This window comes from Dactylosporangium aurantiacum (assembly GCF_000716715.1).
Classification (GTDB): domain Bacteria; phylum Actinomycetota; class Actinomycetes; order Mycobacteriales; family Micromonosporaceae; genus Dactylosporangium; species Dactylosporangium aurantiacum.
On record NZ_JNYJ01000007.1, the window covers coordinates 115,344 to 230,686 of the forward strand.

Sequence of the window (115,343 nt, forward strand, 5' to 3'; positions counted from 1 at the left end):
GCACGTCGGTCTCGTGCCCGACGGCGGACACGACCGGCGTCCGGCAGGCGAACACCGCCCGGCACAGCGCCTCGTCGGAGAACGGCAGCAGGTCCTCGGTCGAGCCGCCGCCGCGGGCCAGGACGATGACGTCGACCGTCTCGTCGCGGTCGAGCACGGCGAGCGCGTCGATGATCTGCGGCACCGCCGACGTGCCCTGCACGGCGACGTTGACGACCCGGAACTCGACGGCGGGCCAGCGGCGCCGGGCGTTGGTCAGCACGTCACGCTCGGCGGCGCTGGCCCGGCCGGTGATCAGGCCCACCTTGGCGGGCAGGAACGGCAGCCGCCGCTTGCGGGCCCGGTCGAACAGGCCCTCGGCGGCGAGGAGCTTCTTGAGCTGCTCGAGCCGGGCCAGCAGCTCACCGAGGCCGACCTGGCGGATCTCGTCGGCGCGCAGGCTCAGCGAGCCGCGGGCGGCGTAGAACTCGGGCCGGGCGTGCACGACGATCCGGGCGCCGTCGGCGAGGCCGGGCGCGCCGAGGTCGACCACGTCGCGGTTGGTCGTGACGGTCAGGCTCAGGTCCGCGGACGGGTCGCGCAGCGTCAGGAACACGGTGTTGGTGCCGGGCCGGCGGGTGATCTGCGCGACCTGCCCGTCGACCCAGATCCAGCCGAGCCGGCCGATCCAGGCGCCGATCTTCTGCGACACCACCCGCACGGGCCACGGCGCGTCCGCGGACGACGTCGCGGGAGGAGCCGCGGAGGAGGCGGCCGGCGAGGACGGTCCGGGCGTGGTCATCCCAGACACCCTAGCCGCGCAGGTACGTCAGGACCGCCCGCACCCGGCGGTGGTCGTCCTCGTCCGGCGGCAGGTCCAGCTTCGCCAGCAGACTGTTGATGTGCTTGGACACCGCGGCCTCCGACACCACCAGGGTCCGGGCGATCGCCGCGTTGGAGCGGCCCTCGGCCATCAGCGCCAGCACGTCACGCTCCCGTGGCGTCAGCCGTCGCAGCGGGTCCCGGCGGCGGCCCAGCAGCTGCATCACGACCTCCGGGTCCACCACGGTGTGCCCGGCCGCGACCCGGTCGACGGCGTCCACGAACTCCGTCACGTCGCCGATGCGGTCCTTCAGCAGGTACCCGACGTAGCCGTTGCGGCCGGAGTCCAGCAGCTCGGCGGCGTACGTCTGCTCCACGTACTGGCTGAGCACCAGCACCGGCAGCAGCGGGTCCGCCGCCCGGAGGGTGATCGCCGCCTGCAGCCCCTCGTCGGTGAACCCGGGCGGCATCCGCACGTCGGTGACCACGAGGTCGGGGCGCGCCGAGCGGACCGCAGCGACGAGGTCGTCCGCGGTGCCGACGGCCGCGATGACCTCATGGCCGAAGCGGCGCAGCAGGCCGGCGATCCCCTCCCGGATCAGGATTCCGTCCTCGGCGATCACGACCCGCACGGCAGCTCCACGTGGACCACCGTAGGCCCTCCGTGCGGGCTGGCGAGCGCGACGGTCCCACCGACGGCGGCGACCCGGTCGACGAGGCCGGCGAGGCCGGTGCCGCGGGCCGGGTCGGCGCCGCCCCGCCCGTCGTCGCGGACCTGCACGGTGAGCCGGTCGAACGCGACCGACGCGACGACCCTGGCCCGGTTCGCGCCGCTGTGCTTGGCGACGTTCGCCAGGGCCTCGACCACGACGAAGTACGCGGTCACCTCGACCGGCCCGGGCAGCCGCGCCGGCAGGGCGATGTCGACGCCGACGGGCAGCGGGGCGCGGTCGGCGACCTCCCGCACGGCCGCCGCGAGCCCCCGGTCCGTGAGGATCTTCGGGTGTACGCCCCGGATCAGCTCCCGAAGCTCCGCGAGCGCCTCCTTCGCGAGGTCGTGCGCGCGGCGCACCGGATCGGCGGCCGGCGAGCCGTCCGGCAGCTCCAGGCGGGCCAGGCCCAGCTGCATGCTCAGCGCCACGAGCCGCTGCTGCGCGCCGTCGTGCAGGTCGCGCTCGATGCGGCGGCGCTCGACCTCGAACGCGTCGACCAGCCGCGCCCGGGACCGGGTCAGCTCGACCAGCTGCGGGTCCTCCTCGGCGCGCGGCGCGAGGATCGACCGGGTCATCGCCGCGCGGGCCGCCGCCCACGCCGTCACCGGGTACAGCGCGATCACGCCGAGCACGAGCCCGGCGGCGCTGCCGGTCATCGTGATGTACAGCGGCTCGTCACGGATGTAGAGCGGCCCGCACAGCAGCGCCGTCACCGCCCAGGTGGCCACGCCGAACACGATCATGTCCAGCCAGGTCAGGATCGACGTGAGCACGATCGCGTACCCCAGCTCCCGCCAGGTCGCCTGCTCCCGCAGCCGGGTCCTCACCCACGCCCGCAGCCCCGGCTCGGCGACGCGACGGTGCTGGTCCGGCAGCGTGACCGCGTCGACCAGGCGCAGCCGCCACCGCTCGATCCGGGCGACCGCGATCCCGGACAGCGCGAACGCCAGCAGCGCCGCCAGGCCGATCACCACCAGCGTCAGGACCATGCCGAGCAGCATCAGGGCGGCCAGCACCGCGCCGGTGGCGACGCCCAGGACGGCGCCGCTGCCCAGGTACAGCAGCGACCGCCACGGCCACGACGAGGTCAGGAACTTCGCCGGTGGCAGCGTCAGCGACTCCAACGCGGATCGGACCTGCACGCCGGTGAGGCTACCGACCGCGCGGCCCCGGGCACGGTAACGCTGGCTTTACCTTCGACTGTCGGCGCAGCGCGACTGTGCCGGGGCCCGCGACGCGGTTGGCTCAGCGGTGTGACGACGACATTGCACACCCGCCAGGCCGTCGAGCTGCACGGGGTCACCCGCCGGTACGGCACCGGCGAGCGGGCCGTGACCGCCCTGGACAGGGTCTCCGTCGGGTTCGCCCCGGCGAGCTTCACCGCCGTGATGGGCCCCTCCGGCTCCGGCAAGTCCACGCTGCTGCACTGCGCGGCCGGCCTCGACGAGGTGAGCGACGGCAGCGTCCTCGTCGACGGCGTCGAGCTCGGCCCGCTGCGCCAGAAGGCCCGCACCCGGCTGCGGCGCGACCGGATCGGCTTCGTGTTCCAGGCGTTCAACCTCGTCGGGGCGCTGACGGCGGCGCAGAACGTGGAGCTGCCGCTGCGCCTGGCCGGCCGGCGCGCCGCACCCGGGCAGGTCGAGGCGATGCTCGCCGAGGTCGGCCTCGCCGACCGGGCCGGGCACCGGCCGGGCGAGCTGTCCGGCGGCCAGCAGCAGCGGGTGGCGATCGCCCGCGCGCTCGCGACCCGGCCCGTCGTCGTGTTCGCCGACGAGCCGACCGGCGCGCTGGACGCGGCCGCGTCCCGGGAGGTCCTGCGGCTGCTGCGGGCCGCCGTCGACCGGCACGCCCAGACGGTCGTCATGGTCACCCACGACCCGCTCGCCGCGGCGTACGCCGACCGGGTGCTCTTCCTCGCCGACGGCGTGATCGTCGAGGACCTGCACGGGCCGAGCGGCGCCGGGCAGATCGCGACCCGGATGGCGGCGCTGTCATGACCTTCGCATCTGTCCGGCACCGGTGGGCCGGGTTCCTCGGCACGTTCGTGGCGCTGTTGCTCGGCGTCGCCGTCATCTCCGGCAGCCTCACCCTGTGGGCCGCCGCCCAGCCGCGCGTCCCCGACCACCTCGCCGCCGCCGACGCCGTGGTCGCCTCGCCGGCGTTCCAGCCCGCCGGCGGTGGTTTCCCCGTGTACCGGCCGTGGTCGCCGGACGAGGTCGACACGCTCGTGCGCCGGCTGTCGGCCACGCCCGGCGTGCTGTCCGCGGTGCCGGTCCGCACGTTCTACGCGCAGCGGCTCGCCGGTGGCGCGCCGGTCGGTGACCCCGCCGAGGCCGTCCACGGTGGCCAGTCGTGGTCGTCGGCCGGGCTCGGGGGGTACGAGCTGCGCGGCGGCCATCCACCGGTCGCCTCCGGCGAGGTCGTCGTGCCCGCCGCGGCCGGCGTGCCGGTCGGCGCCGCGCTGCCCGTGCTCACCGCCGCCGGCCCCGCGACCTGGACCGTTACCGGGGTGAGCGACGGGCCGGGCCTCTACGTCGACGACGCCACCGCGGCCGGCCTGGCGGACGGCGTACGGGTGATCGGCGTGCGCCTCGCCCCCGGCACCTCCGCCGCCGCGCTCGACGCCGGAGGGCTGGGCACGGTCCTGACCGGTGCCGCGCGCTCGGCCGTGGAGTGGGAGCGCGACACCAGGACCCGGTGGATCGGGGCGCAGCTCATCATCGCCACCGTCCTCGTCGGCGGGTTCGTCGCCGTGTTCGTGGTCTCCTCGACGTGCGCGTTCGCCGTCACCTCCCGCCGCCGCGAGCTCGGCCTGCTGCGCGCCGTCGGCGCCACCCCCGGGCAGGTGCGGCGGCTGCTGCTCACCGAGATCGTCGTGGTCGCCCTGCTCGCCGGGGTGCCGGGCGCGCTGCTCGGCGCGTTCACCGCGCCGCTGCTGGCCGGCCCGTTCGTGGCCGTCGGCCTGGAACCGGCCGGGTTCACCGTCGGCGTGTCCTGGTGGGCGCTGGGCGGTTCGGTCCTCGCCGGGCTCGTCGTCGGCGCCGCCGGGGTGTGGCTGTCCGCGCGCCGCGCCGGCCGGCTGTCGCCGCTGGACGCGCTGCGCGACGCGGCCGTGCAGCGGCGGCCGATGACCCGCACCCGCTGGGCGGCCGGCGGGCTCGCCGCCCTCGCCGGCGGCGGCCTCGCGCTGCTGCTGCCCGGCGCCACCGCGCAGGACAAGCCGACGATCGTGCTGCTGTCGGCGATGGCGCTGCTGGTCGCCGCCGCGCTGCTCGCCCCGGTGCTGGTCGTGCCGCTGGTCCGGCTGCTGCCGGCGGGCCGGGGCGCCACCGGGGTCCTGGTGCGGGGCGCGGCCAGCGTCGCCGCGCGGCGCCTGGCCTCGGTCGCGGCGCCGGTGCTCGCCGCGGTCGGCTTCGCGGTGCTGCTGGTCGGCACGTTCCGGACCGCGTCGGAGGCGGTGAACATCGAGGACGCGGCGGCCATCCCGGCCACGGCGGTCGCGGCCGGCTCGTCCGCCGTGCCGGGCCTGTCCGAGGCGGCCGTGCGGGCCCAGCGGGGCGCGTCGACGCTGCCGACGGTCGTGTACCTGCCGTCCGGCGAGCCCGTTTCCGCGGTCGGCGGCGACGCGTCGTTCTCGGCGCCGGCCGTGCTCGGCTTCCAGGCCGGCCAGCGGGTGGCGCTGCGGTTCGCCGACGGCACGGTGCACACGCTCACGGTGTCGGCGGTCGCACCGGCTTCGTCGGTGCTGGAGCTGCCCCGGGACCTGGTCCGCCGGCACGACCCCAACGCCCTCACCCCGGTCGTGCACCTGTCGGGGCCGTTCGTGCCGTCGCCGGGCGCCACCGAGATGACCGCCCGGGCCTACGTCGAACGCGAGGCATCCTCCGAGAACGACCTGGTCGACCTGTTCCTGGCGGTGCTGCTGGGCATCTCCGTCGGCTACACGGCCCTCGCCGTGGCCAACACCGTGCTCATGGCCACCCACGCCCGGCGGCAGGAGCTGATCACCCTGCACCGCACCGGCGCCACCACCGGCCAGACCGTACGCGTCGTGGTCGTCGAGTCACTCCTCGCCGTCGTCCTCGGCGTGGCCCTGGGCCTCGCGGTGGCCGTGCCGGCCCTGTTCGAGGCCCGAGCCGGCCTGCAGGAAGAGATCGGCGCGCCTGTGACGCTCGTCATGCCGTGGGCGACCCTGGCCGCGGTGGCGGGTGGCTGCGCGCTGCTCGCGGCCTGCGCCAGCACGCTGCCGTTTCTGCGGCGGAGGATGTTGTCGGTGGGGGCACGTACCATGGCGGGGTGACTGGTTCGAAGCGCGTCCTGCTCGCCAAGCCCCGCGGCTACTGCGCCGGTGTCGACCGTGCCGTCCAGACGGTCGAGGAGGCGCTGAAGCTCTACGGCGCGCCGATCTACGTCCGCAAGGAGATCGTGCACAACAAGCACGTGGTCAGCACGCTGCAGGCCAAGGGCGCCATCTTCGTGGAGGAGAACGAGGAGGTGCCCGAGGGCGCCACCGTCGTCTTCTCCGCCCACGGCGTCGCCCCCGAGGTCCACGAGCAGGCCGCCGCCCGCTCGCTGAAGGCCATCGACGCCACCTGCCCGCTGGTCACCAAGGTCCACCAGGAGGCCCGCCGGTTCGCCGCCGAGGACTACGACATCCTGCTCATCGGTCACGAGGGGCACGAAGAGGTCATCGGCACGGCCGGCGAGGCCCCCGCCCACATCCAGCTGGTCGACGGCCCCGAGGGTGTCGACAAGGTCACCGTCCGCGACCCCGCCAAGGTGGTCTGGCTCTCCCAGACCACCCTCTCGGTCGACGAGACCCTGGAGACGGTCGCCCGCCTCAAGACCAAGCTGCCCCTGCTGATGTCCCCGCCCAGCGACGACATCTGCTATGCCACGTCCAACCGGCAGGACGCCGTCAAGGCCATGGCCCCCAACTGCGACGTCGTCCTCGTCGTCGGCTCCCAGAACTCGTCCAACTCGCAGCGCCTGCGCGAGGTCGCCGTCGACGCGGGCGCCCGCGCCGGCTACCTCATCGACTACGCCTCCGAGATCCAGGACGAGTGGCTCGCCGGCGCCACCACCGTCGGCGTCACCTCCGGCGCCTCGGTCCCCGACGAGCTGGTCATGGAGGTCCTCGACCACCTGGCCGCCCGCGACTTCACCGACGTCGCCGAGATCACCACCGCGCAGGAGAAGCTGGTCTTCTCCCTGCCGCAGGAGCTCAAGCGCGACATGAAGGCCAGCGCCGCCGCCCGCGCCGCCGAGGTGGCCAAGACCCTGTCGTGACGCTGCCTCCCGCTCGGTCCGCTGCTCGGCCTGCCGCTCGGTCCGTTGCCTGGTCTGCTGCTTGGTCCGCTGCTTGGTCCGCTGCCTGGTCGGCTCAGCGGGCGGTGGCGATGACGCTGACCGGCGGGTCGCCGTGCGTGTACAGGGTGTCCACGACCACCTTCAGCCCCGGGTTGGCCCTGACCCGGTCGTAGGCCCGCACCTTGATCCGGTCCCGGTCGAACTCGATGCGCTCCCTGTTGTTCGGCTGGTACCGGACCCAGGTCTCCTCCCCGATCATCGGCCCCGCCGTCCCGCGCAGCTTCACCGTGATCGAAGCCAGGAACGGCGCCGCCCCGTCGGGAAACACGTGCACCCCCACGGTGTAGCTCGCCGCCCGCGTATGCCCGTGCTGGTCGACACTCTGCAGCCCGAGGTCGACGTGGGCGATCTCCCCGCGAGCGGTGACCGCGTTGGCGCCGGGTTTCCGGCCGAATCCGAACATGCCCGGGACGCTAGCCCCTCACCCCACCACCCGCGATCATGTGCCCGACACTGCCGCCCTCCGGTTCCCACCGCCCCCGACCAGTTGACCTTGGACGTTTTGCCCGCCTATAGCCGGCCAAAGTGTCCAAGGTCAACACACACCGCCCACCCGGCGGACGCAGCGGCCTTCGTCCGCGGCTGCCTCGGTCGGTCTGCGGGCCGGCCGTGTACGGCTCGGCGGGCAAGCGGTGTGGCGTCCGGTGAACCGCCAGCCGCGGCGCGGTCCGAGCAGGCGCCGGTCGAGGGCGCCGGTCGAGGACGCCGGTCGGAGGCGGCGGTCGGAGGCGGCGGTCGGAGGCGGCGGAAAGGGGCCGGGCCACCCGCGAGGCGCCGCCGCACGCCTCGCGCCAGGTCTCGAACCGACGGCCATTCCCGACGCGGCAATCAGGAAGCCGGCCGCCAGAGCAACGGTGGAAGGCGGGGATGGTGCGGAGCCAGGTGGTGCGCAGCGGGGCGGCCGGCGACCGAGCGGCAAGACGGCAGGCAGAAGGGCCCTGGTCACCGGGGCGGGGCCGGCTGAGCGATGGAGGCGAGCGGCCGGCAGAGGCCCTGCGGACGACCGAGGCGGTGGTCCGTCGGGCGACGGGGCGAAGCGGCATCGGGGGTGCGCGAGGCGGTCGAGCCCGGCGAGGCGGTCGGCAGCGGGCCGGCCCGAGAAGAGCGGTGGACCAGGCCAAGGCGGCGGCAGTTGCCCGGTAGGACAGGAGCGGTAGACGGACCGGGCTGGCTGGGCAGTGGAGCAGCAGGAAGAGCGGCGGTGCACGGGGTCGGGACCCCGTGGCCAGCGGCACAGAGGCGCGCGACACGCGGGCGAGATGGCGCCGGTGGTCAGGAGGGTGGGTCTTCGCGGGGCGCGCCGAGCAGCACCTCATCGAAGCGCGGAGCGGGTGGATCGGTGGACAGGGCGAGGCGGTGGACGGTCGCCTGGCAGGGAGAGCCGAGGCGACGGGCCGGGCGGCGGGCGCGCGGCACAGGCGGTGGGCTGGCGGGACAGCAGTGCAGGCAAAGTGCGGGCGGGGCGATGGTCAGGTGGGTGGTCTCCGCGGAGAGCGGCGAACAGCACCTCGTCCTCGGGCTCGGCGGGCCTGGCGGGCTCGGCGGACACGGCGGGACAAGAGCGGGCGGGGTGGTGGTCAGGTGGGTGAGTCTTCGCGGGGCGCGGCGAGCAGCACCTCATCGGGGCGCTGAGCGGGCGGATGCGTGGACTGGCCAAGGTGGTGGATGGTCGGCTGGCAGGGAGAGGCGCGGTGACGGGCCGGGCGGCGGGCTCGCGGCACAGGTGATGGCTCGCGGCACAGGTGGTGGCTGGCATAGGCGCGCGAAGCGGGCGGGCGGTAAAGGGCTCACGGCATAGGCGGTGGGCTGGCGGCACAGCGGTGCGGAGCGGGCGGGGCGGTGGGCCGGCGGCGCAGCGGTGCGGAGCGGGCGGGGCGGTGGGCCGGCGGCGCAGCAGCGCGTGCAAGGTGCGGGCAGGGCGATGGTCAGGTTGGTGGTCTCCGCCGGGGCCCGGCAAGCAGCACCTCGTCCTCGGGCTCGGCGACCCTCGGCGACCCTCGGCGGGCCTCGGCGGACCCGGCGGACCCGGCGGAGAAGTGCGGGCTGGGTGGTGGTCAGGTGGATGGGTCTTCGCGGAGCGCGGCGAGCAGCATCTCGTACTCGGACTCGGCGGCCTCGGCGGGCCCCGTGGGCTCGGCGTGCTCGGCGGGCAGGGCGGACCCGGCGGATTCGGCGGGCTGGGCCGAGGGCCGGTCGGGGTCGGGCGGGTCCTGCTGGTGGGACTGGAGGTGGCGGGGGGTCAGCTCGACCTGGGGCGGGGTGGGCAGCGGGTCGGCGCTGATGCCGAGCTCGGCGAGCCGGCGGGCGCTGACCAGGACGCGGGCCTCCAGGGAGCCGACGGCCCTGTTGTATGACGACACGGCCGTGCCCAGGGCGGTGCCGACCTTGGCGAAGTGGTCGCCCATGGTGGCGAGGCGGGCGTAGAGCTCGCGGCCGGTCCGGTGGACGGCGAGGGCGTTGTGGGCGAGCGACTCCTGGCGCCACGCATAGGCGATGGTGCGCAGCAGGGCGACCAGGGTGGCGGGGGTGGCGAGGACGACGTTGCGGGTGAAGGCGTGCTCGAGCAGGGTCGGGTCGTGCTGGAGCGCGGCGTCGAGGAACGTGTCGGCGGGCATGAACAGCACGACGAACTCGGGGGCGGGCTCGAACGCGGCCCAGTAGGACTTGGCGGCCAGGGCGTCGACGTGGCCGCGCAGGTGCTTCGCGTGCTGGGTCAGGTGGGCGGTGCGGCCGGCCTCGTCGCGGGCCTCCATCGCGCTCAGGTAGCCCTCGAACGGGGCCTTGGCGTCGACGACGACCTGGCGGCCGCCGTGCAGGCGCACGACCAGGTCCGGGCGCACGACGCCGGTGTCGGTGGCGGCGGTGACCTGCTCGTCGAAGTCGCAGTGCTCCAGCATGCCGGCGGCCTCGACGATGCGGCGCAGCTGGTGCTCGCCCCACCGGCCGCGGATCTGCGGGGCGCGCAGCGCCGAGACCAGCTGGCGGGTCTCGGTGCGCAGCTCGCCCGAGACGTCGTGCATGGCGCGGACCTGCTCGCGGAGTGACTCGTAGGCGCCGACCCGGTCGCGCTCCAGGTCGGCGACGCGCCGCTCATAGCGCAGCAGCGCCTCGTGCAGCGGGGCGACGGCGTCGGCGACCGCGTCCTGCGTCTGGTCGCGGGCCTCGTAGGTGAGGGACCGCAGCGACGACTCGAGCCGGGCCTCGCCGTCGCGGGTGGCCTGCAGGGTCGCCTCCAGCTTCGCCACATCGACGGCCGCGCGTGACCGCGCGGCGAACCAGCCGAGCGCGGTGCCGGCGGCGAGCCCGATGAGGAGGCCGAGGATCAGCAGCAGTTCCACGGGTATCAGCATGCACGAGGGGTGTGACAGAAAATGGGTACCGTCAACCTCATGGAGACCTGGATCGTCCTCACCCTGCTGGTGCTGGTCGTGATCGCCCTGGTGGCCGTGGTCGCGGGCGGGCGGCGCAAGCGGGCCCGGCAGGAGCTCGCCGACGCGCGTGAGGACGCCCTGCGCTGGTACGAACGCCTCGGCGGCCAGGTGATGAACCTGACCGGGGACGCCCCGGCGGTCCGCCAGGCGCTCGCCGACGCCGGGGAGCGCTACACCGCCGCCGGCGCCCAGCTGGAGCGCGCGACCTCGGTGAAGCAGTACGAGCTGGTCCGCGAGACCGCCCTGGAAGGGCTCGCGTACGCGCGGGCGGCCCGGGTGGCGCTCGGCATCGACCCCGGCCCGGACCTGCCGCCGCTCGCCGGGGGCCGCACCGGGCAGCTGACCAGGGAGCGTGAGGTCGACGTGCAGGGCCACCGGTTCCGGGCCGGGCCGCAGCCGGGCGACGCCACGCCGTACTACTACCCGGGCGGCATGGTCGCCGGTCGCGGGGTGCCGGCCGGCTGGTACTCCGAGCCGTGGTGGAAGACCGCGCTGGTCGCCGGCGCGTGGGGGGTCGGTTCGCTGCTGGTGTTCGACGCCCTGTTCAGCCCCGCGTGGGGCGACACCGGCTACGACGCGGGCTTCAACGCCGGCTTCGACCAGGGATACGACCAGGGATACGACGCGGGCGACGCCGGAGACGCCGGAGACGCGGGCCAGGACTACGACCCGGGCGCGGACGCCGGCTTCGGCGAAGCAGGAGACGCCGGAGACGGCGGTTTCGATGCAGGAGGCGACTTCGGCGACTTCGGCGGCGATTTCTGACGCGCAGCCGGCCCGTCAGTACCGGCTGCCCTGCGCCCCCCGCGCCGCCCGCTCCGCCAGCGCCAGGTCCGACGCCGCCGCCCGCGCGAACGGGCTGTTCGCCCCCAGCAGCTGCGCGTACACCGACTGCGCCGCCCGGTACTCGGTGACGGCCTCGTCGAGCCGGCCCAGGTCGTGCAGCACGCTGGCCAGCCGGTGCCGCGACACGGCCGTGTCCAGGTGGACCGGGCCCAGCAGGTGCAGCCGGCTGCCCAGCACCGCCCGGTGCTCCGCCTCGGCCTCGGGCAGCCGCCCCGCGTGGTGCAGCGCCGAGGCGAGCAGGCTGCGGCTCATGAGGGTGTCGCGGTGCTCCGGGCCGAGCAGCCGCGCCCGGGCCCGCATGACCGTGCTGTGCTCGTCGATCGCCCGGTCGAGCTCGCCCATGTCCTGGTACACCTTGGCGAGGTTGCTCCGCGAGATCAGCGTCTCCTGGTGGTTGCTGCCCAGCACCCTGGTCCGCGCCTCGAGGACCCGCTGGTGCTCGCCCTCGGAGCGGGTCAGGTCGCCCAGCTGGTGGTAGATCGTGGCGAGATGGCTGCGGCTGGTCAGCGTGTCCGGGTGGTCCTCGCCGAGGATGCGCATCCGGGCGGTGAGCACCTCGTCGCACTCCACCAGGGCCTCGGCCAGCCGGTCCAGGTCGCGCAGCACGGTCGCGTGCTGGTCGCGGGCGGTGAGGGTGTCCGGGTGGTCCCAGCCGAGGGCGTGCGCGCGGGCGTCGACGATCTCGCCGTACGCCTCCTTCGCCTCCTGCAGCTGGCCCCGCCAGTGCAGGTCGGTCGCCCGCTGCCAGCTCGCCGAGTCGTCGTAGACCCGCGGGGCGGGCGACGGGCGGCGGCGCGGCTCGGGATTGGGCCACTGCTCCGGGTCGGGCTCCGGCTCCGGGTCGGTCCTGGCGTGCTGCGCCGGGATCGCCGCCGAGCCGGCACCCGCGGGCGGGCCGAAGACCGGCGCCGCGGTGCCGAAGCCGGGCGCCGGCGGCCGCATGACCGGCGGCCGGGGTGCCGGGGGCGGTGGCGGCGCCTGCCGGTGCGGCTCGGGCCGGCTCGGGATCCGCACCGGCTGCGGCTCGAAGATCTCGTCGTCCACGTACGGGTCGGGCTCCGGCTCGAACGAGTCGGGCGAGAACCGTTCGGGCACGAACCGGTCCGCCGGCGCGTTCCCGGCGGGGCCGTTGCCGGCCGGGGACAGCACCACGTCGGGCACCTCGATCGGTGACTCGAGGCCGCGCCGGCGCAGCTCCCGCTTGAGCGAGACGATCGCGTCGGAGATGCCGTCGCTGGCGTCGCCGAGCCGCCACGCCACCGCCATCACCGGCCGGTCCAGCGCGATGCTCAGCTGCCGCACCGAGCTCAGGATCGAGTCGTCGGGGGAGGCGTTGACGATGACCAGTGCCGCCTGGAACGCCGCGGTCTGGCCGACCAGCAGCGCCTGGTACGTGCTCTGCATGCGGGCGATGGAGAACCCGGTGCCGGCCCGGATGTCGACGATGATGTGCGACTCCGACATGGCGATCGGCCCGAGGAAGTACCCGAAGACCGGCTGGAGCTTCTGCCCCTCGCGCCCGGCCGCCTCGTACAGCGCGGCGTTGGCCCCCTCGTGATACGCGATCGCCTGCGGGGCGTGACCGCGGATGAGCTGCACGAACCGGTCGTAGGCGCCCTCGGCGTCACCCTCGAGCTGAGCCTTGCCGGCGGAGGCGAGGCGCTCCTCCCGGTCGGTGGAGCGGACCACGATCGTGCCGCCGGACAGTCCCGCGAGCCCCACCAGCACGCCGGCCGCGACGAGGGCGGCAGCGCCGGCGGTGCTGCGGAACTGCATCGTGGTGAGCACGCCCAGCGCGACCAGGGCGAGCCCGACGAGCACGACGGTGAATCGGGTCTGGCTACTCCATCGTCCGCCAGTCATCGGTCCTCTTCTACGCGATGTTCGCGATGATGCAAGCCCGCAGCAACGAGAAAGATCCGCAGCGTGACAAGAATCCTCCCACGAATGAACCAGTCCACGGTAGATCGCGCCCGTGAACCCTGCCATTCACGTAGTCCCGAATATAAAAGTGTCAATTACGCGACAGAACGCTCGTGCTCCAGCAGCCAGCGCTTCACGGGCAGCCCCCAGCGGAACCCGCCCAGCGTCCCGTCGGTGCGCAGCACCCGGTGGCACGGCACGAACAGGGCGGCCGCGTTGCGGGCGCAGGCCTGCGCGGCGGCCCGGATCGCGGGCGGGCGGCCGGCGAGCGCGGCGAACTCGCGGTACGTCACCGGCGCGCCCGCCGGCACCGAGCGCAGCACGTCCCACGCGTGGGTGAGGAACTGCCCGCCGGCGCGCTGGCGCACGGGGACCGTGTCGATCGCCGTCAGGTCACCGTCCAGGTAGGACAGTGCGGCCTTGCCGGCGTCGCCGACGTCGTCGCGCCGCCGCAGGTCCGTCACGTCGACGAACGGCGCGAGCGTCGCCAGGTCCGCGGTGAACCCGCTGGCCAGCACCGCGCCGTCGCCGTCCACGACGATCGTGAGCGGCCCGGCGGCCGTCGGGGTGGTCGAGTAGTACAGCATCAGCAGCTCCTCCAGAGTCTGATCACGGCGTAGGAACGCCAGGGCCGCCAGCGCTCGGCGTGCGCGGCCAGGGACTTCGGGTCGTCGGGCAGGCCGAGGGCGCGCGCGCCGCGCAGCACCCCCAGGTCGGTCGGCAGGAACGCGTCGGGGTCGCCGAGGGCGCGCATCGCGGTGTACTGGGCCGTCCAGTCGCCGATGCCGGGCACCTCCTTGAGCCGGGCGGTCGTCTCGGCGCGGTCGCCGCCGCCGTCCAGCTCCAGGTCGCCGCCGGCGACCGCGGCCGCCAGGGCCCGCAGCGTGCGCCGCCGGGCGGTGGGCATGGCGAACGCGTCGTCCGGCAGGTCGAGCAGCTCGGCGGCGGTCGGGAAGGCGTCGCCGGTGACGAGCCGGCGCAGCACGGTGCGCGCCGCGGCGACGGAGATCTGCTGCCCGACCACCGCACGGACCGCGATCTCGAACCCGTCGGTGGCGCGCGGCACCCGTACCCCCGGCTCCTTCAACACCATCGGCGCCAGCAGCGGGTCGTCGCCGAGCGTGGCGTCCACGGCCGCCGGGTCGGCGTCCAGGTCGAGCAGGCGGCGGCAGCGGGCCACCGCGGGCGCCAGGTCGCGCAGGTCGGCGAGGTGCAGCGTGGCCGCGACGTGGCCGTCGCCGGGGCGCAGCACGGCGGTCCCGGAGCCGTGCGGCAGGCGCAGGTTGCGCCGGTACGCCTCGCCCTCGCGCCCGTCGATGCCCTCGATCGCCCGGTCACCGAGGAACGACAGCAGCGCCTCGGCGTGCAGCGGCGCGCGGAACGGCAGCCGCACCTGCACCACCCCCGGATCCTGTTCCGGCTGGGTGCGCCGGATCCGCAGGTCGGAGGGGGTGCGGCCGTAGATCTCGCGGACCGTGTCGTTGAACTGCCGCACGCTGCCGAACCCGGCCGCGAACGCGATCTCGGCGAGCCCGAGCCGGGTCGTCTCGATCAGCACCCTGGCCGTCTGCGCGCGCTGCGCCCGGGCCAGCGCGAGAGGGCCGGCCCCGACCTCCGCGGTGAGCATGCGGTGCAGATGTCGTTCGGTGTACCCGAGCCGCCCCGCCAGTCCGGGCACCCCGTCCCGGTCGACGACCCCGTCGGCGATCAGGCGCATCGCCCGGCCGACCACGTCGCCGCGCACGTCCCAGGCCGGCGAGCCCGGCGCGGCGTCCGGCCGGCAGCGCAGGCAGGCGCGGAACCCCTCCCGCTGCGCCGCGGCCGCCGTCGGCAGGAAGCGGACGTTCTCGGCCTTCGGCACGATCGCCGGGCACGACGGCCGGCAGTAGATCCTCGTCGAGGTGACCGCGGTGACGAAGACCCCGTCGAACCGCGCGTCGCGGCTGGTCGCCGCCTTGCGGCAGGTATCGAAGTCCAGTTCCATGCCACCCATCCTGCCCCCCAGGTCCGCCCCTCGGCTGGCGGCTTTCGGACCTGGGTGTCGGGTGGTCGTGGGCTGTCCGGTACCGGACCGCCCGGTGGCACATTTGCGGGATTCAGCCGATCGGGCGGTTGTCTAAGTTGGTCCCACCAGCGAGAAACAAACGGCCCCCCAGCCGAGATGGAGATAAGCACCATGAGCGAGTACGACACCGACGCGACCGCCGGCACCGACGAGGCCGGCACCGGCTACGGCGAGTCCGAGATCATCACGCTGCAGGGCGAGGACGGCTCCACGATCTACGCCGTCGACGTCGACCACGACGGCGACGCCGAGGCCGCCGGGCACGACCGGGACAACGACGGCCAGCTGGAGGAGATCGCGCTGGACACCGACGGTGACGGCACGCTCGAGACGACGATGGTCGACCTGGACGGCAACGGCACGTTCGACGCCGTGCTCACCGACACCGACGGCGACGGGGTCAAGGACGTCGCGGCGCTGGACGCCAACGGCGACGGCCTCGTCGACCGCGTGGTCGCCGACACCGACGGCGACGGCGTCATCGACACCGACGTCAGGGACGAGAACTTCGACGGCGTCGCCGACTCCGTCTCCCAGGACAGCGACGGCGACGGCGACAGCGACGTGACGGTCACCGACACCGACGGCGACGGCACGTTCGAGACGGTCCGCTACGACGACCCGACCACCAACCCGCTCGCGCAGGCCTGACCCGCGCCGCACGACCGGCACCCGGCCGCCCCGACCGAGGGGCGGCCGGGTGCGGGTCAGGTGTGGTGGCGGCGCGACAGCCAGGTCGCGCCGAAGTCGACCAGGGCGCGCTGGCGCATCAGCCGGGCCGTGCCCGACCCGACCGGGCCCACCCGCTCCAGCCCCGTGATCGCCGCGAAGTCCTTGCCGAGCGGCTCGAACAGCGACGTGTCGTCGGCGAGCTCCACGTACTCGACCCAGCGCCGCTCGCCGCCGACCAGCACCGGCGAGCCCTGCCGCAGCCGCCGCGGCGGGTGCGGTGTCCGCGCCCGGTACTCCGCCAGGTGCAGCGACGTGTTGTTGTCGTGCCCCACGCCCAGCAGCAGCACCCAGGCGTCCGCCTCGTAGAGCCGCGCGAGGGGCGAGCCCTCGCCGAGCCCGTCGTCGAGCGTGTGGCCGTCGGTGATGCGCCGCGCGTCCGGCCCGTGCGCGGCGAACGACACCGTCGGGTGGGCGCTGCGCAGTACACCCGGAAAACTGCGGAAACACTCGACGACGGCACCCATGAAGTAGGTCGGCGTGGTCCGCGGGTCGAAGGCCGGCGTCTCCGACCGGATGACCTCCCACCAGGACTGCGGCACCGCTGGGTTGCCCCAGTCCGACGGCTCCGTCAGGTGCCGCGAATGCGTCGGCATCACCAGCGTGCCGGCCGGCCCGACCGCCTCCAGCAGCGCCGTCACGACCGCCTGCGCGCCGCCGGCGACCCAGCCGAGCCGCGACAGCGACGAGTGGACGATGACCGTCGCGCCGGCCGGCAGGCCGAGCGTCGCCAGCTGCGCGACCATGCCGCGGACGGTGCCGGGCACGGCCGCCCGGGCGACGGCGTCCTGCTCCACAACCGGCACTCTAGCCGCTGGAAACCGGTGGATACTGGTCGCCATGGTCGAGTGGGTGCTGTCCGGGTTCGGCGACGAGATCGACGAGGATCCACGGATCCAGCTGGCGGTGCTGCGCGCGCTGGGCGCCTCCCACGTCGAGGTCCGCAGCGCCTGGGGCGTCAACGTCGCCGACTTCGACGCCGAGCTGACCACCCGCCTGGCCGCGCTGCTCGCCACGCACGACATGGCGGTGTCGGCGGTCGCGTCCCCGATCGGCAAGAGCGGCGTCTACGACGACCCCGACGCCGAGCTGGCCAGGCTGCGCGCCGTGATCACCCTCGCGCAGCGGTTGCGCAGCCGGTACGTGCGGATCTTCTCCTTCTACCGCCCACCCGGCATCGACGTGGCCGCGACCCGCGACACCGTGCTCCGCCGGCTGCGGGCCTTCGCCGACCTCGCCGAACGGGAGCGGGTCGTGCTGGTGCACGAGAACGAGAAGGACATCTACGGCGACGTGCCGGCCCGCGTGCTGGACCTGGTCGAGTCGGTCGGCTCGCCGGCGCTGCGGGTCGCCTGGGACAACGCCAACTTCGTGCAGGTCGGGGTCCGCCCGTTCACCGACGGCTACGCGATGCTGCGCCCGCACCTGGAGTACCTCCAGGTCAAGGACGCCCTGTTCGACGGCGGCGCGGTCGTGCCCGCCGGCGAGGGCGACGGCGAGCTGCCGCAGACCGTGGCGGCGCTGCGCGCCGACGGCTGGAGCGGGTACGCGTCCCTGGAGCCGCACTTGGCCGACCCCGCCGACCCGGCCCGGACCGGCCCCGCCGGCTTCGGCCGGGCGGCGCGGGCGTTCGCCGCCCTCACCGCCGCGGCCGGCGTCACGTTACGCTGATGACCAGGTCCGGGTCGACGGCCAGGGCGATCATCTGCTCGACGGTGACCGGCAGCTCGGCCCGGCCACCCGGACGGAACAGGCTGAAGTTGCGCACCTCGACGGTGACGCCGGTCCCGTCGGCGGTGGTGACGTCCACCCGCGCGATCCGCTTGCCGCCCTCGTCCTGGAAGTACGGCATGACGACGACCTTCTCGCCGTGCGGCCCGGCACGCACCTCGCACCGCTCCCGGTCCGCCGCGTCGCCCGGGCACTGCTGGAACTGCCCGATCCCGTAGCCCGGCGGCCACGGCCGGCCGTCCTCGGCGAGCGGGCCGATCGGCTTGCCCACGGCGACCGCCACGGTCCCGATACCGGCGGCGTCGCGCAGGTCCGGTCCGGTGACGAACCTGGCGGCGTACCGGTCGGCGGCCCCGCCCGGCGTGCCGAACTCGAACGGCCCGGTCGCCTGCAGGTTGACCGGCGTGTCGAGGAACGTGGTGCCCTTCGCCGCGGCGGCCCGCAGGTGCCGCTCGACCGCGCCGCTGAGCCGGGCCGCCTGGGCGGCGTTCCAGGCCTCGGCCGGGACGCCCGGGGTGGCGGTGGTCCCGTAGCCCGGCGTCGGCGACGTCTCGGCGCTCGGCGGTGCCGCGCTCGACGGCGGCCTCCTGCTGGGCGGCGGGTCGGGGATGCCGCCCTGCCCCGGCGCCGTCGCGGCAACGAATCCGACGACGCCGAGCGTGGCCGTGACGGCGAGGCTCGCGCCGGCCATGGTGAGGCGCCGCCGGATCCGTCCGCCGCGCACGATCCCGTCGACGTCGAGCCGAGGCGGGGGACCGGGCTCGGCATCAATGGCAGCGTCGAACTGCGCCCGGATGCTCATGCCGTCACCTCCACTGCGCTCCGGCGCCGGCCTCGCGGGCCTCCGCTGCGCTCCGGCCCGCTCATGCCTGCTCCTTCGCCGCGCGCAGCGTCGTCAGGCCCTTGGCCGCCTGGCTCTTCACCGTGCCGGTGCTGATGCCGAGCAGCTCCGCCGTCTGCTCCACGGACAGGTCGCAGTAGTACCGCAGCACCACCACCGCGCGGCGGCCCGCCGGGAGGCACTGCAGCAGGGCGAGGAGGTCCTGCCGGTCCTCGACACCCGAGGGGTCGACGTGCACCCCGTCGGGCAGGACGTCGAACGGGTCCTCCCGCCGCCACGGCCGCCGGCGCTCGTCGAGCCACGCGTTGGTCAGCACGCCCCGGGCGTACGCGGCCGGGTTGTCCGCCGCGCTCACCCGGCGCCAGTGCCGGAACAGCTTCGTCAGCGTGATCGACACCAGGTCGTCGGCGGCGTGCCAGTCGCGGCACAGCAGATACGCGGTCCGGCGCAGCTGGTCGCCCTGTGCGGCGACGAACGCGCGGAACTCTGCCTCCATACCCAGGACGACGACGGGGGCGGCGCCGCGGGTTGCCCGCGCCCGCACTGGCGGCTTGCCGACTGTGTCCGCGCGATGTCGTTGCTACGGTCCGTAGTCATGCGGCTCGCGACGTACAACGTGGAGAACCTGTTCGCCCGCGCCAGGGCACTCGACCCGGCCGACCCCGCGAAGGGCCAGCCGGCGCTGTCAGCGTACGAGGAGTTCAACCGCGTCGCCGCCCAGCCGGTGTACTCCGAGGACGACAAGGCCACGATGCTGGCCGCCCTGGAGACGCTGCGGGTGTTCGTGCGCACCCGCGCCGGCCGGCGGCCCAACCCGGACCTGTTCGGCGACGCGTTCGCGGTGCTGCGGGAGAACCGGGGCGACTTCCTGGCCGCGCCCACCGACGCCGAGCCGCGCATCGTGGCGACCGGCCGGTCGTCCTGGAACGGCTGGGTCGACCTCATCGTCGACCCCGTCGACGAGACCGCCACCCGGATGACCGCCCGGGTCGTCGCCGACGTCGCCGCCGACGTGCTGTGCGTGGTGGAGGCCGAGAGCCGCCCCTCGCTGGTGCGGTTCAACGAGGAGCTGCTCGGCGGCCGGTACGCCCACGCCATGCTGGTCGACGGCAACGACCCGCGCGGCATCGACGTCGGGCTCTACTGCGTCGCCGGTGTCGGGATCGACTGGGTGCGCAGCCACGTCGACGTGCCCGACCCGGTGACCGGCCGCCGCCTGTTCAGCCGCGACTGTCCCGTGTACCGCCTGCTGCTGCCGTCCGGCGAGGTGCTGTACGTCCTGCTCAACCACCTGAAGAGCCAGTCCTTCACCAGCGGCGACCCGGACCCGCTGCGGACCCGGCAGGCGACCCAGGTCCGGGCGATCTACGACGGGCTGCGCGCCGCCGGCGCCGAGCACGTCGCGGTCATGGGCGACTTCAACAAGCGCCCCGACCACGCCTCGCTGCGGCCCCTGCTCGGCCCCGACTCGCCGCTGGTCGACGCGTACACGCTGCCGGCGTTCTCCGGCCTGTTCGACCCGCTGGACCGCGACCGGGAGCGCCCCGGCAGCTTCCAGTCGTGCACGATCGGCAACCGGCTGGACTACATCCTGCTGTCGCCGGAGCTGGCGCGGCGGGTCACCGACGGCGGGGTCTTCCGCCGCGGCCTGTGGGGCACGCCGTCCAACGTGAAGCGGCCACGGCTGTGGGACGCGTACCCCGAGATCACCGCCGCCCGGCACGCCGCGTCCGACCACGGTGCGGTCTGGGTCGAGGTTGACCTGTAGCTTTTACGCGTGGCACTCAGCATCGGCATCGTCGGCCTGCCCAACGTCGGCAAGAGCACCCTGTTCAACGCGCTCACCAAGGGCGACGCGCTCGCCGCGAACTACCCGTTCGCGACCATCGAGCCCAACGTCGGCGTGGTCGGCCTGCCTGACCAGCGGCTCGCCCGCCTCGCCGAGCTGTACGACTCGCAGAAGATCATCCCGGCGCCGGTGTCCTTCGTCGACATCGCGGGCCTCGTGCGCGGCGCGTCCAAGGGCCAGGGCCGCGGCAACGCGTTCCTCGCCAACATCCGCGACGCCTCCGCGATCTGCCAGGTGGTGCGCGCCTTCGCCGACCCCAACGTGGTCCACGTCGACGGCAAGATCTCCCCGGCCGACGACATCGAGACGATCAACACCGAGCTGATCCTCGCCGACCTGCAGACGATCGAGAAGGCGCTGCCCCGGCTGGAGAAGGAGGCGAAGGTCCAGAAGCAGCGCGCCGGGGTCGCCGCCGCCGCGAAGGCCGCCGCCGACCTGCTCAACGGCGGCACCACCCTCTACGCGGGCGCCGCCAAGGCCGGCATCGACGTCGCGGAGCTGCAGGAGCTGCACCTGCTCACCGCCAAGCCGTTCCTGTACGTGTTCAACGTCGACGAGGCCGGCCTCGCCGACCCCGCGTTCCTGGACGAGCTGCGCGCCCTGGTCGCCCCCGCCGAGGCGATCTTCCTCGACGCGAAGATCGAGTCGGAGCTCACCGACCTGGACGAGGAGGAGGCGCTGGAGCTCCTGGCGTCCATCGGCCAGCCGGAGCCCGGCCTGCACCAGCTGATCCGGGTCGGGTTCCGCACCCTGGGCCTGCAGACCTACCTGACCGCCGGCCCGAAGGAGACCAGGGCCTGGACGATCCCGATCGGCGCCACCGCCCCGGAGGCCGCGGGCGTCATCCACTCCGACTTCCAGCGCGGCTTCATCAAGGCCGAGGTGGTCAGCTTCGACGACCTGATGGCCGCCGGCTCGCAGAACGCCGCCAAGGCCGCCGGCAAGGTCCGCATCGAGGGCAAGGACTACATCATGCAGGACGGCGACGTGGTCGAGTTCCGCTTCAACGTCTGACGGGCAGCAGTGCGTCCAGGTCGACCGTCACCGCGAACGGCCTGGACACCCGCAGCTCGCCGCGATGGACGCCGGTCGGCGCATACAGCCGGGTGGGTTCGTCGAGCTCGTACGTGTGCACGACCGGCAGAGACTGCTCTTCCTCGACCCGCCAGTAGTGGGCGATGCCGGCCTCCGCGTACTTGCGGAGCTTGACCGTCCGGTCGCGGTACGCCGATTCCGGCGAGACCACCTCGACCACCAGCAGCACCGTGTCGGGCGTGAAGTAGGTGTGGCGGGGGGCTTCGGGGAGGTGGTCGAGGTCGTCGGCGAGCCACCCCTCCAGCCGGGGTGGGCGCATCCAGTCGGGCACGGCGGTCATGCCGTCACCGTAGCTGGCCGGTGACGGTCCGGGGTTTCAGGCGGCGCCGGCGATGATCGTGCGGTAGAGGTCCTCGATCCGGGCGGCCAGGGTGACCTCGCCGGGGGACAGGTCCGACATACCGGGCACGCGCAGGCGGATCTGGGTGCGGCCGTCGAGACGGCGCACGTCGGGGCGTACCTGAAGCGCGTCAGCGACGATCTTCATACGCTCGGTGAGTGCCGCATGCTGGGAATCGTCCAGGTGCAGCGTGCGGCGAATCTCTCCGCCGTCGTGCGTCCAGCCTTGCAACAAGGCCAGCGCATCGCTGAGATAGTCACGGTGCTGTTCGCTCCGCCGGGCCCGCATGTCGACCTACCCTCCCGCGGCATCGTTGCCGGCTTGTGGCCGTTTCGAAGCCTGCCCGTCATCAACGGTGACTGCAAGTCTCCTGGGCGACTGGTGGATCTGTCCACGGCCACATTTCCCTCGTCTGGTGAACAACAGGGCAGAGCCAACCACCGGAACTTCATTTCGATCTGGCACCCTGGTTGCCCGTGCAGACCGAACGGTTGATGCCAAGGATCATCGTCGGCGCCGCGATCATCTCGGATGGTCGCGTCCTGGCCTGTGAGCGAGCCTTACCGCCCGAAATGGCCGGAAGGTGGGAGTTTCCCGGGGGGAAGGTGGACCCGGGGGAGACGGAGGAGCAGGCGCTGGTCCGTGAGTGCCAGGAGGAGCTCGGGGTCGAGGTCGAGGTCGGCGCCCGCGTGGGCGATGACATCACGATGCTCGACGGCGCCGCGATTCTCAAGGTCTACCTTGCCCGGCTGGTGAACGGGGCGATGCCCGTACCGCTGGAGCACAGCGACATCAGGTGGCTGGCGGGCGACGAGCTCGACTCGGTGCCGTGGCTGCCGGCCGACGCACCGATCGTCGTGGCGCTGCTGCCGTTGCTACCGTCGACGCCGTGACCGTCACCTATCCCGAGATCGGCGCCACCCGCGAAGGCCCCCTGCCGGCCGGCTACCACCACGTGACCCGCCGGGTGAGGGTCGGGCAAGGGCACGAGGCGTTCGTCGCCGCAGCGGACGCCCTGGCCCGCTGGCAGCCGCAGCGCGGCGCCGGGCTGCGGCTGCGCAGCGACGCCGACCGGGTCGCACTCGGTGGCCGGTTCTCGACCGGGATCGGCGTGGGGCCGCTGCGGCTGTGGGTGCCGTGCCTGATCGTGTGGGTCGTCGACGAGCCGGAGCGGTACGGGTTCGGCTTCGGCACGCTGCCCGGGCACGTGGAGATGGGCGAGGAGTCGTTCCTGCTCAAGGTCGAGCCAGGCGGCGAGGTGTGGTTCGAGATCAGGGCGTTCAGCCGGCCGGCCAAGTGGTGGGTCCGGCTCGGCAACCCCGTGGCGAAGCTCGTCCAGTCACGGGTCACCGACCGCTACGCGAAGGCCATGCAGAAGGCGCCCCGGCCGTAGCCGGGGCGCCCTCGGTGCGACGGGTCAGTGGCCGTCCCCGCCGGGGCCCGACGGGTGCTGGTACCGCAGCTGCTCGGGCGGCAGCGGGAACACCTGGTCGTCGCCGAACGGCGAGCTGGCCGCCGCCCGGTCCAGGGTGAGCTCCGCCACCGTGAGCTTGCCGTCGGCGCCGACCGGCGCCTCCTGCGGCACGGGGCCCTCCTGGTGCCAGTTGCTGCTGGTGTCCGCGACCGCGAGATCGCCCGACTGCGTCTTGCTGCTCGACACGGGGCGCGCCGGCACGGGCTCGTCCAGCTGGTCACGACGGAAGATCTTGCGTCCGAGCCAGGTCACCGGGTCGTACCTCCGATCGACAACACGTTCCTTCATCGGGATGATCGCATTGTCAGTGATTTTGATGTGCTCGGGGCAGACTTCGGTGCAGCACTTCGTGATGTTGCAGTAGCCCAGGCCCTGCTCCGCCTGCGCCAGCTCCTTGCGGTCGTCACGGGCGTCGAGCGGGTGCATGTCCAGCTCGGCGGCCCGGATGAAGAACCGCGGACCCGAGAACGCCGGCTTGTTCTCCTCGTGGTCCCGGATCACGTGACACACGTTCTGGCACAGGAAGCACTCGATGCACTTGCGGAACTCCTGCGAGCGCTCCACGTCGACCTGCTGCATCCGGTACTCGCCGGGCGCGACACCCGCCGGCGGCGCGAACGCGGGCAGCTCGCGGGCCTTCTGGTAGTTGAAGTTGACATTGGTCACGAGGTCACGGATGACCGGGAACGTCCGCAGCGGCGTCACCGTCACCGTCTCGGACTCCTCGAACGTCGACATCCGGGTCATGCAGCCCAGCCGCGGCTTGCCGTTGATCTCCATCGAGCAGGAGCCGCACTTGCCGGCCTTGCAGTTCCACCGCACGGCCAGGTCGGGGGTTTGGGTGGCCTGCAGCCGGTGGATGACGTCGAGCACGACCTCGCCCTCGTTGACCTCCACCTGGAAGTCCTGCAGCGAACCGCCGGTGTCGTCGCCGCGCCAGACGCGGAAGTGGCGTTTGGTGCCCATCACAGCTCCTCGTCGGTCATGTACTTGGCGAGCTCGCTCTGGTCGAACAGGCCCTGCAGCTCGGGACGCATCACCGGCAGCGGCTTGTGCTCCAGTCGTACGTCCTCACCGTCCAGGGAGCAGACCAGGTTCACCTTGCGCCACTTCGGGTCCATCTTGGGGAAGTCCTCGCGGGTGTGCCCGCCGCGCGACTCCGTGCGCTCCAGCGCCGCCTTCGCCGTGCACTCCGACACGATGATCATGTTGCGCAGGTCCAGCGCGAGGTGCCAGCCCGGGTTGTACCGGCGCCCGCCGCTCACACCCACCTTCTTGACCCGCTCCTTGAGCTCCGCCAGCCGCGTGATCGACTCCCGCAGCTCGCCGTCGCGCCGGATGATGCCGACCAGCACGCCCATGATCTCCTGCAGGTCGTGGTGCAGGACGTACGGGTTCTCCCCGGCGTCCGCCCGCGCGAGGGGCGCCAGCGCCGTCTCCACGGCCGCGTCGACCGCCGCGGCGGACGGCCGGCGCCGGCCGATCCGGTCGGCGTGCGCGGCCGCGTGCTCACCGGCCCGCTTGCCGAACACCAGCAGGTCCGACAGCGAGTTGCCGCCGAGCCGGTTGGAGCCGTGCATGCCGCCGGAGACCTCACCGGCCGCGAACAGCCCGGCCACCGAGGCCGCGGTCGTGTCGGCGTCGACCTCGACGCCGCCCATCACGTAGTGGCAGGTCGGGCCGACCTCCATGGGCTGCTTGGTGATGTCGACGTCGGCCAGCTCCTTGAACTGGTGGTACATCGACGGCAGCCGCTTGCGGATCTGCTCGGCCGGCAGCCGGCTGGCGATGTCCAGCAGCACGCCACCCGCCTTCGTGCCGCGGCCCGCCTTGACCTCGCTGTTGATCGCCCGGGCGACCTCGTCACGCGGCAGCAGCTCCGGGGGGCGCCGGTTGTTGTCCGGGTCGGAGTACCAGCGGTCGGCCTCCTCCTCGGTGTCCGCGTACTGCTTGCGGAACACGTCGGGCACGTAGTCGAACATGAACCGCTTGCCCTCGGTGTTGCGCAGCACGCCGCCGTCACCGCGGACCGACTCCGTCACCAGGATGCCCTTGACCGACGGCGGCCAGACCATGCCGGTGGGGTGGAACTGCAGGAACTCCATGTTGATCAGCGTCGCGCCGGTGCGCAGGGCCAGGGCGTGGCCGTCGCCGGTGTACTCCCACGAGTTGGAGGTCACCTTGTACGACTTGCCGACGCCGCCCGTCGCCAGGACGATCGCGGCGCTCTCGAACAGCACGAAGTCGCCGGACTCGCGGTAGTAACCGAACGCGCCGGACACGGCGCCGTCCTCCACGAACAGCTCCGTGATCGTGCACTCCTGGAAGACCCGGATGCGCGCCTCGTAGTCGCCGTGCTCGGCGAAGTCCTCCTGCTGCAGCGACACGATCTTCTGCTGCAGCGTGCGGATCAGCTCCAGGCCGGTGCGGTCGCCGACGTGCGCCAGCCGCGGGTACTCGTGACCGCCGAAGTTGCGCTGGCTGATCCGGCCGTCCTTGGTGCGGTCGAACAGCGCGCCGTAGGTCTCCAGCTCCCAGATGCGGTCCGGGGCCTCCTTGGCGTGCAGCTCCGCCATCCGGAAGTTGTTGAGGAACTTCCCGCCGCGCATCGTGTCGCGGAAGTGGACCTGCCAGTTGTCGCGCGGGTTGACGTTGCCCATCGCCGCGGCGGCGCCGCCCTCGGCCATGACGGTGTGCGCCTTGCCGAACAGCGACTTGGAGATGATGGCGGTCTTCTTGCCGGCGAGCCGAGCCTCGATCGCGGCGCGCAGCCCGGCGCCACCGGCACCGATGACCACGACGTCGTAGGTGTGTCGCTCGATGTTCGTCATGGATGAGTCCTCAGTTGAAGAACCGGAAGTCGGTGATCCAGCCGGCAGAGACCGCCATGACGTAGGCGTCGGCGATGATCACGGAGAACAGGGACGCCCACGCAAACTGCTGGTGCTTGGCGTTGAGCTTCGACACGAAGCCCCAGGCGCGGTACCGCACCGGGTGCTTCGAGAAGTGCTTGAGCCGCCCGCCGATGATGTTGCGGCAGGAGTGGCAGCCGAGCGTGTACGCCCAGATCAGCACCGCGTTGACGGCGAGGATCAGCGTGCCGAGGCCCATGCCGATGCCGCCGTCCTTGCCGTGCCAGGCGATGACCGCGTCATACGTCAGCACCGAGCCGACCAGGATCGCGGCGTAGAAGAAGTACCGGTGGATGTTCTGGAAGATCAGCGGGAAGCGGGTCTCACCGGAGTAGGTCTTGTGACCGTCCGGGACCGCGCACGCCGGCGGCGACAGCCAGAACGAGCGGTAGTACGCCTTGCGGTAGTAGTAGCAGGTCAGACGGAACCCACCCGGCAGCACCAGGATGATCATCGCCGGCGAGATCCACGACGGCAGCTGCGGGATCGGCTGGCCGAGGAAGTGGCTCGACCCCTCGACGCAGCTCTGGGTCAGGCAGGGGGAGTAGAACGGCGCCAGGTAGTGCTCGGCGTCCGCCCAGTAGTAGTTGTTCATGATGGCGCGGACCAGGCCGTAGACCACGAAGGCCCCGAGACCGAGGAACACCAGCAGTGGCTGCAACCACCACCTGTCCGTCCGCAACGTTTTCTCGCTGATCGCTGCGCGGGGCCCCGCGCCCGAGGCTGACCGAAGCCTGGCCGGCGTGGTCGTCATGGTGAATGCTCCCTGGACGGGCCGATGTACCGATCTGTGGTCGGTGCACACGTTACGCCCGGACGCATCCGACCTAGTGATCGCCCTCACCCAGACGCGCCGCCGGTGTAGTTCCACGAGGCGAGCCGCAGTGCCGGAGCCACCGTGCCGGACTCCGACCAGGGCCCCGGCAGCTCGACCGCGCGCGGTCCGACACCCAGCACCGCCCCCGGCGCGAGGGCCTGCGGATACGACTGCGTGAAGCGGAAGTTGCGCACCGGCCTGGTCACCCGGCCGTCCTCGATGAGCCACACCCCGTTGCGGGTCAGCCCCGTCACGACCAGCGTCCGCGGGTCCAGCACCCGGGTGTAGTGGTTGTCCGTCACCAGCAGCCCCCGCTCGACGCCGCCGACCAGCGCCGCCACCCCCGAGTCCGCCGCCGGCCCGTCGACCTCCACCGGCGCCGGCCCGTCGTGCGCGAGCAGCCGCAGGCTCGCCGGCACCGCGCCGAAGCTCGCCCCGCCCGGGATCGCGTGCCCCGTCGACGCCGCCTGCCCCTTGGCCGCCGTCCGCCGGTCGTGCACCACCGCGCTGGACATGCCCCGGTCGACCAGCACCACCCGCCGCCGCGGGGTGCCCTCCACGTCGAACGGCAACGCCGTCGAGTCGGGCGCCGTGGCGTCCTCCACGATCGTCACCGCCGGGTCGAACTGCGCCGCCCCCAGCTCCAGGAACGACTGCCGGTCCTGCAGCATCTTCGCGTTGAACCCGTAGATCGCCAGCATCTGCAGCACGTCCGCCACCGCGGTCGGCTCCAGCACCACCTCGTAACGCCCCGGCGCCAGCTCCACCGGGTCCGCGCCGGCCCGCGCCTTGGCCGCCGCCCGCGCCCCGAGCACCGCGCCGTCGATGTCCGCCAGCCGCGGCGAGGCCAGCCGGGCCAGCCCGTCGGACGTCGCGGTGCGCGCGATGCCGTCCATGGCGGCGCTGGTCCGCCCGCCGAACAGGTGCTGGCCGGCCGAGTTCAGGTAGGCGACCCGGGTCGCCGACGTGCGGCAATACCCGGCGACCTCCAGCCCGCCCGCCTGCTCGACGAACGCCCGCACCCTGGCCGCCCGCTCGTCCGGCGCCGCGGCCGCGGTCGCCTCGTCCACGTTGCCGGCGATCCCGCTCCCCGCACCGCCGGTGCCGCCCGGGGCGTCTGCGGCGCCGCCGGCGGCGGGCGGGGTCAGGCCGGGCCACGTCGGGTCGAGCGGCGCCAGGCGCATCGACGCCACGGTCCGGCGCACGAAGTCCTCGATGCCGTCGAGCACGGTGCTGGACGCGGTCGCGGTGCGGCCGTCGGCGTGCAGCCGCAGCCGCACGGTGGTGGTCTCGTCGGCGACGTTCTGGTGGATGTAGGAGTTGGCGAACCTGGTCAGCGACAGCGCGGCCCGCTCCACCACCACCTCGGCCTCGACACCGGCGTCGACCAGCTGCAGCACCCGCGCCGCGAGATCGGTCTCGCTCATCCCCGGACCCCCACCCGCACGTTCTGGAACCGGGCCGCGGCCGCCGGATGGCCCGTGTGCCCGATCTGACCTGGTTGACCCTTGCCGCAGTTGGGCGTGCCCCACGCCGTCGTCTCCGAGCCCAGCATGTCCATCGACCCCCAGAACCGCGGTCCGATGCCGGTATACGTCGGGTTGCGCAGCATCCTGCCCAGCTTGCCGTCCTTGATCTCCCAGCCGATCTCGCAGCCGAACTGGAAGTTGAGCCGCTTGTCGTCGATCGACCAGGACCGGTTGAAGTCCATCAGCACCCCGTCGGCGGTCGAGGCGATCATCTCCTCCAGGCTGTGCGGCCCGGGGGTGAGCCCGACGTTGGTCATGCGCACCATCGGCAGCCGCGCCCAGCCGTCGGCCCGCACGCTGCCCGCGTAGTCGAGCCCGGCGACCGCGGCGGAGTCCCGCCCGGCGAGCGTGCCGACCCAGATGCCGTCCTTCACCGCATACCGCGGCGCGGCCGGCGTGCCCTCGTCGTCATACCCGAACGACCCGAGCGCGCCCGGGATCGTCGGGTCGATGGTGATGTTCATCAGCTCGGAGCCGTAGCGCAGCTGGTTGAGCTTGGCCAGGTCGAGCCAGCTGGTCCCGGCGAACGCCGCCTCCCAGCCGAGGATCCGGTCCAGCTCGATCGCGTGCCCCACCGACTCGTGGATCTGCAGCGCCATCTGCTCGCTGCCCAGGATCAGCGTCGTCTCGCCCGCCGGGCACTGCGGCGCCGTGAGCAGCGCCCGCGCCTCCTCGGCGATGCGCGCCGCGTGCGCGGTCAGGTCGAGCTCGTCGACCAGCTCCCAGCCCCGCGTCCCATACTGCCCGCGATAGGACGGATACGAGCGCCGCTGCGTCTCGCCGTCGCCGATCACCGTCGCGGAGATCCCCGCGCCGGCCTCGCGGATGTGCTGGTCGATGCGGTGCCCCTGCGACGACACGAACCACTTGCGGGTGTCCCAGATCTGGTAGATGCCCTCGGCGATGTCGGCGCCGCCGCGGTGCGCCTCCGCCGTCGCCGCCGTGAGCAGGTCACCCTTGGTCGACAGGGCCACCCCGAGCGGGTCGACCTCGCAGGCGCTGGCCCACGAGTCGGTGCGCGCCTCCACCTCGACCAGGTCGACGGCCGGCGCCGGCACCGACGCGGACGCCCGCGCGATCGCCGTGGCCCGCTCACCCGCCCGCCGCGCCGCGTCCCGCCCCAGGTCGGGCACCGCGAAGAAGCCCCAGCTCGACCCGACCAGCGCCCGGACGCCGACCCCGGCGTCCTCGGCCTGGCTCAGGTCCTCGATCTCACCGTTGCGCGCACTCATCGACTCGGACCGCCGGTGCATCACGCGCGCGTCGGCATATCGCGCCCCTGCCGCCAGGGCCGCCTCAACCGCCGCGCTCGCCACGTCGAAGTGGGTCATGGTTGGACCCTACCGACTGGCTACGACATTTTGGCCGGACGAAGCGCAACGGGCACGACCCGGAACGGGCGGCGGTGGCTACAACAACCCGTTGATCTGCCTGGCGAGGGTGATGTCCTTCTCCGTGACCCCGCCCGCGCTGTGGGTGCTCAGCCGGAACGTCACCGTCCGCCACCTGACGTCGATGTCGGGATGGTGGTCGGCCCGCTCCGCCAGGTGCGCCACCTCCGCCACCAGCCGGATGCCGTCCAGGAACGTCTCGGCGGTCACCGAGCGTTCGATGCCTCGCGCGTCGCCGGACCACCCGCTCAGGTGCGCCAGCGCGGTCGCCACCTCGTCGCTGCCGAGCACTGCCGTCATACCGGGAACGCTACCCCTGCCGGCCGGGTCGGCGGTGCCGGTACAAAGGGAGCATGTCCATCGCAGGCGTCACCCGTGAGCTGCTCGTGCGCTATCTCGACCTGTGGGTGCCGGGCGCGGTGCACTCGCCGCACGGCGCGACGTTCCTGCACGCCGCGGCCGGCGAGCTGGACGGTGACGTGGCGGAGGCGGCGCTGCGGGCGTGCGCGGAGTTCGGCGACCGGCTGACCCGGCGCCGGCTCACCCTGCTCTACGTGACGCCCGACCCGCCGGACCTGCAGGCCCGCCTCGACGCCGTCCAGCGCGAGCTGCGCACCCCGGTCGAGCTGGCGGTGCACGTGATGCCCGGGCCGGTGCCGGTGCTGCTGAAGGCGCTCGGCGCGCACTCCGGCCCGCTGCTGTCGATGCTCGACGGGATCGACCCGGCGCAGGTCGCGGCCGGTAAGCCCGCCGAGGTGATCACCGTCGACGTGCCGCGGGAGCGGCTCGGCGGGTTCGACCTCACCACGCACGTGACGCTGGTCGAGGGCGACCGGGAGCGCACGATCGGGTTCGGCACGAGGTCCGCGAAGAGTCTCGAGGCGTTCAAGAACGAGATGTGGGCCCTGGACGAGTACGCGGGCGTGCGGTACCGCGACCCGAACGACCCCGAGGGTCACCTGATGGACATCACCCTGCAGCCGAACCCGGGCGCGCTGCGGCGCGAGCTGCTGGCGGTGCTGCGTACCGGCGAGAGGACCGTGACGCAGCTGAAGCGGTTCGCGCTCACGGAGACGGTCTACCGGGCCGCCGACGCGGTCAAGGTGGTCACCGCGCTGCTGCAGAGCGGCGCGGTGACCAGGCAGCCGCAGGACGGGCGCCTCGGCGGCGACGTCACGATACGGATCGCCGGATGAAGTCCAGCTCGATGCGCAGCAGCTTCTCCGCGAGGCCGCCGGCGGCCATGTGGGTGGCGCCGGTCAGCGGGATCATCGAGTGCGGGCGGCCGGCGCCGAGCAGCGCCGCCGACAGCCGCAGCGTGTGCGCGGCGACCACGTTGTCGTCGACGAGGCCGTGCACGAGCAGCATGGGCCGGGCGTCCTCGGGGCGCACCGGCGTCTCCGCCGCGAGCTCGATGAGCGAGTTGTGGCCGTACACCTCCGGCGCGTCCGCGGGCAGCCCCAGGTAGCGCTCCGTGTAGGCGGTGTCGTACAGCGTCCAGTCGGTGACCGGCGCGCCGACGACCGCGCAGTGGTAGACGTCGGGGCGGCGCAGCACCGCGAGCGCGGACAGCCAGCCGCCGAACGACCAGCCGCGGATCGCGACCCGCTCCAGGTCCAGGTCGGGGTGCTTCTCGGCGAGGGCCTGCAGCGCGTCGACCTGGTCGGTGAGGATCACGTCGGAGAAGCGGCGGTGGATCGCCTTCTCGAAGCTCGGCGACACGCCCGGCGTGCCCCGGTTGTCGATCGTGACGACCGCGAACCCGGCGTCGGCCCACCACTGCTTCTCCAGCCAGCGGGCCCGCGCCGCGACGACCTCCTGGTGGCCCGGGCCGCCGTAGATCGCCACCAGGACCGGCAGCTTCCGGCCGGCGACGTGCCCGCGCGGGTAGAGCACCGCGGAGGGCAGCCGGCGGTCGGTGACCCGCTCCAGCGCGGGCCGCGGGGCGAAGGGCGGCGCGGCGGCCAGCGAGGGGATCGTGCCGATCTCGGTGCCGTCATGGTGGACGGTGTACCGCCACCCGGCGTGCTCCAGCGTCTGCGAGCCGATCACGACGGTACGGCCGGCGGCGTGCCCGACGTGCCAGCCCGGCTCGGTGGTCAGCCGCTGCGCCTGCGCGCCGGCGTGCGACACCGGGATGCGGTACACGTGCTGCTCGCTGGGCTCGCCCTCGCCCGCCTCGACCACCAGGTCGCCGCCGAGCCGGCCGGCGACCCGCCGCACGTACAGGTTGGGCGGGGTCAGCAGGCTGCCGTCGGCGAAGAGGCAGCGCGCGTCGTAGCCGTCGTGCGCCAGCTCGCCGCCCACCAGCACCCGGCCGTCGGCGAGGTGCTGCGGGGTGCCGGGCACCGGCTCGACCCAGCGCGGGTCGGCGAGCTCGGCGTGCACCTGCGTCTCGCCGGTGCGCGGGTCGACCGCGATCACCAGGCCGTGCTGCTGCAGCCGGCGCAGCACCGTGAGCAGCGGACCGCCCTGCTCCGTCCAGGAGGCGTCGACCAGGTACGGGTACGTCTCCCGGTCCCAGTGCACGTCCACCCAGCCGCCGTCCAGGTCGAGCACGTGCAGGGTGACCTTCGCGTTGGTGGCGCCGGCGTGCGGGTACGCCACCGCCGTCGGCGCCTGGTCCGGCTGCGACGGGTCCTGCAGGTGCCAGCGGGGCACCCGCGACTCGTCGACGCGGGCGGTGAGGATGCTGCGGCCGTCGGGTGCCCACCAGTACCCGCGGAACCGGTGGAACTCCTCGGCGCCGATGAACTCGGCCAGCCCCCACGTCACCCCCTCCTCGCCGGCCAGCAGCGCGTCGGTGCCGTCGGGCTCGATGACGTGCAGGGCGCCGCCGGTCACGTACGCCACCCGGCGCCCCGCCGGATCCGGCCGCGGGTCGACGGCGGGACCGGCCGTGCGCAGCTCGGTGAGGTCCCCGGTCAGCAGGTCGACCCGGAAGAGCCGACCGCCGAGCGGGAAGACCGCCATCAGCCCGGCGCTGTCCGTCGCGTACGACCCGATGCCGCCCGCCGACAGCCGCAACCGCTCGCGCAGCGCCCGCTCCGCCGGGGGCAGGTCCACGTCGTCGGTGAGCAGCGCGGCGGGGTCGGCGAGGAGGCGCTCGGCCCTGGTCGCCACGTCGTAGACCCACAGCGCGTCGGCGCCGTCCTCGGGCCCGGACGAGCGCAGGAACACCACCCGAGCACCGTCGGAGGTCACCGTCACGGCGCGGGGCGCGCCGTAGGAGAAGCGTCGGGTGCGTGCGGCCAGCTCCGGATAGTCCACCCCGGAATGTTTACCCGAAGCGGCGCGATTGTCATGCTCCACGGGCGCCGCGCCGCGGGGGAAGTGTCATACCGAGGTCGTAGAGTTGGCGCCGTGAGTGCTCGGAGCATCCTGTTCGTCCACGCGCACCCCGACGACGAGTCGATGGGGACCGGCGCGACGATGGCCCACTACGCGGCCGCCGGCGCGCACGTCACCCTGGTCACCTGCACGCTCGGCGAGGAGGGCGAGATCCACCGCCCCGAGCTCGCCGGGCTCGCCGCCGGCGCGGCCGACCAGCTCGGGGGCTACCGGATCGCGGAGCTGGAGGAGGCCTGCCGCCGGCTGGGGGTCACCGACCACCGGTTTCTCGGCTTCGCCGGGCGTTACCGCGACTCGGGGATGATGGGCACCGCGCCGAATGCGCACCCCCGCGCGTTCTGGGGCGCCGACCTCGACGTGGCCGCCGGCGAGCTGCTCGACGTGATCCGCGAGGTGCGGCCGCAGGTCGCGGTCACCTACGACCCCAACGGCTTCTACGGGCACCCCGACCACATCCAGGCGCACCGGGTGCTGACGCGGGCGGTCGAGCTGGCCGACGCCGAGGGCATCGCGCCCGCGAAGGTGTACTGGACCGCGGTGCCGCGCAGCGTGCTGGAGGCGGGGATGGCGGAGTTCCGCGACTCGTCGGACAACCCGTTCGCCGACGTGGAGCGGGCCGAGGACCTGCCGTTCGGCACCCCCGACCACGAGATCGCGGCCCGGCTCGACGGGCACGAGTTCGCCGAGGAGAAGACGGCCGCGCTGCGCGCCCACGCGACGCAGATCCCGCCGTCGTCGTGGCTGTTCGCGATCGCGGGCAACTTCGGCGCCGAGTTCATGGGCGTGGAGTATTACCAGCTCGCCCGGGGTGTGAAGGGGCCCGGTGTGGGGCCGCACGGCTGGGAGGAGGACCTCTTCGCCGGCCTGGACCTCGAGGCGGCCGCCACCCCGCAGCTGGAGACCGCGGCGTCGTGACGAAGCGCAAGACGGGCACGGCGGCACGGGCCGGGCGGCCGTCGCTGGAGAAGCCGGCCGGGGCGGCCGCTGAGGCGCCCGCGGCCGGGGCGTCGAGCGCCGCGGGGCACTCGCTGGAGAAGCCCTCGCTGGAGAAGCCCACCGGGGCGGCCGGCTCTGATCCGGTTGCTCAGGGGACGGACGCTCAGGGGACGGACGCTCAGGGGACGGACGCTCAGGGGACGGACGCTCAGAGGTCGGACGCTCAGAGGTCGGACGCTCCGGGGACGGCCGGCGTGGCCGGTGCGGACGGCGACGACCTGGTGGTGCCGCAGACGGGGTTCACCGTGCCCGGCGGGCCGCCGGCGGCGCCGCGTGCGGCGCACCTGCCCGGGGGGCCGCTCGACATCGCCATCACCGTCGGCGGGCTGCTCCTCGCCGTGCTGCTCGCGGTCGCGCTCGCCGTCGTCGAGGCGTTCCTCGCCCCGTTGCGCGTCTCCGACCTGGGGTTCTCCGCCCCCGGCAAGGGCAACATGCGCATCCCGCTGGCCCTGGTGCTGGCGGTGGTGACCAACCCGATGCTCGGCTGGTTCGCGGTCACGACGAGCGGACGGCGGTTCGCGGCGCTGCTGCCCGCCGGTGCCTGGTGCGTCGTGTGGATCCTCGCCGCCGGCCGCACCACCGAGGGTGACCTGCTCATCACCAGCGACAACTGGGTCGGCCTGCTGACGCTGTTCACCGGGCCGCTGGCGTTCGCGATCGGCTTCTACGTCATGGCGCTCCGCCAGCGGGCGGCGGCCCCAGCCAACTCCAAGCCAACGCCTCTTGCGCCACGGAGCGTGGAGAGGTAGACACGTTCCCGCACCGTCCGTGACCGTGGGCGTCACGCGGCGAACGAGCACCAGCGGAGGCGTGGGATGAAGGAGCGGTGGCTGCCGGTCGGCATCGTCGCGGGGGCACTCTTCCTGGTCAACGTGATCGCCAGGCTCGTGGTCAGGTTCGCTGCCGGCAGTGACGACGACAAGCAGGTCACCATCGGCCTGTGGGCGCTGTTCGCCGTCGGGGCCGTGATGATTCCCGTCGCGTTCTGGTACGGGCGGCGCCACCCGATGCTCCGCGTCGTCGCCGACCTCGGCATCGCCGTGGTCAGCGCGTGCGTGCTCGCCGTGCTGGTCGGGCCGTTCGTGTCGGGGGCCACCCCGTTCGGCAACGGGGTCGGGCTGGTGTTCCGCCAGTTCTTCTACTTCGTCGGCCTGTCCGCCATCGGCGCCGTCCTGGGCACCCTGGCCCTGATGACGCTCGGGCTGGACTACCGGTCGCAGTCCTGGAAGCGCTACATCGACCGCGCCGGCACCAAGCCCCGCCGCATCGTGCGCCGATAGCCGTCGGCGTCCGGGCCGTCGGGCGTCCGGGCCGTCGGGCGTCCGGGCCGTCGGGGGCGCTAGCCGGGCGGCAGCAGGCGGCGCGTCACGTAGACGTGGTGCGTGGTGAGGCCGAGCCGCTCGTAGAGGGCGACCGCGCCCGTGTTGCGCTCCTCGACCTGCAGGTACACGTCGCTGGCGCCCACCTCGGCACCCCACGCGACCAGCGCGGCGATGACCCGCCGGGCCAGGCCCTGCCGCCGGACGTGCTCCTCCGTGCCGATCAACGACAGGCCCAGCCAGCGGCCCTCGGGGTCGGCGACACATCCCCGCCCGGTCGCGAGCAGCGGGCCCTCGGCACCGTGCGGGGTGGCCTGCCGCAGGCTGGCGAACCGGACCTGGGGCACGCCGGTGAGGACCCGCACCGCGGCCGCCGGTAGGGCGCCCTTGCGGCCGGCCACCGAGGCCAGCCACGCCGGCGACGGCGCGGTGTCGAGCGTGACCCGCTCGTCCGCGGCGGCGGTCAGGTCGGCCAGCCGGGCCGTCATCACCAGCGTCAGCGGCATCGGGGTCCAGCCGCGGCGGTCCAGCTCGGCGTCGACGCGGTGGAAGAGCGGCAGCGGCACGCTCATCGACGGCGGCAGGCCACGGTCCTGGTACCACCGGGTGACGGCGTCGACGGCCGCCGGCAGGGGCAGGTCGGGGTCGCCGACCACGAGCGCGGAGTTGCCCCGCATCGTCCAGCCGCCGGTGGCCCGCAGCAGCCAGTCGCCGAGCCGCTCGCGCTCGCCGGCGGGCCAGCCGGCGGCCGCGGCGACCTCCAGGGACTCGGTCGGGGTCAGGCGCCGCCGGTCCGGGACGGGCTTGGCGCGGTGGATCTCAGCCGTTGGAACGCGGACGTCTCCGTCGCGCGCATGTACTGTGAGATGTGTCTCGGCCGCCTCGACGAGACGGCCCAGAATGTCCGAGTACACCGGCCGATCACCGCGATGTCCCACGATGCGGCGCACGACGACCCGACTTCCCACGTGCTGTGGACCGAGCACGATGCACCTCCAGCCGGACGGGATACTAGGCTCGTACCGCCGCGGTAGGGATGCGGCGGGGTTCGCCAATCACGTTGGCAGCCTCAGGCGCGAAAGAGGGCGACCCGTGACATACATCATCGCCGAACCTTGCGTGGACCTGCTCGACAAGGCGTGCATCGAGGAGTGCCCTGTCGACTGCATCTACGAGGGCAACCGCATGCTCTACATCCACCCGGATGAGTGCGTCGACTGTGGTGCCTGCGAGCCGGTGTGCCCGGTCGAGGCGATCTTCTACGAGGACGACGTCCCGGAGAAGTGGAAGGACTTCGTCGGCGCCAACTACTCGTTCTTCGACGAGCTGGGCTCGCCCGGTGGCGCCTCGAAGGTCGGCAAGGTCGAGAAGGACGCGGCGTTCGTCGCCGGCCTGCCGCCGCAGGAGCACGACCACTGACCGGCACCGTCCAGCCCGGCGCCCGGCGAGCGCTCGCTGCCGGGCTGCCGGACTTCCCGTGGGACCGGCTGGAGCCGGCGAAGGCGACAGCGGCCCGGCACCCGGGCGGCATCGTCGACCTGTCGATCGGCACGCCCGTCGATCCGGTGCCCGCGGCGATCCGTGCTGCCCTGACGGCGGCGTCGGACGCGCCCGGCTATCCGTTGACGGCGGGCACCCCCGAGCTGCGGGCCGCGATCCGCGCGTGGGTGACCCGCTGGTGCGCCCCCGGCGGCGACGGCTTCGGGGTGCTGCCGACGATCGGCTCGAAGGAGCTGGTCGCGTGGCTGCCGACGCTGCTCGGGCTCGGCCCGGGCGACACCGTGGTCATCCCGCCGGTCTGCTACCCGACGTATGAGGTCGGCGTGCAGCTCAGCGGCGCCACCGTGGTGCGGGCCGACGCGCTGACGTCGCTCGGCCCGGCGCGGGTACGCCTCGTGTGGGTCAACTCGCCGTCCAACCCGACGGGTCGCGTGCTGCCCCCCGCCCACCTGCGCAAGGTGGTCGACTGGGCGCGCGAGCGCGGCGCGGTCGTGGCCAGCGACGAGTGCTACCTGCCGCTGCCGTGGGAGGCCGAGCCGGTCTCGATCCTGTCCGTCTGCGACGGCCGCTTCGACAACGTCCTCGCGGTGCACTCGCTGTCGAAGCGTTCCAACCTGGCCGGCTACCGGGCCGGCTTCGTCGCCGGCGACCCCGCCCTGGTCGACGAGCTGCTCGCGGTGCGCAAGCACGCCGGCATGATCGTGCCCGCCCCGGTGCAGGCCGCGATGGTCGCCGCCCTCGGCGACGAGGAGCACGTCGGGCTGCAGCGCGACAGGTATGCCGCCCGCAGGGCCGTGCTGCGCGCCGCGTTCGAGGGCGCCGGCTTCACGGTCGAACACTCCGAGGCCGGCCTGTACCTGTGGCTGACCCGCGACGAGGACTCGTGGGACACGGTGGCCTGGCTCGCCGAGCGCGGGATCCTGACCGCCCCCGGCGCGTTCTACGGCCCCGCCGGCGGCCGGCACGTCCGGGCCGCCCTGACGGCCGACGACGAGCGCGTCACCGAGGCCGCCAAGCGACTCGCCGAAGCCTGAGCACGACACGAGGCCGCCTCGAACGGCCGGCACGACCGCGCGGGTGCCGGCCCCGAACGGCCGCCGCGAGGCGGACAGCGAACGCCGGATCCGGCCCGGTGGCCGGATCCGGCGGCGCGCTCAGTTGGCGTGCAGCGCGGCGTTGAGCTCGATGCCGCGGCCCGCCCGCTCGCGGACCTCCAGGCGGCCCGAGACCGAGTTGCGGATGAAGAGCAGGTTCGGCACGCCGGACAGCTCACGGGCCTTGACCACGGTGCCGTCGGGCAGGGTGAGCTTCGAGCCGGCGGTGATGTAGCAGCCCGCCTCCACGACGCAGTCGTCGCCGAGGGAGATGCCGATGCCCGCGTTGGCGCCCAGCAGGCAGCGCTCGCCGAGACGGATGACCTCCTTGCCGCCGCCGGACAGGGTGCCCATGATCGAGGAGCCGCCGCCGACGTCGGTGCCGTCGCCGACCACGACACCGGCGGAGATGCGGCCCTCGACCATCGAGGTGCCGAGGGTGCCGGCGTTGAAGTTGACGAAGCCCTCGTGCATGACGGTGGTGCCGGGGGCCAGGTGCGCGCCGAGGCGGACCCGGTCGGCGTCGGCGATGCGGACGCCGGACGGCGTGACGTAGTCCACCATGCGCGGGAACTTGTCGATGCCGTACACGGTGAGCCGCCGCCCGGCGAGCCGCTCGGCCAGGCGCAGCTCGTCGACCTGCTCCGGCAGGCACGGGCCGGCGGAGGTCCACGCGACGTTGGCCAGCAGGCCGAACTGCCCGTCGAGGTTGGCCTGGTGCGGCTGGACCAGGCGGTGCGAGAGCAGGTGCAGGCGCAGGTACACGTCGGCGGTGGAGGCCGGGGCGTCGCCGAGCGAGCCGATCTCGACCTGGACCACCTCGACGGAGAGCGAGGGCAGCGGCCCGGTGGCCGGGATGTCGAGCACCGGCGGCAGCGCGGGCAGCGTGCCGAGGCCGAGCTGACCGGTGGGGAACCAGGCGTCCAGCACCTGCCCGGATCCGGTCACGGTGGCCAGGCCAAGTCCCCAGGCGGGGGAGTCGATGTAGGCGGTCGTCACGTGGTCGAACGCTACCGCATCTAGGGTATGGGCATGCTCTCCCGTGACGTGCTCGCCGATCCCGTCGCCCTGACCCGTGCCCTGGTGGACATCGAGTCGGTGTCCGGCAACGAGGCGGACATCGCCGACCAGGTCCAGCAGGCCCTGAGCGAGACCGCGCTGAAGGTCGAGCGGTTCGGTCACACCGTCGTCGCGCGCACCGAGCTGGGCCGCCCCGAGCGGGTCGTGCTCGCCGGGCACCTGGACACCGTGCCGCTCAACGACAACTGGCCGTCGCGGACCGAGGGCGGCGTCATGCACGGCTGCGGCACGTCCGACATGAAGTCGGGCACGGCGATCGCGCTGCACCTCGCGGTCACCGAGGCCGAGCCGCGGCACGACGTCACGTACGTCTTCTACGAGTGCGAGGAGGTCGACTCGGCGCGCAACGGGTTGAAGATCCTCGCCGACAGCCGGCCGGGGCTGCTGGCGGACGCGTCGTTCGCGCTGCTGCTGGAGCCGACGCACGGCCTGGTCGAGGCGGGCTGCCAGGGCACCCTGCGGGTGCTGGCGCGCACCAGCGGCCGGCGGGCGCACTCGGCGCGGTCCTGGCTGGGCGACAACGCGATCCACAAGGCCGCCCCGATCCTGCAGCGCCTGCTCGCGTACGAGCCGCGCACCGTCACCATCGACGGCTGCGAGTTCCGTGAAGGGCTCAACGCGGTGCGGATCAGCGGCGGGGTCGCCGGCAACGTCATCCCCGACGAGTGCGTGGTCGAGGTCAACTTCAGGTTCGCGCCGGACCGCTCCGAGTCGCAGGCGGCCGAGCACGTGCGGGAGGTGCTCGACGGCTTCGAGCTGCAGGTCGTCGACACGGCGCCGGGCGCCCTGCCGGGCCTGGACGCGCCGCCGGCGCGGGAGTTCCTCGCCGCGATCGGGCAGCCGGCGCGGGCCAAGCTGGGCTGGACCGACGTCGCCAGGTTCGCCGCGCTCGGCGTCCCGGCGCTCAACTACGGCCCCGGCGACCCGAACCTCGCGCACAAGCAGGACGAGCACGTCGAGATCGACAAGATCGTCGAGGGCGCGGCCGTGGTCCGCCGCTGGCTCACCGGCGCCGTATAACGCCGTATTACCCGGCCCGGCTCAGGCCTCCGGCGTCGCCGGCTCCGGGGGCTCGGCCTGCGGCCCCATCGCGGCCAGCACCCGGCGCACCGCGAGCACCTCGCGGATCCGCCGGTTCATCTGCCGCTTGCGACGGTCGTGCTCGGCGCGTGTCATTCCGGTCACCCCCTACACCCTGCCGTCCGGTATATCGGGAACGACGCGATGACACCGGCAAACGTTGTCGTCCGCACCCGATTTCTCACCGGGATGCGTCAGCGCGGCGCCGCGGGTCCCGTCACGTACGTCCGGCCGTCCGGGTACGGCCACGGGTTGCGCGCGCAGCCCTCCAGGCCGAACGTCTGCCGGGCCATGACCGGCGCCGGCGCGTCCTTGCGGGGGCACACCACGTGGCCGTTGCCGAGGAAGTGTCCGACCTCGTGGTTGACGACCATGTCGCGGTAGTCGGCCAGCCGCGGGTACCAGGCGACGCCGAGCTGCCAGCGCTTCAGGTTGATGATCACGTCCCGCCCGCCGCGGCAGGAGACCTCGCCGCGGGTGCGCACGCCGCGCCGCGCGCACATCGTGTCGGTCGTGCCGGGGGTGGCCAGGTGCACGGTCAGCTCGCTCGGCTGCCCGGCCGGCACCCGCTGGAAGGAGACCCGCCCGCCCGCGATCCAGCTCCTCGGGTCGGCGAGCGTCGCGTGCACCGCCGCCGCGAACACCTCCGGGTCGACCGCGGAGCCCCGCTCGGTGGCGACCGTGTAGCGCACCAGCCGGCCCGCGCCGCCGGCCCGCTCGCCGCCGGTGCCGCTGTAGTCGAACGTCCCGGTGCCGCGGGCCGGGACCGCGGTGACCACCGGCGACGGGGACAGCGACGGTGCGGCGGAGGGCGACGGGGACGGCGACGGCGGTGCGGGGGAGGTGGGCGTCGGCGACGGCGGCGGTGCCGCCTGCGACACGCTCGTGGCGCCGGGCGTGCGCGAGCCGTACCAGATCCCGCCGGCACCGGCGGCGAGCACGACCGCCAGCACGGCGACCAGCCCCCGACGACGCCCCATCGGTGCATTGCATCATGAGATCCACGTACGGTGGGGGCCATGACCGAGGGTAGGACCCCCCAGCCGCCCGAGCGGCACCGCGGACCGGTGACGCTGCGCCGCGACTCCATCCCGCCGAGCACCGCCGACCAGCGGCTGCTCGACTCGCACCTGCGCAGCGAGTGGAAGACCAAGGACGCCTGGCGGGCGCTGCGGATCCTGAGCGAGTTCGTGGAGGGCTTCGACACCCTCGCCGACCTGCCGCCGTCCGTGAGCGTGTTCGGCTCGGCCCGCAGCAAGGCCGACAGCCCCGAGTGGAAGCTCGGCGAGGAGCTCGGCGGGGCTCTCGCCCGGGCCGGCTACGCCGTCATCACCGGCGGCGGCCCCGGCGTGATGGAGGCGGCCAACAAGGGCGCCGCGGAGGCCGGCGGGCTGTCGGTCGGGCTCGGCATCGAGCTGCCGTTCGAGCAGGGGCTCAACGAGTGGGTCGACCTCGGCATCGACTTCCGCTACTTCTTCGCCCGCAAGACGATGTTCGTCAAGTACGCCCAGGCGTTCGTGGTGCTGCCCGGCGGGTTCGGCACCCTCGACGAGCTGTTCGAGGCGGTGACCCTGGTGCAGACCAAGAAGGTCACCCGCTTCCCGGTGGTGCTGATGGGCACCTCGTACTGGCGGGGCCTGGTCGACTGGCTGCGCGACACCATGCAGGACGCCGGCAAGATCGGCCCGGAGGACCTGGACCTGCTGTACCTCACCGACGACGTCGACGAGGCGGTGCGGCACATCGTGAAGGCCGGCGAGGACGTCGAGGCCGCCTCGGCCCGCCGCACCGCGCGCGAGGCGAGCGGCTGATGGCGTCGATCGGGGTGTTCTGCGCCTCCTCGCAGCGGCTCGACCAGCGCTGGCTCGACCTGGCCCACCAGGTCGGCGTCGAGATCGGCCGGCGCGGCCACGAGCTGGTCTCCGGCGGCGGCTGCGTCGGCATGATGGGCGCGGTCGCCGACGGTGCCCGCGACGGCGGCGGCCGCACGTACGGTGTCATCCCGCAGTCGCTGGTCGACCTGGAGGTCGCCGACACCAAGTCCGACGAGCTGGTGGTCACCGACGGCATGGCCTCGCGCAAGACGATGATGATCGAGCGGGCGGACGCGTTCGTGGTGCTGCCCGGTGGGCTCGGCACCCTCGACGAGCTGTTCGAGGTGTGGACCACCGCGACGCTCGACCTGCACCGCAAGCCGATCCTGCTGCTGGACGCCGACGGCTTCTACGCGGGTCTCGTCGGGTGGCTGCGCGGCCTGGTCGACCAGGAGTTCGTCCGCACCTCGGCGCTGGCGATGCTGCTGGTCGCGGGCGACGTCACCGCCGCGCTGGACCTGCTGGAGGAGTCGCTGCTGCGGTGAACGCCGCGTTCCGGCGAAACAAACTCGCGTCACGAGTGCGACGGTGATCAATTACTCCGGGCCCCCCGGAAGAATGCGCCATTCGAGTTCGGGCATTTCCGCGGGCGAGCGGATCGGATATTCTTTGCGCTCGGGATTCGTCGTGCGTGGGGAATGAGTGTCCGTGGCACAAGTGCAATCCGGCCGTGGCCGACTCGACGGTCTGGTCAACGTGTTGCTGCTGGTGCCGGAGCTGTCCGACCCCGACGCGTGGGACGCCGCGGTGGAGGAGACGGAGCGCCGGCTCGACCGTGACCTGGAGGCCCGGCGCTTCCCGGACCACCGGCGCGACGTGCAGTCGGTGCTGCGGGCCTGCCAGTCGTGCTCCGGCGGGCTGCGCAGCCTCGCCCGCGTGCTGCACGGCATCTACCCGACGGTGTTCACCGCCGACGCCGTGGCCATCGCCGACCGCATCGCCGGTCCGGACCTGCTGTCCGGGCCGGACCGCGACGCGCTGCTGGACATCCTGCGCGACGTGCCGGTGGAGCAGCTCGCCGCGGCCGGCGAGCGGGTCCAGGCCGGTGGCCCGCTGTCGACGAAGGCCGGCTGGAGCGACATTCGCGCCGCCGTGCTCGGCCTCGAGAATGCGTCCGGCGAGATTCCTTCGCTGTTGACATTCATCGATGCATTGGAAGTGGTCGCCGGGCCCCCGAATGCGGACGAGTTGCGCCAGTGGGCAGATTCGGTCAAGGGCGGTCTGCTGTTCGGGCATTCGGCGTCGGTGCTGTCCGTGGACGCCGGGCGCCCGGCGCCGGACGTGCGGGTCGAGCGGCCCTCCGTGGGTGGCCGGCCGGTGCGCTCCCGCCGCGCCGACGGCTCGCAGCCGATCTGGGGCGGCGGCGTGCCGATCCGCAACAGGAACTTCACCGGCCGCGTCGCGCTGCTGGAGCGCCTCGGCTCGGCGCTGCGGCAGGGCTCGAAGGCCTCGGTGCTGCCGCAGACGCTGCAGGGCATGGGCGGTGTCGGCAAGACCCAGCTGGTGGTCGAGTACGTCTACCGCAACATCGACGACTACGACCTGATCTGGTGGATCGCCGCCGAGCAGACCGCGACCGTCCTGGACTCCCTCGCCCAGCTCGCCGAGCGGCTGGGCCTGACCACGACCGACGACCGCCGCCGCACCGCTCGCACGGTGCTGGACTCCCTCGCCGACAGCGGCCTGTCGTGGCTGCTGGTCTATGACAACGTGGACGAGGCGGTGATCCTCGACCAGTTCGTGCCGTCGCACGGCGGCCACGTCATCGTCACCACCCGCAACCAGGAGCTGGCCAGCGGCTGGTCCTCGATCGCCGTCGACGTGTTCGAGCGCGGCGAGAGCGTCGAGCTGCTGCAGCGGCGCAGCCAGGACCCGCACGGGCAGGCCCGCATCAGCGACGTCGAGGCCGACGAGCTGGCCGACAAGCTCGGCGACCTGCCGCTGGCGCTGGAGCAGGCGGTGTCGTGGTATCTGGCCACCGCGATGCCCATCCGCGACTACCTCGAGCTGCTCGACAACCAGATGAGCCGCGAGCTGCTGTCGGAGGGCCGCCCGCAGGGCTACCCGGTCACCGTCGCCGCGTTCGTCAACCTGGCCGTGGAGCGGCTGCGCGAGGTCGCGCCCGCCACGGCGCAGATGTTCGAGCTGTTCGCGTTCCTCGGCGGTGAGCCGGTCGCCGTGTCGCTGCTGCGGTACGGCCGCGACGCCGACATCGCCGAGCCGCTGAAGTCGACGCTGGCCGTGCCGCTGGAGCGCAGCCGGGTGGTGCGCGACCTGAGCCGGTACGGTCTGGCCAAGGTCGACCAGGACGAGCGGCTGCAGGTCCACCGGCTGGTCCAGCGGGTGCTGCAGGAGAGCCTCAGCGAGGAGCAGCGCCGCCGGGCCCTGCTCAACGCGCAGAACATCCTCGCCGCCGCCAACCCCGGCGATCCCGACGAGGTCGGCGAGCTGTCCCGCCAGCGGGACCTCGGCGCGCACCTCACCGCGGCCCGGATGATCTCGGCGGAGAACGCCGCGGCCCGGCAGGTCATCCTGCACCACGCCCGCTACCTCTACCTGACCGGCAACTACGAGGACAGCCGCGACCTGGCGCAGCGGGCCGTCGACGTCTGGTCGCAGGACACCACCGACCCGCTGTACGGGCCCGAGGGCGACTTCACGGTGCAGGCGATCGCGCTGCTGGCCAACGCGACGCGGACCCTCGGCGACAGCGAGAAGGCCCGGGAGCTCGCGCAGACCGCGTACACGGTCATGTCCCGCTCGTCCGGCTTCGGCGAGCGGCACGAGTCGAAGCTCATCACCGGCAACCAGGTCGGCGCCGACCTGCGCATCGCCGGGCTGTACCGCGACGCGCTGGAGTTCGACCTGGTCTCGGTCGGCCTGCACGACGAGGTGTTCGGGCCCTTCGAGAAGTACACGCTGCGGGCCAAGGCCAACCTCGCCGTCGACTACCGGATGGTCGGCGAGTTCGAGAAGGCGCTCGCACTCGACCGGGAGATCGCCACCCACTGGGAGAGCATGGGCGGCACCGACCCGCGGGCGCTGTCGGCGTATCTCAACATGGCCCGCGACTACTACGGCATGGGCGCCTACCAGGCCGGGCTCGACGTCATCGAGCTGTGGCGCGAGCCGCTGCAGCAGAGCCTGGGCCCCCAGCACAGCCAGGTGCTGCTGGCCGGGCGGACCTACGGCGTGATGCTGCGCAAGGCCGGCCGCCGCGAGGAGGCGGTGGGCGTCCTGCGCGACCACTACGAGCGGGTCAAGGAGCGCTTCGACTCGCGGCCCAACCAGGAGCGGCTGCGGGAGGGCTCGAAGCCGGACTCCAACCACGAGTTCGCGCTCGCGGCCGCGATGAGTCTCAGCAACGCGCTGCGGGAGGTGGGCGAGTACGACGAGGCTCTCGCCCTGATCGACGACACGCTGCGCCGCTACGACCAGTACTTCGGCAAGCAGCACCCGCTGACCCTGGTCGCCCGGGTCAACGAGGCCATCCTGCGCCGGGCCCGCGGCGAGTACGCCGAGGCCAGGACGCTGGACGAGCGGTGCTTCACCGCCCTGGGCGCGGTGCTGTCGCCGGACCACCCGTACACGCTGTGCGCCGGCACGTCCCTGGCCGCGGACTTCGCCCTCGCGGGTGAGCGGGAGCGGGCCGCCGAGATGTCCCGGCAGATGCTGCAGATGAGCCGCGCCTACGGCGGCGTGCACGAGGCCCGCGACAACGCCGAGCACCCCTACCTGCTGATGCGCGAGGTCAGCCTGGCGCACGACCTGCGGGCCCTCGGCGAGCAGACCGAGGCCGACCGGGTGTTCGGGCGGGCGGTCACCGGGCTGCGCAAGGCGCTCGGCCCCAACCACCCGGACGTGGCGGCGATCGAGCGCCGGCAGCGGCCCGAGGGTGACATCGAGCCGCCGCCGACGTAGGCCGCGGGTCCGCCGCCGGGCGGGCGGCGGCCGCTCAGGAGGCCTGGGCGGCCAGCCAGCGCTGCCTGGTGCGCTCCAGCCGCTGCTCGGCCTCCAGCGCGACCGCGGCCGGCACGGGCTCCGACAGCATCGCGTCGGTGGCCCGGCGCAGGCCGGCGGCGAGCGACTCGCCGTGCGGGGTCAGCGCGCCGGACTCCTCCACCGCGCTGAGCCCGCGGTCCACCTGCAGGCGGGCCTCGGCGAACTGCAGCTGCGCGTGCGGGCCGAACCTGGCGTCGGCGCGCAGCGCCTGCCACGTCTCGGCGACGCCGACGAAGGCGTACACCCCCTGCAGGAGCCCGGCGATCGGCCGCGGGTCGGCGCGCCAGGGTGCGAAGAAGCGCCGCTTGTCGGCCGGGTCGGTCAAGGTCATGAGGTCGAGCATCGCGCTGAGCTTCGAGTGCTGGAACTCGTGCACGAGCGTCACCGCGAACTCCGCCGGGCTCGGCGGCCTGGTCAGGCCGAACACCCCGAACGCGTGCCGGATCGTGGCGCTGCGCGCGGCCCGCTCGTCGGTCTGCGCCAGCGGCACCAGGGTCCGCAGGCCGGCCTGCAGCTCGGCGGCCCGGACCGGCAGCAGCTCGGCGAGCAGCCGCCACGCCTGCTCGAACAGGGCCTGCCAGCGCTCCAGCTCCGGCACCGGCAGGCGGGTCGCGGGGGGAGCGTGGTGCCCGTGCCGGAACGGGTCCAGGTCGTCGAGGCCGAGGCGGATCCGGCGGCCGGCGGCGTCGCCGGTCAGGTGGCGCACCGGCGACCAGTCCTCGGACCGCTCGTCCAGGGTCGTGCCGTCGGCCGCCACGGTGAGCCGGCCCGCCCTCGCGACCAGCCGGGCGGTGGTGGAGGCGACCGTCGCCGCACCCACGCCGGGGATGCTCACGACGCCGTCGCGCACCGGGACGGCGGCGTCGGCGTCGACCCCGGCCGCCGCACAGGCGACCACGGCCAGGCCGTTGAGGTGGGCGACGTCCTGCCACCCGGCGCCGCCGTGCAGCACCGCCCGGTTGACGATCGAGGACCAGGCGCCGACCAGCGGCGCGCCGATGACCTCGCCGAACGCGCCGGCGTCGGCGGCGCGGGCCGCCTCCAGTGCCCGCACCACGGCGTCGCGCTCGGCGGTGTCGCCGGGCCAGTGCTCCAGCAGGCGCGAGATGAGCAGCAGATGCTTGCTCAGCTGGGCGGCCCGCAGCGACAGGACGGCCTGCGTGCCGCCGGCGCCCCGGGCGAGCCGGTCGAACTCCTCCTGCGTCAGCCGGTGCTCGGCCGTCGTCGTCATGCTCCTGTCACCTGTCCTGCCACTCGCCTTCTGACATCCTCGGACAGCCGTCCGTGTACGTGCTCGATGAGCTTGCGCAGGTCGGCGCAGTACACCGAGGGATTGTGGAAGCCCTGGCCGGGCCGGAACCGGTGCGCGTAGTGCCCGGCGCCGCAGACCGGGTGCACCGGGCAGGCGCGGCAGGTGTCCGACAGCGCCGCCAGACCCAGCTGGCGGGCGATGACCCCGGGGTCGTCGAGCACGCGGTCCAGCTCGTCGTGGCGGATGTCGAGGCCGGTGGCGCAGGCGCCCGGGTACGCCGACTTCAGCGCGTCCACCTGCTCGATCGCGCCGTCGGACTCGATCACCACGACGGCGGCGGGGCTGAGCCCGATCTGCTCGGAGCGGGAGCCGCCGCCGAGCAGCAGGCTGATCACGTCCTCGAACAGCCGGATCCGGGTCTCGCCGCCGCTGTACCACCGGTCGAACACGGCGATGAGCCAGTCCGCGTACGCGGTCCGGGCGTCGTCGTGCGGCCGCTGCGGCGGGTGCTGCCAGTTGGCGTGCGGCAGCAGCAGGTCGACCGTCGGCGGGTCGAACGCCAGCAGCTGCTCGTAGCAGGCGATCGGGTCGGTGCCGGCCGACACCGTGCACAGGATGCCCGCGTAGCTCGCCCGGTGCTCGGGGCGGCGCAGCAGGTCCAGGGCGCGCGCCGCGGCGGCGAAGCTGCCGCGCCCGCTGCGGGTGACCCGGTGCGCGTCGTGCACCTCCGGCACGCCGTCGATGCTCACCCCGAAGGCGATGCCGTGCGGTCGCAGGGCGTCCAGGCGGCGCTCGGTGAGCAGCACGCCGTTGGTCTGCATGCCGACCTCGACGGCGCAGGTGTCCGGCACCGCGCCCCGCAGCCGGGTGGTCAGTGCGCCGATCCGTTCGGTGCCGAACAGCAGCGGCTCACCCCCGTGGAGGATGACCCGCACGCCCCGCGAGCCGTGCGCCGCGGCGTGCCGGCCGATCGCGTCGACGGCCGCCTCCCACACGTCCTGCGGCATCGCGGCCGGCCGGTCGCGCCAGCTCTGGTCGACGGTCTCGTAGACGTAGCAGTAGTCGCAGGCGAGGTTGCACCGCTGATGGATCTTCAGCACGATGTCGTGCACCGGGGCGGGTCGCCAACCGTGCGCCCGGGCCGCCGCCACGTCGAGCGTCGCGTAGGGCCAGGGCGCCGCCGCCCGGTGCACGTCCCGTGCCGCGGCCACGCCGGCCCCGGCGCTGCCGGTGACGGCAGGCCGGGCGGTGGTGGCCGCGCCGTTCACGACGACGCGTAGGACTGGAACGCTGAGATGATGCCATCGGGATCGTCGAGACTGCGGACCAGCCGTTGCACGGAGCGGGCCAGCACCGAGTCACCGGTGCTGAGCAGTTCCGTGAGCGGGAGGTCCGACACGTCGATCAGGGGCGCCCAGGCATGCTGGTCGCCAGCTGTCGGTGCGGAAACGGCATCCACCGGTAGGCCTCCACTCAAAGGGCTGCGAGCCGTTTGACAAAATGAGCTTGCGGGCGTCGAAAAGTCCGAATTGTCGCACCCCCGCTACCCCGAGCGTACAGAAGTGTGTCGGCACGCCCACGGCTCTGACAATCCCACGTTCGTCGCTTGACGATTCTTGACGTGAATGGGGGCGCGCTGACCAGCGGCGACGGGGTAAGGGACCGTCGGCGCGCGGGTGGCGTGCGAGGGGCTCCGAGAGGGCGATCACGGATCGTCGCGCGGCCCCCCGACCGGTCTCGCCGTAGTGTGAGACTGGACGTTTCAGCAGCACCTGGCAATGCCGCGGGGACCGGTTGACAATTCTTGACGCCGGCCCGCGATCAGGTCGGTGGCGGTTCGATGGTGGCGTCCAGCCGTGCGCCGCGGGCCACCTCGGCCACCGCCGGGTGCGCCGGTCCGCGGGATCTGCGCAGGTCGGCGAGGACCTTCTCGAGCAGCCGCTGGCCGGCGTCGACCTCGCCCGCGGCGTGCCGGTCCAGCGCCAGGTTGGCCCCCGCGGTGAGGGTGTCGGGGTGGGTGTCGCCGCGGGTCTGCTTCGCCAGCAGGTAGGCCTGTTCGGAGCGGCCCCGGGCGCCGACCGCGTCGCCGGTGAGCGACATGTCGGTGGCGAGGTTCACCAGCGTGGCGATCGTGTAGGGGTGGTCCTTGCCGACGGTGTCGTGCAGGGCGTCGTAGGCGATGGTGTCGGCGGCCCGGGCCCGCAGGTACTCACCCTTGGCGCGCAGGATCGAGGCCCGGTTCACCTCGGCGGCGAGGGTGAGCGGGTTGCGCGGGCCGAACGTGCGCTGGTAGGAGCCGACGGCCTCGGCGGCGAGCTGGAACGCGTCGGAGAGCGACTCCTGCCGGCCCTGCTGGCGCAGCGCGTTGGCGTAGCTCATCTTCGCCGCGAGGGTGTACTCGTGCGCGGGGCCGAGGGAGGTGATGCAGTCGTGGTAGTGGTCGCGCAGGGCGTTGAGCGCCTCGGTGGTCTCGCCCATGCCGAGCCGGGCCAGCGCCACGGTCCGCGCCGCCCGCAGGACCCCGCGGTGGGTCTCGCCGAGGACCCGTAACGCCGTCGGGGCGTAGTGCTGCTGCAGCTCGATCACCTCGCGGTAGCGGCCGAGCCCGTACAGGTCCTCCGCCAGCGCGTTGACCGTCAGCAGGGTCTTGTCCCGTTCGGTGCCGTGCCGCTCCAGGTGCCGCAGCAGCTCGAAGCGGTCCATCTCCTCCGCCTCGGCGAACCGGCCCAGGTGCCGGCAGCTCACCGCCAGGTTGTGCAGGCTGGCCGAGGTGAGCGCGTGCCGCTCGCCGTGCTGCGGGGAGTCCAGGTACCGGTGGTAGGTGTCCTGGTCGATGTCGTACGCGGCCCGGTACTGCCCGGCGATGCGCAGGTCGGCGGCGTGGCTGGTGGCCAGCGCCAGGGTCTCGCGGTGGTCGGGGCCGAACGCCGGGTTGTCCCGCAGCCGGGGCATCGTGTCCCTGGTCAGGTCGTGCGCCTGCTGGTACTGCCCGACGGCGCGCAGCCCGTTGGCCCATTCCCGGGTGCTCAGCAGCACCAGGTTGTCGTCGGCGCCGAGGAAGTCCGGCGCGCTCCAGCGCCTGACGGCGGCCTCGGCGAGCCGGATGGCGTCCTCGTACTCGCCCATCAGGTACCGGTAGCGGATCTGGTGGAACACCGTCTGCCGGGCGGCGGGCAGCGCCGAGCCGACGAGCCCGGAGGGCAGCACGTGCGCGGCGATCTCCCGGTGCATGTCGTGCGAGGCGAGGTCGTCGGGCCAGCCCGGGTCGGCGGCGGCGAGGATCGCGTGCACGTTGCGGCGGGCCCGGTCGCGGGCCTCCGGACTCAGCGCGTCGCGCAGCGCGAGCCGCATCAGCGGCTGCACCTCGATGCGCTGCGTCTCCTGGTGCAGCCGGGCCAGGCCGAACCGGCTGATCTGCTGGATGACCTTGCTCAGCTCCAGCCGGTGCCGCATCGTGCGCATGAGGTCCGGGGACAGCTCGTCGCCGTGGTCGACGCTCAGCAGCGTCACCGACACCGGCTCCGAGCCCAGGAACGCGAACAGTTCGAACACCCCGACCGCCACCGGGTTCGTCTGGCGCAGCTGGTCGAGGGCGACCTGCAGCAGCGCGGCGACGGTGTGCGGGTAGTGCGCCGGCTGCCCGGTCGCGAGCAGGCCCGGCCCCGGCTCGTCCAGGCGGTCGCGCAGCTCCTCCCAGCTCAGCCCGGACGCCAGCTTCAGCGCCGCGATCTGCTCCAGCGCCAGCGGCAGCCGCCCGTGCCGGCTGGCCAGCTCGTCGGCGTCGTCGCCGCGCAGCTCCGGGAAGCGCTTGCGCAGGAACTGGATCGCCTCGGCCCGGTCGAAGTCGGGCACCTCGATCGCCAGGTACGAGCTGTCGTTGGCCCACGCCGGGTCCCGCGTGGTCACGATGATCTTGCCGCCGATCGACGGGAAGAACGGGCGGACCTGCTCGTTCTCCACCCCGTCGAACACCAGCAGGAACGGCGCACCGGCCGACTCCAGCCGGGAGATGACGTTGTCGATGGTCTGCTTGACGTTGGCCTGCGCCGGCACGCCGAGCCGCTCCGCCAGCTCGGTCAGCGCCGAACCCGCCCGGGTCGCCGGGATCCACCAGATCACCGTGTACGCGTCGGCGTACTGCTCGATGTACTCCCGCGCCAGCTGCGTCTTGCCGGCGCCGCCCAGCCCGTAGAGCACCAGCGGGCTCGGCCGCTGCGAACGCAGCCGGGCCGCCATCGTGTCCAGCAGGATCTCCCGGCCGACGAAGTACGGGTTGCGCTGCGGGAACTCGCCGCGGATCCGCTCGCCCGGCGGGACCGGCGCCGAGCTCGCCGCGGGCCGTGCCCGCCGCGGGTCCGGCGGGACGGGCGTGCCGCGCGCGGTGGGCGGCGTGCTGCCGCCGGCGATCCGGCCCGGGGACTTCGGCGGCGCGGCCGGCACCGCCAGCCACAGCCCGAGCAGGCTCTCCAGGAACGTGGTCATGTCGTGGTGCCGGTCGGACATCTGGTCCAGCTGCACCGCGATCGAGCGCACCTTGCCCCAGGACGGCACCGACTTGCCGCCGAGGGTGGCGGTGATGGTCTCGTGGGAGACGGTCTCGTCCAGCTCGAGGTTCTTGCGGATACCGACGCTGATGATCCGGGAACCGGGCTTGCCGGCGTCGTTGTACAGCGAGTGCATGGCGACGACGAGGTCCCGATGTGGTCCAGCTGGCAACTGAACCGGATCGGGAAGCTGGATCACCACGCAGTACGCTCCGAAACCCGTGCCGACATGTCAAGTTTCGTCAAGTGCCAAGGATCGCATGGCAGTGCCATGGCGAACAACCTCGACCTTGACCCTCATGGATCTTGATTGACCCCCGATCCGCATTCTGTCAAACGTGGTCCGGCAATTGAAGTCAACTGCTGACGATGAATTTCCGACAGTATTCCGAGAAGCCCTCGGTTACTGCCGCGCATGGCCTCTGAGCTGGTGTTCCTGCATATCTGACAAGGAATTCGGCGGTGCCGGCGTCGGGTTTGGCCGGGGGCGTTCCACAGTGCGACCGATCGCGAAGTCGGCGGTCTCCCCGATGGTCCCGACGATCAGCGTATGGCCCCGGCGACCGGCCCGGCGACCCGCTTGTTGCGGATGCTCGGCCGGACCGTCGCCAATGCGCCACGAAGTCGTCCGGAATGAACGATCGGAAACGGCCGGTGGACGACCGGGCGACCGCCGCCGGGGCACGGCCGCCACCGCCGCGCCCGCCGGACCGCGACCCGCCGCCGCGGGTCGTGGGTGCTCGCGGCGGAACTGTCGGACGGGCGTGATTGCATAGCGGCGTGACCGCGACCGCTTCCCCCCAGTCGGCCAGGCGCGGGACCTACCGCCTGGTCCGGCGGCCGGGTCCGGCGGCCGTCCCGATCGACACGGACCCGTTCCAGCGGCTCGTCGTCGAGCACCGCGCCGGCCCCCTGCTCGTCATCGGCGGGCCCGGCACGGGCAAGACGACCACCCTCGTGGAGGCCGTCGCCGCCCGGGTCGCCGACGGGGTGGATCCCGAGCGGATCCTGGTCCTCACGTTCGGCCGGCGCGGCGCGGTGCGGCTGCGCGACCGCATCGAGGCCCGGCTGGGGCGCGCGGCCGGGCTGCGCACCACCGCCGAGCCGATGGTGCGCACCTTCCACGGCTACGCGTTCGGCCTGCTGCGCCGCGCCGCCGTCGAGCGCGGCGAGCCCTCGCCCCGCCTGCTCACCGGCCCCGAGCAGGACCTCGTCATCCGTGAGCTGCTCGCCGGCTCGCCGGCGCCGTGGCCGGAGGCGCTGCGCGGCGCCCTCGGCACCCGCGCGTTCGCCACGGAGCTGCGCGACCTGCTGCTGCGCGCGGTCGAGCGGGGCGTCGGCCCGCCGGGGCTGGCCCGGCTGGCGGCCGTGCACCAGCGCCCCGACTGGGCCGCCGCGGCCCGGTTCTTCGAGGAGTACCTGCAGGTCCTCGCCCTGCGCGACGCCACCAGCCGGGGTGCGGTCGCCTACGACTACGCCGAGCTGGTGCGGGCCGCGGCCGGGCTGCTGGTCGACGAGCCCGACGTCCTCGCCGCGGAGCGGCGCCGGATCGAGTGCGTCTACCTCGACGAGCTGCCCGACACCGACCCCGCCCAGATCGAGCTGCTGGACCTCGTCGCGGGCGCCGGCGCGCACCTCGTCGCGTTCGCCGACCCGGACTCGTCCACGTTCGCGTTCCGCGGCGCCGACCCCGGCATCGTCGGCGAGTTCCCCGACCGGTTCCGCACCGCCGGCGGCCGGCCCGCACCGCAGGTCGTCCTGCCGCACTCACGCCGGCTCGGCGACGGGCTGCTCGGGCCGGCCCGCCGGGTCGCGTCGCGGCTGCGCGGCCCCGCCCGGCACCGGCAGCTGGAGGCGCAGCGCCCCGGCGGCAGCGTGGAGACCGCGACGTTCGGCTCCGAGACCACCGAGGCGGCGTTCCTCGCCCACCGCCTGCGCGAGGCGCACCTGCTGCGCGGCGTGCCGTGGTCCCGCATGGCGGTGGTGGTGCGCTCCACCGCCCGGCAGCTGGCGCCGCTGCAGCGGGCGCTGCACGCCGCGGGCGTGCCGACGGTCACCGAGGCCGAGGACCTGCCGCTGCACCTGCAGCCGGCGATCGCGCCGCTGCTGCTGCTCCTGCGCTGCGCCCTGGACGACGACCGGCTCGACGAGGACGCCGCGATCGCACTGCTGCACTCGCCGCTCGGCGGCGCCGACCCCCTCGCCGAGCGGCGCCTCCGGCAAGGGCTGCGGGCCCTCGCCCTCGCCGCCGGGGACCGGCGCCCGTCCGGCGTGCTGCTGCTGCACGCCCTGCGCAACCCCGGCGACCTGGCCGACGTCGAGCGGCGCTGGGCGGCGCCGGCGCGCACTGTCGGGCGGCTGCTGCAGGACGTCCGCGCCGCCGCGGCCCGGCCCGGTGCCACCGCCGAGGAGGTGCTGTGGACCGCCTGGCAGGGCAGCGGCCTCGCCGATCGGTGGGCGGCGCTGAGCGCCCGCGGCGGGCACCGCGGCGCCGCCGCCGACCGTGACCTCGACGCGGTCGTGTCGCTGTTCGACGCGGCGGCCCGCTTCACCGACCGGCTCCCCGGCGCCGGCCCCGCCGTCTTCCTCGACCACGTCGAGGGTCAGGACCTGCCCGCCGACTCCCTGGCCCCGTCCGCCGACCGCGGCGAGGCGGTGCGCATCCTCACCGCGCACGCCGCGAAGGGCCTCGAGTGGGACGTCGTCGCCGTCGCCGGCGTGCAGGAGGGCGTCTGGCCCGACCTGCGGCTGCGCGGCAGCGTCCTGGGCTCCGAGCTGCTCGTCGAGGTCCTCGCCGGCCGCACCATGGAGACGATCGGCCGGCTGTCGGCGCTGCTGGACGAGGAGCGCCGCCTCTTCTACGTCGCCGTCACCCGGGCCCGCGAGCAGGTCCTGGTCACCGCCGTCGCGTCCGGCGACGGCGAGGAGCAGCCGAGCCGGTTCCTCACCGAGCTCACCAACGCCGACGCCGGCGCCGACGGGGAGCTCGACGGTGCCGTCATGTTCGAGCCGCCCCGCGCGCTGACCCTGCCGACACTCGTCGCCGAGCTGCGGGTCGCCCTCGTCGACCCCGACGCCACCGACGACCGCCGCGCCGCGGCCGCCGCGATCCTCGCCCGGCTCGCCGCCGAAGGGGTGCCCGGCGCCGACCCCGACAGCTGGTGGGGGCTGCAGCCGCTGTCGGACGACCGGCCCCTCGTCGACCCCGGCGAGCCGGTGACGGTGACCCCGTCCACCGTGGAGAGCGTCGACCGGTGCAGCCTGCGCTGGCTGCTGGAGCGCCACGGCGGGCAGCTGACCCCGTCGCCGGAGCAGTCGATCGGCAACCTCGTGCACGCCGCCGCGATGCTCGCCTCCGACGCCACCGCCGACCGGGCCCAGCTCGTCGCGTATGTCGCCGACCGCTTCGACGCGATCGAGCTGTCCGCGCGGTGGCTCGCCGGCCGCGAGCGGGACCGCGCCGAGACCATGCTGGACAAGCTGATCGGCTGGCTCGCCGGCAACCCGCGCCGGCTCGTCGCGATCGAGCAGGACTTCCTGGTGGAGCTCGCCGACCCCGAGGCGCCGGTCGAGATCAAGGGCCGCGTCGACCGGCTCGAGCTCGACGAGCAGGGCCGGCTCGTGGTCGTGGACCTCAAGACCGGCAAGTCGATCCCCGCCAACGCCAACCTGGCCGAGCATCCGCAGCTCGCGGCGTACCAGGCGGCGATCGAGCTCGGCGCCTTCGAGGAGTCGACCGTCCCCGGCGGGGCCGCGCTGGTCCAGCTCGGCGGCGAGACCAGCGCCGCCCGCGAGCAGGTCCAGCCGCCGCTCGGCGAGGCCGGCGACCCCAACTGGGCGCAGGCGCTGGTGAAGAAGACCGCCAAGACGATGGCCGCCTCGACGTTCGACGCCGTCGTCAACAACAAGTGCCGGGTCTGCCCGGTCAAGACCTCCTGCCCCGTGTCCGGCAAGGGCCGGCACGTCACGTGAGCGTGCTACCGCGTGACGCCGGCGTGAGCGTCCCCCCGCGTGGCGGGGGGCGCGCCGTCGCGTACACCCCCGTCGAGCTCGCCGGGCTGCTGCGGCAGGCGGCGCCGACCCCGCAGCAGGCGGCGGTCGTCGCCGCGCCCGTCGCGCCGCTGCTCGTCGTGGCCGGCGCCGGATCCGGCAAGACCGAGACGATGGCCGCCCGGGTCGTCTGGCTCGTCGCCAACGGCCACGCCCGCCCCGAGCAGATCCTCGGCCTCACCTTCACCCGCAAGGCCGCCGGCGAGCTGTCCCACCGCATCCGGCAGCGGCTCGGGCAGCTGGTGCGCCGCCTCGGCCGCGACGACCTGATCGCCGGCGAGCCGACCGTGGCCACCTACCACTCCTACGCCGCCCGGGTGGTCCGCGAGCACGGCGTCCGCGCCGGCTTCGAACCCTCCACCCGGCTGCTCACCGAGGCCGCCTGCTGGCAGCTCGCGGACGCCGTCGTGCGCGGCTACGACGGTGACATGACCGCCGTGTCGTCGGCACCGTCGACGGTCGTCGACGCCGTGCTGCACCTCGCCGGCGACCTCGCCGAGCACCTGCGCGCGCCCGAGGACGTCGCCGCCTGGACCGGCCGGTTCTTCGCCGAGGTGAGCGCCAAGACCGGCAAGATGGCCAAGCCGGTGCGCGACCTGCTGTCCCGGCAGCAGGCCCGGCTGCAGCTGCTGCCGCTGATCCGGCAGTACCAGGAGAAGAAGCAGCTGCTGGAGGCCATGGACTTCGGCGACCAGCTGTCCCGGGCCGCCCGGGTCGCGCTCGCCCATCCGGAGGTCGGCGCGGTCGAGCGGGACCGGTTCCGGGTGGTGCTGCTCGACGAGTACCAGGACACCAGCCACGCGCAGGTGGTCCTGCTGCGCTCGCTGTTCGGCGGCGGCCACCCGGTGACCGCGGTCGGCGATCCGTGCCAGTCCATCTACGGCTGGCGCGGCGCCTCCGCGGGCACCCTGGAGCGGTTCCCGGCCGAGTTCCCGACGGCGGCCGGGGCGCCGGCGACGCAGCTGAGCCTCACCACCAGCTGGCGCAACCGCCCCGAGATCCTCGACGTCGCCAACGCGCTGTCCGCCCCGCTGCGCGCGCACGGCGCCCGCGTCGCCGAGCTCGCCCCCGCCGACGTCCTCGCCGAGCCCGCGTCGACCGCGACCGTCCACTGTGCGCTGCTGGACACCTACGCCGACGAGGCCGCCTGGATCGCCGACCGGATCGTCGCGTCGTGGCGGCTCGCGGCGAAGGTGGCCCCGGAGACGTTCCCGATGGACATCCCCGTCGAGGACCGGCCGACGACCGCGGTGCTGGTGCGCACCCGCGCCCAGATCCCCGCCCTGGAGAACGCGCTGCGCTCCCGCGGGCTGCCGGTCGAGGTCGTCGGGCTCGGCGGCCTGCTCGACACCCCCGAGGTCCGTGACGTCGTCAGCGTCCTGCGGGTCCTCGCCGACCCCGCCGAGGGCGCGGCGCTGCTGCGCATCCTGACCGGCCCGCGCTGGCGGATCGGCCCGCGGGACCTCGTCGCCCTGTACCGCCGGGCCCGCGCGCTCGCCGCCGCCCGCCGGGCCGGCCCCGTCGACGACGAGCCGGCCCTCGCCGACCGCCTCGACGAGGCCGTGCTGGTCGAGGCCCTGGACGACCTCGGCGACCCGGACGCGTACTCACCGGCCGGCCACGCCCGGTTCGCCGCGCTCGGCGCGGAGCTGCGCCGCCTGCGGTGGCGCCTCGACCAGCCGCTGCCGGACCTCGTCGCCGACATCGAGCGGGCCACCGGCCTCGACGTCGAGGTCGCCGCCCGGCCCGGCGACGCCGGCCTGGCCCGCGGGCACCTCGACGCGTTCAGCAACATCGCGGCCCGGTTCGCCGGCGAGTCGGAGGGCGCGACCCTCGGCGCGTTCCTGGCGTTCCTGGCCGCCGCGGAGAACGAGGAGCGCGGCCTCGCCCCGGGCGAGGTCGAGGTCGTCTCGGGCGCGGTGCAGATCCTGACCGCGCACGCCGCGAAGGGTCTCGAGTGGGACGTGGTGTCCGTCGCCGGCCTCTGCGTCGACGTGTTCCCCGGCGCCAGCAACGCGGGCGACCACTGGCTGCGCGGCCTCGGGGTCCTGCCGTTCCCGCTGCGCGGCGACAGCGACGGGCTGCCGGTGCTGGACCTGTCGGCCGTCGAGGACGTCAAGGGCGTCGTGCGGCGCCTGGAGGCGTTCACCACCGACTGGCGCGAGCACGACGTGCGGGAGGAGCGGCGGCTGGCGTACGTCGCCGTCACCCGCCCCCGCCGGCTCCTGCTGGCCAGCGGGTACTGGTGGGGCGACGGGGTGAAGCGCGCCCGCGGCCCGTCGGTGTTCCTGGAGGAGATCCGCGACCGCTGCCGGTCCGGCGCCGGGGTGGTCGACGCGTGGGCCGCCCCGCCGCCGCCGGACGCGCAGAACCCGACGGCCGACGCCGTGCCCAGCGCGAGCTGGCCCGCCGACCCGCTCGGCGCCCGCCGGCCGCTGCTGGAGGCGGCCGCCGGGATGGTCCGTGCGGCGGCCGCCGCCATCGCCCCTGCGGCGCACCCGGCCGCCGGCATCGCCCCTGCGGCGCACCCGGCCGCCGGCGTCGAACCGCCGGACGGTGCCGTGACCGGCGCCGCGCCCTCGGACGTCGCCGTGGCCGGTCCGGCGCCTTCGGACGACGTCGCCGCGGCCGGACCGGTGCCGGCGGACGGCGGCGCGGTGGCCGTACCGACGCCGCGGCCGGACGACACGGGTGCGCCGGCGCGGGTCGCGTGGCCCGAGGAGGTGCTCCGCGACGGCTCGGGCCGGCGGTGGGCGGCGGAGGCCGACCTCCTCCTGGCCGAGCGGGCCCGGCTCACCCCGCAGCTCAACGCCCCCGTCGACGTGGCGCTGCCCGGGCACCTGTCGGTGTCGCAGCTGGTGGCGCTGCGCCGCGACCCGCAGCGGCTGGCCCGTGCGCTGCGCCGGCCGCTGCCGTCGCGCCCCGACCCGTACGCGCGCCGCGGGACCGCGTTCCACCACTGGCTGGAGCAGCGGTTCAAGGCCGAGCGCCTGATCGACCTCGACGAGCTGCCCGGCGCCGCCGACGAGGGCGCCGCACCGGACGAGGCCCTGGCCGACCTGCAGGAGCGGTTCCTGGCCGGGGAGTGGGCCGACCGGGTGCCGCTGGACGTCGAGGTGCCGTTCGCGTCCGTGATCGCCGGGGTGGTGGTGCGCGGGCGGATGGACGCCGTGTACGCGTACCCCGACGGGCGCTACGACGTCGTGGACTGGAAGACCGGCGCCCAGCCCTCCGGCGCGGACGCTACGGCCGCCGCGGTGCAGCTCGCCGCGTACCGGCTGGCGTGGGCGGAGCTCAAGGGCGTGCCGCTGGACCTGGTCGGCGCGGCGTTCTTCTACGTCCGCGACGGCGTCACGGTCCGCCCCGCCGACCTGCTCGACGAGGCGGGGCTGCTCGCCCTCATCGCCTCGCTGCCGGTCTGATCAACAGCAAGGTCGCGTCAAGCTTCCGACACCTCGCTGTCCACGCAACCGCGCCGTCCTCGAAGCTGTCCAAGGGGCATGCGGACAGGCATGCGAGGGGAAGTGCGCAGGATGCAGACATCGCCGACGCGCGAGGTCGCACTGGTGGTCGGGGTCGCGACCGCCGGGGTGCTGACCGCGGCCCTGCTCGTCATCGGCCCGGTGGCCGCCGCCGACTCCCCGAGGTATCCGCAGGTCACCGACGTCCGCACGCCGATCCAGCCGCAGCCGTAGCGGTTTTGGCAGACTGGCGTCGGGCTGCGACACTTACCGTTGAGATGACCGAGCAGCAATCACCGTGGGCTCAGCCGGACACGCAGGTCGTGCTGGCGCCCGTCGGGCCGGCGCCGACGATCCAGCGCACGGCCGAGCCGCCGCGCGCCGCGCCGGGCTACCGGTCGGGCCGGGTCTCGGGCACCGGCGTGCCGCCGGTCGTGCCGCCCCCGTCGTGGCCGTCCGGCGGCGGTGGCGGCGGCGACGATGACGACCCGGTCAAACGCAACAAGCGCATCCTCAAGGTGCTCAGCGGCAGCGCCGTCGCCGTCGTCCTGATCGGCCTCGTCGTCATCCTCGTCTCGGTGATGACCGGCAACGCCACCACCCCCGGCGGCCTGTTCGACAACCGGGCCAAGGGCCCCAGCGACACCCGCCCCGAGCTGGCCCGCCGCTGCCCGCCGCCGACCATCCCACCCGAGGTCCCACCCGGCGGCGCCGACGTGCCGCCCGGCCCGCGGACCACCGACCCGGAGGCCGGGATCTCCTACAAGGAGTACGGCGACCCGTGGCAGCCGTGGGACGCCGCCTGGGTCGACCGGGGCGAGCTGAAGGTCACCTACCAGATCGGCCAGCACTTCGTCACCGAGCCCGACTACGTCGCCGGCAGCGACTACCACGCGACGATCCTGTCCGGCCACGTCCCGGCCACCGTCAACGACGGCTCGGTGCTCGACCTCAAGTGCGCCGGCGACCAGATCGCCGCCGACGTGCGGATCAGCTTCTACCCGAAGAACAACGAGCTGGAGCCGATCTCCGCCAAGGACCTCACCCTCGGCGGCCGCCCCGCCCGCCTGATCAAGTTCCGGCTGCACTTCTCGCAACCCGGGCTGAAGGCGAAGAGCGAGCTGGTGTCGATCGCCCTCATCGACCTGGGCAAGCCCGAGGCCGCCATCCTGTACGTGTCGATCCCCGACACCCACCGCCAGTTCGACTACATCGCCGACGAGGCCCCCGAGTCCGTCCGCCCCCTGTAGCGGGGCGGAAGGCCGCGACGGCCGGGCGCGGCAACCCCCATCGGGAACCAGCACGACTGGCGCGGGTTGCGTCGATCCGTCACGCTAGCGCGATGAAAAAGGCCGCACTGGTTCTCGGCGTCGTGCTGGTGCTCGTCCCCGCCGGCCCGGCCGGCCCGGCGTTCGCCGACGGCATCCGTGACGATCAGTGGCACCTGCAGTACCTGCGGGTGAGTGAGGCCAACGACAGGACCCGCGGCGAGGGGGTCACGGTCGCGATCGTCGACAACGGCGTCGACCGCAACCACGTCGACCTGAGCGCGAGCGTCCTGCCCGCGATCTCCACCAGCGGCGTCGCCGTGCCGTCCGGCGACCCCGACGGGCACGGCACCGCGCTCGCCGGGCTGATCGCCGGGCAGGGGCACGGCGCCAACCGGCAGTACGGGGTGCTCGGCATCGCCCCGGGCGCGGACATCCTGCCCGTGGTCCTGGGTGGCCCGGCCACGCCCGACCCGACCGGCGTCCGCACCGTCACCCCGGACCAGCTGGCCGAGGGTATCGAGCTGGCTACCGTCCGTGGCGCGAAGGTGATCGTGGTCGGCTACTCGGTGGGCGGCAGCGAGCGGCTCGCGCAGGCGGTGCGGGAGGCGCAGGCGGCCGACGCGATCGTCGTGGCGTCCGACGGCAACCGCGCGGGTGAGGCGTTCGAGCCGTACCCGGCGGCGTACGACGGGGTCCTCGCCGCGGTCCCGCTGTCGCGCGCCGGTGACGTGCTCGTCACCTCCGACAGCGGCCGCCGGCTCGGCTTCGGCGTGCCCGGCGAGGAGATCATGACCACGAACACCGGCGGCGGCTACCGCGTCGACGCCGGCAGCGCCTCCGTCGGCGAGCTCGCCGCGGTCGTGGCGCTGGTGCGTGCCGCGTACCCGAAGCTGCCCGCCGACGAGATCGTCCACCGGCTCTCCGTCACCGCCGTCGACGCCGGGGACAAGGGGACCGACCCGCAGTTCGGCGTCGGCCGGGTCGACCTGGTGCCCGCGCTGACCAGGACGATCCCGCTGGCTCACCCGCCGGCGCCCTCGGCCGCGCCGTCACCCTCGGCCCCGGCGGCGTCGGTGGCCGCGCCGGTCGCCGGTCCCGCCCCGGCCCGCTCCCGGGGCCCGCTGGGGTGGCTGCTCAGCCTGCCGCTGATCGCCTTCATCGGCGTCCTGCTCTGGTACGCGCTGCGGGCCGAACACCGCCTGCGGCGATCCGAGTCGACGGTCGCCTCGGGCGAACAGCGCGCGACGGGATAGATTCGTTGGGTGCCTCGTCGTAGTCCCGCTGTGCGGATCCCCGCGTCCAAGTATCCCGTCGAGCGCCTCACCCTCCCCAACGGCCTGCGGGTGGTGCTCACACCCGACCGGGCCGCACCCGTCGTCGGCGTCGCGGTCGTCTACGACGTGGGCATCCGCTCCGAGCCGCAGGGCCGCACCGGCTTCGCCCACCTCTTCGAGCACCTGATGTTCCAGGGCTCGGAGAGCCTGGAGAAGCTCGCCCACTTCCGGTACGTGCAGGGCTCCGGCGGCACGTTCAACGGCTCGACCCACTTCGACTACACCGACTACTTCGAGACGCTGCCGTCCAACGCGTTGGAGCGGGCGCTGTTCCTCGAGGCCGACCGGATGCGTTCGCCCCGGCTGACCGAGGAGAACCTGCGCAACCAGGTCGACGTGGTCAAGGAGGAGATCCGGGTCAACGTGCTCAACCGGCCGTACGGGGGCTTCCCCTGGCTGCGGCTGCCCCCGGTCATGTTCGACACGTTCGCCAACGCCCACGACGGCTACGGCTCGTTCGACGACCTGGAGTCCGCGACCGTCGCCGACGCCGCCGACTTCTTCGACCGGTACTACGCCTGCGGCAACGCGGTCCTCGCGGTCTCCGGCGACTTCGACGTGGCGACCGCGACCGCGCTGATCGAGCGGCACTTCGGTGACGTGCCGGCCCGGCCGGCGCCGGTGCGCCCCGACTTCGCCGAGCCGGACCTGACCGCGGAGCGCCGCTCGTCGTACGAGGACCGGCTGGCGCCGCTGCCGGCGGTCGCCGCGGCGTGGCGGGTCCCGGACCCGATCACCGACCTCGAGGCCTACCTGCCGTACGTGGTGCTGGCCGAGGTCCTCACCGACGGCGACGCGTCCCGGCTGGTCGAGCGGCTCGTGCTGCGCGACCGGACGGTGACCAGCGTCGGCGGGTACGTCGGGTTCATGGGCGAGCCGTTCGCGGTGCGCGACCCCACCGCCCTCGTCCTGCAGGCGCACCTGCCCCCGGGCGGCGACGTCGACAAGGTCCTGCGCAGCGTCGAGGAGGAGTGCCAGCGCATCGCCACCGACGGCCTCACCCCGGACGAGCTCAGCCGCACCCAGGCCCGCATGGCCACGCACCTGCTGCGCGACACCGACGCGGTGCTCGGCCGGGCCCTGCAGATGGCGGTGCTGGAGCAGCAGCGCGGCGAGCCCGAGCTGCTCAACCAGCTCCACACGCTGATCGGTGGGGTCACCGAGGAGCAGGTCGTCGCCGCGGCGGCCGAACTGGTCCCGTCGCGCCGCGCCGCGGTCGAGGTCATTGCCGGAGGAGCCAAGTGACTGTCGAAACCCTGCCGCGCACCATGCCGGTGCTCGGGCCGAACCGGCCGCTGAAGCTGCCGAAGACCGTCGAGCGGACCCTCGACAACGGGCTGACCGTGATCGCGCTGCGCCGTTCGTCGGTGCCGCTGGTCGAGATCCGGCTGCGGGTACCGTTCGCGAAGGCCCACCTGGCCAGGGCCGCGCTGCTGACGCAGACGGTGCTGTCCGGGACCACCGCCATGTCGACCGTCGACATCGCCGCCGAGCTGCAGAAGGTCGGCGGCGGGCTGTCCGCCGGCGCCGACCCCGACCGGCTGCTGATCTCCGGCAACGCCCTCGTCGGCGGCCTGGAGCGGCTGCTGGACCTGCTGGCCGAGGTGCTCACCGACGCCAACTACCCGGCCGACGAGGTCAGCACCGAGCGGGCCCGCCTGGTCGACCGGATCCGGGTCGCGCAGAGCCAGCCGAGCCACCTGGCCCGCGCGGCGCTGCTGAAGCGGATGTACGGCAAGCACCCGTACGCGATCCAGACCCCGGCACCGGAGCAGGTGGAGGCGGTCACCCCCGGCACGCTGCGCACCCTGCACGCCGAGCGGCTGCACCCGGCCGGCGCGACCCTCGTCATCGTCGGCGACATCGCGCCGGAGAAGGCGATCGCCGCCGCCGAGCAGATGCTGTCGAAGTGGGACGGCGCCGGCTCGACGGTCGAGCTGCCGCCGACGCCGGAGCTGAGGCCGGGGCCGCTGACCCTCGTCGACCGGCCCGGCTCCGTGCAGTCCTCGCTGCGCCTGGCGCTGCCCGCGGTGCCGCGCCGGCACCCCGACCACGCCGCGCTGCAACTGGCCAACCTGGTCTTCGGCGGCTACTTCTCCTCCCGCTGGGTGGAGAACATCCGGGAGGACAAGGGCTACACGTACGGGCCGCACTCCCTGGTCGAGCACGCCGTCGCCGGTTCGGCGCTGGTCGTCGCGGCCGAGGTGGCGACCGCCGTGACCGGCCCGGCGCTGCTGGAGACGCTGTACGAGCTGGGCCGGCTGGCCAGCCTCCCGCCGGAGCAGGAGGAGCTGGAGCAGGCCCGCCAGTACGCGCTGGGCACCCTGCAGCTGGGCATGTCCACGCAGGCGGGGCTGGCCGGGCTGGTGTCGACGTACGCCGGGTTCGGGCTGCGCCTGGACTACCTCGCCGAGCACGCCGCCCGGCTGGCGAAGGCCACCCGCGAGGACGTGGCGGCCGCGGCCGCGCAGTACCTGGCGCCGTCGCGGGTCGCCGCGGTCGTCCTCGGCGACGCGGAGCAGATCGAGCGGCCGCTCTCGGCGTTGACGGCGGTCACCCGAGCGGCGTCATGACGGACGTGGCAGCCGCCCCGCCGGGGCTCCCGCTCCCGCGGGGGGCCCGGCCGGGGCCTCCGCTGGCGCGGGGGGCGCTGGCCCGGGCGGCGCACCACCGCACCGACGCCGCCTGGCTGGAGGAGGCATGGACCCGCGCCAGGGTCGTGGTCGTCGACGACGGGCACATGCTGGTGCGCGGCGACGACCCGCCGGAGCTGGTGTACTTCGAGCCCGGTGACGCGCCGCAGGGGGAGCGGTTCTTCCTCGGCGAGGACGTCGACGGCACCGTGTACTTCGCGGTCGCCGCGGACGTGACGCCGCTGCCGGACACCCGGCGGGTCACGCTGCGCCAGGTGGGCCACGCGCTGCCGGACCTGCCGGCCGGGCTGTTCATCACCGCCGTGGGGCTCGCGAACTGGCATTCGCGGCACCCGTACAGCCCACTCAGCGGCAAACTGACCGTCCCGGCACAGGGCGGGTGGGTCCGCACCACCGAGGACGGCACGGAGACGCTCTGGCCGCGCACCGACCCGGCCGTGATCATGCTGGTGCACGACGGCGTCGACGGCCCGGACGGGCGCTGCCTGCTCGGCTGCAACGCGCAGTGGCCGCAGATGGGCGGCATCCGGCGCTACTCGACGCTCGCCGGGTTCGTCGAGCCGGGGGAGTCCGCGGAGATGGCGGTCGCCCGGGAGGTCCTCGAGGAGGTCGGCGTCGTCGTCGACGACGTCGCCTACGTGGCGAGCCAGCCGTGGCCGTTCCCCGGCTCGCTCATGCTCGGCTTCCACGCCACGGCGCCGGTCGGCGCGGCGATCGTGGTCGACCCGGAGGAGATCCTCGAGGGGCGCTGGTTCTCCCGCGCGGAGATCGGCGCGGTGCTGCGGGGCGAGTCGCAGGACTTCGGGCTGCCGTTCCCCGCGTCGATCGCGCACTACCTGATCACGGAGTGGCTCGGCTGACGCGTGTCACGCCGCCGGCCGGCCGGCGGCGTCGCACGGTGCCTCGACGTCGCGGGTCAGGCCGCGACGCTTCACGGCGCGGCCCGGCTGAGCGCTTCGCGGTGCCAGCGGTCGCACCAGCGGTCGAGGACCCCCGCGGCGTGCGCCGCGGTCACCTGCCGCAGGTCGTGGTCGATCTTGTGCGCGCCGAAGGCCTGCGTCGGGTGCCACTCCAGGTCCCGCCACAGCGCCTCCTCGGTCACCGCGCCGGCCGGGTCGACCGTCCGGCGCAGCAGCGACAGCGGCGCCTGCGGGGTCGAGTCGCCGTCGACCCGGACGAAGTACGTGACCAGCAGCCGCGGCGCCGGCGGCGGCCCGGCCCGCCAGGCCCGCAGCGCGTCGCCGGTGAGCCGGGTGTCCGGCTCGGGGGCCGCGGCCCGGTAGCCGCACAGCCGCATGTGCTCCAGGAAGTCCGGCTCGGGCGCGAGCCCCCGGTCGAGGATCTCGCCGGCGAACCGCTCCGGCCACAGCCACAACCCGTCGGTGTGCAGCCCACCGTGCCCGTGGCCGAGCACGGTGCCGGCGGACAGGTAGTCGGCGATGCGCCGGCGGCGTCCCGGGTCGGCCACCCTCGGCCGCTCGGGCGCGTGGTGGGCCGGTGCTCCCGGGGCGCCGCCGACGGCGAAGTCGCGCGCAACCCGCATGCCGGCCACCGTAGTGGCGCCGGCGGCACCGTGTGAAGGGTCAGCTACTGACCGCGTTGGCCAGCTGCGCCTTCACCTGGACGATCGTCGGGTTCGTCAGGGCCGTGCCGTCGTCGAACTTCAAGGTCGGGACGGTCTGGTTGCCGCCGTTGACGCTCTCGACGAACTTGGCCGCGGCGGGGTCCCGTTCGATGTCGACGACCTGGTACTGGATGCCCTCGCGGTCCATCTGCGACTTCAGGCGGTGGCAGTAGCCGCACCACGTGGTCGAGTACATCGTCAGCATCGGGTGGTCTCCTCCGTCGGTTCTCGGTAGGTACTCCGACGGAAACGTCATACCCGGCTGGAATGATGCCTACCTGTGGCGGACTCCTCAAACCCACTCGCCGGTCTTGACCCGGAGCAGGCTGCCGTGGTGACCGCCCCGGCCGGGCCGCTGTGCGTCCTGGCGGGCGCCGGCACCGGCAAGACCAGGGCGATCACCCACCGGATCGCCCACCGTGTCCGGTCCGGGCAGGTCCGCGCCCAGCACGTCCTCGCCGTCACGTTCACCGCCCGCGCCGCCGCCGAGATGCGGGCCCGCATCGACCAGCTCGGCGCCGCCGGCGTGCAGGCCCGCACGTTCCACGCCGCCGCGCTGCGCCAGGTCCGCTACTTCGCCCCCCGGCTGTTCTCCGGCCGGGACATGCCCGAGCTGCTGGACAGCAAGGCCCGCCTGGTCGGCCTCGCCGCCACCCGGGTCGGCGTCAAGATCGACGGCACCGGCGCACGGGACCTCGCCGGCGAGATCGAGTGGGCCAAGTCCTCGCTCATCGAGCCCGCCGACTATGCCGTCGCCGCCGCCAAGGCGCTGCGCGAGCCGCCGTTCGACGCGGCGAAGGTCGGCGAGGTCTACGCCGCCTACGAGCGGGTCAAGCGCGCCCAGGGCGTGATCGACTTCGAGGACATGATCCGCGCCGCGATCTGGGCCATGGAGGAGCACGAGGACGTCGCCCAGCAGATCCGCTCGCAGTACCGGCACTTCGTCGTCGACGAGTATCAGGACGTCAACCCGATGCAGCAGCGGCTGCTGGAGTCGTGGCTCGGCGACCGCGACGACCTGACCGTCGTCGGCGACGCGAGCCAGACGATCTACTCGTTCACCGGCGCCAGCGCGTCGTATCTCGTCGACTTCAAGCGCCGCCACCCCGCCGCGACCGTCGTGCGGCTGATCCGGGACTACCGCTCCACCCCGCAGGTCGTCGGCCTCGCCAACACGGTCATCGGGCAGGCCCGCGGCGAGCTGGCCCGGCTGCGGCTCGAGCTGATCGGCCAGCGCCCCGCCGGGCCCGAGCCGGTCATGCGCTCGTTCCCCGACGAGGCGCAGGAGGCCGCCGCCGTCGCCGCCCGCTGCGGCGAGCTCGTCGCGGCGGGCACGCCGGCGGAGGAGATCGCCGTGCTGTTCCGGGTCAACGCGCAGTCCGAGGTGTACCAGGAGGCCCTCGCCGAGGCCGGGGTGCCGTATGTGGTGCACGGCGCCGAGCGTTTCTTCGAGCGGGTCGAGGTGCGCCAGGCGATGATCGCGCTGCGGGCCGCGACCCGGTCGGCCGACGCGGACGCGCCACTGACCGAGTCGGTCGCGCGTGCCCTGGAGGGGGTCGGCTGGCGACCCGGCGACACGCCCGCCGGCGGCGCCGCCCGCGAGCGGTGGGAGGCGGTGGCGGCGCTCGTCGCCCTCGCCGAGAGCATGCCGGCGCTCACCCTGGAGGCGTTCAACGAGGAGCTGGCCCGCCGCGCCACCCTGCAGCACGTGCCGACGGTCGCCGGGGTCACCCTGTCGTCGCTGCACTCCGCCAAGGGCCTGGAGTGGGACGCGGTGTTCCTGGTCGGCCTCGCCGAGGGCACGATGCCCGTCATCCACGCCCGCACCCCCGACGCGGTCGAGGAGGAGCGGCGGCTGCTCTATGTCGGCGTCACCCGGGCGAGGCACACCCTGTGGCTGTCCTACGCCGGTGCCCGCGCGCCGGGCGGGCGCCCCCGGCGGGCGAGCCGGTTCCTGCCGATGCTGGAGCCCGGGCGGGCCGCGCAGCAGGGCTCCGGCCGGCACGCCGGCGCCGCCGGCAGGGGCCTCGGCAAGGCGGAGGTGGCCGCCAGGGTGCGCCGCACCGTCGCCGTCTCCTGCCGGGTCTGCGGCGCCGGGCTGCTCAGCGGGGCCGAGCGCAAGCTGGGCCGCTGCGCCGGCTGCCCGGCCGACCGCGACGAGGAGCTGCTGGCCAGGCTGCTCGACTGGCGGGCCCGGCTCGCCGCCGTGCAGAAGGTCCCGCCGTTCGTCGTATTTACGGATGTCACGCTCGCGGCGATCGCCGAACGACGTCCCGGGCGCCGCGAGGAGCTCGCCGTGATCGCCGGGATCGGCCCCCGCAAGCTCGGTCTCTACGGCGACGACGTGCTCGCGCTGGTGTCCGGCACCACCGTCGAGGACCTCGTCGGCAGCGACTGATTTCGATGCGCGGAAAAGTGACAAGAACTTTTCCCGGAAATTCGATTGCCCTACCCTGAAGAGGCGACATAGCCTGCGAGCACGAACGCCGGAGCCCCGGCGACCGACCCATGACGAGTGTGGAGAGAAGGTGCGACCCGTGAAGCTCTATATCTCAGCCGAGCTGCAGCCGGCGTTGCGCGCTCTCTGTGCCGCGTCCCCGGTGTCGGCGCGCCGTGTCCCGCCGTCGTCCGTCTCGGTTCTGTGGCAGGAGGCTGCCGTCAACGGTGCCTTCGCGGGTGCCGCTGCCGCGCCGGCCCCGGCCCGCAGACTGTCCGCCGCTCCGGCGTCGGCCGCCTCCCTGATCCCGACCGTTGCCTCCGCTCCGGCTGCTGCCCCGATCGCGTCCTTCGCGGTCACGGGTGGCGTCGCGGCCCTGGGCGGCGTCGAGGTTCCGGGCGGCGTCGAAGTCCAGGGCGGCACGGCGACCGGTGGCTCCATGGCCGGTGCGTTCCAGGTCGACCTGACGGTCGACATGGACGCCGATCGCGTCGGCGGCACCGACCAGCACGTCAGCACCATCGAGCGCGTCCGCATCGTCGAGCAGGTCCCCGCCGTTGGCGTGGCGCTGCTCGACCGGCGGGAAGTCCAGGTTCAGGGGACCAGTGGGCTCACCGCGAACGACAAGCACGACCTGACGGCTCCGAAGCCCAACGGCGGAGTCCGCGGCACACCACCTCGAGGCAGGCCGGTCTAACAGACCGACTTACCGGCTCACCTCGAGGCCGCGGAACCCGACACCGGGATCCGCGGCCTCAGTCATTTGCACCGACGATCACCACCAAACGATCGAGAAACAGAAAGGGGTGACCGGGATGAGCCTGGCCTTGGCATCGCGCGATGTGCGCGTTGAGGGTGCCGACGAGCGCCTCCTTGTCGCTGCGCGAGGCGTGAAGTCCGACCTGCCGTGCCGCACCTTCGACCCGGACCTGTGGTTCGCCGACTCGCCGGCCGAGCTCGAGCTGGCCAAGTCGCTCTGCGCGGAGTGCCCGCTGCGCGTCGAGTGCCTTGCCGGTGCGATCGAGCGCGCCGAGCCCTGGGGTGTCTGGGGTGGCGAGATCTTCGAGCGTGGCGCGGTCGTTCCGCGGAAGCGTCCGCGGGGCCGTCCGCGCAAGGAGGACGTCGCTCGCGACGCCGTCCTGCGGGTCGAGGTCGCAGCTCGCACCGCCGCCGTCGCGGCGACCGTGGCGGCATGACATGAGCGCACATCCGTTGCCAGCCAGCCGAGGACTGCGCGCCGCGCAGCCGACCCGGCTTCAACTCACCGACGTTCGTACCAACCTGATCAGGAGCATGGCCGTGTCTTTGCAACTTCTCCACGAAGCACTCTCACGAGCGCGAATGCGTCAGCCTCAGGCTGTCCGTCACTCTGAGGCTTCTTCGTCCGCCCGTCAGATCGCGATGCGCGCCCGCCGCGAGCAGGAGCGCCAGCTGAGCCGACACTGATACCGACCGCACGGAAAAAGGGCGGGTCTCCCCGATCGGGAGGCCCGCCCCTCGGCTATTCCGCCTTGCGCCGGCGCGGTTTCTTCGGCACGTCCTTCGGCTCCGCGAAACCCGGCAGCCACTGCTCGATGATCTCCCGGTACGGCGCCTCCGCCTCCAGCTGGCACAGCACACCGATCGATCCGAGCGTCACCCGATGGGTGAGCATGTACGACGGCGGCAGGTTCAACTGGCGGCTCATCACGTACGCCGGGCTCTTCGGGTTCGCCAGCCGCCCCGCCTCGGCGCGCAGCCACGCCCGGGTGAACCGGAACCGCGGCTCGGCGACCGGATCCAGCATCGGCCGGATGTACGCCAGCACCGCCGCCGCGTCGATCTTCGCGTCGCGCTTGACGAACCCCTCGTCCTGCAGCCCCGCCAGCACCGCGTCGGCGTCACCGGCCAGCGCCAGCCTGGTCAGCCGGCCGATCACCTCCGGATGCCCGCCGGGCAGCCGGGCGACGGCACCGAAGTCGAGCACCCCCAGCCGCCCGTCCGGCAGCATCCGGAAGTTGCCCGGGTGCGGGTCCGCGTGCAGCAGCTCCGCCCGCGCCGGCGCCGAGAAGTGCAGCAACGCCATCCGCGTGCCGGCGGCGTCACGCTCCTCCACCGTGCCCGACGCGATGATCGTCGACAGCGGCACACCCTCGATCCACTCCGTGACCAACACCCGCGGCGAGGACGCCAGCACCTGCGGCACGCAGATGTCCGGGTCGCCGTCGAACGCCGCCGCGAACGCCCGCTGCGAGCTGGCTTCCAGCTCGTAGTCCAGCTCCTCGGTGACCCGGTCACGGATCTCCTGCACCAGCGGCTTCACGTCCAGACCCGGCTGGATCGCCTTGAACAGCCCGGCGAAACGGGCCAGCTGGTTGAGGTCCGCCCGCAGCGCCTCACCGGCGCCCGGATACTGCACCTTGACCGCCACGTCCCGCCCGTCGGCCCAGACCCCGCGGTGGACCTGGCCGATGCTGGCCGCGGCCGCCGGCTTGTCGTCGAACTCCTTGAACCGGTCCCGCCAGTCCTTACCGAGCGACTCGCGCAGCACGTTGTGCACGCTCGCGGCCGGCAGCGGCGGCGCCGCCTCCTGCAGCTTCGTCAACGCCGCACGATACGGCCCGGCGAGGTCCTCCGGCAGCGCCGCCTCGAACACCGACAGCGCCTGCCCCATCTTCATCGCACCGCCCTTGAGCTGCCCGAGCACGCTGAACAGGTGCTCGGCGGTGCGGCGCTGGACATCGGCGGACACCACGTCGGCGGCCATGCCCGTCACGCGCTTGCCCAGGCCGAGCGCGGCCCGCCCGGCCAGCCCGAGAGGAAGCGACGCCAGTCGTGCGGTGCGGGCGACGGCGCCCCTCGGGATCTCGGTCACACGTCATTCTTACCCGGTTCCGGCGACACGACGACGGCGACGGCAGTCACAGCGCGGATGTGCTACCCATTCCCGCCGCCTCAGCTCACCGGCCCGGGGGATCTCGACGATCGCCGCCTCCGTCCGCGGCGCCGCCCCGTCGAGGAACGCGAGGACCTCGTCGGCGGCGAACGCGACCCCGGCGAGGGCGGTCGCCGACGCGCACGGCTCCCCGTCACCCGGCGGCGCCGTGGCCAGCTGGGCGGCCAGCACCGGCCACACCGGGTCCCGGTCCCGCCGGTGCAGCTCCAGGCAGGCCCGGCAGGGCGAGCCGGCCGGACGTACCAGCGGACCGACAACCACCGTGCCGAGCCGCACCGTCAGGTCCAGCCGCGGCAGCCCCACCAGGCGCAGCCCACGCCGGCCCAGGGCCGCAGGGTGCCGGTCACCGACCCGCACCACCAGGTCCACCTGGTCCATCCTCGCCGGCGACAGGTCCGCCCCGGGCGCGAACCTGGTCACCGCGTCACCGGTGGCGACCGCCCGTGAAACTCCCACGTCGTCGACCCGTAGCCCACCGACCAGGACGTCACCGGCGCCGGTGACCCCGTCGACGACCGGGTCCACATGACCGACCCCGCTCGCGGCGAGCAGCGCCGCCAGCGGCGCGAGCAACGGTCCGTCACCGGCGACGACGACGCGGGAGGCGTACCGGCGCCGCAACACCTCCGCGGGAATCCCGCGCCGGCCCGGCCCTGCTGTGCGCAGCCGCAGCGCGATCGCGGCGGCCTCGACGCTCAGTCGGCGGTGCACCCGCTCGGGCAGGCCCACCGGGACCAGCGCGTGCGCCCCGACGACCAGGCCCTCGTCACGCAGCGCCTGCACCAGGCCACGCACGTCGGCCTCGGCCAGCCCGAGCGCCTCACCGGCGGCGAGGACGGCCGGCTCCGTGTGCGCGCCGTCGAGCAGGTCGAGCACCCGCGCCAGCTCCGGGCGCCGCAGGTGCAGCACCACGGCACCGGCGGGGTCGGTGCCGAGCTGGACGGTGGACGCGTCCCGCCACAGGCGGCGCAGGTTCGGCAGGAGTGTCGGTCGCATGACCGGCCCGCAGCGGAGCGAGGAGTCGGTCATCATCGGCGCAGTTTGCTGGGTCAGGGCGGCGCCGGAGCGCAGCGGACGCGACGTCATGACCGGTGAGACTGCCACCGCCGCGGGCTCCGGCCGGGGTGGTTGTCCACAGGGATATCCACCGCCGGCCGGACTTGTCCACAGCCAGCCGCCGAGTTTTCCACAGCGAAAGGCGCAAACGCTACATACCGCGCGGGCCAACCTTGCTGCTCCAGCGCGACGATCTCGGGGCTCACGCGCCGGGCGGGGGGCGGCGAGGAGCCGATGCTGTACGGCCCGGTGACGGCGGCCGTGCCTGCGTCACAGCCTGCATCATCAGGCTGCGTGTCTGGAGCGTCGGGTTACGGGCCCGCTCGGGTCCAAGGACGAGCTGCGGGCCGGCCTCAGGCCTTGCCGAGGATCCGGTTGACGGTGGTGCCGCAGACCGGGCAAGGGCCCTTGGCCATCTTCATGCCCGTCTTCGAAACCGCGATCTCGCCCTCGAAGTCCCGCTTCTCCTTGCACTTGACGCAGTAGCCGTTGTATGTCTCGGCCACGATGCCCTCCTCATCTCGGTCCGGTGCACGCACCGGTGCTGACCAGCTAGGTCGACGTGGTGAGTGTGCCTTGTCGGACACTCGGGGAAAGTGCGGTAAGACGGGACACGCCGAGCGTAATCGGAAGATCTTCCTCTAACCGCACGCTACACACTATGCACAGCCTGGGGATAACTGTGTGGGCAACGGTGTGGGTTGCTGTGGATGAAATGCCGCCGAGTGGCCCCACCAGGCCGACAACCGGTGGAATCTTTCCGGCGAGCCGCCACGAATGGGTGACATACGGGCACGCTCCGCGAGATTGGGCCTTGCGGAGGGATGGCCGTTTCCGGCTAGCGTTCCTCCGTGAGCGGTACCCTGAGGGGGCCGGCATGACACGCAAGCCGGTCATCGAGGTGCGGCGCAGCAAGCGCCGCCGTCGCACGGTGTCTGCCTACCGTGATGGTGAGCGGGTCGTCGTGCTGATCCCCGCGCAGTTCTCCCGGGCGGAGGAGCGCGAGTGGGTCGATCGCATGCTGGAGCGCCTGGCCGTCCGCGAGCAACGGGCCCGACGCACCGACACCGAGCTGACGGCCCGCGCGCAGCGCCTCGCCGCCCGCTACCTGCCCGATCACCCCAACGCCGCCCGCCCCACCAGCGTGCGCTGGGTGCAGAACCAGAACGGGCGCTGGGGCTCGTGCACGCCGGCAGACGGTACCATCCGGATCTCGCACCGCGTGCAGGAGATGCCGGACTGGGTGATCGACTACGTCCTGCTGCACGAGCTGTCACACCTGGTCATCGCCAACCACAGCGCCGCCTTCTGGGCACTCGTCGGCCGCTACCCGAAGTCGGAGCGGGCACGGGGGTATCTTGAGGGGGTGTCAGCGGCAGCCGGTCTCGGGATCACCGAATGACCGTCTCGGCGGCGGTCATCGTGCTGCTCGTGCCCACGCCCTGGTCCCCGCCGGGCATCGACCCGTCCTCGTGGCGCGCCGCCCTCGCCGAGGACGTCGTCGACCTGGTCGCCCCGCTGCCGCTGATCCAGCCGGCGATCGCCGCGCTCCCCGCCGACCTGCCGCTCGCCTCGAAGATCGCGTGGCCGAGCATGCCGCAGTACGAGCTGCCGTCCCTGTCGATCCGCGCCGCCCTGTCCGCCGCGGAGGCCGACGGCCACACCCGCGCCGTCGTGCTCATGGCCGACGCCCCCGACCTGCCGGCCATGCTCATCGGCAAGATGATCCGCCCCCTGTCCACCCGGACGGTCGCGGTCGCCCCCGCCACCGGCGGCGGCCTCCTGGGCGTGGCGACCCGCCTGCCGGTGCCCTCCTGGCTGCCCGACCTGGACCCCGAGACCGCCGACGTGGCGACCGCCCGCCGTCCCGCCCCCGAACCGACCATGGTCTCGGCCGCCCCCAGCTGGCACCGCCTGCGCGGCCCGGACGACCTGCGCCGCCTGGACATGGGCCTCGACGGCTGGGACGCGACGCGGTCGCTGCTGTCCTGAGCGGTCTTTCGCTCGGCGGTCTTTTCCACCGGCTTTCTGAGTTCAGCCCGCGGACGGTCTACGCGGGACCAGCCGGTCTGCTCACACTCGTACAAGCCCCCGCTGGTCCGACCCGGCCAGCTTCTGCCGCCCGCCGCTCCTCGCCGCCGGGTCTCGTCGAGTTTCCGCCCACCGGACGATCCCCGGCGGGCTGCTATCGTGAACCGCCGGCGTTGCCGACCCACACGGCGCCGCGCCATCCCGCCACCACTAGGCCGACGGCAAACGCAAGCAGCGCAAACTACCGAGAGCGACACGGTCGGAGATCAACTTGCTCCGGTGAGCTAGGGTGCTGATAGAGCTGCCCAGCGCCACCCGGGTCGGACGACCCCGCAAACGCCTGTTCCTCCGACCGTGCCCCGACAACGCATTCCTGTTAGGCCGAGTGCCGACGCCTTCGGCCCTGTCGCCCGCCTACGCCTTCGGCCCTGTCGCCCGCCTACGCCTTCGGCCCGTCGCCGTCCTTCGGCGACTCGCCCGGCCCACCGGCAGCGGTCGCATCGCCAGGCGTGCCGTCACTGGTCGTGCCGTCACTGGTCGTGCCGTCGCCGGCGGTCGCGTCGGGCGAGGTCGCGCCGGCAGCGGCACCGCCGGAGGAGGCACCGCCGGAGGAGGCACCGCCGGAGGAGGCACCACCGGAGGAGGCACCGCCCGTGGAAGGCCCGCCCGCGGAGGTCTCACCCGCAGCGGCTCCACCAGCCGAGGCGCCGCCCGCAGGCGTCTCGTCGGTGGACGCTTCACCCGTGGAAGGCCCACCCGTGGAAGGCCCGCCAGCCGCGCCCCCGTCGGCGAACACGTCGTCGCCGAAGCCGAGGTCGCTCAGGTCCAGCTGCGTCCGGGCGAACAGGTCCGGGTCCGCGAACGCCTCCTCGTCAGGCAGCAGGTCGGGGTGGTCCCAGAGCGCGTCGCGGCCGGCCACGCCGCGGTGCTCGGCCAGGGCGGCCCACAGCGCCGTCGCCTCGCGCAGGCGGCGGGGGCGCAGCTCGAGGCCGACCAGGGCGGCGAAGGTCTGCTCAGCCGGCCCGCCCGCGGCCCGGCGGCGGCGGAAGGCCTCGGAGAGGCGGACCACGTCGGGGAGGCGGTCGCCGGCGGCGCGGTCGACGACGTGGCAGACCCAGCCCTCGATCAGGGCCAGCGCGGTCTCCAGCCGGGCCAGGGCGGCCCGCTGCTGCGGCGTGTCCTCAGGGGTGAAGATGCCCTCCAGGACGAGCTCCTGCGGGTCGCTGCCCAGCGTCGTGGGGTCGATGCGGCTCATCGCCTCCTCGATCGCCTCGCGATCGACGTGGATGCCCGCCGCGTACGCCTCGACGGCGGCGAAGACGTGCCCGCGCAGCCACGGGACGTGGCCGAAGAGTCGCTGGTGGGCGGCCTCACGAAGGGCGACGTACAGGCGCACCTGGTCGTCGGGGATCTCCAGGCCGCGGCCGTACTCGGCGATGTTGGCGGGGATCAGCGCGGCCGAGCCGGCCGGGCCCAGGGGCAGGCCGATGTCGCCGGCGGAGAGGACCTCGGCGGCGAGGGAGCCCAGGGCGGTGCCCAGCTGACCGCCGAGCAGCGCGCTGCCGAGCGACGCGACCATCGAGGTCATCGGGCCCATCTGGGCGCGCATCTCCTCTGGTACGAGCTCCGTCATCGCCGACACCATGCGGGCCGCGACGGGGTCGCACAGCTTGCGCCACACGGGCAGCGTCGTGTTGAGCCACTCGCCGCGGCTCCAGGCGGCCGTCGACCGGACCCCCGAGGGCAGCGCCGACTCGGGGTCGAGCCACAGGTCGGCGAGGCGCAGCGCCTCGATGACGGCGGCGCGCTCGGCCGGGGTCACCGACGGGTCACCGACCGGTTTCGCCGCGTCAGGGTCGGCCGTGTTCGCTGGTGGCGTAACCACCGCGCCCGGCATCGCGAAGCCGACCGGGAACTGGGCGATGCCGCCGGCGGGTCCGCCACCGGTCAGATGCGCCTGCGCGAGCTGACGGGCCAGATCCCAGTTGACCGGGCCGCCGCCGGGCGTGGCGAACAGTTGCTGCAGCTGGCTCAGGAATTGCTGCATCTGGCGCGGATCGTTGGGATCCGGCACCTCGCCGCCGGGCGGACCGAAGCCGAACGGGATGTCTGCGGGCATGTCCCAAAGGTACTCGCTTCCTATGCACGAAAACTGAGAGCGCTAGGCTCGCCGCCATGAGACGTCGTGGCGTGACCGTGTTGGTCGGCGCGTTGCTGCTGCTGGTCCTGTCCTGGCAGACGACCGTGCTGAAGGTGCCCTACGTCGAAATGGGGCCCGGACCGACGTACAACACGCTCGGCACCGGCGACGACGGCAAGCCGATCATCAATGTCAGTGGGGCGCCGGTGACGAAGTCCGCCGGGCAGCTGCGGATGACGACGGTCTCGGTCCAGCCGCAGATGACGTTGCTCGAGGCGATGATCGGCTGGTGGCAGGACGACCGCGCGGTGGTGCCGCGTGAGCTGATCTACCCGCCGAACCGCACGGAGCAGCAGGTCGAGGAAGACAACAAGAAGGACTTCCAGGCGTCGCAGTCCTCCGCGGAGACCGTCGCGCTGCGCAAGCTCGGCTACCCGGTCCTGGTCGCGGTCGACGAGGTGTCCGCCGGCTTCCCGGCCGAGGGACAGCTGGCGAAGGGCGACGTCATCACCAGCATCGACGGCACGCCGGTGACGTCGCTGCCGAAGCTGACGGAGCTGGTGCGGGCCAAGCCGGCCGGCACGCCGCGGCAGGTCGAGTTCACGCGCGGCACGGAGAAGCGTTCGGCGTCCATCGCCACGAAGGCCGGCGACGACGGCAACCCGCGTCTCGGGGTCACGGTCAAGTCCTCGCAGCCGCACCCGTTCGAGCTGTCGATCCAGCTGGACCGCATCGGCGGGCCGTCGGCGGGGCTGATGTTCACGCTCGGCATCATCGACACCATCAAGGAAGAGGACCTGACCGGCGGGATCATCATCGCCGGCACGGGCACCATCGACGAGGAAGGCAACGTCGGGCCGATCGGCGGCATCCCGCAGAAGCTGGTCGCGGCGAAGGCGGCGAAGGCCAAGGTCTTCCTCACCCCGGCGGCCAACTGCGCGGAGGCCGTCGCCAATGCCCAGCCGGGCCTGCCATTGATCAAGGTCAGCACGGCCGACGAGGCGCTCGCCGCGCTCGAGCAGTTGCGGGCCGGTCGTACACCACCCGTGTGCAGCAAATGACTACGCTGAACGGGTTTCCATACGCGAACGGGCGGAGCCGACCGTGGTAATGCGTAATCCGATGACCAGGGTGAGCCGACGTGGTCGGGTCACGATCGTCGTGCTGGCGGTCGTCTTCCTGCTCTTCACCCTCTTCGACCGGGTGGTCGGTGCCTGGGCCGACTACCTGTGGTTCTCCGAGGTCAAGTACACCGGGGTCTTCTCGACGGTGCTCACGACCCGCCTGTGGATGTTCCTCATCTTCGGTGCGGCGGTCGGGCTCGTCATCGCCGGCAACCTGTACCTGGCGTACCGGACCCGCCCGCTGCTGCGGCCGCACTCCGCGGAGCAGCACGCCCTGGACCGCTACCGGCTCTTCCTGCTGCCGCACATGACGATCTGGATCGTCGCCGTCGCCGGGCTCATCGGGCTGTTCTCCGGGCTGTCCGCGCAGGGGCACTGGCAGGAGTGGCTGCTGTTCAGCAACAGCACCCCGTTCGGGCAGACCGACGCCCAGTTCAAGGTCGACCTGAGCTTCTACGTGTTCGAATACCCGTTCTGGCGGTACCTGCTGGGCGTCGCCTTCACCGCGGTCGTCTTCTCGCTGCTGGGTGCCCTGGCGCTGCACTACCTCTTCGGCGGGGTCCGGCTGCAGGGCGCCGGTGAGCGGATGACGACCGCCGCGCGCGCCCACCTGACCGCGCTGGTCGCCACGTTCGTGCTGCTCAAGGCCGCCGCGTACTACCTGGACCGGCGCGGGCTGCTGCTCGACAAGTTCCCCACCCAGGACCTGTACGGCGCCGGGTACACCAACGTCAACGCGCTGCTGCCGGCGAAGGAGATCCTCGCGTGGATCTCGATCGTCGTGGCGATCGCGATCCTGGTGTTCTCCAACGCGTTCATGCGCAACCTGGTGTGGCCCGGGCTGGCGCTGGGCCTGCTGGCCCTGTCGGCGGTCGCGGTCGGCGGCATCTACCCGGCCGCGGTGCAGTCGTTCACCGTCAAGCCCAGCCAGCTGCAGAAGGAGGCGGAGTACTTCCAGCGCAGCATCGACGCCACGAGACTCGCGTACGGGTTGAACACGGTGCAGGTCAAACCGTACGCGTCGAGGGCGGAGAAACCCCCGACGAACCTGCCGTCGGTGGACGAGACGGTCACCAACATCCGCCTGCTCGACCCGACCGTCATTGGTGAGACGTACACGCAGCAGCAGCAGGTCCGCGGCTTCTACGAGTTCAACCCGAAGCTCGACATCGACCGGTACACCATCGGCGGCAAGACCCAGGACTACGTCGTCGGCGTCCGTGAGATCAACTACGCGTCGCTGCAGCAGAACAACTGGCAGAACCGGCACTCGGTGTACACCCACGGCTACGGCTTCGTCGCCGCGCCGGCCAACCAGGTCGTCTGCAACGGGCAGCCGTTCTACGTCTCGGGCTTCCTCACCGAGCAGACCAAGCCGGTCGGCGACCAGGGCCAGCAGTGCGCGTCGCAGACGGACCTGATCCCGGTCAGCCAGCCGCGGATCTACTACGGCGAGCAGATGGGCGACGTCTACGCGATCACCGGCCGGGCCGGCAGCGGCGGCGGCGGGGCCGAGTTCGACCGTCCCACCGCCAACGCCGGCGACCAGTACTCCAGCTACGAAGGCTCCGGCGGCGTCGCGGTCGGCTCCTACTGGCGGCGGCTGCTGTACGCGGCGTACTTCCGCGAGACGAACTTCCTGCTCTCCGGCGTCTTCAACGACAACTCGAAGGTGCTGTACGTGCGCGACCCCGAGGACCGGGTCCGCAAGATCGCGCCGTTCCTGACGCTGGACAGCGACCCGTACCCGGCCGTCGTCGACGGCAAGATCCAGTGGATCGTGGACGGCTACACCACGTCGGCGACGTACCCGTACTCGCAGCGCCTCGACTGGAACACCGCGATCCAGGACTCCTCGACCAACAGCCGGATGTTCCCCGAGCCGCGCCAGGACGTGTCGTACCTGCGCAACTCGGTGAAGGCGACGGTCGACGCGTACACGGGCGAGGTCACCCTGTACGCGTTCGACGAGAGCGACCCGATCCTCAAGGCGTGGAACAAGGCGTTCGGCAACAAGCTGGTCAAGCCGCGGTCGGCGATCTCGGCGTCGCTGCAGGACCACCTGCGGTACCCCGAGGACCAGTTCAAGGTCCAGCGTGACCTGCTCAGCCGCTTCCACGTGACCACGCCCAACGGTTTCTTCTCCGGCCAGGACTTCTGGGAGGTGCCGAAGAACCCGGCGAACCCGACCGCGGACCAGCCGCCGTACTACATCGTGGCCAAGCTGCCCAACCAGGAGAAGTCCCGGTTCCAGCTGACCACGGCGCTCGCGCCGCGCAGCCGGGGCAACCTGGCCGCGCTGATGTCGGCGTCCTACGTGGACGGCAAGCCCGTGTTCGAGATCCTGGAGCTGCCGCCGGACACCGCGGTCCAGGGTCCGGCGCAGATGCACAGCACCATGACCGGCATCGCCGAGGCCAGACGCGAGATCACCCAGTTCAGCTCCAACAACTCCGAGGTGATCTACGGCAACCTGCTGACCCTGCCGGTCGCCGACGGCATGCTGTACGTCGAGCCGATCTACCTGCGCACGAAGAGCGACAAGACGTTCCCGACGCTGCAGAAGGTCCTCGTCGCGTACGGGCCGAACTACAAGGCGTATGCCAACACCCTCGCCGACGGCCTCGCCGAACTGGTGAAACAGGCGACCGGCCAGGCACCCGTCCCCGGAACCGGTGACAACACCGACCCCGGCACCCCACCGGGTGGCAACCCCACCGGCTCGCCGCAGGTACAGGAAGCGATCAACGCCATGAACAAGGCGATCGCCGACCTGAAGGCCGCCCAGGTCGCCGGCGACTTCGAGGCGTACGGCCGGGCGCTCAAGGCCCTGCAGGACGCCATCGGCCGGTACGAGGCGGCATCGAAGGCGGCGACACCGGCCCCGTCGACGAGCGCCTCACCCGGCGCCCAACCCAGCGCGTCGACAAGCGCCAATCCGTCGGCATCGGTGACCCCGGCCCCGTCCGGCTGACCCCGCGCACCAAAGGGCCGCCGCACCTCGGTGCGGCGGCCCTTTGCACGTTCACCCGCACCCTCCGACGTGACGGCGGACACGGTCACCCGTAAGCGATTTGGATGTGGTGACGGGGGTGCGCTAACCTGGACAAGCCGACGCGGGGTGGAGCAGCTCGGTAGCTCGCTGGGCTCATAACCCAGAGGTCGCAGGTTCAAATCCTGTCCCCGCTACAACTAGCACGAAGGCGCGGTTCCTCTCCGGAGGGCCGCGTTTCTGCTTTTCGGGCGGGGCTGAGCGAGGACCCGCTCACCGGCCTCGGGGCCGGTTTTCGGCGGAGCCCGCCGCGCGGCCGGGACGTGCGGACGCGCGTCGCCGCAGCAGCGGGCCTGCCAGCGCTGCGCGGCGATGAGGCGGCGGGTCGGCGGTGGGACGGCGATGGGACGGCGGTGGGACGGCGGTGGGACGGCGAGCGTGCGGCGGAGGGTGCGCACCGCAGCGCAGGGAGTCACGCGCAGCAGCGAGATGGCGTGACCGGTCTCGGAGTGACGCGGTCGGGGCTCGCGGCGGCCCGGTAGCGAGCGGTGTGCGCGGCGGTGCCGTGGTGTGGCCGGTCTCGGAATGACGCGGTGGGATCTCGCGGCGGCCCGGTGGCGAGCGGTGTGCGCGGCGGTGCGGTGGTGTGGCCGGTCTCGGGGTGACGCGGTCGGGGCTCGCGGCGGCCCGGTGGCGAGCGGTCTGTACGGCGGCCCGGTGGCGAGGCGCCTGTGCGGCGGCGCGGCCGGTCTCGCGATGCGGTTGGGGCTCGCGGCGGCCAGGTGGTGAGCCGCCTGTGCGGCGGTGCGATGGTGTGGCCGGTCTCGCGGTGGCGCGGCGGCCCGATGGCGAGCGGTCTGCGCGGCCGGACGTGGGGGTCTGGCGGGATGGCGCGACGTCCTGCGCGGTGGCGTGGCGGCGTGATGGCGTGGCGGGTGGCGCGATGGTGCGGCGGGATGACGCAACCATCTGTGCGGTGGCATAACGCCGCGATGGCGCGGTGGCGTGGGGTGGCGGCGCGGAGGAGCGGTGGCACAGCGGTGCGGCGACGTAGCGGCGCGGTGGCACAGCGGTGCGGTGGCACCGCGGCGGCATGGCGGGTCTGCGCAGCGATGAGATGGCGTGGTAGGTCTCGCGACGGGCCGACGGATGGTGCGGCGGTCTGTGCGGTGGCGCGTGACGTCGTGGTGGGGCGTCGTGGCGGCGTGACGGAGCGGCCTGACGTGGTGGGGCGGCGTGGTGGGGCGGCGTGGTGGTTCGCGCGGTGTGTCCGTGCAGCGACGGGGATGGCGCGGCGTGATGGGCCGCACGGTGCAGATCGCAAAGCCGCCCATGTCAGCGACGCGCGTTGGAGTCGGCATGCTCGCGGAATGTGGATCCGTATATGAGCTGGCGATCGGCCGCGTGGAGCACAACCGTACAGTGGCACGTGCTAGTGTCGGTTTCGGTCACGGCACGTGCGAGGAGCATCGAAAATGTTCGGATCAGCGATGCTCGACGAGCGTGGGGTGCGGCCCGGGACGATGGCCGCCGGGCAGGTCCATCTTGGTGGTGGGCGGGACGACGTCGCCGTCGACGAGGTGACCGTGACGCTCATGACCGTGGTCAGCGGGGTCGAGGTCGACTTCCTGCGCTGCCAGGTGTCCGCCGGGTTCACGCTGCGGGCGGGGCGGAGCCGGGCGATCCCGTTCGAGCAGCCGCTGCCGTGGGAGACACCGTTCACGCACCTCGCCGGCGGGCAGCTGCCGGCGGTCTCGGTCCGGCTGCGGACCACCGTCACCGCCGGTGGGCGGCCGAACGACGTGGGAGTGACGGCGGCGACCGTGCACCCGACGGCGGGGCAATGGCGGGTGCTCGACGCGGCGCGGCGGCTGGGGTGGGCGTTCCCGCACTGCGAGGTCCGGCAGGGCACCGTGCCCGGGGTCCGGCAGAGCGACCCGTTCCTGCAGTGGTTCGACTGCGTCGTGCGGCACGCGCCGGACCTGGTGCGGCTCACGTTCGTCGCCAACCCCGTCGGCGTCGACGTCCTGCTGGAGAGCACCGGCGGCGGGCGGCATCAGTTCGCCCTGCGCCACGACGACGAGACCACCGACCTGGCCGCGCTGCTCGAGGACCGCCTCAGCCCGTCCCACACACACTGACCGCCAAAACGGCGATCGCCGTCCCCGGCCACGAAGGCCAGGGACGCTGACCGCCACAACGGCGATCGCCGCCCCCGGCCACGAAGGCCAGGGACGGCGACCGTCCGGAGCGCACCGTCAGGCGAGCAGTTCGAGCTCCGCCAGCTGGGTCTCGGCGGCGCCGTGGTTGGCGGTCACCTGGAGCCGGTAGCGGCTGTACGCGGTCGTGTTCGGGATGACGAACGCCCTGGTCTGGCGCCGGTCGACGAAGTCGATGTTGGTGCGGGTGTCGACCGTCGTCCAGGTGACGCCGTCGTTCGAGCCCTGCAGGACCCAGTTCCTGGGGTCGCGGCCGGGCACGTCGTCGGCGGAGGTCAGGGTGTACTGCTTGACCGTCGCCGCCGCGGTGAGCTGGCAGGTGATCGTCGCGGTGGTCGCGAAGGCCAGCCACTTCGTCATCGAGGTGTCGTCGACCAGCATCGCGCGGCCCTCGGCGGTGCCGTTCTCCGCCGTGGCGGTGACGGTGCTGCCGGTCGCCCTGTCCTTCAGCTGGACCGGCGCGGCGGTCCCGCTCGTCAGCGAACCAGGGATGTTGCCGGCCCCGGTGCCCCACGACGACGGGTTCGGGCCCATCACGAAGTTCAGCGTGCCGCCCGCGGTCAGGTCCGCGTGCGTCAGGTAGTTCTTCGGGTACGCGATGCCGTTGAGGGTGGCGCTCTGGATGTACCGGTTGACGTCGCTGACACCGGGGGCGGTGACCGTGAACGTCCGGCCGTTCTCCAGGGTCATCGTCGCCTTCGGGTGCAGCGGCGCGCCGATCGCGTAGTCGGTCGAGCCCATCCGCGCCGGGTAGAAGCCCAGGGCGGAGAACACGTACCACGCCGACATCTCACCGTTGTCCTCGTCACCGAGGTACCCGTTGCCGGTGCCGGCGCCCGAGTTGTAGAGCGTGGTGAGCACCCGGCGGACCTGGTCCTGCGTCCTGGCCGGGGTGCCGGCGTAGTTGTACATGTACAGCATGTGGTGGATGGGCTCGTTGGAGTGCGCGTACTGGCCCATGTTGGTGTCGTACGCCTCGGACATCTCGTGGATGGTGCCGCCGTAGCAGCCGGGCAGGAAGTCCCGCGGCGCGGCGAGCACCGCGTCGATCTTCGCCGCCAGCTGCGCCTGGCCGCCGTACAGGTTGGCCATGCCCTGCGGGTCCTGCGGCGCGGCGGTCGCGTAGTGCCACGGCGCGCCCTCGGTGAACTCGCACCCCCACTCGTTGGGCTTGAAGTTCGCGTCGGTGGTGCGCCACGCGCCGTTGCTCTGCCTGCCGCGGAAGAAGCCGACCGACTGCGAGAAGAGGTTCACGTAGTCGAGCGCCTGGTTGCGGAAGTACGCGGCGTCCTCGGTGTACCCGAGCGCCTGCCCCATCTGGGAGATGCCGAAGTTGTTCGTCGCGTCCTCGAGGGTCCAGGCGGCCGACTCGCCGAGCACGTCGGTGGCGACGTACCCCTTGAACACCGACGTCTGGATCGCCTTGCGGCCCTTGTTGCCGGCGCCGGAGTACGTGCTGGCGTTCTTCACCATCGACGCGTACGCCGCCTGGTAGTCGAAGTTGCGGACACCCTTCACGTACGCGTCCGCGAACGCCAGGTCCTGGTTCGTGCCGACCATGATGTCGATCGAGCCGGGACCGGTCCAGCGCGGCGTCCAGCCGAAGCTCTTGTACGCGTTGACGAAACCGTCGAGCATCTCACCGGTCCGCGTCGGGGTGAGCAGCGTGTACAGCGGCCACACCGCGCGGGACGTGTCCCAGAAGCCGTTGTTCACGTACATCTGCCCGTCGTGCACCGTGTTGTCGTAGGGGCTGTGGTACCTGCGGACCCCGCCGACCAGCTCCGAGCGGTTGTTCGGGTACATGAACGACCGGTACATGTTCGAGTAGAACGTGACCTGGTTGTCGCTGGTGGCGCCCTCGATCCGGACCTTGCCGAGGGTCGCGTCCCACAGGGTCGCGGCCTCCTCCCGGACCGTGTCGAAGCTCTTCGCGCCGACCTCCTGGCTGAGGTTCGCCGCGGCCTGCGCGACGCTGATGAACGACGTGCCGATCTTCAGGGTCACCTGCTCGTTCGCGGCGGTCGCGAACCGGATCCAGCTGGTGGCGCCCTGGCCGGTGATGGTCCCGGACGCGGCGATCGCCTTGTCCACGGTCGCGGAGACGTACAGCTGCTGGCCGCGGTGGTTGATCGAGCCGGAGATGGTCTGCGCGGCGGTGTTCACGGTGAGCGAGCCGCTGGCGCTGTCGACGGTGTCGAAGAGGATCACCGAGTCCGCGGCGGACGGGAAGCGGAACCGCATCACGCCGGCGTGGTCGGTCGGGGTGATCTCCGCGGTGATCCCGTACGTGTCCAGAGAAGTCTTGTAGTAGTGCGCCTTCGCGACCTCGTTACCGTGGCTGAACGTCGACCTGCGCGCGTCCGGGGTCGACTTCACCCCGCCGGTCATCGGCATCACCTGCAGCTGCGCGTAGTCGCCGATCCAGGGGCTCGGCTCGTGGCTGATCGCGAAGCCCTGCACCGTGGTGGCCTTGTACTCGTACAGCCAGCTGTCGTTGTTGCCGTTGGTCACCGGCGTCCAGAAGTTGAACCCGTTCGGCACCGTGGTGCCGGGGAACGTGTTGCCGCGCGAGTAGCTGAAGCTCGAGTTCGAGCCGCGCCGCGTGTCGACGTAGTCCGACAGCCGGCCGGCGGTGCCGCCGTCGGCGCGGATCTGGATGTCGTCGAACCAGCCGCGGAACAGGCCCGTGTTCAGCGGCTGGTCGTAGGCGATCATGATCCGGTCGATCGTCTTGCCGGCCCGGACCGCGCCGATGTTCGACGTGACGTAGTTCCAGGTGTTGAAGGACAGGACCGAGCCGTTGCCCTGGAACGTCGGGTGCACCCGCACGCCGTGCTGGTCGACCGCGCCGGAGTCGCGCAGGTTGGTGCCGTCGGTGAACATCAGGTCGACCGCGACGTCGAGGTGCCCGCCGGACTGGGGGTACACCCAGTAGGACAACGTGCTGGCCGCACCGACCGGGATGTCGACGTCGAAGACCCGGTTGTACGAGAAGGACGTCGTCGCGCTCAGGTCGTTGCCGGAGTACAGCAGGGCGGTCGTCCCGGTGTGGGCCGTGCCGGTGCCCGGGATGCTCTCCATGCCGGTCAGCGCGCAGCAGTAGCCGCCGATGTTGGTGCTGTTCTCGACGCTGTTGGTCCAGGTCGGCTGCGGGTCGCCGGCCTCGAGGCCGGTCGACCAGTCGCCGGCGGCGGCCGCCGCGGGCTCGGTGAACACGGTGGCGCTGAGCAGGCTCGCGGCGATGGCGGCCACCGCGAGCCAGGCACGTCTGCGGGTGGTGCGGGGTCGGGGGAGTGTCATGCGGCAACCTGCCGTTCCGGTGAGGGTCGTCTCGCCGCGCCCGACATCGTTGTCAGCGCGCGTGCCAGCACCAGCCGTCGACGCTGGGATGGCGTGCGCACACCTGGCGGGGCGGCGCCGTTCAAGGGGGCGGGACGTTCCTACGGAGATTCGCGCCGATATCGAGTTTTGTCAACTCTTGACAAATCGCGGAGGGCGGGGGCGGCGCATACCGCGTCCCCCGCCCTGTCACGGGTGCTACTGCTTGAGGAAGGTCTGCGCGGCGCTGCCGTTGCAGTCCCACAGCTGCAGCCGGGCCCCGTTGCTCACCGAGCCGTTCGGGGAGTCCAGGCAGCGGCCCGACTGCGGGTTGCGCAGGGAGCCGTCGGTCTGCGGGACCCACTGCTGGGCGCCGCCGCCGTTGCAGTCCCACAGCTGGATCGGGGTGCCGTTGGCGGTGCCGTTGCCGGTGGCGTCCAGGCACCGGTTTCCGGTGTCGTCGGCGGCGACGTCGACGCACTGGCCGGCCGGGCCGTTGACGAACGTCGCGCCGGGCGACCCGCCGCCGAGGCGGAAGGTCTGCGCGCCGCTGCCGTTGCAGTCCCACAGCTGCAGCCGGGTCCCGTTGGCGGTCGAGCCGCTGGGGGAGTCCAGGCAGCGCCCCGACTGCGGGTTGCGCAGGGAGCCGTTGGCCTGCGGGACCCACTGCTGGGCGCCGCCGCCGTTGCAGTCCCACAGCTGGATCGGGGTGCCGTTGGCGGTGCCGTTGCCGGTGGCGTCCAGGCACCGGTTACGTCGACGCACCTGCCGCCGGGGCCGGTCACGTTGGCGCCGGGCGGCGGGCCGGTGGTGTTGAGCCGCTTCGAGGCCGCGATGAGCTGCTGGTTCGCGGCACGGACCCGGGCCTGGTCGAACTTGAGCACCTGCCGGTCGTAGGTCCAGAAGCCGTTGACCTCACCCTCCACGTCGAAGGGTTGCGTGTAGACCAGCCCGGCCAGCCCCCGGGTGTAGATCAGGTTGAGCGCCTGGCGTTGCAGGCTCACGTACCGGTCGGTGGCCGACGTGCCGTCCGGGTGCGTCTCGTAGATGAAGTACTGGCCGTTCGGGCTGTACTCGTGGCCGGCCGAGCGCACGCCGAGCCCGCCGTACTCGCCGAGGACCGCGGTCCTGGTGCTGGTCGGGGTGGGGGAGTTGGGGCCCACGTACCAGTGCCAGTCCATGATGTCGCCGTTGCCGGGGTCGCCCTTCGACGAGCAGCAGTTGTAGCCGCTGTGCGGGTTCACCAGGCGGGTCGGGTCCTGGTTCTTCACGTTCTGCACGACCCGGGTCGTGTCGGCCAGGTTCCACTCGCCCCAGCCCTCGTTGAACGGCACGTAGGCGATGACCGCCGGCGAGGAGCGGTGCTCGTCGACGATCTGCCCGACCTCGGTCTCCCACTGCGCGTGCTGGGCCGCGGTGCCGGGCGCCTCGCCCATGCTGGGCATGTCCTGCCAGACGAGCAGCCCGAGCCGGTCCGCGTGGTAGAACCAGCGCTGCGGCTCGACCTTGATGTGCTTGCGGACCAGGTTGAACCCCAGGTCCTTGATCTTGCCCAGGTCGGCGGCGAGGGCCGCGTCGGTCGGCGCGGTGTACAGCCCGTCCGGCCAGAAACCCTGGTCGAGCACGCCGGTCTGGAGCACGAACTGGCCGTTGAGCGTCGGCACGAGCCGGCCGTTGACCACTGCCTTGCCGACCTCGCGCATGCCGAAGTAGTGCATCGTCGAGTCGACGGTCGCGCCCGCCGCGTTGCGCAGCGAGATCCGCAGGTTGTACAGGAACGGGTCGTCCGGCGACCAGCGGCGCGCGTTGGGCACCGGGACGCTGAAGTCGGTGAAGCCGCCGGTCGCGGTGCCGACCACGGTCGTGCCGTCCATCGCCTCGGCGAGCACCGAGTGGCCGGTGACGTCGCCCCGGGTGAAGACCCGGATCCGCAACGTGTTGTTCGCGAGGTTCGGGTACAGGTCGGCGCTGAAGATCGACGAGGTCGGCGTCGGCTCCAGCCAGACGGTCTGCCAGATGCCCGACGACGGCGTGTAGGTGATGCCGCCGGGGTTGCGCACCTGCTTGCCCCGGGCGATGTTGAGCCCCGGGGTGTCCGTCGGGTCGTAGACCCGCACGACCAGCTCGTTGGTGCCGCCGTTGAGCTGCGGCGTGATGTCGAACTCGAACCGGTCGTAGCCGCCGGTGTGCCCGCCGACCTGCACGCCGTTGACCCACACGGTGGCCTGCCAGTCGACCGCGCCGAAGTGCAGCTGGACACGTCGCCCGGCCCAGCCGGCCGGCACCGTGAACGTGCGGCGGTAGAACAGGTAGAGGCGGTTGTCGTTCGCGGGCCGCTTGATCCCGGACAGCGCCGACTCGACGGGGAAGGGGACGTTGACCCGCTCCGGCAGCGTCTGACCGAAGACGGGGTTGTCGTTGGTGGTCGACTGGCGCAGCTGCCACTCACCGTTGAGGTTGAGCCAGTCGGGTCGGGTCATCTGCGGCCGCGGGTACTCCGGCAGCGGCTGGTCGGCGAGCGCCTGGCTCGTCCACGGGGTGTTCAGGGGCGCGGGCTGGGCGGGCGCGGCCGTCGCGGACGGCGCGGCGGACACCGCCGTCCCGAGGCCGAGCAGCGCGGCGAGGGCTGCGCCGAGCAGCCGTCGCCGGTGGCGCGATGGGGACATGAGGGTTCTCCTTGGCATCTCGCTGGCGGGCGGGCCATCGGTGAATGTTGATCGATATGCTAACGATGTCACACGGAAATCAACAGAACCGCTCACGAACTCAAACGATCGAACCGTAACGGAACCTTCACTGCGGAACGCCATGACCTGGGTACATAGAGGTAGCTCTTTTGTTAAAGAAAGTTAACTGATACAGTCCCTGCCCATCGATCCCATCGATGTGGAGGGCTCGCCCATGAGAGCGCAACGTCGAACCTTTGCCCTGATCGCCGGTGCGGCGGTGACGCTCGTGGCGGGCATGGTCATGGCCACCGTCACCCAGGCCGAGGCGGCCAGCAACGCCGCCGCGGCGGTCACCTGCTCCGCGCCCGCCTGGGCGGAGGGCAACACGTACACCGCCGGGACCCAGGTCACCTACAACGGCCGGCTGTACCAGGCCCTCGTCACCCACACCGCCTACGTGGGCGCCGGCTGGAACCCCGCGTCGACCCCGTCGCTGTGGACGGACCTCGGCGCGTGCACCGGCGGGACGACCAGCCCGACGCCGAGCCGGACCCCCAGCACCAGCCCCACGCCCAGCAAGACGCCGAGCACCAGCCCGACGCCGAGCCGGACGCCGAGCAGCAGCCCCACCACCTCCACGTCGCCCGGCGGCAGCACCTGCGCGGTGAAGTCGCGGCCGGCCGGCAAGGTGCTGCAGGGGTACTGGGAGAACTGGGACGGCGCGTCCAACGGCGTGCACCCCGGCCTCGGCTGGATCCCGATCACCGACACCCGGATCGCTGCTCACGGCTACAACGTGATCAACGCGGCGTTCCCCGTCATCCGCTCCGACGGCACCGTGCTGTGGGAGAACGGCATGGACGCAGGGGTCAAGGTCGCCACGCCCGCCGAGATGTGCGCGGCCAAGGCCGCCGGCGCGACGATCCTCATGTCGATCGGCGGCGCGGCCGCCGGCATCGACCTGAGCTCCAGCACCGTCGCCGACCGGTTCGTGGCGACGATCGTGCCGATCCTCAAGACGTACAACTTCGACGGCATCGACATCGACATCGAGACCGGCCTGTCCGGCAGCGGCAACATCAACACGCTGTCGACGTCGCAGGCGAACCTCATCCGGATCATCGACGGCGTGCTCGCGCAGATGCCGTCGAACTTCGGCCTGACGATGGCGCCGGAGACGGCGTACGTGACCGGCGGCAGCGTCACCTACGGCTCGATCTGGGGCTCGTACCTGCCGATCATCAAGAAGTACGTCGACAACGGCCGGCTGTGGTGGCTGAACATGCAGTACTACAACGGCAGCATGTACGGCTGCTCCGGCGACTCCTACTCGGCCGGCACCGTGCAGGGCTTCCAGGTGCAGACCAACTGCCTCAACAGCGGCCTGACCATCCAGGGCGTCACGATCCGGGTGCCCTACGACAAGCAGGTCCCGGGCCTGCCCGCGCAGACCGGCGCGGGCGGCGGCTACATGAGCCCGTCGCTGGTGTCGCAGGCGTACAACACCCAGCTCAAGGGCCTGATGACCTGGTCGATCAACTGGGACGGCTCCAAGGGCTGGACCTTCGGCGACAACGTGAGGTCGCTGCAGGGCCGGTAGACGCTCACCCCGCCGCGGCGGCCGCGACGACCGCCGACGAGATCATGGACAGCTCGTCGGCGGTCGTCACGTACGGCGGCATCGTGTAGACCAGGTCCCGGAACGGCCGCAGCCACACCCCGTGCGCCGCGGCCGCCCGGGTCGCCGCGGCCACGTCGACCTCGTGGTCGAGCTGCACGACCCCGATCCCGCCGAGGACCCGCACGTCGGCGACGCCGGGCGTGCCGCGGGCCGGCTCCAGCCCGGCGGACAGCACCGTCCCGATGCGCTCGACGTCGCCGCGCCAGTCCCCGGCCGCCAGCAGGTCCAGCGACGCGCCGGCCACCGCGCACGCCAGGGGGTTGGCCATGAACGTCGGGCCGTGCGCCAGGATCGGCACGCCGCCCTCCGAGATGCCGTCGGCGACCTCGCTCGTGCACAGGGTCGCCGCGAGCGTCAGGTAGCCGCCGGTCAGCGCCTTGCCGACGCACATCACGTCCGGGCTGACGCCGGCGTGGTCGGCGGCGAACAGCTCGCCGGTGCGGCCGAACCCGGTCGCGATCTCGTCGAACACCAGCAGGACGCCCGCCTCGCGGGTCGCCTCGCGCAGCACCCGCAGGTACTCCGGCGCGTGGAACCGCATCCCGCCGGCGCCCTGCACGACCGGCTCGACGATCACCGCCGCGACCTCGTGCGCGTGCTCGTGGATGAGCGCCGTCAACGCCGCCGCGTAGGCCGGGTCGAACTCGGCCGGCGGCGCCGGCGCGAACACCTGCGCCGGCAGGACCCCGGTCCACAGGCTGTGCATGCCGCCGTCCGGGTCGCACACCGACATCGGGTGGAAGGTGTCGCCGTGGTACCCGCCCCGCCAGGTCAGCAGCCGCCGCTTCGCGGGCCGGCCCAGCGAGCGCTGGTACTGCAGGCACATCTTGATCGCGACCTCCACCGACACCGAGCCGGAGTCGCTGAAGAACACGTGCCGCAGCGGCGCCGGGGTCAGCTCGACCAGCCGCGCCGCCAGGCTGACCGCCGGCTCGTGGGTGAACCCGCCGAACATCACGTGGCTCATCCGGCCGAGCTGGTCCACGGCGGCCGCGTCGAGCACCGGGTGCCGGTAGCCGTGGATCGCCGACCACCACGACGCCATGCCGTCGACCAGCTCGTCGTGCCCCTCGAACGGCTCGGCGAGCCGGATCCGCACGCCCTGCGCGGACGCCGCGACGAGCGGCGCGGCACGCCCCGGCATCGGCCCGTACGGATGCCACACGTGGGCCCGGTCCAGCGCCAGCAGCTCCTCGACTCGCATGCCGCTGACCCTAGCCGCGCCCGGGCCGCGACCCGGACGGCGGGGCGGCCGCCCCGGCCCAGGACATCCACCTGGCCGAATGCCGGACGGCGGTTGGTATCCTGCGGCCTCAGCTTGGTGAGCCGTAAGGAGTCAAGGTGGCGGCCCGCAGATCCTTACTTTTTGTCGTCGTCGGTGTACTGTTCGCCGCCGGCGCGGTCATCCAGCCCGGCCCGGGCAAGGCGCACCCCGGCCAAGGGCGGTCCAACTACCGGCTGATGGACGCGGGCAGACCGGTGCAGAGCTGATCCGCCGTCCACCGTGGACAGCGACAGCGCGGCGGTCCTCACGCTCGCCTCGAAGGTCTCCAGCGTCGACGACCTCGCCGAGCTGCTGCGGCACCTGCGCCGGCGGCAGGCGCGGCGGCGCGGCGACCCGCCACTGACCTACCGGGAGCTGGCCGGGCGCACCGGCTGGTCCCACGGCAGCATCGGCGGCTACTTCACCGGCAAGATCCTGCCGCCGACCGACCGCTTCGACGCGCTCGTGCAGCTGCTCGACGCGTCACCGGACGAGCTCGGCGCGCTCGCCGACGCCCGCGACCGGGCCGAGGAGCACAGCCGGGGCGACGAGCCCGGCGCCGCTGCCGGCGCCGCCCGCGACGGGATCCCGCGGCAGCTGCCCGCCGCGCCGGAGTCCTTCACCGGGCGGGACGCCGCGATCGCCCGGCTCACCGCGGCCGCCGGCACCGTCATCGTCATCGGCACCGCCGGGGTCGGCAAGACCGCCCTCGCGGTGCACTGGGCGCACCAGGTCGCCGACCGGTTCCCCGACGGGCAGCTGTACGTGAACCTGCGCGGCTTCGGCCCCGGCACCACCGAGGTGACGGCGGACGAGACGCTGCGGGCGTTCCTCACCGCGCTCGGTGTCGCCCCCGACCAGGTCCCGGCGGAGCTCGACGCCCGGATCGGGCTGTACCGCGGCGTCCTGACCGGCCGCCGGGTCCTGATCCTGCTGGACAACGCCGCGCACGCCGAGCAGGTCCGGCCGCTGCTGCCCGGCCGGTCCGGCAGCCTGGTCGTGGTCACCAGCCGCAACCAGCTCACCGGGCTCGTCGCCACCGACGGCGCGGTGCCCGTGACGCTCGACCTGCTCAGCGCCGGCGAGGCCCGCCGGCTGCTGGCCGCCCGCGCCGGCTCCGCCCGCGCCGGTTCCGCCCGCGCCGGTTCCGCCCGCGTCGAGGACGACCCGGCCGCGGCCGAGGCGATCGTCGAGGCGTGCGCCCGGCTGCCGCTCGCGCTGGTGGTCGTCGCCGCCCGCGCCGCCGCGCACCCGGACCTGCCGCTCGGGGTGCTCGCCGGCGAGCTGCGCGCCGAGCGCGGGCGGCTCGCCGTGCTGCGCGACGCCGCCGCGGCCACCGACGTGCGGTCGGTGTTCTCCTGGTCGTACCAGCGGCTCAGCGCCCAGGCCGCGGCCCTCTTCCGGCTGCTGGCCCTGGTGCCGGGGCCCGACGTCGGCCGGGCCGCCGCGGCCGCGCTGCTCGGCGAGGCGGCCGACGCGCGCCGGGCCCTCGCCGAGCTGACCCACGCGAGCCTGCTGAGCGAGCACGCACCCGGCCGGTTCGTCGCGCACGACCTGCTCCGCGCGTACGCGGCCGAGCTGTCCGGCACCCTGGACGGCGCCGCCGAGCGGGCCGCGGCGACGCTGCGGCTGCTGGAGCACCACCTGCGCACCGCGCACACCGCGGCGCTGCTGCTCGACCCGCACCGCGTGCCGCTGCCGGACGTCGGCACCGCCGCCTCACCCGGCACCGAGGCGCAGGCCCTCGCCTGGTACGCGGTGGAGCACCACACCCTGCTCGCCGCCGTGCGGCAGGCCGCCGTGACCGGCCACGACGGGCACGCGTGGCGGCTGGCGTGGACCCTCGTCGACTATCTCGACCGGCGCGGGCACTGGCCGGACCTGCTCGCGGTGCAGCGCATCGCGCTCGCCGCCGCGCAACGGGCCGGCGACGCGGCGGGCGAGGCGGTCAGCGCACACCAGCTCGGCCGGGCCTGCATCCGCATGCACGACTACGACGACGCCGCCGTCCACCTGGAGCTGGCACTGGACCGGTACGGCCGCATCGGCGACGACGCCGGCCGGGCCAGGGTCCACGGCAACCTCGGCTTCATCGCCGACCGGCAGTCGCGCCCCCGCGACGCGATCGGGCACCTGCTGCGGTCCCTGGACCTGCTGCGCGCCACCGGCGACCAGGCCGGGCAGGGCGCGGCGCTGGCCAACCTCGGCTGGTCCTACGCCGCCGCCGGCGAGCACCGCGAGGCCCTCGACTACTGCCACCAGGCCCTGCAGCTGCAGCAGCGGATCGGGGACCGGACCGGCGAGGCGTACAGCTGGGACAGCATCGGCTTCATCCACCACCAGCTCGGCGAGCACGAGCCGGCCGCCGAGTGCTACCACCAGGCCCTCGACCTGTGGCGCGAGATCGGCGACCGCTACGGCGAGTCGGAGACCCAGACCCACCTCGGCGACCTGCACCGCGCGGCCGGCGACCAGCAGCGGGCCCGGGCGTGCTGGCTGGCCGCCCTCGCCATCCTCGAGGACCTCGGCCACCCCGACGCCGAGCAGGTCCGCCGCCGGGTCGCCGCGGCCTGACGCCGCGCCGGGCGGCCTAGCGGTGCGTCAGGTCGGCGCAGGTCGACTCGCCCGGCAGGAACGGGCGGAACGTGACCTGCCACGACGACCCGGCCGACGACCACGGGGTGCGGGTGTTGGCCTTCCCGGCCGCGGCGAGGATCCGCTGGCCCTCCTCGCCGGTGGCGCTGACGCAGTGCACGCCCGGCCGGTCCGCGACCGCCTCGCCGGGCAGCGCCGGACCGGGCCACGCGACCGGCTGCTGCGGGGCCAGACCCTGGTCGCCGCCCAGCTCCGTCCACGGCTCGGCGACCGCGGCGGCGCCGGACGCCGGGAACGGCACCGGCTCGGACACCGCGTCCCTGCCGAGCGTCGAGCGCAGGTCGGACAGCGACTCGACCAGGCGCTGCAGGCGCTGGCGGGCGGCGCGCTGCGCGGCGGGCAGCGAGTCCTCGCCGATGCCGAGCGCGGGGGCGTCGGTGACCTGCTCGCCGGCGGCGGTGCGGACCATGACGTGGGTCGTCGGCGCGTCGGCGACGTTGGGCATGCCGAGGTCGGCGTGCCGGCCGACGCCGGCGTCGACGGCCAGGTCGACCAGCTTCGCCACGCCGGCGGTGCTGATCCGCTGCAGCTGCACGTTGGGCAGCGCCGGACCCGGGTAGATCTCGATCACCGGCCCGTCGGTGACGACCCGGCCGTCGCCGTACACGCTCAGCGCCGGCACCTCGGTGACGGTCATCGCGACCGGGACCAGCCCGCCGGACACGTCGACGCGCAGGACGAGCTCGTCGGGGCCGTAGGAGACGGCGCCCGCCGACGAGCCGCCGGACGGGCCGCCGGGGGATTCGGCGGCGCAGCCGGCGACCAGCAGGAGCAGGATGGCGGCGAGCACGCGCAGCTGAGTCATACCCCTTCTGACGGCGCCGGCCACCCTCCGGTTCCGCCCCCGGGTGAGGTTCGCCGGGACGGCGGTGGGCAGAGCGCCACCATGCCACCAGCGAAGAACATGCCAGCAGCGAAGAGCGCCATGCCGGCGGCGAAGAGCGCCACCCCGGCGACGAAGAGCGCCGGCACGGCGGCGAAGAGCGCCACCCCGGCGACGAAGAGCGCCGGCACGGCGGCGAAGAAAAAGACCGGCAGCCAGCCGTGGCTGCACCAGCAGGGCCGGGAGATCCAGCGGTTCGGCTCCATCCGGCAGTTCCCGGTCGCGCTGGCCGCGGAAGCCCGGTCGTACTCGTGCGAGCGGCTCAACCAGGTCCTCGCCGACACCCAGATCCTGTACGCCCTGTACAAGAAGCACCACTGGCTGATGCGCGGCCCGACGTTCTACCAGCTGCACCTGCTGCTGGACAAGCACGCGGCCGAGCAGCTGGAGCTGATCGACGCGCTCGCCGAGCGGGTGCAGACCATGGGCGGCATCGCGGTCGGCGACCCGCGGCACGTCGCGGAGCTGACCCGGGTGCCGCGGCCGCCGGACGGCGCGGAGGAGGTGCCGGCGATGCTGTCGCGGCTGCTCGAGGCGCACGAGATGATCCTCACCGAGGCGCACGACGCCGCGGACCGGGTCGCCGACATGGGTGACGACGGCACCAACGACCTGCTCGTCTCCCAGGTGATCCGCACCGGCGAGCTGCAGGCGTGGTTCCTGGCCGAGCACCTGGTCGACACGCCGCTCGTGCGCACCGAGGACACGATCAAGGAGGTCGGCAAGCCCCGGGGCCAGTAACCGGCGTTGATGCAAGGGGTTACCGTGTCGGCGTGACGAGGCAATCCGACTCGCAGTTGGGCGTCGACCTGGGCACCACCCACACGGTCGCGGCGCTGACCTCTGCCGACGGTCGCAGCCAGCCCCTGCTGTTCGACGCCAGCTTCCTGCTGCCGTCGTCGGTGTTCGCGGAGGTCGACGGGCACCTGCTCACCGGCAAGGACGCGGAACGCAGCGCACGCCTCGACCCGAGCCGCTTCGAGCCCAACCCGAAGCGCCGCGTCGACGACGGCACGGTGCTGCTCGGCGCCCGCGAGTACCCGGTGTCGGACCTGCTCGCGGCCGTCCTGCGGCGCACCGCCGACGAGGCGTCGCGGGTGCTGGGCATCATGCCGGTGCGCACGGTGCTGACCTACCCGGCGAACTGGGCGACCCATCGCCGATCCGTCCTGGCCGACGCCGCGGCCCGCGCCGGGATGCCCGCACCGATCCTGGTGCCGGAGCCGATCGCGGCCGCCGCCTACTTCACCACCGTCATGGGCCGGCAGATCCCGCCCGGCGGGGTCCTGGTGGTGTACGACTTCGGCGGCGGCACGTTCGACACGTCCGTCCTGCGGCGCCGCCCCGACGGCGGCTGGGACGTGCTGGCCAGCGACGGCCTGCCCGACGTCGGCGGCGTCGACCTGGACGCCGCGCTGGTCGCGCAGCTCGGCCAGACCCTCGCGACGACCGACCCGCAGCGGTGGCGGCAGCTCACCGAGCCGGCCGACGACCTCTCGCGCCGGCGCAGCTTCCTGCTCCGCGAGGACGTGCGCACGGCCAAGGAGCAGCTGTCGCGCACCTCGTCGGCGGGCGTGCACGTGCCCCTGTTCGAGGTCGACCTGCACGTCACGCGCGCGGAGTTCGAGCAGGTGTCGCGGCCGTACCTGCAGCGCACCGTCGACCTGACGGCCGGCACGCTGCAGCGCGCGGGCGTGCGCCCCGACCAGATCGCCGGGCTGTTCCTGGTCGGCGGCTCGAGCCGGATCCCGATGGTCAGCACGCTGCTGCACCAGCGCCTCGGCGTCGCACCCACCATCATCGAGCAGCCGGAGCTGGTGGTCGCGCTCGGCAGCGCGATCGCCGCGATGCCGGGCCGCCCCGCGCCGGCCGGCGCGCCGCAGACCGGGCCGCGCCCGCCCGGCATGGGCGCGCCGATGGGGGTGCCGCTGTCCGGTCAGCGCCCGCACGGCGCCCCCGTCTCCGGCCCGGCGGGTGCCGCGACCGGCCTCGGCGCGGCCGCCCCGGTCTCGGCGCCGGTGCCGGGCCCCATGTCACCGGCCGCGTCGCCGTCGTCGCCGCCCACCTGGATCGGCGGCCTCCCGCCGTCGTCCGGCGTCCCGGTGTCGGCCCCGCCCACCAGCGGCATGCCGCCCGGCGCGCCCCCGGTGAGCGGCGCCCCCGGCAGCGCCCCACCGGCCGGCGGGCCACCCGTCGCGCCCGTCGGCGCCCCGGCAGCGCCCGGCGGGTTCGGCGGCCCGGCGACGCCCGGCGGCCCGCCCGCGGGTTTCGGCGCCCCGCCGCCGTCCGCGCCGACGGCCCAGTTCGGCCAGGTCGGCGGCCCGGGAGCCGCGCCGCCGCGCCGGTCGAGCGGCCGGAAGACCGCGTTGGTGGTCGGCGCCGCCGTCCTGCTCGTGCTGCTGCTCGGCACCGGCGGGGTCCTCGGCCTGCGGGCCGTCAGCGACGACAAGGCGGCCGACAAGGCCACCACCGCCGCGACCGGCAACCGCGGCGGCACCGCCGCCGCCCCGGCCGGCACCAGGGACGCCAGGCCGGGCGCGAAGCAGCAGACCGTCGAGATCGACAAGTCGGTCTGGTACGGCCAGGTCAAGCTGACCTTCGCCAAGATGGTCTACGACGCCGACGCCGACGAAGACCGGCTGGTCGCCGAGGTCCAGATGGAGAACCTCGGCGACGACACCGTGCAGTCCTACGGCGTGCGGATGGCGTTCCAGATCGGCGGGCAGGAGTACCCGGGCTCGTTCCAGGAGACGTCGCAGGTCTCCGGCGGCCAGAAGAGCAACTTCCACGTCTCCTTCGCCGTGTACGACCCGCTGAAGGTCAGCATCGCCACCGGCACGCTGCTCATCGGCGAGGGCAAGGAGGCGCAGGCCAGGATCCCGCTCGGCGGCGGCGAGGTGGTCGCCTACGAGCCGGTGAACGTGCTCAAGGACAAGAAGGTCACCATCCACGACCTGGAGGTCGCGTTCACGACCTGCGACGTGCGCGGCGGCTTCCTGGACTACAACGGCCAGGCGCTCAAGGACAACCGGGTCCTCACCTGCAAGGTCGACATCCGCTACAACGGCAAGAGCAGCCAGTACGTGGGCTCCGAACACTTCCGGCTCGGCCTGCCGGACGGCACCGAGGTCGCCCCGAAGACCGCCCCGAACGAGGCGATGTCGTCGGGGTCGGAGAACCTGGCGTCGGCGCGCAACCTCGGGTTCCAGTTCAAGTACGTGCCGGGCACGTACAAGCTGCGCGTGGTCGACGTCGCGGGCGACGCCAGGAAACCGTCCGACGTGGCCGAGCTGGACGTGGTCGTCAAGTAGCGGCCGCCGGGCAGAGGGCTAGCGGGCGCCGCCGTTGACGTAGAGGGTCTGGCCGGAGACGTAGGAGGCCTCGTCGCTGGCCAGGAACGCGATGACGGCGGCGACCTCCTCCGGCTGCCCGACCCGGCGCAGCGGCGTGCGCGCCGCCACCTCCTGCTGGTGGTCCTCCGGCGTGCTGCCGACCCGGGTCGCGGTCGCGGCGGTCATCGGCGTGGCGATGTACCCGGGCGCGACCGCGTTCACGGTGATCCCGTACGGCCCCAGCTCGATCGCCAGGGTCGCGGTGAGGCCCTGCACGCCGGCCTTCGCCGCGGCGTAGTTGGCCTGGCCGCGGTTGCCGAGGGCGGAGCGGCTGCTGAGGTTCACGATGCGCCCCGAGCGGGCCGGCACCATGTGCCGCTGCGCGGCGTGGCAGCACAGGAACATGCTGGTGAGGTTGGTGGTGAGGACCGCGTTCCACTCCTCGAACGGCATCTTGAACAGCAGGTTGTCGCGGGTGATGCCGGCGTTGTTGACGAGCACGTCGAGCGAGCCGAGCTCCTCGGCGACGGCGTCGAAGGTGCGGTCGACGGCGCTCTGGTCGGTGACGTCGCACGAGTACGCGGTCCCGACGCCCTCGGGGATCCGGGAGGCGTCGAGGTCGAGCAGCGCGACGCGGGCGCCCTGCGCCGCGAGCAGGCGCGCGGTCGCCAGGCCGATGCCCTGCGCCGCGCCGGTGACGACGGCGGTCTTGCCGGCGAATCTGGACGATGTCACGGTGCGGATCACCTTTCCACGAGGACGGCGGAGCCCTGCCCGACACCGACGCACATGGTGGCGAGCCCGCGGGCCGCGCCGGTGCGCCGCATGCGGTGCAGCAGGGTGGTCAGGATGCGGGCGCCGGAGCAGCCCAGGGGGTGGCCGAGCGCGATCGCGCCGCCGGACGGGTTGACGATGTCGGGGTCGAGGCCGAGCTGGTCGGTGACGGCCAGGGCCTGCGCGGCGAACGCCTCGTTGAGCTCGGCGGACTGCACGTCGCCGAGCTTCCAGCCGCTCCGGGCGAGGACCCGCCCGGTGGCGGGGACCGGGCCGATGCCCATCACGTCGGGGTGCACGCCGGCGGAGGCGCCGGCCACGTAGCGGCCGAGCGGCTCCAGGCCCAGCTCGTGCAGCGCGTCCTCGCTGACCAGCAGCAGGCCGGCGGCGCCGTCGTTGAGCGGGGAGGAGTTGCCGGCGGTCACGGTGCCGCCGGCCTTGAACACCGGTTTGAGGCCGCCGAGCTTGGCGAGGCTGGTGTCGGCCCGGATGCCCTCGTCGGTGGTGACCCCGTCGACGGCGACGATCTCGTCGGCGAAGTGGCCGGCGTCGCGGGCGGCGGCGGCGAGCTGGTGGCTGCGCAGCGCGAACGCGTCCTGCCGGTCGCGGGACACCCCGTAGCGGGCGGCGACCTCCTCGGCGGTCTCGCCCATGGACAGCAGCCCGTGCAGGTCCTTCATCAGCGGGTTGACCAGGCGCCAGCCGAGCCGCGTGTCGGCGATCGCCATCGCGTTGGGCAGGGCGTCGTCGGGGCGGGGCAGCACGAACGGCGCCCGGCTCATCGACTCGGACCCGCCGGCGACGACCACGTCGGCCTCGCCCGCGGCGATCGTGCGGGCGGCGACGGTCACCGCCTCCATGCCGGACGCGCAGAGCCGGTTGACGGTGGCGCCGGGCACGGTGTCGGGCAGCCCGGCGAGCAGGACCGCCATCCGGGCGACGTTGCGGTTGTCCTCGCCGGCCTGGTTGGCCGCGCCCCAGTAGACCTCGTCCACGCGGGCGGGGTCGATGCCCTCGACCAGGGTCCGGATCACGGCCGCGGCGAGGTCGTCGGGGCGGATGTGGGAGAGGCCGCCGCGCAGCTTCCCGATCGGGGTCCGCCGCGCGGCGGCGAAGTAGACGGCACGCATGCCCTTAAACTAACACTGTTAGGCAGGCGGTAGTAGGCTCGGCTCCCTGGACGGCCCGCCACAGCCAGACCCCGGACGCGCGCCGCGACAGCAGCCCCGTCACCCGGTAGGGGAAGGACGTCACCGACCCGTCCGGGTGGTGCTCCTCGCCGTCGGCCTCGGCCAGGACGAACGCCCCGCCGGGGACGGTGTGCACGGTCGCGGCGGTCGCCTGCCAGCTGTACGACTCCGGCCGGTCGAAGAGGCCCTCGAGCAGCTTCTGGACCTCGGCCCGGCCGGTCGCGGACTCACCCGCCTCGCTGCCCACGTACGTGATGTCGTCGTCGGGCACGAAGCACGCCAGTACCGTGGCGACATCCTGCGACAGGAACGCCAGACCGAGCCGGTCCACCATCTCGATGGGATCGCTCACGCCGTCACCTCCGCTGCGCTGCGGCGCCGGCCTGAGCTCCACCCTGAGCTGCTGATTCGCAGCCCTCCGCTGCGCTGCGGGCCGCTCATGCCGTCACCTGGACGCCGGCGCCGACGAGCGTGTTGTGCACGCCGATCGCGGAGGCGACCGGCGCGGCGAGGGCGTAGGACAGCGGGACCAGCGCGATCGAGATGAACCAGTCGACGCTGGAGACCCGGCCGAGCAGCTCCTCCGGCACGAGCCGCTGCTTCGCCGTCGCCCAGGCGATGGTGCCGGCCGCCTCCAGGCCGTTGACGAGGGCACATGCGACGGCCAGGTGCCAGGAGGCGGTCGCCAGGCCGTAGCCCGCCACGGCGAGCGTCGCCAGGGTCCAGGTGACGTAGATGAAGGGCATGAAGCGGCGCGGCACGCCGCGCTGGCCGACGACCAGGGCCGCCGCGATGGCGCCGATGCCGCCGCTGGCCAGGACCAGGCCGAGGTCGCCGGCGCTGCCGTGCAGCTCGTGCTTCACCACGAACGGCAGCAGGACCTCGGTGGGGCCGATGAACAGCAGGTAGGCGAAGGTCGCGGCGAGGAAGGTGCCCCACAGCCACACGTTGCGGCGGACGTAGCTCATGCCCTCCTTGAACTCCTCCCACACCGAGCCCGCCGCCTCGTCGTCCTGCTCGCGGACCACGGGCCGCATCAGCCACAGGCACGTCGCCGACACCGCGAACGTGGCCGCGTCCAGCGCGAACGCCAACCCGCTACCCCCGATCGCGATCAGGATGCCGCCGATCGAGGGCCCGGCCATCTGCAGCGCCGCCGGCCGCACGAACTGGTCCAGCGCGTTCGCCCGGACCAGGTCCTTCTCCGGCACCAGCTGCGGCACGATCGAGTCGAACGCCGGGCCGAAGAAGCCCGAGGCGGCGCCGTAGACGGCCACGAGCGCCACGATGTGCCACACCTGGACCACGCCGGTCAGGCTGAGCACGGTCAGGACGGTGAGCACCGCGCCCCGCACCAGGTCGGTGCACAGCATGATCTTCCGCCGGTCGAACCGGTCGCTGATCACGCCGCCGAACAGCAGCGTGGCGACCTGGGGCAGCGACAGGGCGAACCCGACGACCGACATCGCCGCGGGCGCGCCGGACAGCGCGTACACCTGCCAGGCCAGCGCGACGAGCAGGATGCCGTCGCCGATCAGCGAGGTGCTCATCCCCGTCCACAGCAGGCGGAAGTCCCGCTGCCGGAGGGGGACGAGCAGACCCGGCAGCGGGCGCGCAGCGCGGTGCTTCGCCATCAGGCCGCGTCGCGCAGCTGCTGCCGGTCGGCCAGCTCCGACAGCACGGCGTTGAGCTGGTCGAGCTCCTCGTCGGTGTTGGCCGCGGTCACCTGCACGCGGAAGCCGACCTGGTCGCGGGGGACCAGCGGGTAGGCGGCCAGGGTGACGTAGATGCCCCGGTCCCACAGGAACTGCCCGACCTGCTGGATGTCCTGGCCCTCCGCGAGGGGCAGCTCGATGATCGGCGTGGTGCCGGTGTTCGGCGTGTACAGGCCGAGGGCGCGCACGTGGTCGAGCACCTTCATCGTCTTGCGGTACAGGTCGGCGCGGATCTCGTCGCCGCGCTTGTCGTTCACGTCCAGGCCGGCCATGACGGTGGCGAGCGACGCCGTCGGCGACGGGCCCGAGTACAGATACGGCGGGGCCGCCACCTTGAGGTGGTTCTTCAGCCACGTCGGCAGCGCCAGGAACGCCATCAGCGACGAGTACGACTTGGAGAAGCCGCCGACCAGCACGATGTTGTCGTAGGTCTCGCCGGCGTACCGGACGATCGCGTTGCCGCGGGAGCCGTAGGGCGACGTCTCGTCCGGGGTGCGCTCGCCGATGACGCCGAAGCCGTGCGCCTCGTCGACGTAGAGCAGCGCGTCGTTCTCGCGGCAGACCTGGGCGAAGCGGGCCAGGTCGGGGGCGAGGCCGGTCATCGAGTTGACGCCGTCCATGGCGACCAGGCGGGCGCCGCCCGCCGGCGCGGCCTTCAGCAGCTCCTCGAGGTGCTCCGGGTCGTTGGCGCGGAACCGCACGACGGTCGCGCCGAGGCCCTTGGCGTACATGGCGCCGTCGTAGATCGTCTTGTGCGACTGCGAGTCCAGGAAGATCGTGCCCTGCCCGGCCAGGATCGGGATCACCGACATGTGGATGTGGGTGATCGTCGGCAGCAGGAGGGTGTCGGGGGCGCCGAGCAGCTCGGTGAGGCGCTCCTCGATCTCGATGTACGGCTTCGGGTTGCCCAGCAGCCGCGACCAGCTGGGGTGGGTGCCCCAGGTGCGGATGTACGGGTCGACCGCGTCCATGATCTCCGGCTCGAGGTCGAAGCCGAGGTAGTTGCAGGAGGCGAAGTCCGACAGCCAGTGCCGGCCGACCCGGATACGCCGCCCGGCGATCTCCTCGATCGTCGCGTCGTACATCGGGCTGCTCGTGCGCAGCCGCTCCAGGTCGGCCCACCGTCCGTCACGGCGGACGTAGCTGGCCTTGGCGCTGTGCATCGGGCTGACGGTCATTCCTGGTGCCTTTCGTCGAAGGGTGGTGCATTCCATTGCGATGGACGCGCGGAGCCGCGGCGGTTCCGTCCGGGTTGCGGTCCGGTTGGGTGATTCAGGCCATCGCGGCGAAGGGCGCCGCTTTGGGGATCATGGCGAAGGCGTCCGGCTCGGACAGCGGCCGCGCGAAGAGGTAGCCCTGCCCGTACGGGCAGCCCATCTCGCGCAGCGCCGCGGCCTGTGCGGGCTCTTCGACGCCCTCGGCGACGACCGCGAGGTCGAGCGTCTGGGCGAGGGTGACGATGGCGGTGATGACCGCCCGCTGCTGCCTGGAGTCCAGCATGTCGTCGATGAAGGACTTGTCGATCTTGAGCACGTCGATCGGCATGTGCTGCAGGTACGACAGCGACGAGTAGCCGGTGCCGAAGTCGTCGATGGCGAGCCGGACCCCCATCGCGCGCAGCGCGTCGAAGTCGGCCCTGACCTGCTCGTCGTTGCGCAGCAGGAGACTCTCGGTGATCTCCAGCAGCAGCGTGCCGGGCTCCACGCCGGAGGCCCGCAGCAGCTGCCGGACCTCCTCGACGAAGCCGGGGGTGCGGAACTGCCGGACGGAGACGTTGACGCTGATGTAGCGCAGCGCGCCCGGCGCCGTGGAGCGCTGCCAGCGCCCGACGGTGTTCAGCGCCTGCTGCAGCACCATCCGCCCCATCGGCACGATGAGGCCGCTCTCCTCGGCCACCTCGATGAAGTGGCCGGGCGCGATCATGCCCCTGGTCGGGTGGTTCCACCGTACGAGCGCCTCGAAGCCCAGCGGCGAGCCGGTCTCCAGGTCCACGATCGGCTGGTACTGCAGGACGAACTGCTGCTCCTTGACCGCCTGGTCGAGCGCGGCGCGCAGCTCCAGGCGCTCGAGCACCGCCGTGTGCAGGTCGGACTGGTAGCGCCGCCACTGGCCCTTGCCGGCGCCCTTCGCCACGTACAGCGCGAGGTCGGCCTGGCGCATGAGCTCCTCGGCGGAGCTCGCGTCGACGGTGGTGGACAGCCCGATGCTGCAGATGCCGTTGACGTCCTGGCCGCCGATCTCGAACGGCTCGGCGAGCGCGAGGACGATCCGCTCGGCCGCCAGCTCCAGCTCCGTCATCGACTCGGCCTCGATCAGCGCGGCGAACTCGTCGCCGCCGAGACGGGCGACCGTGTCGGTGCCGCTCAGCGCGGCGGTGATCCGCTCGCCGACCGCGATCAGCAGCGCGTCGCCGACCGCGTGGCCGAGCGTGTCGTTGACGATCTTGAAGTCGTCGAGGTCGATGAACAGGACCCCGACCGGGCCGCGGGCCGGGTGGTTGTCCAGCTGCGCGTCGCGCTTGGCGCGGGCGACCGCCTGCTCCACCCGGTCCTGGAACAGCACCCGGTTGGCCAGGCCCGTCAGCGCGTCGTGGAACGCCTGGCGGATCAGCTGCTCCTCCAGCTGCCGGCGCTCCGTCACGTCCCGCACGGTGAGCACCAGGCCGCCGACGGTCTGGTCGCCGCGCAGGTCCCGGCAGTCGACCTCGACCAGCAGCCCGCCGCCGTCGACGCGCTCGGCGCGCAGGTCCATCCGGTTGTGCGCGTGCAGCCCGCCGCGGACCTGGGTGAGCAGCTCGGCGAGGCGGGGCCGCTCGTCGGCGGCGACGAACTCCCACAGCTCGTAGCCGGCGAGCCGCTCGTCGCCGAACACGGTGCCGGCCGACGGGCTCGCGTACTGGATGAGGTCGTGCTCGTCGACGATGAGGATCACGTCGGAGGTGTTGTGGATGAGGGTCCGGAAGTACGCCTCGCTGCTGCGCCGGTTGACCTCGGCGGTCAGCGTCATGCGCTCCAGGGCCATCGCCGCCTGCGACGCGAGCACCTCGAACGTGGGCTGCAGCGCCTGCAGGGCCTCCGTCGGCGCGCCGACGTAGAGCATGTCCCGCTCGACGCCCATCGGGTGGCGCAGCGCCGAGCTGTGCCCGCGCAGCAGCTCCCGCGCCTGCGGGTCGAGCCCGGACACCCGGACCAGCCCGGGGTCGTCGACCCGCTCGGCCCGCACCAGCACGACCGTGTGCGGCACGCCGGCCGGCAGCAGCCGGTCGACCGCGTGCCGCACGGCGGCGAGCGTCTCGCCGGCGTCGGCGGCCGACACCAGCGTGGTCGTGGCCTCCCGCAGCTCCCGCTCGCGGGCCGTCGACTGGCGGTGGTTGCCCATCACCCCGGCGAGGCGGGCGAGGACGAGGACGAACATGACGCCGGACATGACGGCGATGACGGCCGCGTCGCGCACCGTGCCGAGGCTCGCCTCGACCAGCAGCACGCCGGGCGCGATCAGCGACGCGCCGCCGAGCAGCGCGATGCGGCGGACCCCGACCTCGGCGGACTGCGCCCTGGCCGGCTCGGTGAGCTCCACCATCGACGGGTGCAGCGCCGCCGCGGCCCACGCCCCGTAGCAGAGCACCCAGCCGAGGTCGGTGGCGCCGCCGACCTGCCAGGCGCCGTTGAGCTGGATCAGGCCGTACGCGACGTCGGCGACGAGCAGGCCGGCGGTGCCGAGGCCGATGATCGTGATCGATCGGCTGCGGCGCCCGCCGCCGGTGATCAGCCGCGTGAACACCGCCAGGGTGAGCACGTCGCCGAGGGGGTACGCGATCGAGACCAGCTTCTGCACGAGCGTCAGCTCGGTGCTGCGCACGTACGGGTCGATCAGGAAGATCCACGCCAGCAGCGCCAGGCCGATGGTCAGCGTGGCGGCGTCCAGCAGGCTGTCGCGGCCGTTGCGGCCGGTCCGGGACCGGATGAAGCCGAGCAGGCCGCCCGCGACGAGGGGGTACATCGTCAGGTACAGCACGTCGGAGACCGACGGGAACGGGTTGGTCATCCCGAACACGTCGGTGAGCAGGTTGTACAGGAAGTCGCCGGCGCCGAACGCGAACAGGCCCGCGGCCAGCAGCAGCCACGGCCAGCGCCGCCGGGGCCGGTGCACGAGCACGCCGACGAGGACCCCGGCCGTGCTGGACATGCCGATCGCGCCCCACCAGAGCATGTGCTGGCCGGGCCACAGGTAGAACGCCACGGTGAGCAGCGCCATCCAGGCCGCGAACCACGCGCTGAGTGTGCGGGTCAGCACGTCCGCCTCCATTCCGCTCGCCGGTGCGGAGATCTCCGCGACTGACCAGATCGGTCACGCGGTGGAGGTCTGAACGAATACCGGGGTGCGGGTCGGGTCGGTCGAGTTGCCGGACGTGCCGCCGGACGGCTGACAGCGGCCGGCGTGGTCACTGCCGTGACGCAGGTGGCCTCTGGTGATGTCGCGGCTGCCGATGTACCTGGGGAGCCGGTGCCCGGTGGGGGTGGCGTGGCGGCGGGTGTACCCGGGGGCGCGAAAAGCTCAGCGGCCGGCGGGGCGCCGGGCGCTGACGGGGACGCCGCCCCTGAGCACGAGGGTCTTCGCCTCGCGGGTGATCTGGTGGTGGTGCTGCGGCTCGGCGTAGAAGCTCAGCCCGATCACGCTGCCGAGGGTGATTACGAAGCCGGCCGCCACCAGCCACTCCCGGCCCGGCCACACCCCGTCGCCGAGGAACAGCAGGCCGACCAGCGCGGCCGGCACCGCGCCGGCGGCGTCCATGGCGGCGACCGCGGCGGTGGTCGAGCCGCGCTGCATCGCCAGGCCCAGCAGCAGCTGGCCGACCAGCGAGTGGGCGATGAGCAGGTAGGACAGCGGATCGGTGAAGAACTGGCCGAGGTTGTCGGCCGAAGCGAGAGGCCGCGACGCGACCGCCGCCGCGCCGAACGCCACGCCGGACAGCGCCCCGAGCGCCACCGAGCCCGGCGCCCCGTGCAGGCGACCGGCGAACCACCCGACGACCGCGATGGCGCCGAGCGCGGCGATGAGGCCGGCGATCCCGGGGGTGCCGAGCTGCCTGGACGGTGCCGGCTTGGCGGCCAGCACCAGCGCGGCGAGCCCGAAGGCGAGCAGCACCAGCAGCGCCAGCTCGGTCCTGGGCAGCCGCCACTTGAGGATGAGCACGCCGAGCAGGGCGGTGACGCCGAGCCCGGCCGCCATGGCCGACTGCACGAGGAACAGCGGCAGGTCGCGTCGGGCGAAGAAGGCCAGCGCGAACCCGCCGAACTGGCAGGCGACGCCGACGAGGTAGGACTTGTGCCGGCCCAGGCGCAGCAGCAGCATCGGGTGGAACCCGTGGTGCAGGTCGGTGCGGGCGGCGGCGACGGATTGCAGCAGGTTGGCCACCCCGTAGGCGGCGATCATCGCGCCGAGGAAGAACCAACTCCAAGATGCCACCCGGAGAGGATAGACCCGGTTCGGAGCAGTGGCATGCGGACTATTCGGTTTAGCCTGACAAACCGGACAGTCTGGGGTTGCCCAAACGGGTGAGAACGTCCTCATGAAGGTGACCGTTCGTAGCGACCGCGCTCCCGCCGCCCGGCCCCGGCTGCCCCTGCAGGTCCGTGAACGTGCCCCCGGCCTCGGTGACGATCGGCACCAGCGCCGCCAGGTCCCACAGCGACAGCTCCGGCTCGACCATGATGTCCACGGCGCCCTCGGCGAGCAGCATGTACCCGTAGAAGTCGCCGTACGCCCGCTGCCGCCACGTCCGGCGGGTCAGGTCGAGGATGGCGTTGAGCCGCCCGGCCTCCTCCCAGCCGCCGAGCGACGAGTAGCAGAAGCTCGCGTCGGCGAGCCGGTCCACGCCGCTCACCCGGATCGGCGTCGCCGCGGCCGTGTGCCGCCCCGCATACGCACCGTGACCGAGCGCGGCCCACCAGCGCCGCCCCAGCGCCGGTGCCGACACCAGCCCGACCACCGGCTGGGCGCCCTCCATCAGCGCGATCAGCGTCGCCCAGATGGGCACCCCGCGGACGTAGTTCTTCGTGCCGTCGATCGGGTCGATCACCCACTGCCGGGTCCCGGGCCCGGCGGCGGCCTCGGTCGCGCCGTACTCCTCGCCCAGCACCCCGTCGCGCGGCCTGGCCCGCTGCAGGGTGGCCCGCAGCGCCTTCTCCACCGCCGTGTCCGCCTCCGTCACCGGCGTCAGGTCGGGCTTCGTCGACACGTGCAGATCCTGGGCCCGGAACCGGGGAACGGCGATCGCGTCCGCGGTGTCGGCAAGCAGATGAGCGAGGGCCAGGTCGTCCGCGTAGCGCGCCATGCGCGGAAACTTAGCCGACGATCGCCATCTTCTGGCAGTACTGTCGCCGTTTGTGACCGCCTCGTCCGCCGCCTCGCCCGCTGCCTCGCCCGCCGCGCTGTGCGGCCTGCTCGCCGAGGAGGACCGGCTGCGCGTCTACGCCGCCGTCGTGCTCGGCGCCTCGGGTCTCACCGAGATCGAGTCCGCGACGGGCCTGCCGGCCCGCACCGTCGCCGCCGCGGTCGCCCGCCTCCAGCAGGGCGGCCTGCTCGGCCTCGCCGGCGGCGCCCTGCGCGCCGACGTGGAGGTGTTCAAGGACTCCGTGCGCGCGCACGCCGCCGCGCCGCCCCCGGCCGAGCCGATGGACCCCGACCGCCAGCGCGACCAGATCCTGCGCACCTTCGTCGTCGACGGCCGCCTCACCCACCTGCCGGCCGCGCACGGCAAGCGCCAGGTCGTGCTGGAGCACATCGCCGCCTCGTTCGAGCCCGGCATCCGGTACCCGGAACGCGAGGTCAACGCCGTCCTGCGGGCCTGGCACGACGACTACGCGGCCCTGCGCCGCTACCTCGTCGACAGCGACCTGCTCTCCCGCGCCGACGGCACCTACTGGCGCACCGGCGGCCCGGTCGCCGTCTAGGAGCCGCCGTCGTCCTGCTGGTCGGAGGTGCCGTCCTTCGGGTCGGCGGCGCCCTCCTTCGAGGCGAGCAGCCGGCGGAACGACGCGAGCCGCCGCGGGTCGGCGCCGCCCTCGGCGACCAGCTTGTCCAGCCCGCACTCGCCGCCGGCGCCGGTGTGGTCGCAGTTCGGCGCGCACCGCGTCGAGGCCTCGACCAGGTCGGGGAAGCCGTGCAGCAGGCTGTCCGCCGACACGTGCGCCAGCCCGAACGACCGGATCCCGGGCGTGTCGATGATCCAGCCGGGGTCTTCCGGGCCGGCGCCCGGCAGGCGCAGCGCCACGGCGCTGGTGGACGTGTGCCGGCCCTTGCCGACGGCGCTGACCACGCCGACGGCCCGGTCGGTGCCCGGCACGAGGCGGTTGACCAGGGTCGACTTGCCGACGCCGGAGTGCCCGATCATCACCGAGACCCGGCCGCGCAGCGCGGCGACCAGGTCGTCGATCGGCTCGTCGGGGCGGCACAGGACGTACGGCAGGTCCAGCTCGGAGTAGTAGTCCAGCACCGCCTCGGGGCCGGCCAGGTCCCCCTTGGTGAGGCACAGCAGCGGCTCGATCTCGGCGTCGTACGCCGCGACGAGGCAGCGGTCGATGAAGCCGGTCCGCGGCGGCGGGTCGTGCAGCGAGTTGACGATGACGAGCTGCTCGGCGTTGGCGACGACGACCCGCTCGAAGCGGCCCTCGGTGCCGCCTTCCTCGTCGTCGGCGGTGCGCATCAGCACCGACCGGCGCTCGTCGATGCGCACGATGCGGGCCAGGGTGTCGGGGCGGCCGGTGACGTCGCCGACGATCTGCACGTTGTCGCCGACGACGACGCCGTGCCGGCCCAGCTCACGGGCTCGCATGGCGGTGACGACGATGTCGGTGCCGGCCACGTGGCAGGTGTACCGGCCGCGGTCGACCGCCACGACGAACCCGAGGACGGCGTCGCTGTGCTTGGGGCGGGTGCGCGTGCGGGGTCGCGAGGACCGGCTCGGGCGGACCCGGACGTCGTCCTCGTCGTACTCGCGTTTGCGCGTCAGTCTTGCCCTCCGAAGGAAGCCGCTCCGTGCACCATCGTCGACCATAGCCGGGGGAATTCCGGCAGTGTCTTCGCGGTGCATGTGACGTCGTCGAGGCGGACCCCGTCGACGGCGAGCCCGAGGACGGCGGCGGCGTGGGCCAGGCGGTGGTCGTCGCGGGTGGCGACCGTGGCGCCGCGCAGCGGCCGGGGCCGGATCCGCAGGCCGTCGTGGTCCCTGGTGACGTCGGCGCCGAGCGCGCCCAGCGCGGTGACCAGCGCGGCGATCCGGTCGGTCTCGTGGCCGTCGAGGTGCGCGACGCCGTGCAGGTGCGACGGGCCGTCCGCGACCGCGGCGAGCGCGGCCAGCACCGGGATCAGCTCGGCCGCGTCGGCCAGGTCGGCGGTGATGCCGTGCACGGTGCCGGTGCCGCGCATGACGAGGCCCTGCCGGGTGAGCGTGGGCGCGCCGCCCATCCGCCGCAGCAGCTCCAGCAGGCGCCCGCCGGGCTGCAGGCCGGAGCGCGGCCACCCGGCGACGGTCACCGTGCCGCCGGTGACCAGCGCCGCGGCGAGGAACGCCGCGGCGGCCGGCAGGTCCGGTTCGATGTCCCAGGCGCGGCCGTTGAGTCGTCCCGGCTCGACCACCCAGACGTCGGGCCGGCCGTCGTCGACGCCGGCCCCGGCGGCGCGCAGCATCTGCACCGTCATGCGCAGGTGGGGCGCGCGCGGCACCGGAGGCCCGGCGTGCCGCACGACGACCCCCCGGTCGAACTCGGGCGCGGCGAGCAGCAGCCCCGAGACGAGCTGGCTGGACGCGGACGCGTCCATGGTCACCTCGCCGCCGGTGAGGCGCCCGATGCCGTGCACGGTCAGCGGCAGGCCGCCGCCGTAGTCGACCCGGGCGCCGAGGTCGCGCAGCGCGCCGACCAGCGGCGCCATCGGCCTGGTGCGGCTGCGCCCGTCGCCGTCGAACACGACCGCGCCGTCGGCGAGGGCGGCGATCGGCGGCAGGAAGCGCAGCACCGTGCCGGCGCCGCCGACGTCGACGCGGGCGGGTCCGCGCAGCGGGCGGGGGCGCAGCAGCCACAGGTTGTCGTCGGCGGTGGACACGTGGCAGCCCATGGCGCGCAGGCCGGCCGCCATGAGCTCGGTGTCGCGGGCGCGCAGCGGCGCGCGCAGGGTGGTGGCGCCGAGCGACAGCGCGCCGAGGACCAGCGCCCTGGCGGTCATCGATTTCGAGCCGGGGAGTCGCACGGTGGCCGTGACCGGCCCTGGGGCGGTCGGCGCGGTCCACGGCAGGTGCGCGGGGGCGGTCAGGTTCGGCACGCGTTCAGTGTGCGGGTCGTTTCGTTGCGTAGCGACCATTGACGATGCGGCGTTCGCGGAGTCACCGCCGGCGTCGGTACCGTATTGAGCATGTGTGGTCGGTATGCGACATCCCGCAGCAACGTTGACCTGAGCGCGCTCTTCGAGGCCGCCGACGAGACGGACGGGCTCGAGCCGGACTACAACGTCGCCCCCACGGACCAGGTGCCGGTGGTGCGCCTGTCCCAGTCCGCCGGTGGCCGGGTGCTGAGCTCGGCGCGCTGGGGGCTGGTGCCGCCGTGGGCGCCCGACCTCAAGGGCGGCGCCCGGATGATCAACGCCCGGGCGGAGACGGTCGCGGACTCCAAGGCGTTCGCGCCCTCGTTCGCGAAGCGGCGCTGCCTGGTCCCCGCGGACGGCTGGTTCGAATGGGTGCGCGGCGAGGGCAAGACGAAGCAGGCGTATTTCATGACCCTCGGCGAGGACGAGCCGTGCGTGTTCGCCGGGATCTGGACCGTGTGGGGCAAAGCGGAGAGCCGGGTGCTCACCTGCAGCATCATCACCGCGCCCGCCGTCGACGATCTGGCGCTCATTCACGACCGCATGCCGCTGGTCCTGCCGCCGTCGCGGTGGGAGGAGTGGCTGGAGGCCCCCGTCGATGAGCGGCTGCTCGCCCCGACGCCGTCGGAGCACGTCGCGCGGCTGGAGCTGCGACCGGTCGGCGCGCGCGTGGGTGACGTACGTAACGACGGCCGTGATTTGCTGGACCGCGTGCCGGCCCCGGCCCTGCGGCCGGGCGATGTGGAGCCGATCGATCTGACCCTCTTTTAGGGCGTACGTCCATTTCATCCCCGGCAGAATTTGTCGATCGGCGTGAAAACTCTTGTATTTGCAGGCGTTTGTGCGATAGAACACAGCGCCGGTAGGTCAATGTCGGATGGGGGCATCCCGACGTTTTCCTGCCTAGTGTTCGTTTGACCCACGGGGGAGGTGGGTGTATGACCCGGGCGAGGATGCCACGCCCGCATGAGGTCGCTGCCGCCAAGCGCGATCCGCGTCTGTTGCGCGCCGTTCGCGAGCAACAGGGCGATGATGCCTGGCGGACCCGCGGCGCATGCCAGACCGTTGATCCGGAGACGTTCTTTCCGGCCCCGAGTGAGCCCGCCGACGCTGCCGTCGCGTTGTGCCGCACCTGTGATGTCCAAGGCGCGTGTCTGGCCTGGGCGTTGGAGGTCGGCGACTGCCACGGGGTGTGGGGAGCGACCACGCCGCGTGAGCGGCGTGCGATGCTCGTCGCATGGCGCAGCGACGTGCCCAGTCCCAGCCTGACCGGCGCGACGCCGGGACCCGATCACCGGATGGGCCCGGTGGCGTGCCTGCCGCTGCTGCCGATCCAGCGGGTCGGCCGCACCGACCGCAGGGATCCGGTGGGCGCGGCCAGCTGACCGGCCGTTCCACCAGTCGTTCCAGCCGCTCCACCGGCCGCTCCATCGGCGACGCAGCCGATGACGTGTCCGGTGGGGCGGTCGACGGCGCGGCCGGCCACCGGGCCGGTGGCGCCGCCGGGCGGCGGAGTCGTTCGCGGGCCAGGCGGTCGGTCGTCGGGCAGGAGGTCGACACCCCGTTCGGGGTGGCGCGCTACAACCTCGACGTGCCCGCCGGCTACACCGGCACACTGCTCGTCCTGGGCCACGGCGCCGGCGGTGACGTCGACGCCGTGGACCTGGTGGCGGTCCGCGCCGCCGTGCTCGCCACGGGCGCCGCGGTGGCGATGGTGACCCAGCCCTACCGGGTCGCCGGTGCCCGCCGCCCACCCGCACCCGCCAGGCAGCTCGACGCCGCCTGGCTCGCCGTCGTCGCCGAGCTGCGCCGCCGGGTGGCGATCGACACCCTGGTCGTCGGCGGCCGGTCCAGCGGCGCCAGGGTCGCCTGCCGCACCGCCGTCGAGGCCGGTGCCGGACGGGTCCTGGCGCTCGCCTTCCCGCTGCACCCGCCGGGCCGGCCGGAGGTCACCCGGTCGGATGAGCTGCGCACCGGCGTGCCGACACTGGTGCTCAGCGGCGACCGGGACGCCTTCGGGGTGCCCGAGCCGTCCCCGACGGTCCACGTCGAGGTCCTGCCCGGCGAGACCCACAGCCTGTCGAAGGCGCCGCACCTGCTCGCACAGCTCGCCGTGGCGTTCGTCACCACCGCCGCGGTCGCTCGTTGAACAGCATGTGACCGGTGCAAATCGGACACACTCTCCACACCGCGGACCGACGTCGTTCCGCAACCTCCCAGGCCCTTCCTGTTCCCGGCGGCCGTCCGGTCCCAATGTCACATGGCCGGCCGCCGGGGCAGGCGGGTAGGAATTGCCGGGCCGCCGCGGTTGTTGCACAGACCGTGCGACGCTGCGGAGGCGTCGCCTGTGGAGGGAAGTTCGTGGCCATCCTTGAACGCGAGGACCAGCGCGTCCGCGAGTTGCTGTTCAGCCCCGCATGGCCGGCGGCGACCGACGCGGAGCCGGATCCGTCCTGGCAACCGATCGCCCGGGAGCGGTTGACGGGCGCCACAAACTCAGAAGTCGCTCAGCAACTCGGCGTATCCTCGGCAGGACGGTCGAGGGTTGGAGTCGCACGAGTGGTCAGTAGCGAGAGCGCGGTGCAGCAGCGCATCCGGTTCGAGCACGACGCGTTGCCCTTCATCGATCAGCTGTACGCGGCGGCCTTGCGCATGACGCGCAACCCGGCCGACGCCGAGGACCTCGTCCAGGAGACGTTCCTCAAGGCGTATGCCGCGTTCCACCAGTTCGAGACGGGCACGAACCTGAAGGCCTGGCTCTACCGCATCCTCACCAACACGTACATCAACTCCTACCGTCGCCGCCAGCGCCAGCCGGTGCAGGCGCCGACCGAGGAGATCACCGACTGGCAGCTCGCCGAGGCCGAGTCGCACACGTCCAGCGGTCTGCGGTCCGCCGAGACCGAGGCCCTCGACCGGCTGCCCGACTCCGACGTCAAGGAGGCGTTGCAGTCGCTGCCGGAGGAGTTCCGGCTCGCCGTCTACCTCGCCGACGTCGAGGGCTTCTCCTACAAGGAGATCGCCGACATCATGAACACGCCCATCGGCACTGTGATGTCCCGCCTGCACCGCGGCCGCCGCAACCTGCGCCGTTCGCTCGAGACCTATGCTGCCGATCGGGGATTCACCCGCACCCCGTCCGCTGAGCCGAGCGAGGTCTGAGATCGATGAGCTGTGGAGACCCGCACGAGACAGACTGCAGTGACGTCCTCGCCGAGGTGTATC

The 115,343-nt window shown here is 73.3% G+C and carries 93 protein-coding genes, 1 tRNA gene and 2 pseudogenes (2 of these 96 cut by a window edge); 47 read left to right on the top strand and 49 right to left on the bottom strand.

Annotated elements, in window-relative coordinates; translation table 11 throughout:
• The 3 genes in view from xseA to OP18_RS09360 are tightly spaced (at most 10 nt apart) and all read right to left on the bottom strand, a layout consistent with a single transcriptional unit that may run on beyond the window.
• Positions 1 to 781: the 5' portion of an exodeoxyribonuclease VII large subunit gene (gene xseA, locus OP18_RS09350; protein WP_081970594.1), read on the bottom strand. Its footprint begins 662 nt before the window's first position; the window shows 781 of its 1,443 coding nt (coding positions 1-781); the start codon lies at positions 779 to 781; its stop codon lies beyond the left edge, outside the window.
• Between the two features lie 10 nt (positions 782 to 791).
• Positions 792 to 1,433: a response regulator gene (locus OP18_RS09355; RefSeq protein ID WP_033358380.1), complete on the bottom strand. Its 642-nt coding sequence runs from the start codon at positions 1,431 to 1,433 to the stop codon at positions 792 to 794.
• Positions 1,421 to 2,656, bottom strand: coding sequence for a sensor histidine kinase (locus tag OP18_RS09360; protein ID WP_033358381.1), 1,236 nt, complete (start codon positions 2,654 to 2,656; stop codon positions 1,421 to 1,423). The genes OP18_RS09355 and OP18_RS09360 overlap by 13 nt, the downstream gene beginning before the upstream one ends.
• A 111-nt stretch (positions 2,657 to 2,767) precedes the next feature.
• On the opposite strand from OP18_RS09360, the gene OP18_RS09365 reads away from it, so the two are divergent.
• Genes OP18_RS09365 through OP18_RS09375 form a run of 3 tightly spaced genes read left to right on the top strand, consistent with a single transcriptional unit; the run spans position 2,768 to position 6,803 of the window.
• A complete protein-coding gene (locus OP18_RS09365; RefSeq protein ID WP_033358382.1) occupies positions 2,768 to 3,511 on the top strand; it encodes an ABC transporter ATP-binding protein in 744 nt (247 codons plus the stop codon).
• Positions 3,508 to 5,814, top strand: a complete 2,307-nt coding sequence (locus OP18_RS09370; protein WP_033358383.1) for an ABC transporter permease — start codon at positions 3,508 to 3,510, stop codon at positions 5,812 to 5,814. Before OP18_RS09365 ends, OP18_RS09370 begins: the two co-directional genes overlap by 4 nt.
• Positions 5,811 to 6,803, top strand: a complete 993-nt coding sequence (locus OP18_RS09375) for a 4-hydroxy-3-methylbut-2-enyl diphosphate reductase (RefSeq protein ID WP_033358384.1) — start codon at positions 5,811 to 5,813, stop codon at positions 6,801 to 6,803. Before OP18_RS09370 ends, OP18_RS09375 begins: the two co-directional genes overlap by 4 nt.
• A gap of 94 nt (positions 6,804 to 6,897) precedes the next feature.
• On the opposite strand, the gene OP18_RS09380 is transcribed toward OP18_RS09375, so the two are convergent.
• Positions 6,898 to 7,287 carry a hypothetical protein gene (locus OP18_RS09380; RefSeq protein ID WP_033358385.1) on the bottom strand — a complete coding sequence of 130 codons (390 nt, stop codon included), beginning with the start codon at positions 7,285 to 7,287 and terminating at the stop codon, positions 6,898 to 6,900.
• Positions 7,288 to 9,076: 1,789 nt separating this feature from the next.
• Positions 9,077 to 10,222, bottom strand: a pseudogene (locus OP18_RS09385) (DNA recombination protein RmuC); the annotation flags it as partial.
• A gap of 51 nt (positions 10,223 to 10,273) precedes the next feature.
• Between OP18_RS09385 and OP18_RS09390 the strand changes: the two are divergent.
• Complete coding sequence (locus OP18_RS09390; RefSeq protein WP_033358620.1) at positions 10,274 to 11,080, top strand: hypothetical protein; 807 nt, start codon at positions 10,274 to 10,276, stop codon at positions 11,078 to 11,080.
• Positions 11,081 to 11,095: 15 nt separating this feature from the next.
• Here OP18_RS09390 and OP18_RS52195 read toward each other — a convergent pair whose 3' ends face one another.
• The 3 genes from OP18_RS52195 to OP18_RS09405 form a co-directional block, all read right to left on the bottom strand.
• Positions 11,096 to 13,024 (bottom strand): tetratricopeptide repeat protein, encoded by a 1,929-nt coding sequence (locus OP18_RS52195; protein ID WP_156089386.1) that lies wholly within the window; start codon positions 13,022 to 13,024, stop codon positions 11,096 to 11,098.
• 155 nt (positions 13,025 to 13,179) lie between these two features.
• Positions 13,180 to 13,671 (bottom strand): methylated-DNA--[protein]-cysteine S-methyltransferase, encoded by a 492-nt coding sequence (locus OP18_RS09400; protein WP_033358386.1) that lies wholly within the window; start codon positions 13,669 to 13,671, stop codon positions 13,180 to 13,182.
• Positions 13,671 to 15,068 carry a DNA-3-methyladenine glycosylase 2 family protein gene (locus OP18_RS09405; RefSeq protein ID WP_033358387.1) on the bottom strand — a complete coding sequence of 466 codons (1,398 nt, stop codon included), beginning with the start codon at positions 15,066 to 15,068 and terminating at the stop codon, positions 13,671 to 13,673. The genes OP18_RS09400 and OP18_RS09405 overlap by 1 nt, the downstream gene beginning before the upstream one ends.
• Before the next feature lie 192 nt (positions 15,069 to 15,260).
• On the opposite strand from OP18_RS09405, the gene OP18_RS60410 reads away from it, so the two are divergent.
• The gene (locus OP18_RS60410; protein WP_245635313.1) at positions 15,261 to 15,800 is read left to right on the top strand and encodes a hypothetical protein; all 540 of its coding nucleotides are present in this window, start codon (positions 15,261 to 15,263) and stop codon (positions 15,798 to 15,800) included.
• 56 nt (positions 15,801 to 15,856) lie between these two features.
• On the opposite strand, the gene OP18_RS09415 is transcribed toward OP18_RS60410, so the two are convergent.
• Complete coding sequence (locus OP18_RS09415; RefSeq protein WP_245635314.1) at positions 15,857 to 16,675, bottom strand: AAC(3) family N-acetyltransferase; 819 nt, start codon at positions 16,673 to 16,675, stop codon at positions 15,857 to 15,859.
• A gap of 43 nt (positions 16,676 to 16,718) precedes the next feature.
• Here OP18_RS09415 and OP18_RS09420 point away from each other — a divergent pair, with 43 nt between their 5' ends.
• The gene (locus OP18_RS09420; protein WP_033358388.1) at positions 16,719 to 17,549 is read left to right on the top strand and encodes a sugar phosphate isomerase/epimerase family protein; all 831 of its coding nucleotides are present in this window, start codon (positions 16,719 to 16,721) and stop codon (positions 17,547 to 17,549) included.
• On the opposite strand, the gene OP18_RS09425 is transcribed toward OP18_RS09420, so the two are convergent.
• Positions 17,536 to 18,411, bottom strand: coding sequence for a hypothetical protein (locus tag OP18_RS09425; RefSeq protein WP_033358389.1), 876 nt, complete (start codon positions 18,409 to 18,411; stop codon positions 17,536 to 17,538). The two genes, OP18_RS09420 and OP18_RS09425, sit on opposite strands and share 14 nt — an antisense overlap.
• Positions 18,412 to 18,472: 61 nt before the next feature.
• Positions 18,473 to 18,946 (bottom strand): SigE family RNA polymerase sigma factor, encoded by a 474-nt coding sequence (locus OP18_RS09430; RefSeq protein ID WP_033358390.1) that lies wholly within the window; start codon positions 18,944 to 18,946, stop codon positions 18,473 to 18,475.
• A 99-nt stretch (positions 18,947 to 19,045) separates the two neighbouring features.
• On the opposite strand from OP18_RS09430, the gene OP18_RS09435 reads away from it, so the two are divergent.
• Both OP18_RS09435 and ychF read left to right on the top strand, forming a co-directional pair.
• Positions 19,046 to 20,218, top strand: coding sequence for an endonuclease/exonuclease/phosphatase family protein (locus OP18_RS09435; RefSeq protein ID WP_033358391.1), 1,173 nt, complete (start codon positions 19,046 to 19,048; stop codon positions 20,216 to 20,218).
• A 9-nt stretch (positions 20,219 to 20,227) separates the two neighbouring features.
• A complete protein-coding gene (ychF, locus tag OP18_RS09440) occupies positions 20,228 to 21,313 on the top strand; it encodes a redox-regulated ATPase YchF (RefSeq protein ID WP_033358392.1) in 1,086 nt (361 codons plus the stop codon).
• Here ychF and OP18_RS09445 read toward each other — a convergent pair.
• Together OP18_RS09445 and OP18_RS09450 are read right to left on the bottom strand one after the other, a co-directional pair.
• Positions 21,303 to 21,674, bottom strand: a complete 372-nt coding sequence (locus OP18_RS09445; protein WP_033358393.1) for a Uma2 family endonuclease — start codon at positions 21,672 to 21,674, stop codon at positions 21,303 to 21,305. The two genes, ychF and OP18_RS09445, sit on opposite strands and share 11 nt — an antisense overlap.
• A gap of 36 nt (positions 21,675 to 21,710) precedes the next feature.
• Complete coding sequence (locus OP18_RS09450; protein ID WP_033358394.1) at positions 21,711 to 22,022, bottom strand: 4a-hydroxytetrahydrobiopterin dehydratase; 312 nt, start codon at positions 22,020 to 22,022, stop codon at positions 21,711 to 21,713.
• A 206-nt stretch (positions 22,023 to 22,228) separates the two neighbouring features.
• On the opposite strand from OP18_RS09450, the gene OP18_RS09455 reads away from it, so the two are divergent.
• Positions 22,229 to 22,627 carry a (deoxy)nucleoside triphosphate pyrophosphohydrolase gene (locus OP18_RS09455; RefSeq protein WP_169788948.1) on the top strand — a complete coding sequence of 133 codons (399 nt, stop codon included), beginning with the start codon at positions 22,229 to 22,231 and terminating at the stop codon, positions 22,625 to 22,627.
• A complete protein-coding gene (locus tag OP18_RS09460) occupies positions 22,624 to 23,127 on the top strand; it encodes a DUF1990 domain-containing protein (protein ID WP_033358395.1) in 504 nt (167 codons plus the stop codon). The genes OP18_RS09455 and OP18_RS09460 overlap by 4 nt, the downstream gene beginning before the upstream one ends.
• Positions 23,128 to 23,151: 24 nt before the next feature.
• On the opposite strand, the gene OP18_RS09465 is transcribed toward OP18_RS09460, so the two are convergent.
• The 6 genes from OP18_RS09465 to OP18_RS09490 form a co-directional block, all read right to left on the bottom strand.
• Positions 23,152 to 24,174 carry a succinate dehydrogenase/fumarate reductase iron-sulfur subunit gene (locus tag OP18_RS09465; protein ID WP_033358396.1) on the bottom strand — a complete coding sequence of 341 codons (1,023 nt, stop codon included), beginning with the start codon at positions 24,172 to 24,174 and terminating at the stop codon, positions 23,152 to 23,154.
• On the bottom strand, positions 24,174 to 26,039 hold the full coding sequence (locus tag OP18_RS09470; RefSeq protein ID WP_033358397.1) for a fumarate reductase/succinate dehydrogenase flavoprotein subunit: 1,866 nt from the start codon (positions 26,037 to 26,039) through the stop codon (positions 24,174 to 24,176). Before OP18_RS09470 ends, OP18_RS09465 begins: the two co-directional genes overlap by 1 nt.
• Positions 26,040 to 26,049: 10 nt before the next feature.
• The gene (locus OP18_RS09475) at positions 26,050 to 26,874 is read right to left on the bottom strand and encodes a hypothetical protein (protein WP_033358398.1); all 825 of its coding nucleotides are present in this window, start codon (positions 26,872 to 26,874) and stop codon (positions 26,050 to 26,052) included.
• A gap of 86 nt (positions 26,875 to 26,960) precedes the next feature.
• Entirely contained in the window at positions 26,961 to 28,364 is a 1,404-nt protein-coding gene (locus OP18_RS09480; protein ID WP_033358399.1) for a TldD/PmbA family protein, read from the bottom strand.
• The gene (locus OP18_RS09485) at positions 28,361 to 29,797 is read right to left on the bottom strand and encodes a TldD/PmbA family protein (protein ID WP_033358400.1); all 1,437 of its coding nucleotides are present in this window, start codon (positions 29,795 to 29,797) and stop codon (positions 28,361 to 28,363) included. The genes OP18_RS09480 and OP18_RS09485 overlap by 4 nt, the downstream gene beginning before the upstream one ends.
• 78 nt (positions 29,798 to 29,875) lie before the next feature.
• The gene (locus OP18_RS09490; RefSeq protein ID WP_033358401.1) at positions 29,876 to 30,157 is read right to left on the bottom strand and encodes a 4a-hydroxytetrahydrobiopterin dehydratase; all 282 of its coding nucleotides are present in this window, start codon (positions 30,155 to 30,157) and stop codon (positions 29,876 to 29,878) included.
• 53 nt (positions 30,158 to 30,210) lie between these two features.
• Between OP18_RS09490 and OP18_RS09495 the strand changes: the two genes are divergently transcribed.
• Positions 30,211 to 31,053 carry a hypothetical protein gene (locus OP18_RS09495; protein WP_033358402.1) on the top strand — a complete coding sequence of 281 codons (843 nt, stop codon included), beginning with the start codon at positions 30,211 to 30,213 and terminating at the stop codon, positions 31,051 to 31,053.
• On the opposite strand, the gene OP18_RS09500 is transcribed toward OP18_RS09495, so the two are convergent.
• Complete coding sequence (locus tag OP18_RS09500; RefSeq protein ID WP_033358403.1) at positions 31,031 to 33,127, bottom strand: prolyl oligopeptidase family serine peptidase; 2,097 nt, start codon at positions 33,125 to 33,127, stop codon at positions 31,031 to 31,033. The two genes, OP18_RS09495 and OP18_RS09500, sit on opposite strands and share 23 nt — an antisense overlap.
• A gap of 93 nt (positions 33,128 to 33,220) precedes the next feature.
• Here OP18_RS09500 and mshB point away from each other — a divergent pair, with 93 nt between their 5' ends.
• The 3 genes from mshB to OP18_RS09515 all read left to right on the top strand — a co-directional run bounded on the left by mshB (position 33,221) and on the right by OP18_RS09515 (position 35,484).
• Entirely contained in the window at positions 33,221 to 34,123 is a 903-nt protein-coding gene (gene mshB / locus OP18_RS09505) for an N-acetyl-1-D-myo-inositol-2-amino-2-deoxy-alpha-D-glucopyranoside deacetylase (RefSeq protein WP_033358404.1), read from the top strand.
• Between the two features lie 275 nt (positions 34,124 to 34,398).
• Positions 34,399 to 34,953, top strand: a complete 555-nt coding sequence (locus OP18_RS09510; protein WP_052386441.1) for a hypothetical protein — start codon at positions 34,399 to 34,401, stop codon at positions 34,951 to 34,953.
• A 66-nt stretch (positions 34,954 to 35,019) separates the two neighbouring features.
• A complete protein-coding gene (locus OP18_RS09515; RefSeq protein ID WP_033358405.1) occupies positions 35,020 to 35,484 on the top strand; it encodes a hypothetical protein in 465 nt (154 codons plus the stop codon).
• Positions 35,485 to 35,543: 59 nt separating this feature from the next.
• Here the strand turns inward: OP18_RS09515 and OP18_RS09520 are convergent, their stop codons facing one another.
• Complete coding sequence (locus OP18_RS09520; protein WP_033358406.1) at positions 35,544 to 36,509, bottom strand: GNAT family N-acetyltransferase; 966 nt, start codon at positions 36,507 to 36,509, stop codon at positions 35,544 to 35,546.
• 106 nt (positions 36,510 to 36,615) lie between these two features.
• On the opposite strand from OP18_RS09520, the gene fdxA reads away from it, so the two are divergent.
• On the top strand, positions 36,616 to 36,942 hold the full coding sequence (gene fdxA / locus OP18_RS56920) for a ferredoxin (protein ID WP_033358407.1): 327 nt from the start codon (positions 36,616 to 36,618) through the stop codon (positions 36,940 to 36,942).
• Complete coding sequence (gene dapC, locus OP18_RS09530) at positions 36,939 to 38,057, top strand: succinyldiaminopimelate transaminase (RefSeq protein ID WP_169788949.1); 1,119 nt, start codon at positions 36,939 to 36,941, stop codon at positions 38,055 to 38,057. Before fdxA ends, dapC begins: the two co-directional genes overlap by 4 nt.
• Before the next feature lie 120 nt (positions 38,058 to 38,177).
• On the opposite strand, the gene dapD is transcribed toward dapC, so the two are convergent.
• Positions 38,178 to 39,116, bottom strand: a complete 939-nt coding sequence (gene dapD / locus OP18_RS09535; protein WP_033358408.1) for a 2,3,4,5-tetrahydropyridine-2,6-dicarboxylate N-succinyltransferase — start codon at positions 39,114 to 39,116, stop codon at positions 38,178 to 38,180.
• 33 nt (positions 39,117 to 39,149) lie between these two features.
• Here dapD and dapE point away from each other — a divergent pair, with 33 nt between their 5' ends.
• Complete coding sequence (dapE, locus tag OP18_RS09540) at positions 39,150 to 40,217, top strand: succinyl-diaminopimelate desuccinylase (protein WP_081970629.1); 1,068 nt, start codon at positions 39,150 to 39,152, stop codon at positions 40,215 to 40,217.
• A 21-nt stretch (positions 40,218 to 40,238) separates the two neighbouring features.
• On the opposite strand, the gene OP18_RS56925 is transcribed toward dapE, so the two are convergent.
• Together OP18_RS56925 and OP18_RS09545 are read right to left on the bottom strand one after the other, a co-directional pair.
• Positions 40,239 to 40,382, bottom strand: a complete 144-nt coding sequence (locus OP18_RS56925; protein WP_156089387.1) for a hypothetical protein — start codon at positions 40,380 to 40,382, stop codon at positions 40,239 to 40,241.
• An 89-nt stretch (positions 40,383 to 40,471) separates the two neighbouring features.
• Complete coding sequence (locus tag OP18_RS09545) at positions 40,472 to 41,257, bottom strand: DUF3152 domain-containing protein (protein ID WP_033358410.1); 786 nt, start codon at positions 41,255 to 41,257, stop codon at positions 40,472 to 40,474.
• Positions 41,258 to 41,296: 39 nt separating this feature from the next.
• Between OP18_RS09545 and OP18_RS09550 the strand changes: the two genes are divergently transcribed.
• The 3 genes from OP18_RS09550 (at position 41,297) to fxsT (OP18_RS09560) (ending at position 46,072) form a co-directional block, all read left to right on the top strand.
• Positions 41,297 to 42,088: an LOG family protein gene (locus OP18_RS09550; RefSeq protein ID WP_033358411.1), complete on the top strand. Its 792-nt coding sequence runs from the start codon at positions 41,297 to 41,299 to the stop codon at positions 42,086 to 42,088.
• Entirely contained in the window at positions 42,088 to 42,636 is a 549-nt protein-coding gene (locus OP18_RS09555; protein ID WP_033358412.1) for an LOG family protein, read from the top strand. Before OP18_RS09550 ends, OP18_RS09555 begins: the two co-directional genes overlap by 1 nt.
• 163 nt (positions 42,637 to 42,799) lie before the next feature.
• Positions 42,800 to 46,072: an FxSxx-COOH system tetratricopeptide repeat protein gene (gene fxsT / locus OP18_RS09560; protein WP_156089388.1), complete on the top strand. Its 3,273-nt coding sequence runs from the start codon at positions 42,800 to 42,802 to the stop codon at positions 46,070 to 46,072.
• A 34-nt stretch (positions 46,073 to 46,106) separates the two neighbouring features.
• Here the strand turns inward: fxsT (OP18_RS09560) and OP18_RS09565 are convergent, their stop codons facing one another.
• The 4 genes from OP18_RS09565 to fxsT (OP18_RS09575) all read right to left on the bottom strand — a co-directional run bounded on the left by OP18_RS09565 (position 46,107) and on the right by fxsT (OP18_RS09575) (position 52,085).
• Positions 46,107 to 47,384, bottom strand: a complete 1,278-nt coding sequence (locus OP18_RS09565; protein WP_052386443.1) for an HEXXH motif domain-containing protein — start codon at positions 47,382 to 47,384, stop codon at positions 46,107 to 46,109.
• Positions 47,381 to 48,673, bottom strand: a complete 1,293-nt coding sequence (locus OP18_RS09570) for an FxsB family cyclophane-forming radical SAM/SPASM peptide maturase (protein WP_245635315.1) — start codon at positions 48,671 to 48,673, stop codon at positions 47,381 to 47,383. Before OP18_RS09570 ends, OP18_RS09565 begins: the two co-directional genes overlap by 4 nt.
• The gene (gene fxsA / locus OP18_RS54925; RefSeq protein WP_162189761.1) at positions 48,670 to 48,864 is read right to left on the bottom strand and encodes an FxSxx-COOH cyclophane-containing RiPP peptide; all 195 of its coding nucleotides are present in this window, start codon (positions 48,862 to 48,864) and stop codon (positions 48,670 to 48,672) included. The genes OP18_RS09570 and fxsA overlap by 4 nt, the downstream gene beginning before the upstream one ends.
• A gap of 362 nt (positions 48,865 to 49,226) precedes the next feature.
• On the bottom strand, positions 49,227 to 52,085 hold the full coding sequence (gene fxsT, locus OP18_RS09575) for an FxSxx-COOH system tetratricopeptide repeat protein (protein ID WP_033358414.1): 2,859 nt from the start codon (positions 52,083 to 52,085) through the stop codon (positions 49,227 to 49,229).
• A gap of 644 nt (positions 52,086 to 52,729) precedes the next feature.
• On the opposite strand from fxsT (OP18_RS09575), the gene OP18_RS09580 reads away from it, so the two are divergent.
• From OP18_RS09580 to nudC, 8 genes are all read left to right on the top strand, one after another.
• On the top strand, positions 52,730 to 55,921 hold the full coding sequence (locus tag OP18_RS09580) for an ATP-dependent helicase (protein WP_052386444.1): 3,192 nt from the start codon (positions 52,730 to 52,732) through the stop codon (positions 55,919 to 55,921).
• A 23-nt stretch (positions 55,922 to 55,944) separates the two neighbouring features.
• The gene (locus OP18_RS09585; protein WP_052386510.1) at positions 55,945 to 59,421 is read left to right on the top strand and encodes an ATP-dependent helicase; all 3,477 of its coding nucleotides are present in this window, start codon (positions 55,945 to 55,947) and stop codon (positions 59,419 to 59,421) included.
• 111 nt (positions 59,422 to 59,532) lie between these two features.
• Positions 59,533 to 59,694 carry a hypothetical protein gene (locus OP18_RS56930; RefSeq protein ID WP_156089389.1) on the top strand — a complete coding sequence of 54 codons (162 nt, stop codon included), beginning with the start codon at positions 59,533 to 59,535 and terminating at the stop codon, positions 59,692 to 59,694.
• Positions 59,695 to 59,738: 44 nt separating this feature from the next.
• Positions 59,739 to 60,710, top strand: a complete 972-nt coding sequence (locus OP18_RS09590; RefSeq protein WP_033358415.1) for a hypothetical protein — start codon at positions 59,739 to 59,741, stop codon at positions 60,708 to 60,710.
• A gap of 92 nt (positions 60,711 to 60,802) precedes the next feature.
• Positions 60,803 to 61,984: a S8 family serine peptidase gene (locus tag OP18_RS52200; protein WP_052386445.1), complete on the top strand. Its 1,182-nt coding sequence runs from the start codon at positions 60,803 to 60,805 to the stop codon at positions 61,982 to 61,984.
• A 30-nt stretch (positions 61,985 to 62,014) separates the two neighbouring features.
• Positions 62,015 to 63,310: a M16 family metallopeptidase gene (locus OP18_RS09600; protein WP_052386446.1), complete on the top strand. Its 1,296-nt coding sequence runs from the start codon at positions 62,015 to 62,017 to the stop codon at positions 63,308 to 63,310.
• 23 nt (positions 63,311 to 63,333) lie between these two features.
• Positions 63,334 to 64,638, top strand: coding sequence for a M16 family metallopeptidase (locus OP18_RS09605; protein ID WP_033358632.1), 1,305 nt, complete (start codon positions 63,334 to 63,336; stop codon positions 64,636 to 64,638).
• Positions 64,635 to 65,579 carry an NAD(+) diphosphatase gene (nudC, locus tag OP18_RS09610; protein ID WP_052386447.1) on the top strand — a complete coding sequence of 315 codons (945 nt, stop codon included), beginning with the start codon at positions 64,635 to 64,637 and terminating at the stop codon, positions 65,577 to 65,579. Before OP18_RS09605 ends, nudC begins: the two co-directional genes overlap by 4 nt.
• Positions 65,580 to 65,650: 71 nt before the next feature.
• Here the strand turns inward: nudC and OP18_RS09615 are convergent, their stop codons facing one another.
• A complete protein-coding gene (locus tag OP18_RS09615; protein ID WP_156089390.1) occupies positions 65,651 to 66,262 on the bottom strand; it encodes a hypothetical protein in 612 nt (203 codons plus the stop codon).
• Between the two features lie 40 nt (positions 66,263 to 66,302).
• Positions 66,303 to 66,548 (bottom strand): mycoredoxin, encoded by a 246-nt coding sequence (locus tag OP18_RS09620; protein ID WP_033358418.1) that lies wholly within the window; start codon positions 66,546 to 66,548, stop codon positions 66,303 to 66,305.
• A gap of 75 nt (positions 66,549 to 66,623) precedes the next feature.
• Between OP18_RS09620 and OP18_RS09625 the strand changes: the two genes are divergently transcribed.
• The 3 genes from OP18_RS09625 to OP18_RS09635 all read left to right on the top strand — a co-directional run bounded on the left by OP18_RS09625 (position 66,624) and on the right by OP18_RS09635 (position 69,976).
• Positions 66,624 to 68,741 (top strand): ATP-dependent DNA helicase UvrD2, encoded by a 2,118-nt coding sequence (locus tag OP18_RS09625; protein WP_033358419.1) that lies wholly within the window; start codon positions 66,624 to 66,626, stop codon positions 68,739 to 68,741.
• Positions 68,742 to 68,880: 139 nt separating this feature from the next.
• A complete protein-coding gene (locus tag OP18_RS09630; RefSeq protein ID WP_033358420.1) occupies positions 68,881 to 69,477 on the top strand; it encodes a hypothetical protein in 597 nt (198 codons plus the stop codon).
• A 118-nt stretch (positions 69,478 to 69,595) separates the two neighbouring features.
• On the top strand, positions 69,596 to 69,976 hold the full coding sequence (locus tag OP18_RS09635; RefSeq protein WP_033358634.1) for a WhiB family transcriptional regulator: 381 nt from the start codon (positions 69,596 to 69,598) through the stop codon (positions 69,974 to 69,976).
• A 305-nt stretch (positions 69,977 to 70,281) separates the two neighbouring features.
• Here OP18_RS09635 and OP18_RS09640 read toward each other — a convergent pair whose 3' ends face one another.
• The 3 genes from OP18_RS09640 to OP18_RS56935 all read right to left on the bottom strand — a co-directional run bounded on the left by OP18_RS09640 (position 70,282) and on the right by OP18_RS56935 (position 73,280).
• Complete coding sequence (locus OP18_RS09640) at positions 70,282 to 71,634, bottom strand: ABC1 kinase family protein (RefSeq protein ID WP_052386448.1); 1,353 nt, start codon at positions 71,632 to 71,634, stop codon at positions 70,282 to 70,284.
• 9 nt (positions 71,635 to 71,643) lie between these two features.
• Positions 71,644 to 72,801: a TOMM precursor leader peptide-binding protein gene (locus OP18_RS09645; RefSeq protein WP_156089391.1), complete on the bottom strand. Its 1,158-nt coding sequence runs from the start codon at positions 72,799 to 72,801 to the stop codon at positions 71,644 to 71,646.
• A 323-nt stretch (positions 72,802 to 73,124) separates the two neighbouring features.
• On the bottom strand, positions 73,125 to 73,280 hold the full coding sequence (locus OP18_RS56935) for a DUF5679 domain-containing protein (protein WP_425388631.1): 156 nt from the start codon (positions 73,278 to 73,280) through the stop codon (positions 73,125 to 73,127).
• 368 nt (positions 73,281 to 73,648) lie between these two features.
• On the opposite strand from OP18_RS56935, the gene OP18_RS09650 reads away from it, so the two are divergent.
• Together OP18_RS09650 and OP18_RS09655 are read left to right on the top strand one after the other, a co-directional pair.
• Positions 73,649 to 74,173 (top strand): M48 metallopeptidase family protein, encoded by a 525-nt coding sequence (locus tag OP18_RS09650; RefSeq protein WP_033358421.1) that lies wholly within the window; start codon positions 73,649 to 73,651, stop codon positions 74,171 to 74,173.
• Positions 74,170 to 74,763, top strand: a complete 594-nt coding sequence (locus tag OP18_RS09655) for a glycosyltransferase family protein (protein ID WP_033358422.1) — start codon at positions 74,170 to 74,172, stop codon at positions 74,761 to 74,763. Before OP18_RS09650 ends, OP18_RS09655 begins: the two co-directional genes overlap by 4 nt.
• Positions 74,764 to 75,241: 478 nt before the next feature.
• On the opposite strand, the gene OP18_RS09660 is transcribed toward OP18_RS09655, so the two are convergent.
• Positions 75,242 to 76,921: a zinc-dependent metalloprotease gene (locus OP18_RS09660; RefSeq protein ID WP_052386450.1), complete on the bottom strand. Its 1,680-nt coding sequence runs from the start codon at positions 76,919 to 76,921 to the stop codon at positions 75,242 to 75,244.
• A 56-nt stretch (positions 76,922 to 76,977) separates the two neighbouring features.
• Here OP18_RS09660 and OP18_RS09665 point away from each other — a divergent pair, with 56 nt between their 5' ends.
• The 4 genes from OP18_RS09665 to OP18_RS09680 all read left to right on the top strand — a co-directional run bounded on the left by OP18_RS09665 (position 76,978) and on the right by OP18_RS09680 (position 83,199).
• Positions 76,978 to 78,003 carry a YlbL family protein gene (locus OP18_RS09665; protein ID WP_052386451.1) on the top strand — a complete coding sequence of 342 codons (1,026 nt, stop codon included), beginning with the start codon at positions 76,978 to 76,980 and terminating at the stop codon, positions 78,001 to 78,003.
• A 61-nt stretch (positions 78,004 to 78,064) separates the two neighbouring features.
• Positions 78,065 to 81,040, top strand: coding sequence for a UPF0182 family membrane protein (locus OP18_RS09670; RefSeq protein ID WP_245635316.1), 2,976 nt, complete (start codon positions 78,065 to 78,067; stop codon positions 81,038 to 81,040).
• A 141-nt stretch (positions 81,041 to 81,181) separates the two neighbouring features.
• Positions 81,182 to 81,255: transfer RNA gene (locus tag OP18_RS09675), tRNA-Met, on the top strand.
• A 1,278-nt stretch (positions 81,256 to 82,533) separates the two neighbouring features.
• On the top strand, positions 82,534 to 83,199 hold the full coding sequence (locus tag OP18_RS09680) for a sporulation protein (RefSeq protein WP_081970603.1): 666 nt from the start codon (positions 82,534 to 82,536) through the stop codon (positions 83,197 to 83,199).
• A gap of 117 nt (positions 83,200 to 83,316) precedes the next feature.
• On the opposite strand, the gene OP18_RS09685 is transcribed toward OP18_RS09680, so the two are convergent.
• The 3 genes and pseudogenes from OP18_RS09685 to OP18_RS60415 all read right to left on the bottom strand — a co-directional run.
• The gene (locus OP18_RS09685; protein ID WP_033358424.1) at positions 83,317 to 86,580 is read right to left on the bottom strand and encodes a GH92 family glycosyl hydrolase; all 3,264 of its coding nucleotides are present in this window, start codon (positions 86,578 to 86,580) and stop codon (positions 83,317 to 83,319) included.
• 237 nt (positions 86,581 to 86,817) lie between these two features.
• Positions 86,818 to 87,363, bottom strand: coding sequence for an RICIN domain-containing protein (locus OP18_RS56940; protein ID WP_245635332.1), 546 nt, complete (start codon positions 87,361 to 87,363; stop codon positions 86,818 to 86,820).
• A 944-nt stretch (positions 87,364 to 88,307) separates the two neighbouring features.
• Positions 88,308 to 89,408 (bottom strand): annotated as a pseudogene (locus tag OP18_RS60415) (sugar-binding domain-containing protein); the annotation flags it as partial.
• A 91-nt stretch (positions 89,409 to 89,499) separates the two neighbouring features.
• Here OP18_RS60415 and OP18_RS09695 point away from each other — a divergent pair.
• A complete protein-coding gene (locus tag OP18_RS09695) occupies positions 89,500 to 90,867 on the top strand; it encodes a carbohydrate-binding protein (protein WP_033358425.1) in 1,368 nt (455 codons plus the stop codon).
• Between the two features lie 4 nt (positions 90,868 to 90,871).
• Here OP18_RS09695 and OP18_RS09700 read toward each other — a convergent pair whose 3' ends face one another.
• The gene (locus tag OP18_RS09700) at positions 90,872 to 92,152 is read right to left on the bottom strand and encodes an adenosylmethionine--8-amino-7-oxononanoate transaminase (protein ID WP_033358426.1); all 1,281 of its coding nucleotides are present in this window, start codon (positions 92,150 to 92,152) and stop codon (positions 90,872 to 90,874) included.
• A gap of 300 nt (positions 92,153 to 92,452) precedes the next feature.
• Here OP18_RS09700 and OP18_RS09705 point away from each other — a divergent pair, with 300 nt between their 5' ends.
• Positions 92,453 to 94,786 carry a tetratricopeptide repeat protein gene (locus OP18_RS09705; RefSeq protein WP_052386454.1) on the top strand — a complete coding sequence of 778 codons (2,334 nt, stop codon included), beginning with the start codon at positions 92,453 to 92,455 and terminating at the stop codon, positions 94,784 to 94,786.
• Positions 94,787 to 94,802: 16 nt separating this feature from the next.
• Here OP18_RS09705 and OP18_RS09710 read toward each other — a convergent pair whose 3' ends face one another.
• A complete protein-coding gene (locus OP18_RS09710) occupies positions 94,803 to 95,672 on the bottom strand; it encodes a hypothetical protein (RefSeq protein ID WP_033358427.1) in 870 nt (289 codons plus the stop codon).
• A 99-nt stretch (positions 95,673 to 95,771) separates the two neighbouring features.
• Here OP18_RS09710 and OP18_RS09715 point away from each other — a divergent pair, with 99 nt between their 5' ends.
• Together OP18_RS09715 and OP18_RS52205 are read left to right on the top strand one after the other, a co-directional pair.
• Positions 95,772 to 96,491, top strand: coding sequence for a Dps family protein (locus OP18_RS09715; protein ID WP_211273482.1), 720 nt, complete (start codon positions 95,772 to 95,774; stop codon positions 96,489 to 96,491).
• A 32-nt stretch (positions 96,492 to 96,523) separates the two neighbouring features.
• Entirely contained in the window at positions 96,524 to 99,061 is a 2,538-nt protein-coding gene (locus tag OP18_RS52205) for an Hsp70 family protein (RefSeq protein WP_162189762.1), read from the top strand.
• Between the two features lie 18 nt (positions 99,062 to 99,079).
• Here OP18_RS52205 and fabG read toward each other — a convergent pair whose 3' ends face one another.
• The 8 genes from fabG to hisN all read right to left on the bottom strand — a co-directional run bounded on the left by fabG (position 99,080) and on the right by hisN (position 109,095).
• Positions 99,080 to 99,817 carry a 3-oxoacyl-ACP reductase FabG gene (gene fabG / locus OP18_RS09725; protein ID WP_033358644.1) on the bottom strand — a complete coding sequence of 246 codons (738 nt, stop codon included), beginning with the start codon at positions 99,815 to 99,817 and terminating at the stop codon, positions 99,080 to 99,082.
• Between the two features lie 8 nt (positions 99,818 to 99,825).
• A complete protein-coding gene (locus tag OP18_RS09730; RefSeq protein WP_033358428.1) occupies positions 99,826 to 100,986 on the bottom strand; it encodes a thiolase family protein in 1,161 nt (386 codons plus the stop codon).
• Between the two features lie 4 nt (positions 100,987 to 100,990).
• The gene (locus tag OP18_RS09735) at positions 100,991 to 101,398 is read right to left on the bottom strand and encodes a YybH family protein (protein ID WP_033358429.1); all 408 of its coding nucleotides are present in this window, start codon (positions 101,396 to 101,398) and stop codon (positions 100,991 to 100,993) included.
• A gap of 85 nt (positions 101,399 to 101,483) precedes the next feature.
• On the bottom strand, positions 101,484 to 102,680 hold the full coding sequence (locus OP18_RS09740) for an MFS transporter (RefSeq protein WP_052386456.1): 1,197 nt from the start codon (positions 102,678 to 102,680) through the stop codon (positions 101,484 to 101,486).
• A complete protein-coding gene (locus OP18_RS09745) occupies positions 102,680 to 103,924 on the bottom strand; it encodes an aminotransferase class I/II-fold pyridoxal phosphate-dependent enzyme (RefSeq protein WP_245635317.1) in 1,245 nt (414 codons plus the stop codon). Before OP18_RS09745 ends, OP18_RS09740 begins: the two co-directional genes overlap by 1 nt.
• A 109-nt stretch (positions 103,925 to 104,033) precedes the next feature.
• On the bottom strand, positions 104,034 to 107,054 hold the full coding sequence (locus OP18_RS09750; RefSeq protein ID WP_033358646.1) for a putative bifunctional diguanylate cyclase/phosphodiesterase: 3,021 nt from the start codon (positions 107,052 to 107,054) through the stop codon (positions 104,034 to 104,036).
• A gap of 261 nt (positions 107,055 to 107,315) precedes the next feature.
• A complete protein-coding gene (locus OP18_RS09755) occupies positions 107,316 to 108,194 on the bottom strand; it encodes a hypothetical protein (protein WP_052386457.1) in 879 nt (292 codons plus the stop codon).
• Positions 108,195 to 108,276: 82 nt separating this feature from the next.
• Positions 108,277 to 109,095, bottom strand: a complete 819-nt coding sequence (hisN, locus tag OP18_RS09760) for a histidinol-phosphatase (protein ID WP_033358431.1) — start codon at positions 109,093 to 109,095, stop codon at positions 108,277 to 108,279.
• A gap of 52 nt (positions 109,096 to 109,147) precedes the next feature.
• Here hisN and OP18_RS09765 point away from each other — a divergent pair, with 52 nt between their 5' ends.
• Positions 109,148 to 109,714: a DUF2087 domain-containing protein gene (locus OP18_RS09765; protein ID WP_063745464.1), complete on the top strand. Its 567-nt coding sequence runs from the start codon at positions 109,148 to 109,150 to the stop codon at positions 109,712 to 109,714.
• Here the strand turns inward: OP18_RS09765 and rsgA are convergent.
• The gene (gene rsgA / locus OP18_RS09770) at positions 109,711 to 110,817 is read right to left on the bottom strand and encodes a ribosome small subunit-dependent GTPase A (protein WP_081970607.1); all 1,107 of its coding nucleotides are present in this window, start codon (positions 110,815 to 110,817) and stop codon (positions 109,711 to 109,713) included. The two genes, OP18_RS09765 and rsgA, sit on opposite strands and share 4 nt — an antisense overlap.
• Positions 110,769 to 112,079 (bottom strand): 3-phosphoshikimate 1-carboxyvinyltransferase, encoded by a 1,311-nt coding sequence (gene aroA, locus OP18_RS09775; RefSeq protein ID WP_033358433.1) that lies wholly within the window; start codon positions 112,077 to 112,079, stop codon positions 110,769 to 110,771. Before aroA ends, rsgA begins: the two co-directional genes overlap by 49 nt.
• 90 nt (positions 112,080 to 112,169) lie before the next feature.
• Between aroA and OP18_RS09780 the strand changes: the two genes are divergently transcribed.
• From OP18_RS09780 to rsrA, 5 genes are all read left to right on the top strand, one after another.
• Entirely contained in the window at positions 112,170 to 112,889 is a 720-nt protein-coding gene (locus OP18_RS09780) for an SOS response-associated peptidase (RefSeq protein ID WP_033358434.1), read from the top strand.
• Positions 112,890 to 113,056: 167 nt separating this feature from the next.
• Positions 113,057 to 113,503, top strand: coding sequence for a WhiB family transcriptional regulator (locus OP18_RS54930; protein WP_081970608.1), 447 nt, complete (start codon positions 113,057 to 113,059; stop codon positions 113,501 to 113,503).
• Positions 113,504 to 113,688: 185 nt separating this feature from the next.
• Positions 113,689 to 114,267 (top strand): alpha/beta hydrolase family protein, encoded by a 579-nt coding sequence (locus OP18_RS09785; RefSeq protein ID WP_033358649.1) that lies wholly within the window; start codon positions 113,689 to 113,691, stop codon positions 114,265 to 114,267.
• A 212-nt stretch (positions 114,268 to 114,479) separates the two neighbouring features.
• Positions 114,480 to 115,280, top strand: a complete 801-nt coding sequence (locus OP18_RS09790) for a sigma-70 family RNA polymerase sigma factor (protein WP_279327148.1) — start codon at positions 114,480 to 114,482, stop codon at positions 115,278 to 115,280.
• Positions 115,281 to 115,285: 5 nt separating this feature from the next.
• Positions 115,286 to 115,343, top strand: the 5' portion of a protein-coding gene (rsrA, locus tag OP18_RS09795; protein WP_033358436.1) for a mycothiol system anti-sigma-R factor. Its footprint extends 227 nt past the window's final position; 58 of the gene's 285 nt are visible here — the first part of the coding sequence; the start codon lies at positions 115,286 to 115,288; its stop codon lies beyond the right edge, outside the window.

Bases quoted from the DNA above. Each gene is read 5' to 3' on its own strand.
- dapE (WP_081970629.1), top strand. From the start codon at position 39,150: ATGCTCTCCCGTGACGTGCTCGCCGATCCCGTCGCCCTGACCCGTGCC.
- OP18_RS09700 (WP_033358426.1), bottom strand. From the start codon at position 92,152: ATGCGAGTCGAGGAGCTGCTGGCGCTGGACCGGGCCCACGTGTGGCAT.
- OP18_RS09480 (WP_033358399.1), bottom strand. From the start codon at position 28,364: ATGAGCGAGACCGATCTCGCGGCGCGGGTGCTGCAGCTGGTCGACGCC.
- OP18_RS09390 (WP_033358620.1), top strand. From the start codon at position 10,274: ATGGAGACCTGGATCGTCCTCACCCTGCTGGTGCTGGTCGTGATCGCC.
- OP18_RS09380 (WP_033358385.1), bottom strand. From the start codon at position 7,287: ATGTTCGGATTCGGCCGGAAACCCGGCGCCAACGCGGTCACCGCTCGC.
- OP18_RS52200 (WP_052386445.1), top strand. From the start codon at position 60,803: ATGAAAAAGGCCGCACTGGTTCTCGGCGTCGTGCTGGTGCTCGTCCCC.
- OP18_RS09695 (WP_033358425.1), top strand. From the start codon at position 89,500: ATGAGAGCGCAACGTCGAACCTTTGCCCTGATCGCCGGTGCGGCGGTG.
- OP18_RS09435 (WP_033358391.1), top strand. From the start codon at position 19,046: ATGCGGCTCGCGACGTACAACGTGGAGAACCTGTTCGCCCGCGCCAGG.
- OP18_RS54930 (WP_081970608.1), top strand. From the start codon at position 113,057: ATGACCCGGGCGAGGATGCCACGCCCGCATGAGGTCGCTGCCGCCAAG.
- OP18_RS09565 (WP_052386443.1), bottom strand. From the start codon at position 47,384: ATGACGACGACGGCCGAGCACCGGCTGACGCAGGAGGAGTTCGACCGG.
- OP18_RS09475 (WP_033358398.1), bottom strand. From the start codon at position 26,874: ATGACGACCACGCCGGCCAGGCTTCGGTCAGCCTCGGGCGCGGGGCCC.
- OP18_RS09665 (WP_052386451.1), top strand. From the start codon at position 76,978: ATGAGACGTCGTGGCGTGACCGTGTTGGTCGGCGCGTTGCTGCTGCTG.
- OP18_RS09450 (WP_033358394.1), bottom strand. From the start codon at position 22,022: ATGCGGGCCCGGCGGAGCGAACAGCACCGTGACTATCTCAGCGATGCG.
- OP18_RS09660 (WP_052386450.1), bottom strand. From the start codon at position 76,921: ATGCCCGCAGACATCCCGTTCGGCTTCGGTCCGCCCGGCGGCGAGGTG.
- OP18_RS09400 (WP_033358386.1), bottom strand. From the start codon at position 13,671: ATGCTGTACTACTCGACCACCCCGACGGCCGCCGGGCCGCTCACGATC.
- OP18_RS09490 (WP_033358401.1), bottom strand. From the start codon at position 30,157: ATGACGGCAGTGCTCGGCAGCGACGAGGTGGCGACCGCGCTGGCGCAC.
- nudC (WP_052386447.1), top strand. From the start codon at position 64,635: ATGACGGACGTGGCAGCCGCCCCGCCGGGGCTCCCGCTCCCGCGGGGG.
- OP18_RS09635 (WP_033358634.1), top strand. From the start codon at position 69,596: ATGAGCCTGGCCTTGGCATCGCGCGATGTGCGCGTTGAGGGTGCCGAC.
- OP18_RS60410 (WP_245635313.1), top strand. From the start codon at position 15,261: ATGAGCGAGTACGACACCGACGCGACCGCCGGCACCGACGAGGCCGGC.
- OP18_RS09685 (WP_033358424.1), bottom strand. From the start codon at position 86,580: ATGACACTCCCCCGACCCCGCACCACCCGCAGACGTGCCTGGCTCGCG.
- OP18_RS09370 (WP_033358383.1), top strand. From the start codon at position 3,508: ATGACCTTCGCATCTGTCCGGCACCGGTGGGCCGGGTTCCTCGGCACG.
- OP18_RS09655 (WP_033358422.1), top strand. From the start codon at position 74,170: ATGACCGTCTCGGCGGCGGTCATCGTGCTGCTCGTGCCCACGCCCTGG.
- OP18_RS09470 (WP_033358397.1), bottom strand. From the start codon at position 26,039: ATGACGAACATCGAGCGACACACCTACGACGTCGTGGTCATCGGTGCC.
- OP18_RS09605 (WP_033358632.1), top strand. From the start codon at position 63,334: ATGCCGGTGCTCGGGCCGAACCGGCCGCTGAAGCTGCCGAAGACCGTC.
- OP18_RS09420 (WP_033358388.1), top strand. From the start codon at position 16,719: ATGGTCGAGTGGGTGCTGTCCGGGTTCGGCGACGAGATCGACGAGGAT.
- OP18_RS09405 (WP_033358387.1), bottom strand. From the start codon at position 15,068: ATGGAACTGGACTTCGATACCTGCCGCAAGGCGGCGACCAGCCGCGAC.
- rsgA (WP_081970607.1), bottom strand. From the start codon at position 110,817: ATGGTCGACGATGGTGCACGGAGCGGCTTCCTTCGGAGGGCAAGACTG.
- OP18_RS09670 (WP_245635316.1), top strand. From the start codon at position 78,065: ATGACCAGGGTGAGCCGACGTGGTCGGGTCACGATCGTCGTGCTGGCG.
- OP18_RS09425 (WP_033358389.1), bottom strand. From the start codon at position 18,411: ATGAGCATCCGGGCGCAGTTCGACGCTGCCATTGATGCCGAGCCCGGT.
- OP18_RS52195 (WP_156089386.1), bottom strand. From the start codon at position 13,024: ATGACTGGCGGACGATGGAGTAGCCAGACCCGATTCACCGTCGTGCTC.
- OP18_RS09745 (WP_245635317.1), bottom strand. From the start codon at position 103,924: ATGCACAGCGCCAAGGCCAGCTACGTCCGCCGTGACGGACGGTGGGCC.
- OP18_RS09430 (WP_033358390.1), bottom strand. From the start codon at position 18,946: ATGGAGGCAGAGTTCCGCGCGTTCGTCGCCGCACAGGGCGACCAGCTG.
- OP18_RS09555 (WP_033358412.1), top strand. From the start codon at position 42,088: ATGGCGTCGATCGGGGTGTTCTGCGCCTCCTCGCAGCGGCTCGACCAG.
- OP18_RS09590 (WP_033358415.1), top strand. From the start codon at position 59,739: ATGACCGAGCAGCAATCACCGTGGGCTCAGCCGGACACGCAGGTCGTG.
- OP18_RS09715 (WP_211273482.1), top strand. From the start codon at position 95,772: ATGCCAGCAGCGAAGAGCGCCATGCCGGCGGCGAAGAGCGCCACCCCG.
- OP18_RS09455 (WP_169788948.1), top strand. From the start codon at position 22,229: ATGCCAAGGATCATCGTCGGCGCCGCGATCATCTCGGATGGTCGCGTC.
- OP18_RS09730 (WP_033358428.1), bottom strand. From the start codon at position 100,986: ATGCGTGCCGTCTACTTCGCCGCCGCGCGGCGGACCCCGATCGGGAAG.
- OP18_RS09495 (WP_033358402.1), top strand. From the start codon at position 30,211: ATGTCCATCGCAGGCGTCACCCGTGAGCTGCTCGTGCGCTATCTCGAC.
- OP18_RS09680 (WP_081970603.1), top strand. From the start codon at position 82,534: ATGTTCGGATCAGCGATGCTCGACGAGCGTGGGGTGCGGCCCGGGACG.
- OP18_RS09465 (WP_033358396.1), bottom strand. From the start codon at position 24,174: ATGGGCACCAAACGCCACTTCCGCGTCTGGCGCGGCGACGACACCGGC.
- OP18_RS09615 (WP_156089390.1), bottom strand. From the start codon at position 66,262: ATGCGGGTTGCGCGCGACTTCGCCGTCGGCGGCGCCCCGGGAGCACCG.
- OP18_RS09645 (WP_156089391.1), bottom strand. From the start codon at position 72,801: ATGACGTCGCGTCCGCTGCGCTCCGGCGCCGCCCTGACCCAGCAAACT.
- hisN (WP_033358431.1), bottom strand. From the start codon at position 109,095: ATGGCGCGCTACGCGGACGACCTGGCCCTCGCTCATCTGCTTGCCGAC.
- OP18_RS09740 (WP_052386456.1), bottom strand. From the start codon at position 102,680: ATGGCGAAGCACCGCGCTGCGCGCCCGCTGCCGGGTCTGCTCGTCCCC.
- OP18_RS56930 (WP_156089389.1), top strand. From the start codon at position 59,533: ATGCAGACATCGCCGACGCGCGAGGTCGCACTGGTGGTCGGGGTCGCG.
- OP18_RS09620 (WP_033358418.1), bottom strand. From the start codon at position 66,548: ATGCTGACGATGTACTCGACCACGTGGTGCGGCTACTGCCACCGCCTG.
- OP18_RS09550 (WP_033358411.1), top strand. From the start codon at position 41,297: ATGACCGAGGGTAGGACCCCCCAGCCGCCCGAGCGGCACCGCGGACCG.
- OP18_RS09650 (WP_033358421.1), top strand. From the start codon at position 73,649: ATGACACGCAAGCCGGTCATCGAGGTGCGGCGCAGCAAGCGCCGCCGT.
- OP18_RS09485 (WP_033358400.1), bottom strand. From the start codon at position 29,797: ATGACCCACTTCGACGTGGCGAGCGCGGCGGTTGAGGCGGCCCTGGCG.
- OP18_RS09780 (WP_033358434.1), top strand. From the start codon at position 112,170: ATGTGTGGTCGGTATGCGACATCCCGCAGCAACGTTGACCTGAGCGCG.
- OP18_RS09710 (WP_033358427.1), bottom strand. From the start codon at position 95,672: ATGACTCAGCTGCGCGTGCTCGCCGCCATCCTGCTCCTGCTGGTCGCC.
- OP18_RS09515 (WP_033358405.1), top strand. From the start codon at position 35,020: ATGAAGGAGCGGTGGCTGCCGGTCGGCATCGTCGCGGGGGCACTCTTC.
- OP18_RS09755 (WP_052386457.1), bottom strand. From the start codon at position 108,194: ATGATCGCCGCCTACGGGGTGGCCAACCTGCTGCAATCCGTCGCCGCC.
- OP18_RS09545 (WP_033358410.1), bottom strand. From the start codon at position 41,257: ATGGGGCGTCGTCGGGGGCTGGTCGCCGTGCTGGCGGTCGTGCTCGCC.
- OP18_RS09445 (WP_033358393.1), bottom strand. From the start codon at position 21,674: ATGACCGCCGTGCCCGACTGGATGCGCCCACCCCGGCTGGAGGGGTGG.
- fxsT (WP_033358414.1), bottom strand. From the start codon at position 52,085: ATGCACTCGCTGTACAACGACGCCGGCAAGCCCGGTTCCCGGATCATC.